The organism is Yersinia aleksiciae (assembly GCF_001047675.1).
GTDB classification, from domain to species: Bacteria; Pseudomonadota; Gammaproteobacteria; order Enterobacterales; family Enterobacteriaceae; genus Yersinia; species Yersinia aleksiciae.
The window spans coordinates 2,014,539-2,129,881 of the sequence record NZ_CP011975.1 but is presented as its reverse complement, the minus strand read 5'-3'; the positions used below and the strand labels follow the sequence as shown (position 1 = coordinate 2,129,881).

Here is a 115,343-nt window from a genome sequence, read left to right as displayed (position 1 = left end):
TAACTTTATCGGCCAGTCAGATAACTCAGATCAACCGAAAAAGAAAAAATATGGCCGTGTCGAGATGGTCGGCCCCTTCTCTATCCGTGATGGGGAAGATAATTATCAGCTCTACCTGCTGCGTCCAGCCAGCAGCCCACAATCTGATTTTATCAATTTGATGTTTGACCGCCCGCTGCTGCTCTTGATTGCTACCATGCTGATCAGTTCGCCATTGCTATTGTGGCTGGCGTGGAGTCTGGCAAAACCAGCGCGTAAGCTGAAAAATGCCGCCGATGATGTCGCGCGGGGCAACCTGAAACAGCACCCTGAATTGGAATCTGGGCCGCAAGAATTTTTGGCAACCGGTGCCAGTTTCAATCAGATGATCAGTGCGCTCGATCGGATGGTGGTGGCCCAACAACGGCTGATTTCTGATATCTCCCATGAGCTACGCACCCCGCTAACCCGCTTGCAACTAGCTACTGCGCTGATGCGCCGCCGCCATGGTGAAGGGAAAGAACTGGAGCGCATCGAAATGGAAGCCCAGCGGTTAGATAGCATGATCAATGATTTGCTGGTGTTATCTCGCAGTCAGCACAAAAACGAGTTGCATCGCGAGCCGATTAAAGCAAATGATTTGTGGTCTGACGTACTGGAAGACGCCCAGTTTGAAGCTGACCAAATGGGTAAAACACTGGAGGTGACATCACCACCGGGGCCATGGACCTTATTTGGCAACCCTGCGGCCCTTGACAGTGCGCTGGAGAATATCGTGCGTAACGCGCTGCGTTATTCCCATCACCACATTGCGGTGGCATTCAGCTCGGATAATCATGGTGTCACTATCATTGTTGATGATGATGGGCCAGGGGTGAGCCCAGATGACCGTGAGCAGATATTCAGGCCGTTCTATCGCACGGATGAAGCCCGAGATCGTGAATCAGGCGGGACAGGTTTGGGACTGGCGATTGTTGAAACTGCCGTCAATCAGCATCGCGGTTGGGTGCGGGCGGAGGACAGTCCATTAGGTGGCCTGCGGCTGGTACTTTGGTTGCCACTGCATCCCCTTAAAGCTTAGTTTTTGAAGTGGCAAGGTGTTAACTGCCACAGCAATGACTTAAGAGTATAGCTTGCTGCCCGATCATTTTGGATCGGGCAGATCATGGGCTATCACCACTGCACCCTCTTTTTCCAGTAACTGCTTCTTGCGTTCAATGCCCCAACGATAACCTGATAATGCACCATCTTGGCGAATGACTCGATGGCAGGGAATGGCGACGGCCAGCATATTGGCCGCGCAAGCGCCAGCCACGGCACGCACGGCTTTCGGTGAGCCAATCTTAGCGGCAATATCGGCATAACTGGCGGTTTCACCGACCGGAATCTGCCGCAGCGCCTGCCATACCCGCTGCTGAAAAGCAGTACCTTGAATATCCAGCGGCAAATCAAGGCCGAACTTGGGTGCCTCAACCAATCCCACCACCTGCGCGAACCATTGCTCAAACTCGGCATCACCACCGATTAACTCCGCCTGCGGAAATTTATCCTGCAACTGCTGCACCAGTGGCGCGGGTGAGTCACCCAACAAAATAGCGCAGATGCCCAGCTCACTTTTCGCCATCAAAATCGCGCCAAGGGCACTTTCACCGACGGCAAAGCGCAGCGTCACATCGCGCCCACCGTTGCGATAACGGGTCGGCGTCATCCCCAAGAGCTGATTTGATTGCGCATAAAATCGGCCATTGGCGTTATAGCCGGCATCAAAAATAGCGTCAGTGACCGAGCCTTCCCCAGCCAATTGATCACGAACACGGGCGCTTCGCGTCGCATTGGCATAGGCCTTAGGGGTCAGTCCGGTCATGGTCTTAAACAGCCGATGAAAATGAAAAGCGCTGAGATTCAGTTCAGCGGCCAGTTCATCAAGCTTCAGCGGCGTTTCCGCCTGCTCAATTAAGCGGCATGCCTGACTGATTTTTTCTGCGTGCTGCAACGCCAGTGGCAACTGTGTCGGCTGACAACGTTTGCAAGGCCGATAGCCCGCTTGCTCTGCGGCGTGATTATCGGCAAAGAATTCAATGTGTTCGGCTTTGGCCCGGCGGGATGGGCAAGAGGGTCGGCAATAGATACCAGTGGTTTTCACCGCATAAACAAACTGACCATCGGCGGCTTTATCCCGCGTCATCACAGCGACCCAGCGTGGGTCCTGCGTGTTGTCGATCGATCCTTTGGCTGATGACATGATGAATCCCCTATTCATACTGACTGTGGCGGCCAGCATATAAAATAACCACGACTCGCACTCTCCGCTCCTTGCTTTTAAATTTTGTTTTACGCCACCCGCATCGGCAACCACTGCACTGAGAGGGGGATTCTGATATCCTGCGCCCCTCATTATTGGGGGACATATGCTTAATATCGTTTTATTTGAACCCGAAATCCCGCCCAATACCGGTAATATCATCCGGTTATGTGCGAATACCGGTTGCCAACTCCATCTGATTAAGCCTTTGGGTTTCACCTGGGATGACAAACGCTTACGCCGCGCGGGTCTTGATTATCATGAGTTTGCCAGCATCAAGCATCACCATGATTACCAAGCCTTTTTGGACAGTGAAAACCTCGATGGCGCGCAATCTGCCGGGGCAACACCTGCTCGTTTATTTGCGTTGACCACCAAGGGGACACCCGCCCACAGCGCCGTCAGCTATCAGGCGAATGATTACCTGCTGTTTGGCCCTGAAACCCGAGGTTTACCGCCTAGGGTGCTGGATGCATTACCCGCTCAACAGAAAATTAGAATTCCGATGCAGGCCGATAGCCGCAGCATGAATCTGTCCAATGCCGTGTCGGTGGTGGTGTATGAAGCCTGGCGGCAGTTGGGTTATCCGGGTGCGTTACTGAAAGAGTAGTTGAGGTTATTGACCCAGTGCCAGCAGCGGAGAGAACAGACGGATCGTAAAGATGCCGTAAAATCACCCCTGATGGCGCGGACGCTTTACTCTTCAGTCAGTCCTCACCATTCCAGATCGAGTCATTAGGGTTTGTCATCAGCTTGAATAGTTGCTTTATGGCGATAAAAGAAACTACATCAAAACTGCATACCTAAAGGCATTGGCGTCTCAGCAAGACAACTAGCACAGCGACAGTTTCAAGGACGAAGGGGGTCAGATGCCGTCGCCGTACTCAAAACCGTGTCCGACCCCATTGAAGTGCTGATCCATATCCAGCGAGGGTTTATCGCTTTCTGGTTTACCTACAATGCGAGCGGGTACGCCAGCGGCGGTGGTATGGGCGGGGACGGATTGTAACACCACTGACCCCGCGCCAATTTTGGCACCACGCCCGACTTCAATATTCCCCAGAATTTTCGCACCAGCACCAATCATCACACCTTCGCGGATCTTCGGATGGCGGTCGCCGCTGGTTTTACCGGTACCGCCAAGGGTGACGGATTGCAGGATAGAGACATCATTCTCAACGACGGCAGTTTCACCAATAACAATACCGGTGGCGTGGTCAAGCATGATGCCACAACCAATGGTCGCCGCAGGGTGGATATCGACACCAAAAGCGACAGACACTTGATTTTGCAGGTAAATAGCCAGCGCTTTACGATCCTTCGCCCACAACCAATGCCCGATACGGTATGCCTGTAACGCGTGGAAACCTTTGAGGTACAGCAGCGGCGTGGAGTATTTATCAACAGCGGGGTCGCGCAGGCGTACAGCCAAAATATCGCGAGCAGCAGAGACAATCATCTGTTCATCCGCGCGATAGGCATCTTCTACCACCTCACGAATGGCAATCGCCGGCATGATTGGATTAGCCAGTTTATTCGCCAGAATATAGCTCAGCGCACTACCCAAATTTTCATGCTTCAATAATGTCGCGTGAAAAAAACTTGCCAGCATCGGTTCACACTCAGCCAGTGCTCTGGCTTCTGATTTAATGCTACTCCAGACCAGCTCTAACTCTTCTGACGACATTGCATACTCCTGCCCATAAACAGGTCACTTCGGGGAACGGCCGAAGCAACTGATATCCTGACTCACTAAGGCCACAGCCTCAGTGACGTTGGATATATCGTTATTATTTTATTTCAGCCCCGATCTTATTGCAGGCACATAGCCTCATTGGCTAGATGCCGCTTTTTTCATCTTTTTTGGTCCGACCCAACAGAGTCAATGCCGCTTCGCGGGCATTTTTTTGGCAATACAACACCTGATAAATCTGCTCGGTTATTGGCATCTCGACACCATGACGCTGCGCCAATGCCAGAACTTCCTTGGTGTTGCGATAACCTTCAACCACTTGACCAATTTTGTCCTGCGCTTCTTGTACACCTAAGCCCTGACCCAGCATGATACCAAATCGGCGGTTACGGGATTGGTTATCGGTGCAGGTTAGCACCAAATCCCCTAATCCTGCCATGCCCATAAAGGTGGAGGGATCCGCGCCCAATGCAGAACCCAAGCGTGTCATTTCAGCCAAGCCACGGGTGATCAGCGCAGTACGGGCATTAGCACCAAAGCCAATACCATCAGACATCCCCGCACCAATCGCAATCACGTTTTTAACCGCTCCGCCCAACTGCACCCCGATAAAATCAGGATTGCTGTAGACCCGGAAACTTTTGCCACAGTGCAACAGCTGTTGCAGGTCTTCGCTGAACTTCGCATCAGTTGAGGCCAGGGCGATCGCGGTCGGTAAACCAGCGGCCAGCTCTTTGGCAAAAGTGGGGCCTGAAACAACAGCCAGTGGGATACTCTCACCCAACACTTCCCGCGCGACATCTTGTAGCAAGCGCCCTGTTTCCGCTTCAAGCCCTTTAGTTGCCCAGACGATACGCGCATCTTTGCGTAAATACGGTTTCAACTGATGTAAGACTGCGCCGAAGACATGGCTTGGTACGACGACCAAGACATCACGGCTGGCTGCCAGCGCACGTGCCAGATCCGTTTCCAATAGCAAAGTATCAGGGAAAGGCACATCGGGCAGGAAAGCTTGGTTACAACGATCTTGTTGCAGAACCTGAATGTGTTTAGGGTCATGACCCCATAACACAACTTGATGGCCATTACGCGCTAGCGTAATGGCTAATGCGGTGCCGTAAGATCCGGCACCGATGACAGTCATTGAAGCATTGATGGTGTTCATCAGGCATCCTGACGTTGTTCAGCACCTTCGCCTTCAGCCTGCTGTTGCAGATAGTTCATGAACAGGGCATCAAAGTTAACCGGTGCCAGATTCAGCTGTGGGAAAGTACCACGAGATACCAAGCTGGTGATGCATTCACGAGCATACGGGAACAGAATGTTCGGGCAGTATGCGCCTAAGCAATGAGCCAGTTGGGTACCGTCGATACCTGCGATGGAGAAGATACCGCCTTGCTGAACTTCGCACAGGAATGCAGTTTCTTCGCCTAAAGAGGCAGTGACCGTTACACGCAGTACCACTTCATACACATCTTCAGCCAGCTGACTGGAAGCAGTATCAAGATCAAGTTTAACTTCTGGCTGCCAATCCTGCTGGAAAACCTGCGGAGCATTAGGTGCTTCGAAGGAGATATCCTTGGTGTAGATACGCTGGATCTGGAAAGCCATCTCGGTGTTGTTTTGTTCTGACATGTGTATAGATACCCTAAAGTTAGACGTCCTTATTAAACTGCACTGCCGCCGTGGGCTCTTTCCATTAATGACTTTGGCCCACTGACGAGTTAAAGCAGCGGGTCTAGCCCACCGCGCGCATCCAGGGCGTGTAAATCATCACAGCCGCCGATATGCTGCCCATCAATAAATATCTGAGGCACCGTCGTCCGTCCGCTACGAGCAATCATCCCTTCACGTTTGGCCGGGTCATTATCAATTGCGATTTCATGGAAAGCGGCACCTTTGCTGTTCAGCAGTGCCTTGGCACGGTGGCAGAACGGGCAGGTTGCTTTGGTATAAATCTCAATCTTCGCCATGGATACACCTCAGTTAACTTCATAATTTATTGATATAGCGAAATTTGTATCGTAATTACTTGCCGCGTGCCAGTGGCAGATTCTCACCACTCCAGCCGGAGATACCCTCTTTCAAGGTAAACACCCGCTCAAAACCGGCTTTATTCAGCAGGTCAGCAGAAGCACGGGAGGTGGTTCCTGTGGCACAAACTACAATAATAGGCTGTGCTTTGTGCTTTTCCAAATCAGCCAGGTTACCGTTTTTAATGTCGCTCGGAAGCAAATTAAGGGAACTGGCAATGTGACCTTTGCGATAATCATCACGTGTGCGGATATCAACCACAACCGCATCTTCTTTGTTAATCAGACGCGTCGCTTCACCACGAGTGATCTCTTTCACTTTGGAGAGAGAACTTTTGAAGGTGGTGAAAATCACGGCGACGAGTAACGCCACCCAGGCCAGACTCAAAACTGGATGCTGGCTAATGAATTGCATAATCTCTTGCAACATGGGGGTAAAAACTCCCGTTAGTTAGGGGATAATATTCAAGGCCACAGAGTATACCTGCGCGATGCGGCAAATACAGCCAATATGCAAGCGCTATTGCAGAAACTGCGAGCAGTCTCGGGAAGTTTTGTCGCCTAAATAATGATTTTTACGCAAAACCCCGCACCAATGTTGATCTCTTTGGGCTATTTTTAACCGGTTTTATAGTAAATTACCGCCTTTCTACATATATACCCAATAGAACAAGAAAGAGGTTATGCAATGTCGAGCACTAAAAAACCACTGGTTCTGACTATTCTGGATGGCTACGGTCACCGCGAAGAACAGCAGGATAATGCCATTCTGAACGCCAAAACGCCGGTTATGGACCGTTTATGGCAGCAACAACCTCACACATTGATTGCTGCTTCTGGTCTGGATGTCGGTCTGCCCGATGGTCAGATGGGTAACTCTGAAGTCGGTCACGTCAATCTGGGTGCTGGCCGTATTGTCTATCAGGACTTGACCCGCCTCGACAAAGAGATCAAAGACGGTGACTTTTTCACCAACCTGACCCTGACCGCCGCCATTGATAAAGCGGTTAAAGCAGGCAAAGCGGTTCATATCATGGGCCTGCTCTCTGCTGGTGGTGTTCATAGCCACGAAGACCATATTCTTGCCATGGTTGAGTTAGCCGCTAAGCGCGGGGCGACCGCCATTTACCTGCATGCATTCCTTGATGGCCGTGACACCCCGCCACGCAGTGCTGAGTCTTCGCTGAAACGATTCACTGAGAAGTTTGCCGAGCTGGGCAAAGGCCGCATCGCGTCGATTATTGGCCGTTACTACGCCATGGACCGTGATAACCGCTGGGATCGTGTGCAACTGGCCTACGATTTGATGACGCAAGCAAAAGGCGAGTTCACCGCAGATAATGCCGTCGCTGGCCTGCAAGCTGCATACGCCCGCAATGAAAATGATGAATTCGTTAAGCCGACTGTGATTCAAGCAGCAGGTGAAGCTGATGCCGCCATGAACGATGGCGATGCATTAATCTTTATGAACTTCCGTGCTGACCGCGCCCGTCAAATTACCCGCGCCTTTGTTAACGCCGATTTCGACGGTTTCAAACGCGATAAAGTGATTAACTTCGGCGATTTCATCATGCTGACGGAATACGCTGCGGACATCAAAGTCGCCTGTGCTTATCCACCGGCATCACTGGAGAACACCTTCGGTGAGTGGCTGATGAAGCATGACAAAACTCAGTTGCGCATTTCAGAAACTGAAAAATATGCTCACGTGACTTTCTTCTATAACGGCGGCGTTGAAGAGCCATTTAAAGGTGAAGACCGCATTTTGATTAATTCGCCGAAAGTGGCGACGTATGACCTGCAACCTGAAATGAGCTCAGCAGAACTGACGGAAAAGCTGGTCGCGGCTATTGGCAGCGGCAAATATGATGTGATCATTTGTAACTATCCAAATGGCGATATGGTCGGCCATACCGGTGATTATGATGCCGCAGTGAAAGCAGTAGAAACACTGGATAATTGCATTGAGCAAGTGGTTGCGGCAGTAAAGGCTGCTGACGGTCAATTGCTGATCACCGCTGACCATGGCAACGCTGAACAGATGCGCGACCCAGCAACCGGTCAGGCGCACACTGCCCATACCAGCCTGCCTGTGCCACTGATTTACGTTGGCAATAAAGGGGTGAAAGCGGTTGAAGGTGGCAAACTTTCTGATATCGCACCAACCATGCTGTCACTGATGGAAATGGAAATCCCGCAAGAGATGACTGGTAAGCCGCTGTTCATCGTGGAATAATCCTTCGTTATGAAGGAAAAAGCGACATTCACGATATCAATGGCTTCGGCCGACGTCATTACTGGCAGCAAAGAGTTAATCTCTCTGTTGCCAAATAAGTTTGTACGTCGTCCATGGTCAGCACTGTACGCCAGCGTTTTTTGCGCTGGCGTATTGCTATTGCCATTATCCGTCAGTGCCGCCGATGCTCCTGCGACCGCGAAAACAGCAGAGAACAAGAACCAGCTAAAAACACTTCAGCAGGATATCGCTGAGAAAGAAAAAAGTGTTCAGCAACAAAAACAGCAACGCAGTTCATTGTTGGATCAGTTGAAACAGCAGGAGAATACCATTGCTCAGGCCAGTCGTAGCCTGCGTGACACCCAAGGTACCCTGACCACGTTAGACAAAGAAATTTCTCATCTCACCGCCTCAATTGCTAAACTGCAAAGCCAGCAATCCCAACAACAAAATATACTGTCAAAACAACTTGATGCCGCCTTTAAGCAAGGCCAGCACAGTGGTTTACAGCTTATTTTAAGTGGTGAAGAGAGTCAGCGCAGTGAGCGTATTTTGGCCTATTTCAGTTATCTCAATGAAGCCCGCCAAAAATCCATTGAGGAGCTGAAACAGACTCGCACGGATCTCTCCGCTGAGAAAAAGACGCTAGAACAGAAGCAAAATCAGCAAAAATCGCTGTTAGATGAGCAAAAAAACCAGCAACAGCAGCTGGAGCAGGCGCGGACTGCGCGCAAGAAGACCCTAACCTCGCTGGAAGCCTCGCTGGAAAAAGATCAGCAAGGTCTGGCGGAGTTAAAACTGAACGAATCACGTTTGCGCGATCAGATCGCCAAAGCAGAACGGGAAGCCAAAGCCCGTGCAGAGCGGGAAGCGAAAGAGGCCGCCCGCGTGCGTGAACAGGTGAAAGCCAAAGAGCAGCAAGCCAAGAAAACCGGCTCGAGCTATAAGCCAAGTGAAAGTGAGCGCTCATTAATGGCGCGAACCGGTGGCCTCGGTCGCCCTGGTGGCCAAGCGGTTTGGCCAGTGCGAGGTAATGTGACCCATCGCTTCGGTGAATCCTTGCAAGGGGAACTTCGCTGGAAAGGTATGGTTATCTCTGCACCAGAAGGCAGTGAAGTCAAAGCGATAGCAGATGGACGAGTGCTGCTGGCAGACTGGCTGCAAGGCTATGGGCTGGTCGTGGTGATCGAGCACGGCAAAGGGGATATGAGTCTGTATGGCTACAACCAGAGTGCGCTGGTCAATGTCGGTGCTCAAGTGAAAGCCGGTCAGCCGATCGCGCTTGTTGGCACCAGCGGCGGTCAAGGTGAGCCATCACTCTATTTCGAAATCCGCCGTCAGGGGCAAGCTGTAAACCCACAGCCTTGGTTAGGAAGATAGAGAACAACGTTAGGGAGCACCACCTATTGCGCTATTTCAACGCACACCTATTTATCATCGTAAGCACCCTAGTGATCGCCAACGCCGCACAGGCGGGCAAACTTTCAATCGTGATTGATGACTTTGGTTATCGCCCCCAGAATGAAAACAAGGTGTTGCAGATGCCGCTGCCGATTTCAGTCGCCATCTTGCCTAATGCCCCCTACGCCCGAGAGATGGCGGTCAAAGCCCATAATCAAGGGCGTGAAATCCTGATTCACCTGCCAATGGCCCCCCTGAGCAAGCAGCCATTGGAGCGCGATACATTGCAGCCATCAATGAGTAGCGAAGAGATTCAGCGCATCATTCGCCAAGCCGTGAATAACGTTCCTTATGCGAAAGGGATGAATAACCATATGGGCAGCGCGATGACCTCCAGTTTGCCGGGTATGCAGAAAGTGATGCAGGCGCTGGAACACTATCAGCTCTATTTCCTCGACAGCGTGACTATTGGCAATAGTCAAGCCAGCAAAGCCGCCGAAGGCACTGGCGTCAAAGTGATTAAGCGCAAAGTCTTTTTGGATGACTCACAAAATGAAGCCGCGATCCGCCAGCAGTTTAACCGCGCAGTAGAACTGGCGCGCCGAAATGGCTCAGCCATTGCTATCGGGCACCCGCATCCTGCGACCATTAAAGTGCTGCAACAGATGTTACCTCAGTTGCCGTCTGACATCGTCTTGGTCAGGCCCAGCGCACTGCTCAATGAACCAGTACACAATAATAGTGGCAGTGGCGCTGTCTCACCGGGCAAGTCAAAACCGCGTGATCCGGCGAAAAACGATCGCCTGAAAACCATCAAGCAATGCAACGCGAAAGCCCGCTACGTACCAGAAAAAATCTACGCAGACAGGATGTTTAGCGTCATTGGCGAGAGCCTGATGCAAAGCCCGGCGGTAAGCTTTATTCAGCGCTATTTTACGCGGTCAACCCCCGCAGTGCCGGTTGATGAACCGAAAGCAGATGCACCGAAAATCGATATTCCAAAAGTGGAGAAGCCCAAAACGGATAACCCGTAATTGGCTAATAACAAACGGGGCAACCATCAACTGGTTGCCCCGCTTTTGATTCTATAACGTCAAATGATTTGTAACGTCAAAGACGCAGGAAATATTAATCCCAGCTCAAGATTACCTTGCCTGATTTCCCTGAACGCATGGCATCAAAGCCTTCTTGGAACTCATCAATAGAGAAACGGTGAGTGATGATCGGGGTTAAATCTAAGCCGGATTGAATCAGTGCTGCCATTTTGTACCAGGTTTCGAACATCTCGCGGCCATAAATTCCTTTGATAAACAGCCCCTTGAAAATCACCTGATTCCAGTCGATGGACATATCAGAAGGAGGTATTCCCAGCATCGCAATACGCCCGCCATGATTCATTGAGTTAAGCAATGAACGGAACGCAGGTGGTGCACCTGACATCTCTAAGCCCACATCAAAACCTTCCGTCATGCCCAGCTCAGCCATCACGTCATTCAGGTTCTCTTTACTGACGTTAACCGCCCGCGTGACACCCATCTTGCGCGCCAAATCCAAGCGGTACTCATTCACGTCAGTGATGACAACATGACGAGCGCCCACATGCTTACAGACAGCGGCAGCCATGATACCAATCGGACCAGCGCCGGAAACCAATACATCCTCTCCCACTAAATCAAAGGATAAGGCGGTATGCACGGCATTGCCGAAGGGGTCAAAAATGGCGGCTAACTCGTCAGAGATATTGTCTGGGATCTTGAACGCATTAAAGGCCGGAATGACCAAAAACTCAGCAAAAGAGCCGGGGCGATTCACGCCGACACCCACAGTATTACGGCAAAGGTGGGTTCGCCCCCCACGACAATTACGGCAATGCCCACAGGTGATATGGCCTTCGCCAGACACCCGGTCACCAATATTAAAGCCTTTCACTTCCTGACCAATGGCGACCACTTCACCCACATACTCATGGCCGACCACCATAGGGACGGGGATCGTCTTTTGCGACCACTCATCCCAGTTATAGATATGCACATCAGTACCACAGATAGCGGTTTTGCGAATTTTGATCATGATGTCGTTGTGGCCCAGCTCTGGCTGTGGCACATCGGTCATCCAAATACCTTCTTCTGCTTTCAGTTTGGACAGAGCTTTCATGACATTCCTTACGCAATAACGTTAAGTTGCTTACCAATACGCACAAAGGCTTCGATAGCCCGCTCGACCTGCTCTGTCGTGTGGTCTGCCGACATCTGGGTACGGATACGAGCCTGACCTTTTGGCACCACCGGATAGAAGAAACCGGTGACGTAAATCCCCTCTTTCAGCAAGGCATTGGCAAATTCTTGCGCCAATGTCGCGTCACCCAGCATCACAGGAATGATGGCATGGTCGGCACCGGCCAAGGTGAAACCGGCTGCACTCATTTTCTCACGGAATAAGCGGGCATTCGCCCATAGACGATCACGCAGTTCAGCACCGTCTTCCAATAGTGATAACACTTCAATTGAAGCCGCAACAATTGCTGGCGCTAATGAGTTTGAGAACAGATAGGGCCGCGAACGCTGGCGCAACCACTCAACCACCTCTTTACGGCCAGCGGTGTAACCCCCTGATGCCCCGCCCAGCGCTTTACCTAAGGTGCCGGTGATAATATCAACGCGATCCATCACTTCGCAGTATTCATGCGTACCACGGCCATTAGCACCGACAAAGCCCACCGCATGGGAGTCATCGACCATCACCAGTGCCTGATATTCATCGGCTAAATCACAGACGCCTTTCAGATTGGCGATCACCCCGTCCATGGAGAACACGCCATCAGTGGCGATCATAATATGGCGCGCGCCCTCTGCTTTGGCTTGTTTTAGCTGTGCTTCCAGCCCGCTCATGTCGTTGTTGGCATAGCGGTAGCGCTTGGCTTTACATAACCGCACGCCATCAATGATGGAGGCATGATTCAGCGCATCAGAGATAATGGCATCTTCTGGCCCGAGCAAAGTTTCGAACAAGCCGCCGTTGGCATCAAAACAAGAGGAGTAGAGAATGGCATCTTCCATACCGAGGAAACTGGCGAGCTTCTGTTCAAGCTCTTTGTGTGTGTCTTGAGTACCGCAGATAAAACGCACTGAGGCCATGCCAAAGCCATGAGTATCCATGCCTTTTTTGGCCGCCGCAATCAGTCGCGGGTGGTTTGCCAAGCCCAAATAATTATTGGCGCAAAAATTAATTACGCGATTCCCATCAGCGACAGAAATATCGGCTTGCTGGGCAGAAGTGATGATCCGTTCGTTTTTATACAACCCTTCAGCACGGGTAGTTTTGAGTTGTTGTTCTAGTTGCTGATAAAACGGGTTTCTCTCAGAAGGCAGGGACATTCAGTTATCTCCAGAATTGGCAGTTTCGCCTAACATTTTACTGCCTGCTGAGTGAACTGACGAGCAACCTTGTCTTATATTGCAAAAAATGCAGCACATATCACGGTGAACAATCCTAAAGCAGCATAGAAAACGAGAGATTAACCCCCTTCCGGCTGTGCGCTATCCGATGAAATGTTATGATAACGCCAACTAGCGTGTCGGGTATTGTGCCCGACCAAGCAAATTAACAAGGGTGAACCTGATGATTATCGTCACTGGCGGCGCCGGCTTTATTGGCAGCAACATTGTTAAGGCACTGAATAATATCGGTTATAAAGATATCTTGGTCGTGGATAACCTGAAAGACGGTACTAAATTCGTCAATCTGGTTGATCTGGATATCGCGGATTACATGGATAAAGAAGATTTTGTTGCCAGCATTGTTGCCGGTGATGATATGGGTGATATTGACGCGATCTTCCACGAAGGTGCCTGCTCCTCCACCACCGAGTGGGATGGCAAGTACATGATGGATAACAACTATCAGTATTCCAAAGATATCCTGCACTTCTGCTTGGATCGCGGCATTCCTTTCTTGTACGCCTCTTCTGCGGCCACTTACGGCGGGCGTACTGATAACTTCATCGAAGATCGCCAGTACGAACAACCCCTTAACGTTTATGGTTATTCCAAATTCTTATTCGATCAGTATGTGCGTGAGATCCTACCGCAAGCTGATTCACAGATTTGTGGATTCCGTTACTTCAACGTTTATGGTCCACGCGAAGGCCACAAAGGCAGCATGGCAAGTGTCGCTTTCCACCTGAATAACCAGATCAATGCAGGGGAAAATCCTAAGTTATTCTCCGGCAGTGAAAACTTCAAACGTGATTTCATCTATGTGGGTGATGTGGCGGACGTTAATCTGTGGTTCTGGCAAAACGGCGTCTCCGGCATTTTCAACTGCGGTACCGGTCGCGCGGAATCCTTCCAGGCGGTCGCCGATGCCGTGGTGGATTTCCATCACAGCGGGCCGGTGGAATACATTGAATTCCCAGAAAAACTGAAAGGCCGCTATCAGGCATACACGCAAGCTGACCTCACTAATTTGCGTGCCGCCGGTTATGACAAGCCGTTCAAAACTGTCGCTGAAGGCGTCAAAGAATATCTGGCGTGGCTCAATCGCCCGATCTAAATCACTTGCTGCAAGGAATTGATAAACGGTATGAAAATACTGGTCATCGGCCCTTCTTGGGTTGGCGATATGATGATGTCGCAAAGTCTTTACCGCACCCTGAAGGCCGAATATCCGGCAGCAGATATTGATGTGATGGCACCCGCGTGGTGCCGTCCGCTTTTGGCCAGAATGCCGGAAGTGCGCCACGCAATCCCAATGCCATTAGGGCATGGGGCTTTTGCTTTTGACGAGCGACGCCGCTTGGGTCTGGCCTTGCGTGAAACTGGTTATGATCGTGCCTATGTTCTGCCAAATTCGTTTAAATCTGCCCTGATCCCTTATTTTTCAGGCATTAAGCAACGTATTGGCTGGCGTGGCGAGATGCGCTACTTCTTGCTCAATGATATGCGCATTCTCGATAAAGAAGCCTTCCCTATGATGGTCCAGCGCTATGTTGCTCTGGCCTATGATAAAGAACGTATTCAGTCGGCCGCTGATTTGCCGCAGCCTTTGCTCTGGCCGCAATTGCAGGTTCGCGACGAAGAGATCGCCGAAATCACCGCATCATTCAATCTGACGGATAACCGACCTATTATTGGATTCTGCCCCGGAGCCGAGTTTGGCCCAGCGAAACGCTGGCCACACTATCACTACGCCGCACTGGCGCAGAAACTGATTGATACGGGCTATCAAGTCCTCTTATTGGGTTCGGCGAAAGACAATGAAGCTGGCGAGGAGATTCGTCAGGCGCTGGGCGAAGATGCGCGCGAATATTGCCTCAATCTGGCGGGTCAAACATCGCTGGAACAAGCCGTGGTGCTGATTGCCGCCTGTAGCGCGGTGGTCAGTAATGACTCCGGTTTAATGCATGTAGCCGCCGCATTAAATAAGCCATTGGTCGCCCTGTACGGCCCAAGCAGCCCAGATTTCACCCCGCCCCTGTCTGACAAAGCCACTGTTATTCGCCTGATTACCGGTTATCAAAAAGTGCGCAAAGGCGATAGCGCGCAGGGCTATCATCAGAGCTTGATTGATATCCAGCCAGAGCTGGTGATGGATGCACTTGAGAAGCAGCTTGCCGCGCAAAAATGCTCAGCCAAAGAGGAGGATTAATGCACGTATTGATCGTTAAAACCTCTTCCATGGGTGACGTTTTACATGCGTTGCCCGCGCTAACAGACGCCATGCATGCCATTCCGGGCATTCGCTTTGACTGGGTGGTCGAAGAGGGCTTCAGCCAGATCCCTACTTGGCATCCGGCGGTGGACAAAGTGATTCCAGTGGCTATCCGCCGTTGGCGCAAAAACTGGTTTGGCACTGACACCCGGCAGGAACGCTGTGATTTTAAACGTGTGGTGCAGCAGCGCAGTTATGATCTGGTGATCGATGCGCAGGGGCTGATTAAAAGTGCTGCGCTCATTACCCGTATCGCCAAGGGCATCAAACATGGTGCGGATTGCAAAAGCGCGCGCGAGCCGTTTGCCAGTTGGTTCTACAACTGCCGTCATGAGATTGATCCCAAACAACATGCGGTCGAGCGTACACGCCAGTTGTTTGCCAAAAGTCTGGGCTATGCCAAGCCAGAAAGTTATGGCGATTACGCCATCGCACCACGCTTTTTAAGCCAATTACCCGCCGATGCAGGTCAGTATCTGGTTTTCCTGCATGCGACAACTCGCGACAGCAAACACTGGTCTGAAAGTCACTGGCTGCAACTGATTGAACTGGTGGCCCCAACAGGGTTAAAAATCAAACTACCTTGGGGCGCAGATCATGAGTATCAACGCGCTTTGCGGTTAGCGGAACATGCACCTCATGTTGAGGTATTGCCTAAACTCAGCCTCCAGCAGGTGGCCGAAGTTTTGGCGGGCGCAAAAGCGGTGGTGTCCGTTGACACTGGCCTCAGTCATCTCACCGCAGCACTGAGTCGTCCCAACATTACGCTGTACGGCCCCACCGATCCTGGCTTGATTGGCGGTTACGGTGAAAATCAAATCGCCGTTATTTCTGAACAAAAAAGCATGGATACCATTACCGCTGAAACCATTATGGCGCGATTGGAAACATTGCTTTGATAAGCGATAACTCCTTATTTTCCGTGATGTACTTGCGCTTAAATTTTCGCCAATCAGTATTTATCCTGTAATAACAAACGGCTCTGGTAAATATCAGGGTCGGTTGTTGTCGGCTTTGTGATTGTTAAATATTACTAATAAATTATTTAAGTAATTGAGAAAATCAAATCACTCACATATTGCGAATAATTCCGCATAAATTTCTCTGCCTACGTGGTTAATAACGAAATACATTACCGATAAAACGTAACGCTAATTACCCACCGATAACCCACTGGGTTAATACCTAATATCAGGCAGAAACACCTCCAGTGCATGAGCGGACAGCATCTACCGCCACATCGTTAATTGCCCACAGACACTAATGAAACCCATTCTCATTATTGAGTCTATTAAATCAAGTTTACGGCCTTCATTTACTGAAATTGTTAAAAAATTATATTCTTTTTTATGAATAGCCTGGCTCTATTCTGGCTATCCGCGTGGCCCAGTCGAAAAGAGCCTTTCTTACACAAATATGGTATTATTCTTAGCAATCCATATAAATGAAATTGATAGAATGTTGCTGCGTTTATATCAGGTACTACTCTACCTTATTCAACCTCTGATTTGGTTACGATTGCTGTTACGTAGCCGTAAAGCCCCCGCTTATCGCAAGCGCTGGGGAGAACGTTATGGTTTTTGTGCCGGTAAAGTTGTTGCTGGCGGCATCATGCTGCATTCAGTTTCAGTCGGTGAGACACTGGCTGCGATCCCGTTAGTGAGGGCATTACGTCACCGCTACCCGTCATTGCCCATCACTGTGACTACCATGACACCCACGGGCTCCGAGCGTGTCCAGTCCGCTTTTGGCAAAGACGTTCACCACGTTTATCTGCCCTATGATCTCCCCGGCTCTGTGAATCGCTTCTTGGATCAGGTCAATCCAAAGCTGGTCATTATCATGGAAACAGAACTGTGGCCAAACCTGATAAATGCACTGCATCGCCGCAAAATACCACTGGTGATTGCCAATGCGCGCCTATCTGCCCGCTCTGCCGCTGGCTACAAAAAGATCGGCAGTTTTATCCGTAATATGCTGCAACGTATCACGCTGATCGCCGCACAAAATCAAGAAGATGGCGATCGTTTCATTGAGTTAGGCCTTAGACGTTCACAACTGACGGTAACGGGTAGCCTAAAATTTGATATTTCTGTCACCCCTGAATTAGCCGCCAGAGCGGTAACATTACGCCGCCAATGGGCAGCACATCGTCCGGTGTGGATAGCGACGAGCACCCATGATGGCGAAGAAGCCATTTTGCTGGACGCCCATAGCCAATTACTGCAACACTTCCCAACATTACTGCTGATTCTGGTACCACGTCACCCTGAGCGTTTCCCGAAAGCGGTCGAACTGACACAAAAAGCGGGGTTGAGTTACACCTTACGCAGCAAAGGCGAAATCCCTTCCGCCAGTACACAAGTCGTGATTGGCGATACCATGGGCGAGTTGATGCTGCTGTACGGCATTGCCGATCTGGCCTTTGTAGGCGGCAGTCTGGTTGAACGTGGTGGTCATAATCCGCTGGAAGCAGCGGCCCATGCGATACCCGTGCTGATGGGGCCACATACGTTTAACTTTAAAGACATCTGTGCCAAGCTGGAACAGGCCGAGGGGCTGATTACCGTCACCGACACCTTGTCGCTGGTGAAAGAGATCACGATGTTGCTGACTGATGAAGATTGTCGCCTCTATTATGGCCGCCACGCAGTTGATGTATTGCATGAAAATCAGGGCGCGCTACAACGGCTATTACACTTGCTGGAGCCTTACCTGCCGCAACGGAGCCACTAATGAGTACCAAGAAACGTCTGTCAGTTGTGATGATCACCAAGAATGAAGCCTCACTGCTGGCAGATTGTCTGGCATCCGTTAGCTGGGCTGATGAAATAGTCATATTAGATTCAGGCAGTGAAGACGAAACCGTTGCTCTGGCCCAACAATATGGCGCGAAAGTGCATAGCAACACGGAATGGCCCGGTTATGGCAAACAGCGGCAATTAGCCCAGCAATATGCCAGTGGTGACTACATTCTAATGCTGGATGCTGATGAACGTGTGACTCCTGAGCTAAAAGCGGCAATCGAAGCGGTGCTATTGGCCCCAGCAGAGGGTGCCGTTTATAGTTGTGCTCGACGGAATCTGTTTTTAGGCCGCTTTATGCGCCATAGCGGCTGGTATCCCGATAGAGTCACCCGGTTATATCCGCATCACCAATTCCGTTACAACGACGATTTAGTTCATGAATCACTCGCCAGTGGCTCTGCCAAAGTTATCCCCTTGGCGGGTGATTTGCTGCATCTGACTTGCCGTGATTTCTTTGCATTCCAACGTAAACAGCTCAATTACGCTGAAGCATGGGCGACCCAACGCCATCAACAAGGCAAAAGTTGCAGCTATTTTTCAATTCTTAGCCATACTCTCGGGGCATTCTGTAAGACATGGTTGTTCCGTGCCGGTTTCCTCGATGGTAAACAAGGGTTCTTGTTGGCGGTGGTTAACGCGCAATATACCTTTAATAAATATGCGGCTCTGTGGGCATTGAGCCATCAACATCAGAAAGGCGAGAACTCATGACCACCAAAGCCATCTATCCTGGGACGTTTGACCCAATGACTAATGGGCATTTGGACCTAGTGACACGGGCCTCAGCGATGTTCAGTCATGTGATTCTGGCTATCGCCGACAGTTCCAGCAAAAAACCGATGTTTACCCTCGACGAACGGGTAGCCTTGGCCAAGCAGGTGACTGCGTCACTCAAGAATGTTGAAGTGTTGGGGTTCAGTGAACTGATGGCGGAGTTCGCCAAAAAGAATAATGCGAATATTTTAGTACGGGGTTTACGTTCAGTTTCGGATTTCGAGTATGAATGGCAACTGGCAAACATGAACCGCCACTTGATGCCAAAACTGGAAAGTGTGTTTCTGATGCCATCAGAGAAATGGTCGTTTATCTCTTCTTCACTGGTGAAGGAAGTGGCACGCCACGGCGGCGATATCACCCCTTTCCTTCCCGCACCCGTGACTAAGGCGCTATTGGCTAAGCTGGCTTAACCTGCGGCTCATTCAAATTAATGTTGGCAGTGGCGGCAAAAAAACGTGCTGCGCTGCCCATGCTTCGCGATTTCAATCAGTTGCCCGCAGCGGCGACAAGGTTCACCCGCCCGTCCATACACCTGCAATTCTTGCGCAAAGTAACCCGGTTTACCGTCCGACTGTAAAAAGTCGCGTAGTGTGGTACCACCCTGCTCGATAGAGTGCAGTAACACCGCTTTTATCGTGGCGACCAGCAGTGCGATTTCAGCTTGGGTCAATGAACCGGCGGCGCGATCAGGCAAAATACCGGCAGCAAACAAAGATTCGCTGGCGTAGATATTGCCAACCCCAACCACGACTTTGTTATCCATCAACCACGGCTTAATCAATGTGCGTTTGTTCCGTGATTTATCAAACAAGTATTGCGGGGTAAATTCGTCACTCAGCGGCTCTGGGCCTAGATGTGCCAACACGCTACTGGTCTCAAGGTCCTTCGCCCATAACCAGGCACCAAAGCGGCGTGGGTCGGTATAACGTAATATTTTGCCGTTACTGATCACCAGATCGACATGATCATGTTTTTCCGCTGCAGTCTCTTCAGACAGAACGCGCAAACTGCCCGACATCCCCAAATGCACGATGATCCAGCCCGTGGGTAGCTCTAGCAGTAAATACTTTGCCCGACGCTGAACACTCAGTACCGGCTGGTCACTGAGCGCCAAAATTTCATCGGACACCGGCCAGCGCAAGCGGGCATTTCTGACTACCGCATACAAAATCGTCTGGCCGACAAGATAGGGTTCGATCCCGCGTCGGCTGGTTTCAACTTCTGGTAATTCAGGCATCTCCCCTCCCTTCAAGGTATCTCACTGTACTTTATATAATAAAAAACCCGGCCGGAGCCGGGTTTTTCTTAATCCACTAAAATTACTTAATTTTAGCTTCTTTGTAGATCACGTGTTGACGGACAACTGGATCGAATTTCTTCAGTTCCAATTTTTCCGGCTTCGTACGCTTGTTCTTCGTAGTGGTATAGAAGTGACCAGTACCAGCAGAAGAAACCAGCTTGATCTTCTCGCGAACACCTTTAGCCATGATTCAGTTCCTTAATACTTCTCACCGCGGGTACGAAGTTCGGCCAAGACCGTTTCAATACCCTTCTTATCAATAACACGCATACCTTTAGCAGATACACGCAGAGTTACAAAGCGCTTCTCGCCCTCAACCCAAAAACGGTGAGAGTGAAGGTTCGGCAGAAAACGGCGTTTGGTCGCGTTCATTGCGTGGGAACGGTTGTTACCGCTCACCGGGCGCTTGCCAGTAACTTGGCAGACTCGGGACATGTCTATTCTCCAAAAATCAAATCAGCTCGAGCTTCGTATAGGATTTGGCCGCCTCGTCAGGCTTTAGAGCCCATCTCAGCAAATTCACTGAGAAGACTCACTGTCATCAGGTCAGAAACCCCTGTCACCAGGTTATAAACCTGCTGAGATAGGCTCTTCACGCCAAACCCAAGATTCTCAAAGGTGGCGTAGTATACGCTCTGAAGCGTAAGTGCTCAAGTCCCGAACAGCTAAAGATCCTAAAAGGATCAATTATTATTTCACTAAAGCCATCCGCGTTCGGCAAATGAGACACATTCACCCCGACCGACTACCAAATGATCGAGCACCCGAATATCTAATAATGAACAGGCTTTTATCACCTGTGTTGTCATCAAACGGTCGGCTTGGCTCGGTTCAGCCTTACCCGAAGGGTGATTATGCGCCAGAATCAGCGCGGCGGCATTCGCCTTCAGCGCTTCACGCACAATTTCTCTCGGATGAACCTCAACGCTGTTGATGGTACCAGTAAACATCTCCTCATGGCGAATAACACGATGCTGATTATCCAAAAACATGACTAAAAATATCTCACGCTCACGGTGAGAAAGAATATTTTGCAGAAATTGTTGGGTAACCACGGGATTGAGCAAGACACTTTCTTGCATCAGATGGGATGAAAAGCAGCGACTGGCCAGTTCTGCAATCGCCTGAATCTGGCTGTATTTCGAGACACCAATCCCCTTTTGGGCGCATAACGTCTGATAATTCGCCGACATCAGCCCGTGCAGCGAGCCGAAGGTCTCAATCAAACATTCCGCCATCTTCATGACGTGCATCCCCGGAATGCCAGTACGCAGAAAAAGTGCGAGCAATTCGGCATCTGACAGCACAGCGGCACCGTATTTTAGTAATTTTTCTCTTGGGGCGCTCTGCCCGTACCACTCATCCATTCCTTGGCTCCTGTAATCCCTGAACAGCGCGGACAGCATGACAGAAGGTTTTATGCCCCGCGACCTGATGATTCACAGCATGCGTAACGTCTCGCAAATTTGATTATTGATGGCATCAGGAGATGCCCTGATAGCTAATCTGCTCAGCTGTTATGCTAAAATATCGTCTCTTACAGCTTTCATTCGGACAATCATGATGACGGGACTTTCCGGCAAACATATTGTGCTCGGGATTAGTGGGGGTATCGCCGCCTATAAATCACCTGAGCTGGTACGTCGCTTGCGTGATAGAGGCGCGGAGGTTCGTGTGGTCATGACCACCGCCGCCAAAGCGTTTATTACGCCACTCACATTGCAGGCAGTCTCGGGTTATCCCGTCTCTGATGATTTGCTCGATCCTACGGCAGAAGCCGCTATGGGCCATATTGAGCTGGGTAAATGGGCTGATTTAGTGATTATGGCTCCCGCCACCGCCGATCTGCTGGCCAGAGTCGCGGTAGGCATGGCTAATGACCTGCTGACCACTCTTTGCCTGGCAACAGCGGCACCTGTCGCAGCTGTTCCAGCGATGAATCAACAGATGTATCGTGCCGCCGCGACCCAAGCGAACTTACAAACGCTCGCACACCGCGGCGTGCTGTTATGGGGGCCAGACAGCGGCAGCCAGGCTTGCGGTGATGTCGGGCCAGGCAGAATGTTGGACCCGCTAGAAATCGTCGCACTGGCCCATGATCATTTTTCTGCAAAACAAGACCTGCAACATTTGAGTGTCATGATTACCGCCGGGCCAACACGTGAAGCACTTGATCCTGTGCGCTTTATCAGTAACCAAAGTTCGGGCAAAATGGGGTTCGCCATTGCTCAGGCAGCCGCCGCAAGAGGGGCAAAGGTCACGTTAGTCGCCGGGCCAGTGAATCTCCCTACGCCCGCAGGTGTTGATCGTATTGATGTTGTCAGTGCGCTTGAGATGCAGCAAGCCGTTCAGAATTTAGCCGCCCAGCAGAATATTTTTATTTCTTGTGCTGCGGTAGCGGATTACCGCGCCGAGCAAGTTTCTGACGAGAAAATAAAAAAACAGGGCGATGAAATTACCCTTAAGTTAGTGAAAAACCCAGATATTGTGGCTGGAGTGGCTTCGATGGCTAAAAATCGACCATTTGTTGTTGGATTTGCTGCCGAAACCCAGAATGTGGAAGAATACGCGCGACAAAAACTGGCGCGAAAGAATCTGGATCTTATTTGCGCTAATGATGTATCGCTCGCAGAGCATGGTTTTAACAGTGATACCAATGCCCTGCACCTTTTTTGGCTAGCTGGAGAGAAACGTTTACCGCTCAGCGATAAGCACCTCCTCAGTCAGCGTTTAATAGACGAGATTGTCAGCCGTTATGATGAAAAAAATCGACATTAAAATTCTGGACCCACGTGTTGGCAATGAATTTCCGCTGCCAACTTATGCGACAGAAGGTTCTGCTGGGCTAGATTTACGCGCCTGTCTGGACGAGGCAGTTGATTTACTGCCGGGTCAAACCACCTTGTTACCGACCGGTTTAGCCATACACATTGGCGATAACGCACTGGCAGCGGTAATTTTGCCTCGCTCAGGGTTAGGGCATAAACACGGCGTAGTATTAGGCAATCTGGTTGGGCTGATTGACTCTGACTATCAAGGGCAGTTGATGGTGTCAGTCTGGAACCGTGGTCAGCAGCCTTTCACTATCGAACCCGGTGAGCGCATCGCACAGATGGTGTTTGTTCCTGTTGTACAAGCAGAATTCAATCTGGTTGAAGATTTTGACCTGAGTGAACGTGGTACCGGTGGTTTTGGTCATTCTGGGCGCCAATAACCTACCCTAGACCTCGATACCGTAAAAAAGCTATCACATAAGCCGCCGGGGCTTGGTCCCCAGTGCGGCCGGTATTTGGGTTTTTGTTATTAAGTCATTTTTAGCAAGGGTCTACTCGGACATGGCAGAAAAAGAGAGTACGAAAAGGAACAGGCGCGAGGAAATTTTGCAGGCTTTGGCGCAAATGCTGGAATCCAGCGATGGCAGCCAACGCATCACTACTGCAAAACTCGCCGCCAATGTGGGAGTGTCTGAAGCTGCGCTTTATCGGCACTTCCCCAGCAAAACGAGGATGTTTGATAGCCTGATCGAGTTTATTGAAGATAGTTTGATGTCCCGCATAAATTTGATTCTGCAAGATGAGAAAGAGACGTTCAATCGCCTCCGTTTGATCCTGCTGCTGGTATTAGGGTTTGCGGAGCGTAATCCAGGGCTAACCCGGATTATGACTGGGCATGCGCTGATGTTTGAACAAGATCGCTTGCAAGGCCGCATTAACCAGCTGTTTGAGCGCATTGAAGTCCAGTTGCGTCAAGTGCTGCGCGAGAAGAAACTGCGCGATGGGCAAGGCTTTATCCATGATGAGGCTCTGTTGGCAACGCAGCTGCTGGCATTTTGTGAAGGGATGTTGTCGCGCTTTGTTCGTTCTGAATTCCGCTATCGGCCAACACAAGAGTTTGATGCCCGCTGGCCGCTGATTGTGGCTCAGTTGCAGTAGATTAGGGCGATAACGCCGTTGCAGTCGCTTGGTTGCAGCAGAGGTCGTTCAAGATGGGGGCCAAGACTCGCCCCCGAGGGGAAAAGCGCCGAGCAGATAGACCCTGGGAAGCCATTGCTCGGCACTTTTTCCAACAGCAACCCCAGCACGGGCCGCCGTTGGAACTATTTACGACCGTTCGGTTGCAGCTTCTCACCAACATTGAGCAAGAACAGCTCATTATCGCGGGTTGAAATCCGCGCTGAACCATCGTCCATTCGGTAAGCTCCCTCGGTAAAGCCAGCGCCATTCAGGAAAGGTGCAACGGCTTGTGGCTTATTGCGCAGTGAAGCTTCCAGCGCCAGTAACGCGTAAGGCTCGATAGCATCGATATCGGCATATTGGCGGTCCGGTGAGGCCATAAAGAAGCCGTCGATATAGCGGGTTTTGATGATATTATCACCGATTTTCTCTGCCAATAGCCGATACTCAGCAACCTGACTGGCGTTGTAGAGGTCCAGCAACGCGAACAGAGCATAGGGATCACTGTTGGTGGTATCCAGTTTGACCCTCATCGCTTTACCCGGTGCGGTGCCGATATCACCCAACCCCTGATCGTTGGCGATGCCGCGTGCCACTTTCCACAGCAGCGGATCATTATCAATGGCGTAGGCGCGGGCATAAGAGATCAGGAATTCGTTGCCTGCTTTGTACGGCTTAATCACCGTGCCTTTTTTACCGTAATAGCCATCACGTGGCAGCGTGTAATTTGATAAATCCTGTCCATTGGCAATCATCGGACGGAAAGTATTGTCCTGATCGTTATAGGCGTATTTGGCGAACGCTTTCAGGCCATCCACAGTCCATTTCTGCAAATCCTGCCCTTGCGCCCCCAAATCCTTACCCAGTTGCAACTGCATCAGCGCATTTTCAGAGTAAAGCGTACTGGTGCGCCCTTTGAGCATCATATTGCCCTCCAGCGCGGTTGGGCCAAACTCAGGACCAAACTGGCGTTGTGCGCGATCGCCAAACTTGGAGTGCGTATCGGCATCATCCGTTGGCTCTTCGCGTTTCAGCGCCTGGGTAAACTGATAGACGCCCAAACCGGTTTTAGCATCACGCGGCAGCACATATTGATCTGCCAGACGCTTAGCCCACACCAATGCGCCTTGATCCTGCTGATGTTTGTAGAGCAGCGAAGCCGAATAGATCAGGTCATTACCCGCATTGAGGAAACTCAGCCCTTTGGTGGCAAAGAAAGGCGGCTGTTGCTCAAATTTGCTCTCCCACAACTCTCCCATCTTCTTGCCATATTCACCGTGGCGGCTGGTTTCAAGGATGCGCCAGTCATAGACATGAGCGTTCCAGAAGCCGCGAATAAAGCGGGTGGTGGCATCGCTATCGACACTAAACATCAGGTCATAGTAGGGATAGGCATTTTTCAGCTCATGCACCATCTCTTTTTCGCTTGGCCCTTCGGGTTGCAGTGTTTTCAGATCAACAAAACGGTGACCGCCCCAGTAGAGTAAGCCGCTTGGGTCCTGATAATTCTGGAAATGGTAGCGGACAATATCTTCAGCTCGCTTTTGATAGCGATTATCCCCACTGAGCTGGCTCAGACCACTCATGACTCGCATCAGATTTTGTTGTGCAGAGAAGTTTGATAATACGGCCCGACGGCCATCGGGGAATATCCACTCCAGTTGCTGCCCAGTACGGGGGTCAACACCATCAGCCAGCAGCGGGCTAGGCTTATCACCATGATAAGTGTCCGATGCTTTGCTCAACACATTGTCGACATACTGCTTTACCACTGTCAGGCGATCGGTATCCGCTGCTTGTCCGGTGGGTATATACAGCGTTGCCAGCGCCGCCATGCTCAAAAATAACGCGCTTTTTTTCATGACTTTTACCTGTCAAAAATCGTTATGGTGAGGTGTGACCCCAGAGATCAGAATCTGATGATTTCAGTGATAAATCAGAAGCTGTATTTTATCCCTACACGATAACGAGTTTGGCGCTCGCTGGTTTCTTTACTGCCAGCGACATTACCGACCGCCATATAAGGAGACCAGCTCTTATCCCACTTGTAAGTCAATTTTAAATCGTGAGTCCAGTCATAGCTCTCTTTATTCGCTAATATGACTCCCGCTTTATTGGCCTTTTTGTAGTCTATTTCATAATCTAATTGGTAATCTTTGGCGAGTTTATAGCTAATAACACTCGTCAAATTATAACCATTTTCAGATGTGTCTTTTGGTGTATTAATATTGGCGCTGGTGCGTTTGTAATAAGGACGATAACGTAATGAAACAGAGAGATCGTCAATGATATTTGCCTTGCCGCGCAGGTAAGGACGATAGCTGTTAGCAGTAGAACTTGAATCTAATGAGAAGCCGGGTTCAATAGAGAATGTTTTATCAATTTTATAGACATAACTGGCAACCACTTCAGTTCCATTACTGACTGTTTCGTTAAATGCTTTATCTTTATCTTGAGCGCCTTTCCACTTGCCTTCTAGCGATAATCCAAAGCCATTAGCGAAGCGGTGAGACATTAATAAGCGGTCTTTATGGGTGTTGCCACTTTGGTCTTGCATTTCATGACGATAGTCAATAGTTACGGCCATTGCGCTGGTGCTGAGAAGTGATGCTACTGCCAGAGATAATAATTTAATATTCATTTCAATTACCCTATTTTAATAAAAATACACTTACCCCAAAAAATACCAAAAACAGTTATGGAACAGCATTCTATTTATTTTGATATAAAGTTCCGAGATCCATGGCTAATAGTTTGAAATTAATTAATCCAATATCTGTTTATGTGACTAGCTTCAAAGTAAATAGTTTTAACTAATGTCTTGTTACTGTGGTTTTTTCGTTATATCGCAGGTGTGGCAAGGGATTGACGCTATTTTTGATGGGATTATTTTAGAGGAAAATATCCTTGACGTGGCAGGTAACAATATTGTAGACCCACTTGAAATAGGGAAAATAGATTTCAGTCCAATATTTTCTTATCGGTATTATTATCAGTTTTAAGTACTTTTATATAATTGCTATTATTTTTCTTTTTTCTGTAGGAAATGGCCTGGTCGATATATATGCCAGCCCAGGGAATAACAGGTATCTTTGCTTAAATATAAGTATTATTTAATATAAGTAAGGACAATATTTTGATATTTACCCATCAGAATTAAAGGCTGATAATTTAATTTATTGCAGTGATTTATCCAAAGATATATCAAAAACGAAGAGTAACACCCAAAGGCATTGGCGTGACAGCTAGGCAGCAAATGAACGAATCCCGATGAGCTGACATCAGTCAGTGATTCGGGTGAGCGAGTGTAGCTAACAACGCTGTAGCGTCAAGGACGCAGGATAAAGGGTGATACCCAAAGGCATTGGCGTGACAGCTAGGCAGCAAATGAACGAATCCCGATGAGCTGACATCAGTCAGTGATTCGGGTGAGCGAGTGCAGCTAACAACGCTGTAGCGTCAAGGACGCAGGGTATAGCGTGCCTCAAACACCTCACGCGGTAACGGCTCCGCAAACAAAAAACCTTGCCCACACTGAATACCGTGCTTCAACAACCACTGGCGCTGCTCATCGGTCTCGACCCCTTCTGCCATCACTCGTAGCTTCAGCACCTCGGAGATGGTGCCAACAATACACGCCATAGCATCATCTTCTGGCAAGTGCTTCACAAAGCTCTTATCCAGCTTAATCATGTCGATTGGCAGGCTCTTCAGATGGTTGAGATATTGTAGGCTTGAATACCCCATACCAAAGTCATCCAAGGCGATAGATAAGCCAAGCCCCTGCAATTCACGCAGTAATCTCAATGCTTCATCAAGATCTTGAATACGGGCGGTCTCAGTGATTTCCAGTAACAGCTGGCGCGGATCTATCTGATACTGACTGATTAGGTTTTGCAGATGCGGCAGAAATTGGTCACTTTGTACCTGCAAGCCGGAAATATTCACCGCCAGTGACAAAGTGATCCCTTGGGCCTTCCAGTCTGCCAGAATGCGGCACGACTCCTCCAGCACCCAGTTCCCCAGCGGCATCATCATGCCACCCTCTTCTACCCCTGGGACAAATTCGGAAGGCGAGCGATAGCTGCCGTCCGGTTGACGCCAACGCAGCAGTGCTTCTGCGCCGATGACCTGCTGCTCTTGCATGTTCCATTGTGGCTGTAAGAAGAGCGTGAAATCGCGGTTTTCAATCGCCTGTAGAATGTCGTTTTCGTGTGTCAGCCGCTTTTGTGTTTTCTCAATCAAATGCGGTTCAAACACAAAAATCTGGTTTCGCCCTTGATGGTGGGCGGCCATCATCGCCGTACTGGCATTGCGCATCAAGGATTCGGCAGTTTCACCTTGGGATTGGTAATCGGCAATCCCAATACTGGCACTGGGGCGCAGTTGGATATTGCCGAAGAGCAATGGCTGGGTAATTTTCAGCATTATTTGCCGCGCCAGTTGCATGGCTGGGAAGGGGCGGCTGATGCCTCTGGCCAGTACCGCAAATTCGGTTTTACTCAGTTGCGCCAATAAGCTGTTTTCATCAATGCACTGCTCGAGGTTTTGCGCCATTGTTAGTAATAGCTGGCGGTGTTGCTCTTCGCTCATCACGCCGGAAACCTCTTGCAAGGTTTCGATGCCAATCACCAGCAGATGGAATTTTTCACTCCGTATACCACCGTTAATTTCCTGCTCAAGCAGCTGCTTAAACAGCACGCGGTTAGGCAGTTCAGTGACCGGGAATCGGGTACTGATCCGGCTCATATCCGAATAGGCTTCGGCCAATAACTGTTGGTTACGGTTGTAATTGTGCACCAAGACCCCCAGCTCATCATCTTGATGGTGGGCGGGTAAGGTGAGTTGGTGATGCAGTACGCCTTGCTGACCAATTTTTTCCAGCTCTTTAGCCATCGCCCGTAGCGGGTGAATAATCAGCCGATTGATACACCAGGCGATAGAGACCGAAAGCACCAATGCCAGTAACAAATAGGTCGAGAGCATGGCTGACAGTGCACTGAGAATAAACTGGTACATCCGATAGGAGTCAGCCCGCAACACTAAATGCGCCAGTGGTTGCGGATTGGCGGAGACTCTCTCCAGCGCATACAGCGGCACCGTGATCTCGACGGGCAGGGAAAAAATGCGCTTAGCCCAGCGGGGAACAGGCCGTTCCGTAGGGAAGTTGGCGTGTAATACCTGAATTTGGTTCGGCAAAATGACTTCAGCACGGCTGAGAATGCCAATCGGTAGCAGACTATTGAGGATCTTTTTGGCTTGCGGGACATCAACACTTAATATGGCTTCGGACAAGGGTTGGCGAACTGAATAAGCGATGCTCTCCAACTGCTTGGCGTAGTCATCCTTGCGCTGTTGCACAAAGTGGAATAACTGAAGGACGATAAAAATGCAGATGGTCACCAGTGCAACAACTGCAACTGCCGCCATTTGTTTAATCGTTAATGAACGCCTTACCCGCAAACTCGCTCTCCGCCAATGCCGACTGAATAAAAAAAGTGGTTGCCGCATCATGGGGCTACCCGTCGATTCTGTCTGAGTATACTCGATCGCTTTCAGATTTTATCTGGTGATACCAAACCGGAGGGGAAGGATACCGTGGGTTTCGGTGTTTTCCTATCAGGATCGCAGCATCAGAGTGCTATTTCTCACTCTGATGCTGTTTTTTCATGCAAATCAATATGGCACATTACTTAAAATCGGCGTAAGGCACTAGGGGTTGCGGCGGCATATCCAAATCGCCCTGCCATCCTCCCATCGAGTAACGCAGATAGAGCAGCGCATGACTTGGGGTGTAGTCCTTCGCTTGCTGAATATCCACTCCAGCACCCAATGTCCAGTGTGAGCTTAGGCGGCGCTCAATCAATGCGCGCAAGGTATAACCGACGCCATTGCTGCTGTCGCCACTCTCAGGCGCATCCCTGTCGCTGATATCTCGAATAGAGTTTGTCAGTAAGCTTTTGAGTGGGTAACGCTGCCCATCACTGATCGCCGAATGTGACAGCGACACCGAGCCGCCCAACTCCCATGACCAGTTATCTGTCCGCTGCCGGTAGTTGACCGGAATGGCGAGCGACAGGTATTTTTGCGGGCTGTAGTAGCCCCCCTGACCCAGGGTGTAGCCGCTGAGGTCTTTTTGATAGTGCCACCACATGCCATTTAGCCCGACGGTAAAGCGGCGGTTATTTTCATTGATCAACTTGTAATAGTAGCCGGTCATCAAGCGCACCCGCTGGTTATCCGCGACATTTTTCCCGGTCAGATAGTGGTAGCTTAAATCACTCCAGACCCCATGGGCCTCGCCACGGTCATAGCTGTTACCCAGACTTACGCCACTGGCGCGCACGCCCCCCCAGGTAATATTGGTATTGGGATCGCGGGTGCCAGCGAAAGCCAGCAACGAGCTGGATATGGGCCGCCGTGATGCGGTCGCTGTCCAGCCAACATGGTTCCAGCTGTTGCTATACGCCAGTCCGCCAACCACATCAGCGACATCAAACCCCATGGGGGTGGTGCCGATATCCGTGGCCCAGTGGTCGTTTTCCCACCCCATGGCAAAACTGGTGCCGCTGGCACGCTGGCGAATATCGCCTTCACAACCCGCCTTAAAGCAGGTGCCAAACTTTTCGTTATAGACGCCTTTGGTATTGGCAAAGGTGCTGGCATCCATCTCAATGATGTCACTGCGGAAAAAGGCGCGGCCATCGGCCAGTGGCATATCGGCCTGAATCATGGTGTTAAAGGCGCTGAGATCAGACATCCCGCCAGTGCCGCTGGAGCCCCAATAATCTTGATCGATGGTGATGCGGGTGTCCTGTTGGCGATAAAGATCGGCGGCATCTGAGCGAATGCCCCGTTTGAGCCAATCATCCGTCGCCTGATTACGTGTCAGCAAGGTATAGCTGTCGTTATCGCCGGGTAGAGTGGCCGTGATACCGCTGGCGACCATAGCCTGTTTGAAATCATCTTGTGCGACTGCTGGCTGCCCCTGCCATTGCGCTAATCGGGCCGAGTCACGGAAGATCAGTGCGTTATCCTGTGATGGCACACCTTGGGCGGCGGCAGCTTTCAAACGCTGGAAGATATCCGCCGCTTTTTGGGGTTCGCCGACCTCACGCCAGGCATTGGCGACTCGCCGCTGGCTGTTTAAGGTGGCCCCTTCGCCGGTTAGCGGTTCGGTTTGCAGATGCTGGCGAGCCTCACTGAGGCGGCCCTCAGCTATATAAGCTTCAATCTCGCCTAAACGGGCATCGGGGTTTTGCGGTTCCCGCGCGCGGATGCGCTGATAACCCGCCAGTGCTTCGCGGTAATCGCCACGTTCCAATGCCCAATCGGCCAACGTCAGCTCAATTTGCGTGTTGGCGGGTTGCTGGCGTAATGCGGTAATGGCGCTGACTTCATCGCCACTGGCCCGTAACTGGCGGGCCAACGTCAACACCTCATCCAATTTCAGGCGCTGGTCCAACTCACGGATATTATCATTCCACTGCGCGGTGGGCAGTGTTGCCAAATGCGCCACGGCCTGACTGTCGCGGCCAGTGCCGGAGAGATAAAGCGCATAGGCGTAGACCTGTTCGGAGTCCGCAGGTTTACGGTTTGCCAGTTGGTTAAACTGCGCATCTGCCTGCGCCACTTGGCCCTGTTGCGCCAATGCTTGTGCCAGTCGGTAGGTTATCCAGACATCATCTGGCGCCATTTTTTGCGCCTGCCGATACTTCTCAGCCGCCTGATGCCACTGCTGTTTTGTCGCCAAGGCTTCGGCCTGCTGCTTCAGATTATCCAATTGCAGGCTATCTAATGTGTCGCGCATTTTTGCCTGTTGGCTACGGGGCAGGCTGTTGAGGTAATTCAGGGCTTTTTCCGGGGATTCACGCTGATAAATATTCGCCAGTCCGCGCACTGCGCTGCTGTTGGCGGGATCGACGCGCAGCGCCTGCTGGTAGTGCTGCTCGGCGCTTCTGTCATCATGGCGCGCCACTGCCACGTCACCCAAGCCAATCAGTGCATAGCTGTCGCTGCCGTCAATTTGCCGCGCTTGCTGATATTTCTGCTGCGCCAGTGCGGTATTGCCCGCTTTCAGCGCTTTATCGCCTTCATCATTCAGTAGCCAGTAGCGGTTGGTTTTTATCAGGCTGCGCCATTTATCACTTTTCAGGCCATCAGTATCTGATGCCTGCGCCTGCTCAAACAACCGCAATGCCTGCGCCCGATTGCCACTGCGGGCATAGGCCAGACCCAGCGCCCCCAGCAACTCCGGATCATTGGGTGAAGCAGCCAAGGCTTTTTTTAGGGTCGGAATGGCCGCCGTGCCGCCGCCACTGTCCACTTTTGCCAGCCCAGTTAACCGCGCCTGATAAGCAGGATCAGCGAGCATCGCCTGCTGATTAGCCAAGGTTTTACGGGCGATATCTGCCTGTGGAGTGGCCGAGAAGAGCGCAAGGAACTGAGTCAGTGCCGCCACACTTTGTGGGCTCACCGTCATCCCCTTGATGGTATCCAGCCACAAATCAGCCGCCTCCGATACCCCTGCGGGGTCCGAAGCCACTTTCTCCAACATGGCGTAACCTTGCGCAGGTTTTTGCTGGCTGAAATAGAGTCGCGCTAGTGCCATGCGCAGTGGGACATTGCCGGGATATTGTTGATCGAGGGAGGCGAGTTGTTGGGTGGCGCTCGCCTCTTGCCCCGGTAGCCGCGCCACCAGCCGCCAATACTCAACGGCGAGATCCAGTGTCGGCGGTTTGCCTTGTAGCAGTTGGTCATATTGCGCTTTTGCTTCAGTGACCCGCCCCGCCGTTGCCAGTAGACGCGCTTGCTGTAACTGCTGGCGCACTTCCGGTTGGGTCAGCGCCAGCATCACTTTAGAGCGCTGATAAGCCTCTGAGTCAGGGGCCAATTGTTGCAGCTTATCCAGCTGTTTTTGGGCTTCCGCCAAGTTACCCTGCCGCAGTGCCTGACGCATTCCCGCCGCCACCACCTCCGGATTATTGGGGTCCATCGTGTTCAGCCGATAGAGTGACTGTTTAATCAAATCGTCGCGATTGGTTGCCTCCCCCAGCCGCACTTGTTCCAGCAAGAACTGGGTCGGCGAGACGGATTCAGCCGCCAGTGCCTGCAAGGAGAAAGTGGGGGGAAGCAGCGCCAGAGTTAACAGCCAGCTTATTTTGATGTTACGCATTGGCTGCCCCACGCAGGTTGAAGCTCACCCAGACGATTGAAGCGATAACGCTGCTGCGTCCAGCCCTGACCAAACAGGGTCAGTACCGCGCTGAAATAGGCCTCTTTGTCTGGCGGCGCATCTTGCACCCGTTGTTGTTGCTGATTAAACGTCTGTCGATTGAACGGCGCAGGGCTGCTGGTGAGCAATGGCAGTAACGCCGCGGAGAATCCTACTGGCCCCTCACCTTGGGTTTTACCGGTAAGTGCATTCGTGGTCTCGGGTGGCAGGCCCTGCTGCTGAGTGGCGGCGGCCATCGGCTGGAAGCGCTGGATCAGTGCCGCCTTTTGCGGGCTGTTATTCGACAGCATGCCGGCCCACAAATAGGTGCGAATAGCGTCGTAGCTGCCAATGTTCGGCTTGGTCTCATCCGGCTGCCAACCTTTGCCGGTTTGCCAAACCACCCAATCGGGTGAGAAACCATGAGGCGCGGTTTCCAGCCACATCCGCTGATTGACATCTACCATCGCTTTCCACGGCCCCGCCATTGAGGAGAAGCGTGCCAGCAATTGTGGTGGTAAGTAGCTGGGGTTGAGTCGCCAGCGGTCCTCATCGTGAAAACCAATTTTGCCCGGCAATAGCATCTCGCCAAGGCCCGGAATATTCACTACCTCCTCCTTGGCGATGCGTTGCAGCAGCAAGGTGCCCATGGTCTGGTAGCGGCGGCTATGCCATAACCGTCCTGCCTCTAGTAGATCGTAGGCAATCCACAAATCAGAGTCGGAGGCGGAATTGGGGTCGAGAATATCCCAGTTATTTTGCCTGTGCTGCCCCCATAGCCATGCGGGTAGGTGGGCGGTTAAATCCCCTGCGGCCAGATTGTTCTCCGTCCAGGTGAGTAGCCGATCAAAGGTTTCGCGATCATTGGCCACCAAGGCAAAAAACAGCCCGTAGCTCTGCCCTTCGGAAGTGGTGATCTTTTGCGGGCTGCTAGGGTCAATCACCCGCCCAGCGTCGCTGATATAGTCTTGTTTGAACTGCTGCCATGCGGGCCAATCGCAGGCCGCCGTGGCCTCAAAACTGATCAGCAGTAGTAGGGGGCATATCCATTGCTTAAGCATTGCGACCATCAGCGTTAATCCCTCTCATCAGGTGATAAGCGGCGGCGACTGATCACCCGTAACAAGCGCCAAGCCATCATGGCGGCGATAACCACCACCAGCACCGCCATCCCCGCCAGTACCACCGGATGGGTGGATAGGGTGTGCCAGATACGTTCCCACCAAGGTAAGTGGCCGACATCATAGGTGTCGCCGACCCGCAGGCTATTCACGCCCGACTCACGGATAACCGCCACTGAGCCAAATATCGCCGCGCGTTTACCGGTATCTAGCAGGGCATTATTTAGCAAATCATAGCCGCGGGGGCTGTCGGCCAAGAGCGCCACAATACTGCGCTGCGAGAAGTTTGGTGATTGTACGCCAATAATCGCCGACATCGCCCCTTCCGAGTTGACTGTCGCTTTGCTGTCTGCGACCCAATCTGATGCGGGTGTCATCATGCTCGGCAAGCCGGTTTGACGATTGGGCATTTTCACCCAGCTTTGGGTTTGATCCACCAGCAAGTTAATCTGCTGGTCACCCCGCAGTTCTGGCGGGATGGTGCCGATAATCAGCAGGTCGGCATCTTGGTTTTTCGCTTGTGACCAGTCATCGGTGATGCGGATGCCCACGGCCGGATAACCTAGCTGCGCCCCAATATTCCCTAGGGTGTTGAGTAGCGTGGTTATCTGTGACGGCGCAGGTTTTGGCGGCATCAACACCAGCGTTTCAGAGAGATCCGCCATGCGGCTGAATGGGAAGCCTGCATTGGCAAACGCCCGCAGATTTGGCATCTCCATAAAGTGGCGATAGCCGGAGAAATCGATGGTGGAGCTGCCATCAATCACCGCGTGATTCGGCGCGGTGGAGTAGGTTTCGCATCGCCCCGCGGCACCGCTCGCCAGCAAGGTGCTGTAGTCAAAATCAAAGCGCAGTTGGTTGGTTTCACCCAATTTCAGTGCAGGAATAGTCAGCCTTTTTGCCGCGTCCTGTAAGCCCTGTAGCAGTGACAGGCGCAGGATCTGGCTATCTTCTGGTTGATTCGGTGATAGCGGGTAGTCCTGCACAAATTGATTGTTCAGGCTGATACTTAGGCGGGAACCATCCATCAAGCGCGTTGAGGTGTAGCGGTATTTCAAGCGCATATCAATACCGGCACTGCGGATCAGGAATAAGTCCGGTGGTAGGTTCATCGACAGTGAGATAGGCGGTGGCAGTAATCCGGTGGTTTGCAGTTGATCGGGATATTGCTGCAATTCAGCAAAGGTCATCGGCCGGTCAGTGCGTACCCAGTTTGGCGCATCATAAGGCAGGCGCGGGGCCAGTTGCTCGACCTTATCCACTGTCACATTCTGACCACGGAACAGAATATTACCCTGCGCGATACCCTGTGCGGCGGTAATCAGGTCATTGTCATCGCGACCCAAGATCAGCAGCAGCTTCACATAGGGGTTATCCGGATGATTGATGATTTCGACTGTAGGCGCAGTGGCTGGCGGGTAATCTTTCAGGAAATCAGGGCGCTGCGCATTGGTAGCAAACACCACCCCATGCTGGCTCGGCAACTGGTTAAAGAGCACGGGGAAGTTCTGCCTCCGCCACTGTGCCTTATCCCCCAACCACGACGCCAGAATAGAGGCGGCTCGCTGCTGCGCCACATCAGGCGAGCCGGCAAAGACTATCGGCAGGGTCAGTGGGCGGTTATCCCTGGCATCAAAGAAGGGCTCGGGGAAGTGGGAGAGATCATTTTTCACTGGCAGCGATTGGTAGCGCAGATCCAGTGAGCTGGATTGACTGACATCCAACCACAGCGTGTTACTGGCGGGGTTTTCGCAGATATTCTGATAGTGACCGATAAACACCAGCCGTAAGCGGTTGAAATCGCTAATGTAGCGCGGGTCAATGGGTAACCGAATGTGGGTGGGTTTACCCAACTGCTCTTTGGTGATCGCGATAACGCCCATCAGTTCGTCATTCAGGAAGATTTTCATCTGCGACTCCACCGGAATCAGCGACGGCGACGGCGTAAACTCAAGATTCAGCACCGCATTAGTGACCACTTCGTCACTACGCACGCCAAACTCAATCACCCCTTCTGGATTGGTGCCACGCAGTGAGAAAGTTCCCGGCGGTGGGGCAATCTTGGCAAAGGTGTATTGCACATCCCGCACCGGGACATCGAGTGGTGCAACAGCAGGGGCCAGATCCGCCGTCGGCGCAGCGGCAATAGCCGATTGAGGTGACGGCGTGGCGGAGGTTTCGGCATGGGTGAATGGCGTCAATCCCAAAGCCAGTGCGGTAAACCAGGTTATTTTTCTCATCATCATTTCATCATCAATGTTGGGCCACTGTCTGGCTTTGGCGACTCGGAGCCTGATTTTTGTCTACGCCATGAGGAACAAATGACGCAATCCAAGCAATTAGTGAGGTCAATCCAATCAAGAAATTTCGAATGATCGGCGGCGCGTAGCTGGCCATACGGACATAGCCCCTAAAGCCCAGCGCCAGTACATCACGCAAGCTCTCAATGGGTTTGTCTTCTGGGAAGCCATCCTGCCACAGCGCCCAGGTATCGGCGCGAGCAAAGGTACACTGTATAAAATCAATATGTTGCGCCAAGGTCAGCTGATGCATGCGCATCCCGACTTTGGTGCCAAAAGCGCGCGTCACTTCACAGGGGAAGGTGTACTCCTGCGCGCCCCGTTTCAGCAGTAAATGCACCGCTTCACCCTCTTTCAGCAATCCGGCTTCGCGCATCTCAATCCCAACGCCACCGTCGGAATAGTCGCGCAGAGTGCAGGAGAAGAGATGTCCATCCGTGCGAGCCACGGCAGCGGGCATGGCAATTTCAACGCGGTGTGACTGGCGTACTTGCTTGGCTTCCACCGCCACCGCCACTGCGCCACCTAAAATCGTCATGTTATAAATGACCCATACCAGACTGATTACCACGGTCATGATTTCAGTGGTGGGGCCGTAACCCAAGCGCCACAAGCCGGCAATCAACCCCGCCAGATTCAGCAGCACGAGCACCATGTAAGGGCGGGTGATCACCCAATCCACATGTTGCTTCGCCACCAGCCCCCCTTTCGCTGTCACGTTAAAGGTGCCTTTGTGCGGGTTGAGCAGCGCCACGGTGGTCGGGCGGGCGATATACCAGGCCAGTACCGTTTCGTAGATTTCACTCCAGAATGAATGGCGGTATTTGCCCTGTAGGCGGGAGTTGGTCAGGCTGGCGTGGATCATGTGTGGCAGCACATAGAGCGCAATTGCCAAGGCGGGCGCAAAGATGATGTAGGCATGGAGCAGCAGAAAGGCCAGCGGGGCGGTGAGGAAGATCAGCCGTGGAATTCCGGCCAAAAAGTGCAACATGGCGTTGGCGTAGCATAAGCGCTGGACGAATTTTAGCCCTTTGCCAAACAGCGGGTTATCCAGCCGGAAGATCTGCACCATGCCACGCGCCCAGCGGATGCGCTGCCCGATATGGGCCGATAAGCTCTCCGTCGCCAGTCCCGCGGCCTGCGGAATGCGAATATAGGCCGAAGTGTAGCCCTGACGGTGCAGGCGCAATGAGGTGTGGGCATCTTCGGTGACCGTTTCCACCGCAATACCACCGATGACATCCAGTGCGCTGCGGCGTAGCACGGCACAAGAACCGCAGAAGAAGGTGGCATCCCACATGTCGTTACCGTCTTGCACCAAGCCGTAGAACAGCGTGCCTTCGTTTGGCGTCTGACGGAAACGCCCTAAATTGCGCTCAAAAGGGTCCGGGGAGAAGAAGTGATGCGGCGTCTGAATCATGCCCAGCTTTTTGTCTTTGAAGAACCAGCCCATGGTCAATTGCAGGAAAGAGCGGGTTGGCACGTGGTCGCAGTCAAAAATAGCGACAAATTCGCCGGTGGCCTGCTTCAGCGCATTGTTGATGTTACCGGCTTTCGCGTGCTCGTGGGTAGGCCGTGCAATATAGCGAACCCCCACTTCCGCCGCGAAGGCTTTAAACGCGGGCCGATTACCATCATCCAGAATGTAGATATTGATTTTATCTTTCGGCCAATCAATACCCAACGCGGCATACACCGTCGGTTTTACCACGCCGAGATCTTCGTTGTAGGTCGGAATCATCAAATCAATAGTGGGCCAGCGCGTGATATCTTCCGGCATCGGCACTGGCTGGCGGTTTAACGGCCAAATCGTCTGGAAATAGCCCAACACTAGCACTATCCAAGCATAGGTTTCAGCTAACAGCAGCAGTAATCCGCACACCAGACTGACCGGATCATCCCAGTTAAGGGTTTCGGTGTAGCGCCACCACAAGTAGCGGCAGGACACCGTCAGCGACAGCACGATCAGCATCAGCGTGGGTAAGCGGCCCGGCAAGCGCCGCACCACCATGGCAATGGCCCACAGCAGCAGCACAAAGACAAATTGCGCCATCATGCCAAACGGCTGCGAGATGCACAGCAGCGCCAGAATACCCGTAAAAATACCCAAGATAATAAACAGGATACGGCGAGTACGGCGGGAGAGCCGACTTAATCGCGTCATCGCTGATTGCTCGATCCGCTGGAGTTGGAAGCGCTCCGGGGCACTGCCTAGCCAGCTAATGTAACCTCGCCTACGATTTTTTACCCAGCCCTTACCTGCCGCCGCCTGACGCGGTTTCTCGCGATTCGATTGTGGGCGGACTAATAGCAACCAGAGCCCTTGCAGCAGATAACGTAAACCATCCCCCAACCGTGGGCGATGGGGGGAAATTTGTGGGAACCAGTAGGTGCGGTGTTGTATCACCTGCTGCCAACAGGGGGACTCCAGGCGCAGGAAGATCCAGCACAGCGGCAGTGCCAGCGTGGTGAGGAGTGCGGTGAGCACAGTGCAGCCTTGCTGCATGTAGTGATGGTAGCGGCGGCGCATCCCCTGATAAATTGGGGTGATAAATAGCATCCGCATCAGGCGATTCATAGGCCGCGATCCGCAACGTTAATCAAGCACCAATTCGCCAGTGTCACCATCTCTTCCGACGCCAAACTTTGTGCGCTGTACTCCCCCAATGGTTGCTTGGCGGCCAAGGCTTCCGCCATCGCTTCATCGCGATGAATAAATATCGGTAATAAAGTATCCAGACTTTGTAGCCAAAGCTGATGTAAATCCTGCTGCAAGCGGCTGCTGGCAGTGAACTGATTCAGCAAGAAGTGGCATCCAACTGGTAGATTTTGCTGATGTAGGCGAGTATGGCAGTTGGCATCGGCATGGAGCAGGACGAAGACTTGATCCGCTAACGCCAGTGCCTGATGGGTTAATAGGCTGTCGCCCGCCGGAATATCCAACAAAATCCAGCGATAGGCCCCACGGGTGCGCAGCGCAGAAAGATTTTGCTGCCATTGGCTGGGCTGTTGCTGCAAGGAAGCATTCAGCTGTTCGGTTTCCGCCTGAGTTAATTCACCAAATGGCAAAAAATCCAGTCCCTCGAGATAGCGCATCGCCCCCTGTTGCCAGCCCTCACCGTCGATTTCAGCTCTAGCCCAACCACGGGATTGCGCAAAAGGCATGTTGAAATGCAATCGCAGTAAGTTATCCGCTGAAAAATCAATCACCAACACCGACTCATCCAATTGATGTAGCGCCCAGGCCAGTGCAGCGGCGACGGATGTGGTGCCAATGCCCCCTCTTACACCTTGTAATGCCAATACCGGCATAACTTATTCACTCCCTGAGGATTGCGCTAGCTCAGCGAGCAATGGCCAGCGGGCCATCATTTGGGCTAATCGTTCCTGACGAACAATGTCGATATAACTTAACTTAGGTAACGAAAAAGCCTGAATTAAGGCAAAGAGATCATCCTGAGCTTCAAGTGACGTTTTTTCATGAAATCGATTTATTATAGTTTTCATTTTTCCGCCATCAGAAAATAGGCAATATTAATTAAGTCTATTAGTATAGAGAGTATACTTTCTCCCGTAGGATGAGTCTTAGATTAATATCAAGGTAAGGTCGTTGGTTAATACTAGCTGTAATGTTACGATTGTTCTTTGAATTTATCCAGTGATTGGCCTGATAGCACTTTTACGAAAGAAGATAAAGAATCTATGTCGCAATCTTTCTCATTAGGTGTTCGAAAAATTTGGGATGAATTAGCCGTAATACAGGCGCCTGGGTTCTATTGGGTCAATATTGAACGTCAAATTGATGCCCACTTATTTTGTCAGCAAATAATTCGTCATCAACCTGAAAATACTCGGGCAGCATTGATTTGCTCAGGCGTAAAACCTGAGCAAATACTGAACAATATTATGGATTATGGCCCCGCTAAATTACCGCTATTTACGTTACCTGCTCAAAGAAACGCCTTGCGGCATTTAACCGGTGATTTAATGCGTTCGCTACGACCACAACAGCGCCTGTTTATACTGTTAGCCCCTGCCACTCTCTGGCAAACCCACACCAGTGAAGAGATGCAGCAGTGGCTACAGCAGATTCAGCAATGGCTGGATGCACAGCAGTGCGCATTGATCGTGCTTTGCCACGGCACCGGCGTAAATAAAATTAAAAATCAATTAGTTAGTCAGCATCGTTACCTGCAAGGACTCGCCAGTCTGCAATGGCAGCAAGATAATGCGCAGTATGTGGTCTCTTGGTGGAGCACCGCCAAAGGGGTGACCGCCAATCAGCTCGTGCTGCTGGATGCGGATGAGCAAGGCTGGAGTATGGCGGATGAAGTCCAGCAAGTGCTGCCACAGTCACGTAATGATGAGCATCTCTATCTGGCCGAAACCCACATTCTGGAAGGCGCGCCACCACTTTCCACACATTGGCAACTGCTGGAGAGCAATGCAGCACTGGCCCAGCGGGCAATGAACGCCCATGCCGCTACTTTGATTTTTGCCCTCAATCAGAGTGAGCAAATTGATGAAATGGCGCATCAGATCCACAACATACGCCGTCAACGTGGCGATGCCATAAAAATTGTGGTGCGCGAAATGCACGCCAGCCTACGGTATAGCGATGAGCGCCTGCTGTTGGCCTGTGGGGCCAATCTGATTGTGCCTCACGTTGCGCCCTTGTCCCGCTTTCTGACCATGCTTGAGGGCATTCAGGGGCAGCGTTTCTCGCGTCATGTCCCCCAAGATATCAATACCTTACTGGACGCATTGCGCCCTCTTCAGCTCAAAGGGTATCTGCCCCCCGCCGAGTTCTGCCAGTCCGTATTGCAACTGATGAACAACACCCTGCTGCCCGAAAATGGCAAAGGCGTCTTGGTGGCGCTGCGGGCAGTGCCGGGGCTACAGGCGCGGCAAGCGCTGACATTGTGTCATCTGCGCCGCTATGGTGATGTGGTGACCGTGGCGAACAATCGCTTGCTACTGTTTCTTTCTACTTGCCGGGTCAATGACTTAGATACCGCACTGAACCATATCTTCCGGTTGCCAGTGGCTGAAGTCTTCAGTAATCAGCTGGTGTGGTATCAGGATCAGGACATTATCTATGAGATTAACCGGATGAATACCCCCGATGCAGGGCAAACGGCCGGAGCGAGAAAAGCCTATACGCAAGACGCTGGCGCAGTTGAGCAGCCGGAAGCCGCTCGGCGTGTTCCCGTCCCTGTGACACTCAAGATCAGCCATAACAAGGAGGTAGCCCCATGAATCTCAACGATATCTGGCAAATCCTGCTGCTCGGTGCGGTGATTTTCTTCCCGCTGGGTTATGTGGCCCACCGCTGGTTTCCCCAGTGGTGGGAGAGAAAGCAGCATCTGTTCTTATCCGCGCGCGACTTAAAATCAGCAGGGGTCTGGTCGCGCGATGGCTCCATCTCACAGACTAAGAAATAACCATGAATGCAAAAAATAAGCAGCAAGAATCGCAGAGTCCATGGGGCTATTGGCGCGGCCTTGGCCTATGGAACTACTATTTTCTGCTGAAGTTTGCCCTGCTGTGGTTCGGTTATCTGAACTTCCATCCGCTGGCCAATCTGGTGTTTCTGGCGTTCCTGCTGTTTCCGATCCCCGCCTATCGCGTCCATCGCTGGCGTCACTGGATAGCCATCCCGATAGGGATTGGCTTGCTGTATCACGACACTTGGCTGCCAGGTGTCAGCAGCATCATGAGCCAAGGCTCACAGTTAACCGGCTTTAGCTTCAGCTATCTAACTGAATTATTTGGCCGTTTTATTAACTGGGCCATGATCGGGGCGGCCTTCGTGATTCTGGTGGGTTACCTGTTTATTTCGCAGTGGATCCGAGTGACTGTTTTTATCGTCGCCGCCATGGTTTGGCTGAATATTGCGAGTTTGGCGGGGCCTGCATTTTCACTGGCGCCTGCCGCTGAAACGGCGGCAACAACAGTGCCAGCCGTCGCCAATACTGGGCTGCCAGCATCAGTCAGTAGTCCAGTCGTCACCAGCGTACCCCCGACAGATGCCAACCTGACGGCTTATCTGAATGCGTTTTATGATCAAGAGAAAACACGCCACACCACCTTCCCCGCTTCACTGCCGGGAGACGCACAGCCCTTTGATTTACTAGTGATTAATATCTGTTCGTTGTCATGGTCAGATATTGAAGCCATCCAGTTGGACCAACACCCACTGTGGAAGAAGTTCGATATTCTGTTCAAGAATTTCAACTCCGCCACGGCTTACAGTGGCCCAGCCTCTATCCGCCTGTTACGCGCCAGTTGCGGCCAGTCATCACACAAAGAGCTGTATCAGCCGCAAGATCAACAATGCTATCTGTTTGATAATCTGGCAAAACTTGGCTTCACTTCTCAGTTGATGATGGATCACTCTGGGGTGTTTGGTCATTATCTGCAAAACATTCAGGAAGACGGCAATATGCGCGCGCCGCTGATGTCACAAAAAGGCATCAGTAATCAGTTAGCCTCTTTCGATGGCGAGCCCATTTATAACGATCTGGAGCTGCTGAACCGTTGGCTGGAGCAGCAGAAGAAAGGGGGCGACGCACGCAGTGCAACCTTCATGAATATCATCCCGTTACATGATGGTAACCGCTTTGTTGGCACCAATAAGACCGCAGATTACCGCGCCCGTGCCAAAACCCTGTTTGATCAACTGGACACCTTTCTGGATGAGTTGGAGAAATCAGGCCGCAAGGTCATGGTGGTGGTAGTGCCAGAGCACGGGGCGGCCTTGGTGGGCGATAAAATGCAGATGTCCGGCCTGCGGGATATCCCCAGCCCGAGCATCACCCATATTCCGGTGGGGGTGAAGCTGATGGGTATCAAAGCACCGCAACCCGCCAGCCCCGTGGTGATCAGCACGCCAAGCAGCTATCTGGCGATCTCAGAGTTAGTGTCACGTATGGTCGATGGCAAAGTCTTTACTGCCCCCAATATCGACTGGCAAACCCTGACGCAAGCCTTACCGGAAACCGCCGTGGTATCAGAAAATGATAATGCGGTGGTGATGCAATATCAGGGTAAACCTTATATTCGGTTGAATGGGGGTGACTGGGTGCCTTATCCACAATAAATAGCTGTATATAAGTGTTGGATTATTGGATGAAGGGCGCATTGATTGCGCCCTTTTTATTCATTTTGCATACGCCATATTATGTCGATTCACGCCTGGTACAGGCTAAAAAAATTAAGCGCAATAATTAGCCGGAATTTTATTTACACTCATTTTAGGCTGATTCTTACAGCGTAAATTAATAATAAAGTCTATGGCATTATTTTATTGATCCATAATGATCATTATTAACTGTTTATTTACAGAGCAAGCATTCTATTTACAGGCTAACTATTAGAGTCACAGCGGCGGTTATTAGGTTATAACGAAAATGCTAATGGCTTTACTCAGTTATAAAAAAACGCCGGATATCCAGCGTTTTGAGTTTTGATATTATCTTGCGATGTTGCAGGATTAGCTGGTTTTCTCCGCTTCATCCTGATCAACCGCAAAACAGGCCACCATTTGGTCACCGTACTGTTTCAGCTGCGGTTGCAACTGGCTACAAGTGCCAAAAGCTCGACGGCAGCGCGCATTGAACGCACAACCCGGCGGCGGGCTCATCGGGCTAGGTAATTCGCCTGTCAGTTTAATACGCTCGCGACGCATATCAGGATTCAGGCGCGGTGTTGCCGAGAGCAATGCCTGCGTATAGGGGTGGCGTGGATTGTTAAAAATGGCCTCTTTGCTGCCTTTCTCAACACAACGGCCCAGATACATCACCATCACTTCATCGGCGATATGCTCAACCACAGACAGGTCATGGGAGATAAAGACGTAAGACAGCCCCAGTTCCTGCTGTAAATCCATCATCAGGTTTAATACCTGCGCCCGCACGGAAACATCCAGCGCTGAGACAGGTTCATCAGCAATCACCACATCCGGATTCAGCATCAAGCCGCGCGCAATTGCGATACGCTGGCGCTGACCACCGGAGAACATGTGAGGATAGCGGTCATAGTGCTCGGTTTTCAGGCCGACCTTCGCCATCATCGCCAATGTTTTCTCGCGGCGCTCTTTGCTGTTGAGCTTGGTATTGATTTGCAGCGGCTCTTCCAGTATCTGCCCCACTTTCTTCCGTGGATTCAGTGAGCCATAGGGGTTCTGGAACACAATCTGGATCTTCTGGCGACGCAGTTTTTCCGCACTTTCATCCGGCTTGAGCAAGTCCTGCCCTTGGTAGTAAAGCTCGCCGCCGGTTGGGATCTCAATCATGGTCAGTAAGCGGCCCAGGGTGGATTTACCACAACCAGACTCCCCAACTACCGCCAAGGTTTTGCCGCGCTCCAGGGTGAACGACACCCCATCCAGTGCCTTAACCAAGCGCTCTGGAGCAAAGAAACCTTTTTTGACCGGATAGTATTTCTTCAGATCAATGGCCTGTAATAGCGGCTTGCCGGTTTGGGATTCTGGCTTCATTTCAGTGTTATTCTGGCTCATAGGGTCGGCCTCCCCGCATCATCGAGCGGTGTATGGCATTTAACCTGACGCCCTGCTGGTCCCAGCAGTTCAGGCTCTTCACGGCGGCAACGATCAGTGGCATACGGGCAGCGTGGATTGAGCAGGCAGCCTTCCGGGCGGTCATATTTACCCGGCACCACCCCCGGTAGTGAAGCTAAGCGCGCTTTATCCTGAGCAAACTCCGGTAAGGCTCGCAGCAACGCCTGCGTATACGGATGACGCGGAGCGCGGAAGATTTCCGATGACTTACCGGTCTCCACCACTTGGCCGGCATACATCACAATAATGTGATGAGCGGCCTCGGCCACCAGTGCCAGATCATGGGTAATCAGCAACAGCGCCATATTTTCGCGCTGCTGTAACTCCAGCAGCAGCTCAATAATTTGCGCCTGAATGGTGACGTCCAGCGCGGTTGTCGGCTCATCGGCAATCAGCAGCTTGGGTCGACAGGCAATCGCCATGGCAATCATTACACGCTGGCTCATCCCACCGGAAAGTTGGTGCGGATAGACATCCAATCGCGACGCCGGATCAGGGATGCCCACTAACGTGAGCAGGTCCACCGCCCGCTGAAAACGGGTTTTACGGTTGCCGCCCTGATGCACCTTCAGCGCTTCCATAATCTGGAAACCGACGGTGTAGCATGGGTTGAGGCTGGTCATTGGGTCTTGGAAGATCATCGCCACTTCCGACCCAACCAACTGACGCCGCTCTTTTTCAGAGATTTTGGTCAGGTCGCGGCCATTAAATTCCAGTTTATCGGCCATCACTTTGCCGGGGTAATCAATCAGCCCCATGATAGCCAGTGAGCTGACTGATTTACCGGAGCCGGATTCACCGACAATCCCAACCACCTGCCCTTGATCAATGCTGTAACTGATACGGTCTACGGCCTTGAACGGCGCACCTTCGTCGCCGAAGTGCACCGACAATTTATCTACATTTAAAAGTGCCATCTCTCTCTACCTCTGTTACTGCTTGAGTTTGGGGTCGAGAGCATCACGCAGGCCGTCCCCCATCAGGTTAAACGCTAGAACCGTTAGCAGGATCGCCACACCTGGGAAGGTCACGACCCACCAGGCGCTTTGGGCGAACTGCAACACGTCAGAGAGCATGGTGCCCCATTCCGGTGTTGGCGGTTGCGCACCCATGCCGAGGAAGCCGAGAGCCGCCATATCCAGAATGGCGTTAGAGAAGCCGAGAGATGCCTGCACGATTAATGGCGCAAGGCAGTTTGGCAATATATTGATAAACATTTGGCGCATCGCACCCGCACCGGCCACTCTTGAGGCCGTCACGTAGTCGCGGTTAACCTCAACCAGCACCGCTGCGCGGGTTAAACGCACATAATGCGGCAGGGCGACAAAGGTGAGCGCTAACGAAGCATTGACAATCGAGGGCCCGAATACCGCCACCAAGACCAGCGCCAGTAACAAGCTTGGCAGTGCCAGCATGATATCGACAACACGCATGATGATGGCATCGACGATGCCGCCAAAGTAGCCGGCCAGTAAGCCGAAAACGACCCCCATCACCAGAGACAGCACCACCACCAGACAGCCGACTAACAGCGAGAGTCGTGCGCCATACATCAGGCGGGATAAGACATCGCGGCCCACATCATCGGTACCCAGAATAAACTTCCAACTGCCGCCCGCCTCCCAAACCGGAGGTTTCAAGAGTGCGTCGCGAAATTGCTCTGCTGGCCCGTGCGGGGCTAACCAAGTGGCTCCAGCAGCGATGACTAACATAATAATGATGTAAAACAGGCCAATCACGGCCCCTTTGTTGCGCTTGAAATAGTGCCAAAACTCCTGCAAAGGAGTCATCGGCTTCGGCGCACTTTTTACTGTCGACTCAGTAAGTTGAGACATTCTGCGCCCCTTATTTCTTGTGACGAATACGCGGGTTAACTACGCCATAGAGCACATCTACCAGCAAGTTAACTAAAATAATCATGATCGCGACCAACAACACACCGCCCTGTACCACGGGGTAGTCACGGCGTTGCAGTGCATCCATCAACCAGCGGCCCAAACCTGGCCAGGAGAAGATGGTTTCCGTCAGAATCGCCCCAGCCAGCATGGTGCCGACCTGCAAGCCGATCACAGTGACGACGGGCAGCAAGGCATTGCGCAGTGCATGAACCACAATCACGCGCATCCGGCTCAGCCCCTTGGCTCGCGCAGTGCGGATATAATCCTCACCCAACACTTCCAGCATGGAGGAGCGGGTCATGCGCACGATAACCGCCAGCGGAATGGTGCCCAGAACGATGGCCGGTAAAACCATATGCATTACCGCATCTTTAAAATCACCCGGTTCGCCCCAGATAAGGGTGTCAATCAGCATAAAACCGGTGAGGGGCAAACTGTCATCCAAGAATACCGTATCACTGACACGTCCGGAAACTGGGGTGAGGTTCCATTGCACCGACACCAACATGATCAGCATGATGCCCCACCAGAAGATCGGCATCGAGTAGCCAGTAAGGGAGATCCCAACTGCGGTATGATCGAATATTGAACCGCGTTTGACTGCCGCCAGCACCCCGACCGGTATCCCCACGGCGATAGCAAACAGCATCGCGCAGATCCCAAGTTCTAGCGTGGCTTTAAAGCGTGGGACAAACTCTTCCCAGACGGCAATACGGCTTTTCAGCGAGATGCCAAGGTCGCCATGTAATACGCCATTCACATAATGGAAGTATTGTTGATAGAGAGGCTTGTCCAGCCCCATTTCTGCCATGATTTGCGCATGACGCTCGGTGGAGATACCGCGTTCCCCGGCCATGATGGTCACCGGGTCGCCCGGGATCATATGAACAAAAGCAAAGGTCAGCAAAGTAATGCCGATAAACGTTGGGATAACTAACCCCAAACGTCGGAGTATGAACTGCAACATATCCCGAACTCTCTGTGTAGAATGCCGAGCTGCTCGTGGGCAACCCCGCTTATATGGCTCACATCTGTATCTGTCTTAACCTAAACAAAGAAACCGATGAACATGCTGTTTGCACATTCATCGGCTGTCTAACGGGTTAAAATTAATCCAGGGACACGTTCTCGAAATGGTGTTTACCCAACGGATCGACAACATAACCTTTCACTTCTTTACGCACTGGCTCGTACACGGTTGAGTGAGCAACAATCAGCGCTGGCGCTTGATCATGCATCACAACCTGAGCTTGTTTGTAAAGTGCGACACGTTTGTCATGGTCAGACTCAGCACGGGCTGGCTGGATCACGTCTTCAAACGGCTTATAGCACCACTTGGAGTAGTTGGAGCCTTGTTTGGCTGCATCACAGCTGAACAGGGTGGCGAAGAAGTTGTCTGGGTCCCCATTGTCCCCGGTCCAACCCATCATCACAGTTTCATGCTCGCCGTCTTTAGCACGCTTGAGGTATTCGCCCCACTCGTAGGTCACAATCTTGGCTTTCACGCCCACTTTCGCCCAGTCGGACTGGATCATTTCAGCCATACGACGGGCATTCGGGTTGTACGGACGTTGAACTGGCATTGCCCACAGGTCGATGGCGAAACCATCTGGCAGACCCGCTTCTTTCAACAGCTCTTTCGCTTTAGCAGGATCGTAAGCGTAATCTTTCACATCATCGTTGTAGCCCCACATAGTCGGTGGGATCAGGTTCTTAGCCGCTTGGCCTGCGCCTTGATAAACCGCATCGATAATCGCTTGCTTGTTAACCGCCATGGTCAACGCCTGGCGAACCTTAACGTTATCCAGTGGTTTCTTCTCAACGTTGAAGGAGAGGTAACCGACGTTCAGGCCCGGTTGCTCCATCAGATTGATGGTTTTGTCTTCTTTCATGCGAGCAATGTCAGCCGGGTTAGGGTACGGCATAACCTGACACTCATTTTTCTGCAATTTGGCGTAGCGCACTGACGCATCTGGGGTAATAGAGAAGACCAGACGATCAATTTTTGGCTTAGTGCCCCAGTAGCCATCAAAAGCTTTGTACAGGATACGGGAGTCTTTTTGGTACTGCTGTAACTGGAACGGGCCGGTGCCGATTGGATTCAAATCGACTTTTTCCGGTGTGCCAGCTTTCAGCATATTGTTCGCATATTCGGCAGACAGAATTGACGCGAAGTCCATCGCCAAGTCAGCCAGGAATGGTGATTCTGGACGGGCCAGTTCGAAACGAACGGTGTTGTCGTCAACTTTAACGATATTGGTGATCAAATCACCCATACCCATACCCTGGAAGTACTCATAGCTGCCGCCAGAAACTTTATGGTACGGATGTTTATCATCTTTCTGACGCATGAAGGAGTAGATCACATCATCAGCGTTGAAATCGCGAGTCGGCTTAAAGTCTTTGTTATCTTGCCACTTCACGCCTTTACGCAGATGGAAGGTGTAGCTCTTACCATCTTCACTGACTTCCCACTTCTCAGCCAGACCCGGTTCAATTTCGGTTGTGCCGAGTTTGAATTCAACCAGACGGTTGTAGATTGGGACGGAGCTTGCGTCATACGTCGTGCCCGAAGTAAATAGCTGCGGGTTGAAACCTTCCGGAGAACCCTCAGAACAATATACTAATGTTTTCGCTTGTACACTGGCCGCCACGGTCAGTGCAATCAGCCCAATACCGAATTTCAGTATCCCTGTTTTTCCCAAGGAAATCGTCATCGCTTGTGCTCCATTATGGTGATGTGTGTTGTGTGTACGGCCAGACCCTATAATTTTTTCGCCCGTGGTCAGTACCGTTTTGGCTCATTAGCCGCAGGGATGCGGGATTGAGATGTCGGATAAATATCATCGCAACAGCAATTTTGGACGTGTGGAATCACCCAAACTGCACTCGATTACTCCCCCTGAGGGTACCAATTTGGCAACAGTTGGTGGCAACGTCAATACGGTCTGAAAGGTTTTATCAAGACAATGAGAAACAGCATGCAAACATAAAAAAAACTTCTCGTTAACATTATTAGCATTAAAATTTATGCTAGCGGCAATATGCCAGCGCGATTAACTGGGTAATGAAAATAAAGCAGTGGTAACACCCAATGACAAACCAAAAAACTTTGTTGCTAAATGATGCATATCCGTTCAGATTTTTTTGCAATCTCGACAGAAAACAGGAGGAAATGCTGCTATGACAGCCGATAAGTGACGTAAGGCTTGTCACATCCAGCCATAATCGGACACATCTTGCGTGCCGTTAAAAAAGCAAAATAAGGTTGCTCCCCACTCGTCATCCAAGTGATAGCAAGGCTTGCTGAGGGAGAGCACGATAATGACGCACCAAAATAGGGCAGACTATTGACGCAGCGATAATGGGAGATAATCTCGCCCCGAATGATGGCCAGAAGATCATCACATTGGGCGAGGATTTTAAGGGTTAAAACGGCTCATGATAAAAGCGCTGTGCATCGACGAAGCTAGGGTTTAACCGTTCTATGCACATCAATGCCACCATGAATTTCCCCCAGATTTTCAGTGATTTTCCAATAAGACAAATCGACTTTCCCCATGAAACTGACAATCTTGCCTCGGTAATTCTTTAAGTGGCCGGTATCAATGTCGATATCGCTAGAAGTAATGATCCCCCCCATTGAGTTATTCATTCCCTTTGATTTTATCTTTATATTCGCAGCTCCAGATGTCATATTTGACTTAATCGTCCCATGTACATTCTCAACGAGTTCGCTGGCCTGTATTAAGATATGACCACTATTAGCGTAAATACTGCCATTCCTATTGAGAATATCGCCCCCAGACATTCTGATAGAGAATCGGTTATTAGCATCATAAGGCAAAGCCTGTCGCTCAGCCTTTATACGCCCCCCCATATTATCAATAGAAGCCAATCCTCTTAATATCACTTTTTGAGATGTTATTTTTCCGCCATTATTTTTGACCGATGCACTAGACGAGATATTGACAACGGCTTCTGCATCGATAATACCTTTGTTCGATACACTCCCCCCTCTTGTCGTGATAAATATTCTATCCGCATACATCCCCCCTAATTTACTCACATCAACATTCACTTTCTTTTTATAATCACTCGTAAATCCCCCCATGGTTCTAATATTGATCTTTTCACCCACTGGGGCAAAACTGACTGCATGCTGACCAATAATAGATACGATATCGTCACTTATTACCTCCCCATCAATTTTTAATGAGTTAGCAAAGAAATCCAGGAAGGTATAAAAATGCTCATGATGATCCAGCCCACCTTTTTTAATGTGGATAGTCCCACGATTCACATCGTAGCCAATTAGCGTGCCTGCGTGAACCACAGGTATGCCGGTGGTTAACGTTACATGCTCTGTATTGCTGAAACTACAGCCATCACAACTGATCCCTGATGGATTGGCAATAATGACGTGAGCTTTATCTCCCGCAACGACAAGAGAACCATGTAACTGGCTAGGTTCCTTCGATGTGACCTCATTTAAAATGACTTTTGCCGTTTTATCGATTAAGAAAGGGTTACCGGTTAATTCTTTACTATCCGCGAGAACATTATTAAATGTAATTTTGTTGTATCCTTGACCTCTTTCATTATTAAACTTTTTATATTTATTATGTGACAACCCATTTTTATCCGGACTAATAATATCGATATTCGTAAAGGTCGCCCCCTGACAGCGCGCATTTTGTTCCTTACACATTTTTTTAGCTTCAATATATTTGGATACTTTGACCTGTTTCCCCAGGAGCACAGTGGTATCAGCAATAACATCAGCATATAGATAGGGTATACTCGCTAAATAAGCACAACCAATAAACCCAAAGCATATATATTTACTCTTACACCTCACATCTAAGTGTAAATTAATCATTCGCACCCCCTTTTATAATAGAGTAGACGTTGAAATGTTTATACTCTCAAGCAGTCAATGCGATCGTGCAATATTAAAAAAAGAGATCCGATATTCTATTTTTAATACAAAAATAAAACCTGAATTAATATTGCCAGGAAACGGTAAACCCAAAGACCAATGGATCGGCATGTGATTTAGCAGGTTTGAGTATCGGAGTACTAATATTAAAATCATAACTGAACGGGTTATAATTCCCACGTATCCCCACAACGGCCCCCATCAAACGTTCGCCTAAAAGCAACTGATGGCCTTTCTCATTCATCTCACCATAATCCATACCAACATACATTTGTATGCCACTTATCGGGGGACTCCAGGCAACATCATTTTTAAAATACCATCCTCGCGGCCCCACTACAGCACTGCGCTGATTAAAACCACGAACTGAATCGCGGCCACCAATGGAAAATCTATCCTGCACACTAATATCCGAATAGGTATGTTGATGACTGAAGACAGGCCGATAATTGAAGTTCTGCGCCCCCAGCGTGAAAGGAATATCCAGTGAGCCAGTGATAACCACCAGCCTTGCCGGTGCCATATCCGTTTTACCGGGAATAGGCTGAGCGCCAAACCAGGACGCCCCTTGTTGATAGCGAATCCCCCCCTTGAAAGTTGCCCACGGCATATAGTGCAAATGCTCAAATCCCAATTGCCAATCTGTGGTCTTGAGTCGTTGGACCCCAAGCTCATTATCGGCAAAATAACTGGCAGATTTCCGCATCAAGACCCCAACATAACCCGTTGTTTTATAATTAACCCCCCGTGAGAGTAAGCGCTGAATCTGAGCGTCCAACATCTTCCAGCGAGTGCGATAGTGAAATGAACTCTCTGCAAGTAATAGTGATTGGTAACGGTGACCTCGGCTTCCTGTCATATTCAATAGCCAATTGCCATAGGGGACCGAGTAATGAAGCGCATAATTGCCATAGCCTCTGTCAAATTGACGATCAATATCACGATTACCGGAGAAGTAGAGTAAGTCGCTAAGGGATAGCGGATTATCAAGGGAGAGTATTGCACCTGTACGATAGCGGCCAACGGCGTATGGCCCTGCATCATCAACGTAAGCATTCACACGCCAAAAACGTGATTGTTGGCGGTTAACCTTAATCTGGCTAGTTAAATCCTCCTTGTTAAGCTCAATATCCATGGAGGCGCTCACCGAAGGCAAGCGTTGCAGATTTTCTAGTCCTTGCTCAATATCACGCAAATTAACCAACTCGCCGGGCTGACTCGGGAACTGCGCATTGAGATAAACATGACCGACACTCTGTTTATCGAGTCTGATATCTTCAATGCGGCCAGGTACGAGCTTCAGATATAGCGTGCCGTCGGTATAATGTTCATCGGCAAAAATGACCCGTGATGTAATGTAACCGTCAGACACTAACTGCGACTGCAATTTAGCCACCAGCGATAACAGCCCTTGATCCCCCAGACAGAGCCCGTACACACTCGACGCCTGATCTTTTAAATTAGCTGCATTGGGGAAAGTAGACAGATGGCTTAACTCAATATGATTAATTGTCACGCAAGCAGGTTTATCATCATAAGATCTGTTGTCTGGCGGTGCTGACTCAGCAAAAACCTTAAATGGGAATATCCCAATAGTCATCAGAAAAAAGATATAATACGGCAGATTAAAATGGTGATTTTCAATTTGTTTCACTTTTTTTGTTCTTTTTATAATTTTAAATGTCACGGTAGTTAGCCCCATTTAAATTAAAATAAGTGAGCAATGACTGACCACAACAAAGTGGCAAATCATTAAGATATAATTAGGTATTTAATTGAAAACAATAACTTTAATGATAATTGCCCGTCAGAGTTATTTATGACGTCATTGACGTTGACGTTCATTTTATTTAATTCCTCAAATGAGAGGGTAAGTTTCGCTTAGTGTTGTGAATACGACGCAAACAACAGATATCAATTAACGGTTCTTCGCCATTGAAAGTCAATAAAACAAGTGAGTTATAAAATATTAAAAGAATACTAAATATCTATGAACAGTCGCCAATAGTATTAATGAGATAAAATGAGAACCCTCATAAAATAAAGATATTATTTATTAAGTATAAGAGCGCTAAAAATAGAAACTTATTCCTTAACTCGTGATGGCATAAAATGCTAATCGGCTCAGTGGAGAAAAAACACAAAAAAAAACCCTGACATTTCTGTCAGGGTTCTTAAATTTGGTCGGCGAGAGAGGATTCGAACCTCCGACCCACTGGTCCCAAACCAGTTGCGCTACCAAGCTGCGCTACTCGCCGAATTGGGGCGCATCTTACTGCTACGATCCTAGAGCGTCAATCACTTTTTAACAACCCGCTGGCGACTGTTGCTTATATCATCACCAGCGGTCAAAACGGCATCACTTTAAGCTTAAATCAAGCTTCCACTGGCTTCAGCTGTGGCGACTGTGCCCGCAAGAATGGCAGCAAGAAGAAAGCAGATAAGCAGGCAGCAACGGAAATCACCACAAAGAAACCATTCCAGTGCCAAATCTCCATCACGCGAGCAATAGGGTAGCCAGATAAAGCCGCACCTAAGTATGCAAACAACCCAACAAAACCGGTGGCAGCACCTGCGGCGTCTTTATGTGAGCATTCAGCAGCAGCCATGCCAATCAGCATCTGCGGGCCAAAGATAAAGAAGCCAATGGCAAAGAAGCAGCCCGCCTGTAAGACATAACTGATCCCCGGCATAATCCACAACGACGCCACCGAGAGGAAAATACCAATGGCGAAAATCAGGTTCATCGGTCCACGATTACCGCGGAACCACTTATCAGAACCCCATCCCGCCACCAGCGAACCAATAAACCCACCCACTTCAAATAATGAAATGGCCGAGTTGGCGGTCATCAATGAGTAGCCTTTCTCTTGCGTTAAATAGAGATTGCCCCAGTCATTGATTGCCGTACGAACGATATAAACCAGCACATAGGAAACCGCCAGCAACCAGATATATTTATTGGTTAACACATAGCGTTTCACTATCTCTTTATTCGATAGCCCTTGGCCTTCTGATTCTTGCACCAGCTCCATGGCATCATTGCGCCACTGACCCACACTCGGCAGCCCCATGGTGCTTGGCTTATCGCGCAAGCGCCAACACATCAGTAAACCAATCACCACACCGATAATACCGGGGATAATCATGCCGTAGCGCCAGCTAAAGTGCAGGGAGATAAAGCCGACTAACAGTGGGATTAATGCGCCACCAAAGTTATGGGAGGTATTCCAAACGGCCCACCACCCCCCGCGCTCTGAACGTGAGTACCAGCTGGTAAGAATTTTGGAGCATGGCGGCCAGCCCCAGCCCTGGAAGAACGCATTAAGAATCCACAGCGTACCAAACACCAAGAGTGATGAACTCATGCCAAACAAGATATTGATAATCCCAGTCATGACCAGCCCTATCCCCATAAAGTAGCGCGGGTTTGAGCGGTCGCTGATCATCCCAGAGATAAATTTTGAACAGCCGTAGGTGATATAAAACAGTGTGCCTAAGATCCCAACATCCGACATCGTAAGACCCAGATCGCTGAGCATGGCGGGCATGATGAAGGTGAAGCTTTTGCGAGTAAAATAGAATGCCGCGTAGCCGATATACATCGTCCACATTAATTGAATGCGCCAATATTTATAAGAGGAATCAATCTGCGCTTGATTCGTTACTGGCGGTACGTTATCGCGGCTTTTGAGGAAAGACCACATGTTGAACCTCAGGAAATTGTGACAAGTACCATCATCATGATGCGCGCGCGCGCGAAACCCATTAGCGAAATTCCCGCCGTATCCGAGAATATTTCTTAGTTTTCATTAGCTGTCGAAGAAACTGTGGGAAGGATCACATTTAAGCAGGTTCCCTGATTGACACTTAGACTAAAGCTGCCCCCCAGCGCGCTGACTCGAGATTGCATACCCCGTAGCCCATAACCGGGTGTTAATGTGGCCAAATCGATACCTTTTCCGTTATCACGAATCGTCAGATATATGTTCTGGTCATCTTGCTGCGCATTAATCTCAATCCGGCTAGCAGCACCATGCCGATAGGCATTAGTCACGCCCTCTTGGCAGATGCGGTATAGCGTGATTTTCAGCGTTTCGTCTATCGGGTGATCATCCAGTTGCCAATTCAATATGCCCACTACAGATTGGTCTTGCGGGATCAGCTCGCGCATCAATGCCGCAACCGCCGCCGATAACGGCAAGTTATTTAATGCCGCAGGCCATAATTTGGCTAACACATCGTGGACGCCATCATAAACCCGTAATGCCAGCGTCTCTATCATCTCGGCACTGGTTAGCACGGGCGGTTCTGCCGTCAACCGCTTGATAATACTGGCTTGAGTACGGATCACGGTTACTGTCTGCCCCACTTCATCATGCAGCTCTCGCGCCACATCTCGGCGGGCGTGTTCTTCAGCCACCACTAATGCTTTAGCCAACTCACGATTTTCATTCAAGCGTATTTGCAGTTGTTGATTCAGTTCCCGCTGACGCTGAATGCCCGCCCCCAAGAGTAAACCGGTCAAACTCTGCGCAAGCAGTGACAGCAGCAGGTCTCGATGGGAGTCCAATAGCGCTGGCGTATTAATCAATAACACCACGCCATTCAGCAGCGTCGCCACCGCGCCCCCTTGCCAGCCATAGCGGTAAGACATAAAAACAATCGGGATCGCCAAACAGAATGGCGCAAAAAGATGTAAGTCCGTTTCGGTGACTTCATACTGCAACCAGATACTCAGCGCGAATAGCAGTAGATACCACATGATATGCTGCAAACGCAGATTAATCGGTTTATGAATCAACCCCGGCTCTAAGGGTAACCAAATCTGACGTGTAAAATAGTGCCATAACAACAAGCAGGTAGGTGCAATGGTAAACCCCCCTACCAGCCCAAGCAATAACGCCATCGCCCCCTGGTTGCTGGCAATTTGCCATCCCAATGCCTGTATCAAGGCGGCAGCAAGAATCACCGCACCTTGCATCAAAGGCCACTGCCATTCACTGGTACTCTTCTGATGGCGCAATAACCAAGGGGAAGCAAAAACAGCCAATAAGGTGGTCGTCAGCAGAAGGGGGATCGCGTACCACAACAGATCGACGTAGCCAAATTGATCCGTTAACAGCCACCACAATAGTGCGTCCCCCAGCAGGATGCCCGGCCAGTACTGACGGGGGCTTTGCAATAAAATGCCCATCCGCAGGCCAAAGGGGAATAGCAGCAATGCTTGTAATGGCCGATCAACCAGTTGTGTGCCGATTGACCATAAGCAGAAAGCCGCAGTGGTGTAGATAAAGAGCAGCGCGACTGACATGATCACGCGCTGCATCATAGGTTCAGAACCTGTTTCGCCAGCTCCACATTATTGCTGACACCCAACTTGGAGAATAGATTGGCGCGATGAACATGGACGGTTTTAGGTGACAGGCCGAGCGACTCGGCAATCTCGCGGACTTCCATCCCCTGGGCCAGTAACACGGCAACTTCACGCTCACGGCGGGTCAAAGGATCGACGGCAATACGGGCCAATTGTTGGGCAATTTCAGGCATCAAATAGACGCCACCACTTCCAACGGTACGGACGGCTGAAACCAGATCTTCCGGTTTACAGCGTTTGGAGAGAAATCCGAGCGCCCCGCGCTCTAAAGCCATCTCGACCAGCGCAGGACTGTCATGCATCGACAGCATAATGACGGCAAGCCCTGACGGCAGATCTTGCAATAAATCTAAACCACTCTCATCGGGCATGGAGATATCACAAATACAGATATTGGCCTGTAAACTCGGCAGTCCAGCGCGAGCCTGTTTTGCCGAGTTGAACTCCCCCACCACCTGAATATCCTCTTCCAGCGAGAGTAGCTGGGCAAATCCTGAGCGCACAATGTCATGATCATCAATAAAGACAACACGGTAAGTCATGGAAGACTCCAGCCAATGAGGGATCGAGGCTGGAGTATACCGCAAGCTGATTATCTCAATGGAGATTGGTATCAAAAATCAGGCCAGAACGGATTATTCTGAATACTAATCGGTCATATTACTGGCTGAGCGTGCTTAGCGGGTGCCTGACACCAGTTATTTTGTTCATTAATTCCACCATCCGGTGAGGTATAGCCTAAACAGCCCAAAATGGAGTCAAACAGTTCGACATGGCGGTGAGTTTTACCCACGCGCTGCTCTGCTTGCAGTTGCTCAAATGCAGCGAGGTGCTCAGGTTGGGCCAAAAACTTGTCTGAAGCCCAAACCATCAATGGCACGCGGAATTGCTCCGGCGGTGCCATTTCGCGCGGGGTACCATGGAAATGAGAGTTATCGTCAATGGATTCACCGTGATCAGCGGCATAGAACACCAAGGCTTTCTTATCGCGCATTTGGTCAATCACATTGGCGATAAACGAATCGGTATACAACACACTGTTATCAAAAGCATTCACTAGCTGTTGCTTGCTGCAAAAATCATCCACACCCATACATTCTGGCTGGTAGCGAGCATAGCTGCGGGGGTAGCGTTGGGAGTAAAGATAGTGTGAGCCTTTGGTATGCAGAATGACTAAATGTTTACCTTCCGGATAACGTCCAAGTGACTCTTTCAATTCATCGACCAATAGCATGTCATCTACCGGCTTATCATCATTACGTTTCTCCGAGGCAATCAATTCGCGGAACGAATAGTTATCGGTGTTCGCATTATTGTAGAACCACATCTCGCTCTGCATGGCGAACAGTTCAGAGGTGAAACCCAATGATTTCATCACGGCGAACACATTTTGCTCTTTCAGTGTGCGTTGCGGGTTATCTTCCGCGCCACCTTCGCGCACAAACATACAGCGCAACGAGAGTTTGGTAGAGGTATCGCAGGATGTACCACGGAAAGCGACCAGATTCTTCTCTTTACTTAAACGAGGGGTGGTATCACGTGAATACCCCAGTAGCCCCATATGATCCCAACGGGTCGTTTCACCAATGATAAACACGACATAGGTCTCATCAATACCTGCGGGGGCGACATAAGTATGGTGCTCAGTCGGGTTATACAGTGTAGCCGCATCATACTTTTCGTTGTATTGCGTATAAGCGTATAAACCCAATGCAGCCAGCCAGTTAGAGGGTAAATAGGAGTGAGCAACCACCCCGCCATAGCTCGGTAAATCCACAGTTCTCAGTTGCTCATTGGCGGTCTGCACATTATCCAGATAACGAAGAGGCAGCCAAACCAATCCCACCGCAGCCATCATCAATAAAATAGGTTTAATCCGCTGACCGGGGGTTTTAAATTGCTCTAGCAGGGTGAGTCGTAGGGTGTTTTTCCAGATAAGTAGCAGTGGCAATGCACTGACCAGTACCATCCAGATCACAAAATGCAGCCCGATAACCTCTTTCGAGAGATCGGTATCCGTGGTTAATACGGAGATCACGATGCCATAACCAATCACGACATTGAAAAAAGTCATGTAATAGCTGGCGGCGACAGAGATTAGCACCAATAAGCTCGCGACCACACGATAAAACCATCGGCCACCGAGTGAAATCACCCGCATCACAAAAAAAGTGAAGAGGATAATGACCATCACTTCGATGATAGCGGTCAATACTTTTATGCCTTGGATACCTTGGCTGAAGGAGTCAAAACGACGATAAAAGACAGAAATATTCAGGAAAATTCCAATATAAACAGCCAACAACAAAGAAATACTTTGCTGTGATAAAGATTTCACTCTGTCCATAAAACGCCAGGTCTCCAAAGACACTATTTGCGGCTTGAATCAATCAGACAGTGAACCCCCTTTCAGGTTCAGTGTTATATCAATAAGCAAGCTATTGATTTTTGATCTGAGAATTATCTTAGCGGCTATTAGTGGACCAGTCCGCGAGCTAACGCAAACTCTATGCAGCCCATAGTGGCATAACTGTTCAAAAACAGCACAAAAGAGAGAAAGGAAGGGGATAAAATGGGCACAGCCCATAAGAGAATTCCTATGGGCTTCTGTGAAGGGTCTTGGCTTATTTAATATTTAACGTGACATCAATATTGCCACGAGTTGCATTGGAGTATGGGCAGACAACATGCGCTTTTTTCACTAAATCTTCGGCAACACTGTGCTCAATACCCGGCAAACTGATATCCAGTTGAACTTCAATGCCGAAGCCGGTCGGAATGGCACCAATGCCGACAGTGCCTTCAATGCTGGCATCATCAGGGATTTTCACCTTCTCTTTTGATGCAACGAATTTCAGTGCGCCGAGGAAGCAGGCAGAGTAACCCGCAGCAAACAGTTGCTCAGGGTTAGTCACCGCACCACCCGCACCACCCATCTCTTTAGGCACACCTAATTTCACATCCAATACGCCATCAGAGGATGTTGCCCGTCCGTCACGACCACCGGTGGCTTTTGCTTTGGCGCGGTATACAACTTTTTCGATAGACATAGTGCTTTCCTTTCAGGGTCAATAAATATGAAGACTAAGTACAACTTGAAAGTATGGCACTCATTATGAAAAAGCCCCCAACTTTGGGGGCTTCAAAAGCAATCTTACTGAGCGGGAGTATCTATCTTGTCATCTATCCGCTGCAACATATACGGGTAGAACGGGTTGGATGAAATACGCATCAATGAATCCAAGCCGACCACCAGCACAGCACGTTCACCACGCGCGGCAAAGGTCCCCAAACTGATACCGTATTGGTCACGGGGATCGGGGTAGCGACCATACAGCGAATCACTCATCGGGAATGGCAATGCGACGTGAGACAACGAGAAGATATCCGGTGGATAGATCAAGCCCGTTGGCACTGAAGTCTCGTTGGTTTGTCCTGCCAGTGTGGTTATCGCCACTGTTTCATTACTCTGCGGTGAAACATTGGTAATCACCGTGGTATTGTAATTACGCGGTGGCGGCGGCAACAAACGAGCCAGTGCGGTATAAGAAGATGTTCTCAGTAATGGACCGAAGCTGGCTGCGCGGTTCAAATCAAACAGCACCACTTCACTGCCATTTTTCGGCAAGTGATTGTAGAGCGCGGTAACAACCGCACGAGTGCTGACCGTTGAGTCCATTAATGACTGGAAAGTCAGAATTGGCGGCAGCTCATCCATTTTATTGTTTCTGGCATCACGTGCAATTTGCTGCTGTAACACAGAAGTGAGCAAATAGGACTGACGCGCAGCATTGACCGGGAACGAGTTATATTTGAAAGGATTAAACTCAGGCACGATCCCCAACCAGGCTGCTTTGGCAAAGGCGGGGAAGATAGCAGGCCAACCAGCAACACCGGCAAAACGCGCAAAGCTCGTCACGCCAATCATCGGAGAGATCAATATCACCCGCGCAGGTTTCGCCAGTGTCGGGTCATCCATCGAGTCCAGCGTGTATTTCATTGCCAGCGCACCGCCATTGGAGAAACCAACGACATGCAAGGGTAAATCGGGGCCGCTAAGCGTTTTGGCCTCACGTACTGCCAGACGCGTTGCTGCTAACCAATCCTGCCATTCAACATCTGTCAGCGCTGCGGGGACAGATCCATGGGCTGGCAAGCGAACACCAATGGCAACATAACCACGCTGACGATAATTTTCAGCGATATGGCGCAAACTATAAGGGGTATCGGTCAAACCATGCAGTAATACGACAGCACCTTTAGGCTTCCCATCAGGTTGCAGAATATAAGAACGATTCCAGTCATTTTTAAAATGCGGTGGATAGATCGAACTACCCGAATAATAACGGTTTAGTGGAACCTGAGTTCTTGGTTCCAATTTTTCAGTAACATTTATCCGAACTTCATCGAAAATGTTATTTTCAGCTTTGATGTAATCCGCCCAACTGGCTTTATCAATCTCAGCCGCGCGCATTTCATGGGGAACGAAAGTGTGCCAAAGCTCAAGCTTCGGACCACGTTGTGTGTCGTAAATACGTATTGCCAGTATGGTAACGGACATTACCACCAAGACCAGTATAATCCGTTTAATCCACCGCTTAATGGCTATGCCAAGCATGGGCCGTTACTCCGTAGGTCTATAATTTTTCACAATTGAGGTCAGTTTATCACCATCTGGCCACGCCGCTACGTTAAACGCAAAATATTCTCTTGGTGTAGCGTGCGATATAAATAAATCAGCATCCAGTTATTGCTGTCAAATGAATCTCAGCAAACAGCTTAATTATCCGATATCTCTTGAATGTCATAGTGGCATTAAATATGCCCGTGGAATTAAAAATATCTGATTTAATCTTGTGTCGATGCAATATCGAGATAATCATGCTGAACTATCAATTAATGACCAAGGTTGCCATTAGTTTTTTGATATTAGGCCTAACGTGGGAGTTAATTTGTGCAAGGCTAGCGGCTCATTCGTAACAACATAAATTTAGCCGCTGAATTCTCTACCAGCGGCCAATCATTATCCTAATCCCATTATGCTTCAGGGCTTTCTACCTGTGTATGAAGGGGTCGCACGGGTGACTTACGTAACCAAATCCACCAAGCAAGAGTCATTAAGGCAACCCACGCCAAGCCAACATACAGGGCAATGCGGGTGTCAGGGAAATATCCCAGAATCGCTATGATGAATGCCATAAAGATAATGGTCAGAATCGGTGCCAATGGCCAAAACGGCACAGGGAAGGCCAGCTTGGCGACATTTTCTTTGCTCATTGAACGGCGCATCGCCACTTGCGATATCAGAATCATCAACCACACCCAAACCGTGGCGAAGGTCGCAATCGAGGCGATAATCAGGAACACATTTTTCGGGATCAGATAGTTCAGGACCACGCCACATAACAGCGCAATTGCCATCACCAAAATCGTCATCCAAGGCACGCCATTTCGTGTCAGGCGGCTAAAGCATTTAGGTGCCAGCCCTTCCTGCGCCATACCATACATCATGCGGCCAGCGCCGTAGATATCACTGTTAATCGCCGAAATAGCGGCAGTGATCACCACCAGATTGAGAATATTAGCGGCAGAGCTGATACCTAAGCTGCTGAAAATCTCGACAAATGGGCTGCCATTTTGCCCAATGCTATTCCACGGATAGATCGCCATCAGAACAAATAGTGTCAAAACATAGAACAGCAGAATACGCACTGGCACGGTATTAATGGCACGGGGTAATACTTTTTCCGGATTTTTCGCCTCACTGGCCGTCACCCCAATAATTTCGATGCCACCAAATGCAAACATCACTACCGCAAATGAGGCAATCACCCCCGTGATACCATTTGGCATAAACCCTTGGTGGGACCATAAGTTACTGACGCCAGTGCTCTCATGACCTGCACCAAAACCAAACATCATAATGCCCAAACCAGCGGCAATCATGGCAATAATCGCCGTTACTTTTAGCAAGGATAACCAGAACTCCATCTCGCCAAAAACTTTGACTGAGCAGAGATTTAGCGCACCAATAAAGAAAATAATACTCAGCACCCAAACCCACTGCGGAGCATCTGGGAACCACAGCCCCATATAGATGCCGAATGCAGTGACATCAGCCAGCGCCACGATAATCATCTCAAAGGTATAGGTCCAGCCGGTCAGAAAGCCCGCCAGTGGCCCAAGATAGCGGCTGGCATAGTGCCCAAACGAACCGGCAACCGGATCATGCACCGCCATCTCACCCAGTGCGCGCATCACCATAAACACAGCCGCACCACCAATCAGGTAAGCGAGTAAAACTGCTGGCCCCGCCAGGCGAATTGCCTCGGCAGAACCATAAAATAAGCCAGTACCTATGGCGGAACCTAACGCCATAAACCGGATATGTCGCGCACTGAGGCCGCGTTTCAGCGTGGATGAATCATTCTTCATGGTACATTCTCGCAAGATTTGTGCCCTTTCAGGCAGGGGTTCAGAGAGGGTGATCCCGTTAATCAGGATCACCTATAGGCAAAAATAATGACTGCTTTTTATTTATTAGAGGCTGGGTAGAAGATGCGGTGGCATCAACTCATTCATATGTCGCTGTGCAATGAGCTGGCTTGCAGCTTCAATATCGGGGGCAAAGAAACGGTCTTTTTCGTAGTAGGCCACATGCTGGCGCAATAGCTGGCGGGCTGGCTCCAATGCATCTGACGTTTTCAAGCCTTTACGCAAATCAAGTCCCTGACACGAGGCCAGCCACTCCACGGCCAAAATACCGCGTACGTTTTCAGCCATTTCCCACAAGCGTTTACCTGCGCGGGGAGCCATAGAGACATGATCCTCCTGATTCGCCGAGGTGGGAATACTGTCGACGCTGGAAGGGAATGCCAGCCCTTTATTCTCACTGGTTAGAGCCGCAGCAGTCACCTGCGCAATCATAAAGCCAGAGTTTACGCCGCCGTTCTCCACCAAGAATGGCGGCAACTGCGACATATGTTTATCCATGAGTAGCGAAATACGGCGCTCTGATAATGAACCGATTTCTGCCAGTGCCAACGCCAGATTATCTGCCGCCATCGCCACCGGTTCAGCATGGAAGTTACCACCAGATAACACATCGCCTTGCTCAGCAAAGACCAGTGGGTTATCTGATACCGCATTAGATTCGATAGCTAACACTTCAGCGGCCTGACGCATTTGAGTGAGACAAGCCCCCATCACCTGCGGCTGACAACGTAGAGAGTACGGATCTTGTACTTTATCGCAATTACGATGAGACTCGGACACTTCGCTACGGTCACCTAACAGATGACGGTAAGTACTGGCAGCATCAATCTGCCCGCGTTGGCCTCGTGCCGCATGGATACGGGCATCAAATGGGTTGCGAGAGCCTAATGCCGCTTCAACCGTCAAGCTGCCAAAGACAGAAGCCGCAGCATAAAGGTCTTCCGCCTCAAATAGGCCGCGCAGTGCATAAGCGGTAGAGACCTGAGTACCATTAAGGAGCGCCAGCCCCTCTTTTGCTGCCAGCGTGAGTGGCTGCAAACCGGCTTTGGTCAGCGCAGTGCGTGCATCCAGCCACTCCCCTTGATAACGGGCCTTGCCTTCACCGAGCAACAGCAAGCTCATATGGGCCAAGGGCGCCAGATCGCCAGAAGCACCTACAGAGCCTTTTAGCGGAATATGAGGGTAAACTTCGGCATTCACCAAGGCTATCAGTGCCTGAATAACCTCCAGTCGAATGCCCGAGAAGCCACGAGCCAGGCTGTTGATTTTCAACACCATAATCAGACGCACAATTGCATCGTCATTGGGTTCGCCAACACCCGCAGCGTGGGAAAGAACAATCGAGCGCTGTAGATTTTCTAAATCCTCCGTGGCAATACGGGTGGATGCCAATAGGCCGAACCCGGTATTGATGCCGTAAGCGGTGCGTTTCTCTGCCAATATGGCTTGCACACAATCCACACTTTGTTGAATGGGGGTGTAAGCACTATCATCCAGCATGATATGTACCGGATGCTGGTAAATATGCCGCAAATCAGCCAATGTCATCTGGCCTGGGTGCAGTGTCAATGTTTCCATGCTTGTTTTACTGTTTGTTTTCATGAAGGTTTCCTCTGGGTTGCGGCAACCATTGGCAGATTCAACCCCTGCTCTTGTGCACATTGAATGGCGATGTCATAACCCGCATCGGCATGACGCATCACACCAGTCGCGGGATCATTATGTAATACCCGGGCGATACGTTCGGCAGCTTCATCGCTGCCATCACACACCACCACCATGCCAGAATGCTGAGAGAAGCCCATCCCAACACCGCCCCCATGATGCAGCGAGACCCAAGTCGCGCCGCTGGCGGTATTCAGCAATGCATTGAGTAGCGGCCAGTCAGAGACGGCATCAGAACCGTCTTGCATGGCTTCAGTTTCACGATTGGGGCTGGAGACCGATCCGGAATCAAGATGGTCGCGACCGATCACAATCGGGGCCGACAGTTCGCCGCTGCGTACCATTTCGTTAAAGGCTAAGCCTAATTTAGCGCGCTGACCTAGACCGACCCAGCAAATACGCGCCGGTAGCCCTTGGAAGCTGATACGCTCACGAGCCATATCCAACCAATGATGCAAATGTTCATCATCAGGGATGAGTTCTTTGACCTTAGCATCTGTTTTATAAATATCGTCGGCGTTACCCGAGAGCGCGACCCAGCGGAATGGGCCAATACCACGGCAGAATAACGGCCGAATATAGGCGGGGACAAAGCCAGGAAAATCAAAGGCGTGAGTCACTCCCATGTCTTGCGCCATCTGACGAATATTATTACCGTAATCAAACGTTGGGATGCCCATATTGTGGAAGGCCAGCATCGCTTCAACATGTTCGGCCATCGAAGCCTTAGCGGCATTCACCACCAGCACTGGCTCACTTTGAGCGCGTTGGCGATACTCTTCCCAGCTCCAGCCTCTCGGCAGATAACCATTCAACGGATCATGCGCACTGGTTTGATCGGTCACCATATCCGGGCGAACACCACGGCGCACCAATTCAGGTAAAATCTCAGCCGCATTACCGCACAAGGCAATAGAAACTGCCTCACCCGCAGCGGTGTATTTCTTGATTCGCGCTAACGCATCATCCAAATCTGTAGCTTGTTCATCTACATAACGGGTTTTCAGACGAAAATCGATGCGGCTCTGCTGACACTCAATATTCAGGGAACAAGCACCGGCTAAAGTTGCCGCCAGCGGTTGTGCGCCGCCCATGCCACCTAGCCCTGCGGTTAATACCCAGCGCCCTTTCAGGCTACCGCCAAAATGCTGTCGTCCCGCCTCAACGAAGGTTTCATAGGTGCCCTGCACAATGCCTTGGCTACCGATATAGATCCAACTGCCCGCCGTCATTTGGCCGTACATGGCCAACCCTTTGGCGTCCAGTTCATTAAAATGCTCCCAATTAGCCCAATGAGGAACCAGATTTGAGTTGGCAATCAATACCCTAGGTGCATTACTGTGGGTTTTGAAGACACCGACGGGCTTACCAGACTGAATAAGTAAAGTCTCATCATCATTTAGCTGCGTCAGGCTTTCTACAATTTGGTCATAGCATTCCCAATTACGAGCTGCGCGGCCAATACCGCCGTAAACCACTAATTCTTTTGGATTCTCAGCCACTTCAGGATCAAGGTTGTTCATTAACATGCGCAGCGGGGCTTCGGTCAGCCAACTTTTGGCAGTAAGTTTTGTACCACGTGCGGCTCGAATCTCATTATCACGGAATCTGTTTTGGGCAGTCACGGCAATTTCCTTCAACCAGTTTTTCAGGTATCGACGACATTACTTCTGTTAAGCATTTATTAACATATACTCGTATAGACAAGTACAATCAAGTTCAGGAGAAACTGCAATACGCCATCAAACCCATAAAAAATAATTACGTTAATAACCTTAAAAATTAATCTGTTAGCTTTAATTCCATTTTTGACTAAGGTAGAAGAAAAGGATTTTTGACGTGTTTTTCTCTATAAAATCAGCATAAAATTGGTGTGTTTTTGCGCACGAAGTCACATATGGTTCACACATATTTTACATTACGACATCCTAAATGCGCGATACCTCGCAGCTGATTTGAGTGCTCGCCATTACCCGATTCATTATCTCTCCCCTCAGTTGGAATCAAAAAACAGACCTATTTCGCGCAAAATAAGTCAGAGATAAAAATCCGATCAGCGATACACACGAAAAATCATGCCGAAATAATAAATGGCGGGGGCTGCATACAGGGACAGGGATGATTTATAGATCTATAGATGACAGATGTATTCATACATCTAAAGCGGGTCGTTGGATGTGGTAATAGGTAAAGGTTTTCTCTAATAGCCGTTACCAGAATGATAAAAGCCCCAACTGCGTTAGTCAGGGCTTTTAAGGTACTACAAATTTAAAATTAAACATTAATCAACTTAATAACGTGATACTTATCTTCGTACTGTTTATAACGATGTACATGTTTCTACAGGAATATTTTCGCTTATTACTCACTTCCCTCCAATATATTAACTGAATGGTAACAATTCCCGTTTAGTTCATTTTAGCTATGTTCATGATAAGACAAGCTAAATTAGTACATCCCCTCGCGATATATACTCTTTGTTACGTGGCTTTACTTTCGTCGCGATATCCTCGATCTCATACCTATGTACACAAATCGCGAACATTACTATTAACAACAAAGCCTTAACTCATCGCGTTATCGTCCACAAAATGCGATTGTACAAATTTACTGCGTGGCCTTAAAACATCATCACAAGAGTTAATTATAAAAAAACCGTTGTGAATCTCACATAAAAAAATATTTCGTGACCTTTATCGCATTATTTAAATCTTGCTACATGGACACCGGCTAAATAAAATGTTTGCTACTAATTGCACCGGTGTTGAATTCCAATCTACTTGTTCTATATGAGATGTCAATACTGTTTTTAAGAACATGGTTTTATTATCAGTACTACTCTAAAATCACCATTTTTTATTAGCTCGAATTGTGCGCTAACTCATTATCTTAGCATGATAATTTTCAATACCCCTGCGTCACATCCATGTTGAGCTTTTTATGCTGACGCGGGGGTCTAATAAGCAGCAGAGTCATACGATGGTCTTTTCGTCTTAGTCAATTTTGAATAAATAGAACCCGTCGTAATATTTTTCAGTAATTTATACTTCAGCAAAAAATGTCCTGTATATAGTCGAGAATGATACCACGTAAAGAAAATGTGATTGACCCTGAGCAGCTTCACTTCTTTTAAAATGAAATACGCTGATTACATACCACTTCATGCTTTGGTGGTACTAACCCGCTAAAATCTTACTTCTCTCTACCGGTTCACTTAAGCACACGGCTACCTTCTATATTTCATCAATTTTAGGAATTTACTTAAATGAGCATAACAATATAAAAAATATCGTGTTTTATTATTTTTTTCATGCTTAACTTTCGTCTTGTGTCAAAATCTGAGAGTAGAAAGAACATTTAATATGATTATCGCTACTATCTAATCTCAGCTATGAAGAAATTACACATATACTTTATCAGTTGGATGGTCACGAGAGCGTCATGCTATAGAGGCCAAGATAACCATAATGATAGAGCAAGCCAGGGAAAGGACTGTTTTAACTACTGGCGAAGGTAACTAAAAGACACATAGATACTTTTTGGGGGATCGCGCATGTTCGAAGACCAAGACACATCGATCCTCAATACCTATTTTGGTACCCATAGTCCTTTTTGGCGACTCGCTTTTGACAGCCAAGCATTAGAGTTGTCTGCGATTAAAGGGACAACCAATATTGCGATTCCCCTTAATTCAGTTCAAACAATGAAAATCCGGGGCTTAACCGGTATTACTGCCAGTTTAGATGTAGAAATTGAAATTTATGGTCATCCACTCCATTTACACCTTGTCGGTCGCAAAATTAATGACAAAGAGTGGGGAGGAACAGCCTCCGCCTATGCTGATACCGAATCTGTCGCTCGCGATTTAGTGATGGGACTTTCTTTTGCAGAACAAGTCGTTTCCGAAGCGAATTCAGTTATCGTTATTCTCGATAAAGATGGCTACGTCCAACGCTTTAATCACCTCAGCGAAGAATATACCGGCAAAAAAGAACAAGATGTCATTGGCAAAAATGTCTATGACTTATTTATGACTGCCAAAGAGGGTGCATCCTCACGTAAGAATATTGAAGGCTTCTTCCAACGCGGCGCATCTTATGAAGTTGAACGTTGGATTAATACGGTAAAAGGGAAACGCCTCTTCTTATTCCGCAATAAGTTTGTTCACAGTGGCAGTGGCAAAAATGAACGTTATCTCATCTGTTCTGGAACTGATATTACCAAAGAGCGACGAGCTCAAGAGCGCCTCAGGATTTTAGCTAATACCGACATGATTACTGGTCTGCCTAATCGCCACGCGATTCATGAACGGATTAATAGCGCGATCCAAACTCGTGGTGACACCTCGGTGGGTATTATTTACCTCGATCTTGATAACTTTAAAAAAGTGAACGACCATTACGGTCATATGTTTGGCGACCGATTACTCAAAGATGTCTCGCTGGCTATTTTAAGTTGTTTAGAGGATAACGAAATGCTTGCCCGATTGGGCGGCGATGAGTTTATTGTGCTGGTCGAAAATGCCACCATGCAGGAACTAGAGGCAACCACACAGCGCATTCTCAACCGTATGAAGTCGCCTTTTAGAGTGGGATTGATCGAGGTATATACCGGCTGCTCTATTGGCATTGCATTATGCCCTGAGCACGGCGAAACACTGGAAAATATTATCCGCAGTGCGGACACGGCCATGTACACCGCGAAAGAACATGGCAAACGGACCTACTCAATCTTTTCACAAGAGATGAATAAAAAAGTATCTGAGTATGTATGGCTAGATACTAATCTGCGTAAAGGCTTAGAGCAGCATCAGTTACAAGTCTTTTATCAACCAAAAATATCCACACAAACCGGTAAAGTACATAGTGTCGAAGCATTAGTCCGATGGCTATCCCCTGAGCGCGGCTTAATCGCGCCTTTAGAGTTTATCTCATATGCAGAAGAGTCTGGGCTGATTGGGCCGCTAGGTAAATGGGTCCTGCAAACATCAATGCAGCAGGCAGTCGATTGGAAGAATCGAGGAATTAATCTGCGGGTAGCGGTAAATGTCTCTGCTCGGCAATTAATTGACGAGGCGATCGTCACCAGTTTTATTGAGTCTCTTGAAGCCAGCGAACTGGAATCTAGCTTAGTTGATGTGGAACTCACCGAAAGTTGCTTAATAGATGACGAAGATGCCGCTATCAACATTATGAAGCAGTTGCGCCACTTAGGGGCTCAAGTTCATTTGGATGATTTTGGTACAGGTTATTCTTCACTTTCCCAATTGGCGCGTATCCCTATTGATGCCATTAAGCTGGACCAAAGCTTTGTGCGCGGCATTGATAATAATCCTATCTCACAATCTCTGGTTCGAGCCATTATTGTTGTCGCCGAAGCCCTTAAAATGCGGGTCATTGCCGAAGGGGTGGAAACGACAGGGGAAGAGGAGTTCCTGGACTCTATTGGTATTAATGAAAAGCAGGGATTCCTTTACGCTAAACCAATGCCCGCAGATGAACTGGAGCATTGGTTGGTAACACAACACCCTCACCTTTTACTGGATTAGGTGCCAAAAACTATATTGCCTTTGGCATTGTCGAGGTATGGCGATCTTGTAACATCACCAAACGTTCAATATAGGCGATATCTTTTGGCTCAATAGAGAATGCAGAATCAACCCAATCCTCAGTAATATCCATTAATTCAGAACGTGTTAATTGCAAAACACGCTGCCGGACCCTAATCATGGCTCTCATACCATTTAGCTTAGGTCTTATCGTGTCTATAAAGGTGCGAGTTGCGAGGTATGCATCGCCCGGTTGAAATAATTTATCCACTAACCCACGGCTCTCATACCATTCAGCAGCATGGGGTTCACCGGTCCAAATCAGCTCTTCAGCCACTCGCATTCCGGCTTTTCTCGCAACAAGTGAATACCCCCCCATGCCAGGAAATAGATTAAAGGCAATCTCCGGAAAGCCCATTCTGGCAGTTGTTTGTGCCAGCACGAAATGATGGGCGAGTGCGGCTTCAAATCCTCCACCTAACGCACTGCCTTCAATCATCGCAATAGATATTGCACCAGTATCAAACCCGCGAGATGCCGCATGAACACAATCGACACAAGCGCGTGCATAGGCCATTAGCGCTTCACGCTTACGGCTGCGAATCATTTGTGCAAAAAAGCTTAAATCACCTCCCACATTAAACATATTGGGTACTACTGAGCCGGTTACCCAAAAATCAAAAGGTAATTTTGACTCTTTAGCGGCCTGAACTAACGTCATAATATTTTCAATTAATTCCAGGTTAAAACAAGGGCGCGGATGAGCACGCAGTAACATCCACATGATATTGCGCTCCTCTTCATAATAAGCCGATATTTGAGATAAATGACCGGCTTCAGTAAAAGGGCGGCAGCTAGGCAGATTAATCATATTCATATTCCATCCAATGAGTTAGTTGAACACAGAGAGTACTTTTTTAGCCTGAGCCTCCTTGAGGAAGCGCTAAACATGCCGCAATCGCAGCAATTTAAGCTGGCAGATAAATAGTGAGTCACTCAATGGATAAATGATGAAAAAGCAATAAAAATTTAAGTAACCGGAATTTTTTGGATACCGCTATACGATGCGTAGAATATATATTTTTAAGAGAGTTGAATTTCAGATGAAAAAAATCTGTTATTGCAGATAAAATGCTGACTGAATTTTATCCCTAACGGATTTCTTATGTTGCAAATTCTGCACTTTCTTCTGGCGTTGATTACGATTGCAATACTGGCATTACTGGCTAGCCGTGACCGTAAAAGCATCAGGCTACGCTATATTTTTCAATTGCTGATTATAGAAATTGCACTCGCGTATTTCTTTTTACACTCAGAAAGTGGCTTGGCCGCGATCACCTATTTTGCTGGATTATTCGAAGTATTGATGAAATTTGCCGCAGTAGGCACCAGTTTTGTTTTTGGTAACATGAATGAACAAGGATTAGCTTTTATATTCTTGAATGTTCTTTGCCCAATCATTTTCGTTTCCGCGCTAATTGGTATTTTGCAGCATTTTCGCATATTACCACTCATCATCCGGGTAGTCGGTACCTTACTGTCCAAAGTTAATGGGATGGGTAAACTAGAATCTTTTAATGCCGTAAGCACATTGATTCTAGGGCAATCAGAGAATTTTATTGCCTACAAAGGCATTATTGCTGATATATCGCCGCGTAGAATGTACACCATGGCGGCGACAGCGATGTCGACAGTATCCATGTCAATTGTAAGTGCTTATATGACCATGCTTGAACCAAAATTTGTGGTAACGGCGCTAATATTGAATATGTTTAGTACTTTTATTGTTCTTTCTATTATTAACCCCTATCCAGCTACTGATGAACCCGAATTAAAGCTCAATAAGCTTCATGAAGACCAAAGCTTTTTTGAAATGTTGGGGGAGTATATTCTGGCTGGATTTAAAATTGCGATGATTATAGCCGCAATGTTAATCGGGTTTATTGCTATCATTTCTGCTATTAATGCTTTATTTAGCAGCTTATTCCATATTAGCTTCCAAGGTGTACTGGGATATCTATTTTATCCACTGGCGTTCCTGATTGGCATCCCTGCGCAAGATGCCTTGCAGGCTGGGAGTATTATGGCAACCAAACTGGTCGCTAATGAATTTGTTGCCATGATTGAGCTGAAAAAGGTTGCGGCTGAAATGTCTCCGCGCGGTTTAGGCATTCTTTCTGTGTTTTTAGTCTCTTTTGCTAACTTTGCCTCTATTGGGATAGTGGCAGGTGCTATTAAGGGGCTAAACGAAAAACAGGGGAATGTGGTCTCGCGCTTTGGGTTAAAACTGGTATATGGTTCAACATTAGTCAGCTTACTTTCCGCTGCCGTTGCTGGACTTATTCTGTAGCCGGACATAATAGATGATGCTCTCGGCCTTTTACCTCTCGTCAATTAGAGATAAAAGGCCGAATATTCGCACGAGAACATCACTGCCGGAGCTACACTGCTAGAAATTCACTGCTAAAAATCGACGCACACGCGAGTATCAACCCGCATTACCGACTCTTGCGCAAACTGCTGTTTATAGCGGGAGCGCAGAGCTTCAATATCAGCGTCTTTATCATTTTTATGGATAAGCACCAACGCCTTGCTACTCTCTTTGGCGACACGACCATCATTTCCTAACCATTGCCCTTTAGCATCAATGACGGTCAGCCCCTCTTTAAAGCGACTGGTCACATCATTATCCACAAAAGACTGCCATTCCGTCGTAGTAATAGCGGGGCCATGAGGGCGATTCAAGCCGAAATAGAGTGTCGTTTGTGCCATCGGCTCACCTTTAATACAGACCGGAGGTGAGACTTTCTCTGTTGCTATGTCAGCATGGACAGGGCGATCAATACAACCACTCAGTAATACGCCAGCAGCAATCATGCCGGTAAACAATACAGCCCGATAGTGGAACCGATTAACCCGCTTATCCATGAACAAATCTCACTGAAATAAAAGATAAAAACTACCATCGGATAAGGAGCTCTGCAATCAGACTGAGCGATCATGAAATAGGCTCGCCAGCTCCCGCGCCGAATCCAAACCGCTACATTTACCCTAGAAATATTAATGATAAATGATTATATACATGATTTTTTATCTATATGTATTAGATAGATAGTTAAAAAAAAGATTAGATTAAATAATCATAAAATCATGACTTAGAAAATCTCAGTCGCGACAACCAACCTGAGTGATTACTCTGCGACCTTTGCAGCCCTTAAGAAATTTGACTCATTATGCTACTTAGCGTGCTTTATATTATTGGTATTACAGCCGAAGCCATGACAGGGGCGTTGGCTGCTGGCCGTCGCCAAATGGATATGTTTGGCGTCATTATCATTGCGTCTGCCACGGCAATCGGCGGTGGTTCGGTTAGAGATATGCTGCTGGGTCATTATCCACTTGGTTGGGTTAAGCACCCTGAATACATTGTGATTGTCGCCGTTGCTGCGATTGTGACAACCTGGATGGCGCCTTTAATGAAACACTTGCGTCACTTATTTCTTGTGCTTGATGCTATTGGGCTGATTGTTTTTTCCATTATTGGCGCACAAATTGCCCTCGACATGGGCCATAGTACGATTATTGCTGCCATTGCCGCAGTGATTACCGGCGTCTTTGGCGGTGTCTTACGCGACATGTTTTGTAACTGCATCCCATTGGTGTTTCAGAAAGAGATCTATGCCGGTATCTCATTTGCTGCCGCTTGGATCTACATTGCTCTGCAATACACACCGCTCTCCCATAACTGGGTGATCATCATTACCCTTATCACTGGACTAAGCGCTCGATTGTTGGCATTAAGATTCCGCCTTGGTCTGCCCGTTTTCAAATATGATCACTCAGAACACTGAGCCAGACTCGCAGAAGTTTTACTCTTCGGGCCGGAACCCCGCAATATGTTGTTTCGATAAGAAATCCGCCATCGCTTGCACCTCTGGGTGATGTAAGAAATGATTAATCTGTTTCGCCCGCATCGGCCCGATACCCGACCTTAAGCGCCACTCGTCGATGCTTTTTCGCTGCAAAGAGTCCCAATGGGCATCACTGGATGCCAACTGGGGGAATCCCAATGCCTGTAGCCACTGAGAAAATGGCTTCTGCGTTGTGCGTTGAAACTGTTGATAAATATTCTCTGCTCGCTCACGACTTACCCCAGGAATATCCGCTAGTTGGTCTGTTGTCAGTGATAACCACCCGACCAAATCTTTGACCAGCCCATGGTGGATAAGCTCTCGCCAAAGCCCACCGCTAATGTTATGCATATCCAGCCCTTTTGGGCCACTGAGCCATATCAAGCGAGATAAAAATTGTGGCTCGCACTCGCGTGGCAAGTGACGAAAGCAACTCAATTGATGAAACTTATCTCCATTTGGCGGGGTGAACTCATGGCGCTGGCTGACTCGCCAAACGACATTATCTAGCCTTGGAATACCCTGCCCAGCCAGAGTAATGGTGACTTGATCTCCGGTGGTGATATCCCATTGTCGCCAACGCGCAATAGAACCAATATTCACTCGCCGAATCCATTTATCATCAATTTTTACCGGTGAAACCTGCAAAACCACGGTGATTTTACCGGTGCGGCCAATCGTAAAATGGATATCTTTTATTTCCGTCATTTGCTGCTGTGGCGGGTATTTCCACGCCACCGACCATGGCCCTGGAACAGCCTGCCAATAGCGTCCGGCCGGCTCTTCCTCTTGTCGGATAACAATACCATCAGTCACAAAAGGCAGAGGGGTTTGATGCCAGTGCTCCCGCCACTGAGCAACATCCATGACTGAAGTGACGGATTTGCTGTATTCCGCGGTCAAAGGGAAGCCCATTTCCTGCAATTGCGTGTTTTTTTCCATTATGCTGTTCGGCCCGTCGGGCCACGCCCAAATAAAAATGCCAAGTTGAGCCAGTAAAGGGGACGACGATTTGCGCATCAGCGCACCCGCGACTGAAGAACGAGCATTGACACCGCCAAACTGGGCTTGGTTATGCCCTTCCATCTGTAGAAACAACTCCCCTTGCAGTGTTAGTAAAGGGGGAGCTGCTGCAATCGAGTGAGGAATGGCAGCAATAAAGGGAGCTTTGTCGCTCCAGTTCTGGCCCTTCAATCCATCTCCCCGGCTGAGAAGTTGCGTCAGCTTTCCGTTCTGGTAAACCAGTGTCACTGCAACGCCATCGACTTTGGGTTGCACCCAGAGTTTTTCCCGCCGCTGCATCCAATTAGTCAGCTCAGCTTCATCTTTCAGTTTTTTTAATCCGGTATGGGCAACAGGATGAGAAAACTTCCCGTGACCCGGTACTCTTTTGCTTTCCGTATCGTCGGGCTGACCACGGCAAGCCTGCCATCCCTGTAATTTAGCCTGTAATTGATCGTAGATATCATCCGCAAGTAGGCTAACCCCCTGTTGATGGTATGCCGCATCCCATTTATCCAACTGCTTTTGGAGAGAATTGGCCTCAAGCGACACTCTTTCTGCTGACCACTCTGAGCAGCCAGATACCGCACTGGCCCCCCAACTTATAAATCCAATCATCAGCAAGCTTAGTATTTGTATATTCGACATATTCATAGGCACCTTTCCTTGGAGGAAGGCAGTAAACCCTGAAATGTCTTATCCGTCGAAGGCCAAAAACGTTAAATGCGCAGGCTACCGAACAATACTTTTCTATTTGCTGCAACAAGTCGAAATTACGCAATCTTCCCCGCAAAATCAGAAATCCGGGCTGTTTATAGACAAAACATTCAGGTGAAATGTGTTGTAACGCTGCATGACGCGTAACAGCCGTGTATACTGTGCGGAGATTCACACTTCTGCTTTCTATATACACCCAAAGTAATTGGAGTTACGGGTAGGCAGCGAGAGCCGCTAACACCGTTGCAACTTCGAGTAAGAAGGGTATATCAACCTAATCAACTGAAACGTCATCATGGTCCAAGGCACGCTATACATTGTTTCCGCACCCAGTGGGGCAGGGAAATCAAGCCTGATTCAGGCTTTGTTAAAAACACAACCGTTGTACGACACGCAGGTTTCTATTTCTCATACCACGCGTGCTAAACGTCCGGGTGAGAATCACGGTGAGCATTACTTCTTTGTTTCTGAAGAAGAGTTTTGCCAGATGATTGATGACGACGCTTTTCTTGAACATGCCAAGGTTTTTGAAAACTACTACGGCACTTCACGTTTGGCGATTGAGCAGGTTCTCGCAACCGGGGTTGATGTATTTTTAGATATCGACTGGCAAGGCGCGCAGCAAATTCGCGCAAAAATGCCAACCGCGCGCAGTATTTTTATTTTGCCCCCCTCCAAAGAAGAGTTGGATCGCCGCTTACGTGGCCGTGGGCAAGATAGCGAAGAGGTTATCGCAAAGCGTATGGCGCAAGCTGTCGCCGAGATGGCTCATTATGCAGAGTATGATTATTTAATCGTAAATGATGATTTCAATCTGGCATTATCGGATCTGAAAACCATTATTCGCGCAGAACGACTGCGTTTAGGCCGCCAGAAACAGCGGCATGACGCTTTAATCAGCAAATTATTGGCAGACTGAACAGAGTTTCAGTATCATGCCCAGTCATTTCGTCACCTGTGGAGTAGCAGAATTATGGCACGCGTAACTGTTCAAGACGCTGTAGAGAAAATTGGTAACCGTTTTGACCTGGTGTTGGTCGCTGCTCGTCGGGCACGTCAAATCCAGTCCGGCGGCAAAGACGCACTGGTTCCAGAAGAGAACGATAAAGTTACTGTGATTGCGCTGCGCGAAATCGAAGAAGGTCTGATTACTAATCAGATTCTCGATGTTCGTGAACGCCAAGAGCAGCAAGAGCAGGAAGCCGCAGAGATCCAAGCGGTTACCGCGATTGCTGAAGGTCGTCGTTAATTAGACTGCGAGTCTGCCTTGTACCTGTTTGAAAGCCTGAATCTGCTGATTCAACGTTACCTGCCAGAGGAGCAGATTAAGCGCCTCAAACAGGCATATCTTGTTGCACGTGATGCTCACGAGGGGCAGACACGCTCCAGCGGTGAGCCTTATATCACTCACCCAGTTGCTGTGGCCTGTATTCTCGCGGAGATGCGGCTCGATTACGAAACCTTAATGGCGGCGTTACTACATGACGTCATTGAAGACACCCCTGCCACATATCAAGATATGGAGCAGTTGTTTGGGAAGAGCGTAGCCGAACTGGTCGAGGGTGTATCTAAACTCGATAAACTGAACTTCCGTGATAAGAAAGAGGCTCAGGCGGAAAACTTCCGCAAAATGATCATGGCAATGGTGCAGGATATCCGCGTCATTTTGATCAAACTAGCTGACCGCACACATAATATGCGAACGCTGGGTTCATTACGCCCAGATAAACGTCGCCGCATTGCCCGCGAAACCCTTGAAATATACAGCCCACTTGCTCATCGGCTGGGTATTCACCATTTAAAAACCGAGCTGGAAGAGCTGGGTTTTGAAGCGCTCTACCCCAATCGCTACCGCGTCATCAAAGAAGTGGTGAAAGCCGCGCGCGGTAACCGCAAAGAGATGATTCAGAAAATCTTGGCGGAGATTGAAGGGCGTCTGACTGAGGCGGGGATCCCTTGTCGGGTCAGTGGTCGTGAAAAGCACCTCTATTCCATCTATTGCAAGATGAACCTGAAAGAGCAGCGCTTTCACTCCATCATGGACATCTATGCGTTCCGGGTTATCGTCAAAGAAGTTGATACTTGTTACCGCGTGCTGGGTCAGGCTCACAGTCTGTATAAACCTCGCCCTGGTCGAGTAAAAGACTATATCGCCATCCCTAAAGCTAACGGCTATCAATCGCTACATACCTCATTAATCGGTCCTCATGGGGTGCCGGTCGAGGTGCAAATCCGTACTGAAGATATGGATCAGATGGCCGAAATGGGGGTTGCTGCACACTGGGCTTATAAAGAGCAGGGTGAATCCGGCACCACCGCACAAATCCGCGCTCAGCGCTGGATGCAGAGCTTGCTGGAGTTACAGCAAAGTGCGGGCAGCTCATTTGAATTTATTGAAAGCGTGAAGTCCGATCTCTTCCCTGATGAGATTTATGTTTTCACTCCGGAAGGTCGCATTGTTGAGCTACCTGCCGGTGCGACACCTGTCGACTTTGCCTATGCCGTGCATACCGATATCGGTCACGCCTGCGTCGGTGCCCGTGTTGACCGCCAACCCTACCCACTTTCTCAGCCCCTTAGCAGTGGTCAAACCGTTGAGATCATTACCGCACCGGGCGCACGGCCAAATGCCGCTTGGCTGAATTTTGTTGTCAGTTCAAAAGCGCGCGCCAAAATTCGTCAGTTACTGAAAAACCTGAAGCGTGATGAATCGGTGAGCCTTGGCCGTCGGTTACTGAATCATGCATTGGGCAATGGTCGTAAGCTGGCTGATATTCCTGAAGAGAATATCAAGCATGAGCTGGAGCGCATGAAGCTGGCGACGCTGGATGATTTGCTGGCAGAGATTGGTCTTGGCAATGCGATGAGTGTGGTGGTGGCTAAAAACCTGTTGGGTGACCCATCTACACTGGCAACTTCCGGAACACGCAATCTGGCCATCAAAGGTGCTGATGGTGTATTGATCACCTTTGCCAAATGCTGCCGTCCGATTCCAGGCGACCCGATTATTGCCCATATCAGCCCGGGTAAAGGTTTGGTCATCCATCACGAATCTTGTCGTAACATCCGTGGCTACCAAAAAGAGCCTGAGAAGTTTATGGCGGTTGAGTGGGATCAGGAGACTGAACAAGAGTTTATCGCTGAAATTAAAGTCGATATGTTCAACCAACAAGGTGCGCTGGCAAATCTCACGGCGGCAATTAATGCAGCCGAATCTAATATTCAGAGCCTGAATACCGAAGAGAAAGATGGTCGGGTATACAGCGCCTTTATTCGCCTGACTACCCGTGACCGGGTCCATCTGGCTAACATTATGCGTAAAATTCGTATCATGCCGGATGTGGTTAAAGTCAGCCGAAACCGTAATTAACGCCTATGAATCCTCAACGCTATGCGCGGATTTGTGAAATGCTTGCGACCAGACAGCCGGATCTGACGGTCTGTCTGGAGCAAGTACATAAACCCCATAATGTATCCGCTATCATTCGCACCGCCGATGCCGTCGGTATCCATCAAGTCCATGCCATTTGGCCCACCACCGAAATGTATACGCGGCTCTCTTCTGCTGCCGGTAGCAATAGCTGGGTACAGGTCAAAACACACCCCCATATCACCGATGCCATTGCCCATCTGAAATCGCAGGGTATGCAAATACTGGCGACGCACCTATCTGATAAAGCAGTGGATTTTCGCGAAATCGATTATACCCGTCCCACCTGTATCTTGATGGGGCAGGAGAAAACCGGTATCTCTGAAGAGGCATTGGCGCTGGCGGATCAAGACATCATTATTCCGATGATCGGCATGGTGCAATCCCTCAATGTTTCCGTCGCTTCCGCACTCATTTTATATGAAGCCCAACGGCAGCGGCAAAATGCGGGCATGTATCAGCGGTCGCAGAGTGTTCTGCCACCGGCTGAGCAACAGCGGCTGTTGTTTGAGGGCGGTTACCCCGTATTGGCGCAAGTTGCCAAGCGAAAAGGGCTACCTCAACCCCATATCGATGAGCAGGGCCAGATTATTGCCGATCCGCAATGGTGGTCTGCCATGCAATCCACGGAGTCTTAGATGAAAGGCCGCCTACTGGATGCCGTACCCCTCAGTACTCTTTCCGGTGTTGGCGCAAGTCAGGCTGGGAAACTGGCTAAAATGGGTCTGGAAACCATTCAAGACCTGCTGCTTCACCTCCCGCTGCGTTATGAAGATCGCACTCAGCTGTACCGCATTGGCGATCTACTGCCGGGTCTTTCGGTGACCGTTGAAGGTGAAGTTCTGCGTTCTGACATCACTTTTGGCCGCCGCCGCATGATGACCTGCCAAATCAGTGACGGCAGCGGCGTTCTTACTCTGCGCTTTTTTAACTTCAATGCCGCGATGAAAAACAGTCTGTCACCGGGCAAACATGTCATTGCCTATGGCGAAGCTAAGCGGGGAAATACTGGCCCGGAGATCATTCACCCTGAATATCGGGTGCATGGCGAAAATATTGGCGTTGAATTGCAGGAGTCGCTAACCCCCGTTTATCCCACCACGGAAGGCATTCGTCAGGCCACGCTACGCAAGCTTATCGATCAAGCGCTGGCGATGCTGGATACCTGTGTTATTGCTGAATTATTACCGATTGAACTGAGCCGCTCGCTCATTAGCTTGCCGGAAGCCATTCATACTCTGCATCGCCCACCAGCGGATATTCAGCTAGCCGATTTAGAGAAGGGCAAACACCCCGCGCAGCGGCGGCTGATTATGGAAGAGCTACTGGCCCATAATCTCAGCATGTTGGCTGTCAGGGCTGGGGCGCAAAGTTATCGAGCACTTCCTTTATTGGCGGAAGAGCAACTTAAGCAACGTTTTCTGGCCGCGCTGCCGTTCACGCCAACCCGCGCACAACAGCGGGTGGTAGCAGAAATTGAGCAAGATATGACGCACAACTACCCGATGATGCGACTGATTCAAGGGGATGTTGGCTCGGGCAAAACACTGGTTGCTGCGCTGGCAGCACTGCGTGCCATTGCTCACGGTAAACAGGTTGCGTTAATGGCCCCCACAGAATTACTGGCAGAGCAGCATGCAAATACCTTCCGCCAATGGCTGGAGCCGTTGGGCCTGGAAGTGGGCTGGCTGGCTGGGAAGCAAAAAGGCAAAGCGCGATTGGCACAGCAGGAAGCTGTCGCCAGTGGTCAGGTTTCAATGGTTGTCGGCACTCACGCGATGTTTCAGGAGCAGGTGAAATTTTCTGGATTAGCGCTGGTTATTATTGATGAACAGCATCGTTTCGGCGTTCATCAGCGCCTCGCACTATGGGAAAAGGGCGAGGAGCAAGGCTTCCACCCACACCAGCTCATTATGACGGCGACCCCCATTCCGCGCACCTTGGCGATGACCGCTTATGCGGATCTCGACACCTCGGTGATTGATGAGTTGCCTCCCGGTAGGACACCGGTCACCACGGTCGCCATCCCAGATACCCGCCGCAGTGATGTTATTCAGCGGGTTAAAAATGCCTGTCTGGAAGAGGGCCGCCAGGCTTACTGGGTCTGTACCCTGATTGAGGAGTCTGAGCTGCTGGAAGCGCAAGCCGCTGAGGTGACCTGCGAAGAGTTGAAAATTGCCTTGCCAGAGATAAAAGTTGGCTTAGTGCATGGGCGCATGAAAGGCCCAGAAAAACAGGCTGTTATGCTGGCATTTAAGCAGGGTGAATTGCAGCTATTGGTTGCGACCACGGTTATTGAGGTGGGGGTAGATGTTCCTAACGCCAGCCTGATGATCATCGACAACCCAGAGCGTTTGGGGTTAGCGCAATTACACCAGTTACGTGGCCGCGTGGGCCGTGGCGCTGTTGCGTCCCACTGCGTGTTGCTCTACAAAACGCCGCTCAGCAAAACCGCCCAGATGCGTTTGCAAGTGCTGCGTGACAGTAATGATGGCTTTGTTATTGCTCAGCGAGACTTAGAAATCCGTGGCCCCGGCGAGTTATTGGGTACTAAGCAGACGGGGAGTGCTGAGTTTAAAGTGGCTGATTTGCTGCGCGATCAAGCAATGATTCCGGAAGTGCAGCGAGTCGCTCGCCATCTGCATCAGCAGTATCCCGAACATGCGCAGGCATTGATTGAGCGGTGGTTGCCAGAGCGGACGCGCTATACCAACGCATAATCCACATCATCGTTCAAGTCGCAGGTGTGTTGGCTGCTCTCACGCGCCCGAATCACTTACTTATGTAAGCTCATCGGGACTTTCTCGATTGCCGCCTTCCTGCATCTTGAAACCTATTGGGCATTGAATAAGTTAGGGCGAGTCTATAATTAAACTATAGGCAGCCCCAAGCACCATTACCCGATTGCCGTAGGGAAGATCGGCAGTAACAGATAAAGCTTAATCACAATCACATTAACAATATCAATAAAGAACGCGCCAACCATCGGCACTACCAAGAAGGCTAGATGAGATGGGCCAAAGCGGTCAGTAATGGCCTGCATATTGGCAATCGCGGTCGGTGTCGCGCCTAAACCAAAACCACAATGCCCTGCCGCCAATACTGCCGCATCATAGTTTTTCCCCATCACCCGATATGTGACAAAGATAGCGTACAGCGCCATCGCCAATGCCTGCGCCGACAAAATCACCAGCATCGGTAGAGCTAATGAGGCCAGTTCCCAGAGTTTTAGGCTCATCAACGCCATGGCCAAAAACAGTGACAAACTGACGTTGCCCAGCACCGATACCGCGCGATCAAAGACTTTATAGAAACCTATCGTCGACAGGGTGTTACTGAGAATCACCCCGACAAATAACACACAGACGAAAGTGGGCAGCTCAAACATCGAGCCCTCTAGCCAGCCAGAGATCAGGCGACCCGCCATCAGACAAATGGCAATCATGGCGATAGTTTCGACCAATACCAGCGAGGTAATCATGCGACCAGCTGAAGGTTTTTCGAAGGCGGAAGGCACCTCGCTATCCTCTGGCGTGCCATCTGGTGTAGAAGAGTGCTTGACCAGATAACGGGCAACCGGCCCCCCAATCAGCCCACCGAGCACTAAGCCGAAGGTCGCACAAGCCATGGCAACTTCAGTCGCATTTTCAAAACCATAGCGCTCAACGAACACTTTACTCCATGCCGCACCGGTACCATGGCCGCCCGATAGGGTAATGGAACCAGCCAATAACCCCATCAATGGGTCTAACCCCATCAATTTCGCGAGGGCGACACCGATGGCGTTCTGCACCAACAGCAAACCAACAACCACAAAGACAAATATACTCAGGGCCTTGCCGCCAGCACGTAGGCTCGCCAAATTGGCGTTCAAGCCGATAGTGGCGAAAAATGCCAGCATCAGGGGATCTTTCAGCGACATATCAAAACTGATTTCCCAGCCAAGGGTCTTTTGCATCAGCAGCATCATAAAAGCCACGAGCAAACCACCGGCGACCGGTTCAGGAATTGTGTATTTCTTCAGGAAAGGGACAGTTTGTACGAGTTTACGGCCTAACAATAAAACCAAACAGGCCGCGACTAGCGTGCCATAGGTATCGAGATGAAACATCTTGGTACTCCATGCGATTAAAATATCGAATAAAAATATGACGTTAGACAGTTCCTTAATAAACGCCAAAGCCGTTAAGGGGGGATTAGAAAAAAAAACGCCACTAATTACAAGTTTAGTCGTTAAAAATGCAGGTTTACGCCAAATAGAAATATTTAAAAAAATGCAGCGCAACCGATTGCTTTTGTGAGGCGGATCATTAAAATGCCCTCTTTGCCGATCAGGGTATCCCACTCCATGTCTACGCAATCCGCCGAACTTGATACGCCACAACCCGTCACCACTCGCCCTAGCGAATTGATTTATCGTTTAGAAGACCGCCCACCACTCGCCCAAACACTGTTTGCTGCCTGCCAGCATTTATTGGCGATGTTTGTCGCGGTGATTACCCCCGGCCTGCTGATTTGTCAGGCGCTCGGATTACCGGCGGAAGATACCCAACGCATTATCAGCATGTCCCTGTTCGCATCAGGACTGGCATCGCTGCTGCAAATTAAAACCTGGGGGCCGGTGGGCTCTGGCCTGTTATCGATTCAAGGCACCAGTTTTAACTTTGTTTCTCCACTGATCATGGGGGGCTTGGCGTTGAGAAATGGGGGCGCAGATATCCCAACCATGATGGCGGCACTGTTCGGCACTCTGATGGTGGCCTCCTGCACCGAAATTATTCTCTCCCGCTTCCTGCATCTGGCGCGTCGCATTATCACTCCGCTGGTCTCCGGTATTGTGGTGATGATTATCGGCCTGTCATTAATTCAAGTTGGGCTGACATCTATTGGTGGCGGTTATGGCGCGATGAGCGACCATACATTCGGCGCACCGAAAAATCTGTTATTGGCGGGAGCTGTGTTGGTGGTGATTATTCTGCTGAATCGCCAGCGCAACCCCTATCTGCGAGTCGCCTCATTAGTGATCGCGATGGCCGTGGGTTACCTGCTGGCTTGGTCGCTGGGTATGCTACCTGAAAGCCGCCCAGTGGTAGACACCGCGCTGATTACCATTCCTACGCCGCTCTATTATGGCTTGTCTTTTGACTGGAATCTGCTGGTGCCGCTGATGCTGATCTTTATGGTGACCTCACTGGAAACCATTGGCGATATCACGGCCACCTCAGATGTGTCCGAGCAACCGGTTCATGGCCCGCTCTATATGAAGCGCCTGAAGGGGGGTGTACTGGCGAATGGCTTGAACTCCATGCTGTCAGCCGTGTTCAACACCTTCCCTAACTCCTGCTTCGGCCAGAATAATGGGGTGATTCAGTTGACCGGCGTTGCCAGCCGCTATGTCGGTTTTGTGGTGGCGCTGATGCTGATTGTGCTGGGCCTGTTCCCTGCCGTTGCTGGGTTTGTGCAGCATATCCCTGAACCCGTGTTAGGTGGTGCGACCCTCGTGATGTTCGGCACCATTGCCGCCTCTGGCGTGCGTATCGTGTCGCGCGAAACCCTTAACCGCCGCGCCATTATGATTATGGCCCTGTCATTGGCAGTTGGTATGGGTGTGGCACAGCAGCCATTGATTTTGCAATTTGCTCCTGACTGGATCAAAACCCTGCTCTCTTCTGGGATTGCTGCCGGTGGTATTACGGCCATCGTCCTTAACCTGCTCTTCCCACAAGAAAAATAATCTTTGCACTAGCACGTCACTGAAATGGCCGATCGTAAAGGATATCGGCCATTTTTTTATGCATGGATAATGGATTGTCTATTGAGCTAATGGACGATTTGCGGCATAAACAGGGTTCCGTATACCGACAGGCGTGAATTTACCAGATGAAATTTCTCGGGAAAGTGCTGCTAACGTTATTACTGCTCTTGGTGCTATCCGTAGTGCTCTGCTACGTCTTGATCCAAACCAGTTGGGCCGCTGGATGGCTAAGCCGTTGGGTCAGTGATAACAGCGAATATCGCCTCTCCCTGGGGAAAATAGATCACTCATGGTCCACACCTGGGCAAGTCAGTATTAAAGATGTCACGTTAGGGCGCGATAATCAGCCGCCCTTCCTTATCACCCAGCAGGCGATCATTGGCCTCAGCTGGCGGCAACTGACCGAGCCTCGCCATCTTCTCAGCCTGAATTTGCAAAATGGCAGTTTGACCCTCAACAACAACACATCGCCATTACCTTTGCAGGCAGATACCTTGCAATTGACCAATATGGCGCTGAATACCACTATTGAGCCCAAAAACTCAGCGGGCCAATGGAAAGTGACTGGCGAGCAAGTCACCGGTGGGTTAGTACCGTGGCAGCCTTTGGCGGGGAATAGTTTGGGTGAGAATGCCCAATTTCAGTTCAGTGCCGGTTCTTTAGCGATCAATGGCATCACGGCACAGAAACTTTATGTGCAGGGTTCGATACAAAAAAATGCGCTGACACTGACCACCTTCGGTGCCGATATTGCACAAGGGGAGTTGACGGGCAATGCCAGCCAATCCACTGATGGCAGTTGGATGGTTGATCGCCTGCGCCTGAGTAATATTCGTCTGCAAACTCCCGCAACCGTCGATGATGTTTGGAATACTTTCTTAAAACTGCCGCCGATAACACTCAAACGCTTTGATTTAATTGATGCGCGGGTCGAAGGGAGTAATTGGGCATTTAATGATTTAGATCTGACGCTAAAAAATATCACCTTTAAGCAGGGCGATTGGCAAAGTGATGAGGGTGAACTCTCCTTCAATGCGGGGGATATTATTAAAGGTAATATTCATCTGATTGACCCGATCGCCACATTGGCTTTATCACCTGCTGGCGTGGCAATTAATCAGTTCTCCACCCGCTGGCAGGATGGGCTGTTAAGAACACAGGGGCAGTGGGTGCGTGATACCCGTCGCTTGCAGCTAGATGAGCTGACACTGGTGGCGCTAGTCTATACCCTCCCTGCTGATTGGAAGCAGCAATGGCAACAAACACTGCCAAACTGGTTGTCAGAGGTCTACGTCGGCAAGCTAAGCGGGAGCCGTAACTTGTTGATTGATATCAGCCCTGACTTCCCATTCCAGATTACCTCGTTGGATGCCGCAGGTACTGAGTTACTGCTGGCTAAAAACCATCAATGGGGCGTGTGGTCGGGGTCACTGATGTTGAATGCTGGTAACGCGACCTTCAATAAAAATGATGTTCGCCGCCCATCACTGGCGCTCAGCGCCAATGAACAACAGATCACCGTTAGTGATTTAAGCGCCTTTACCAAAGAGGGTTTGCTGGAAGCCACCGCCAGCATTGACCAAACCCCTGTCAGAGCTTTCTCTTTGGGGCTAACTGGCCGTTCTGCTGAGCTGGATATTTTGCAAAACTGGGGCTGGCCAGCATTGCCACTGCAGGGGTTGGGTAATGTGAAGTTGCAGATAAAAGGCAGTCTGGCGGCTGATACCACGCTAAAACCAACCGTTAACGGCTCCCTACAGGCAACTGATAGCCACGGACAGCAAGTTAATCAAATCATGCAGCATGGTGAGGTGCATAGCGCAGCGGCTCAATAAGAGGGCTAACGGAGCGGCAACAGAATACCGACTCAGTAAGCTGAAACTCTCCGGTTACGTCAATGGAAAAGATCCAGACTGCTCGAAGAAGCTCTGTGGAACGTAATTATTGATTTTGTTTTCATAGCAATACTCAATGATCTGCCGTTTACTGGTGACACCCGCTTTGCGATAAATGCTTTGAGTGATATTGCAGATTGTCCGTGTGGATAAGAACAGCTGTTTAGCGATCTCTGGGCTTGAGAAGGCATGCAAAAGATAAAACAGCACCTCCCACTCTCTTTTGGTGAAGAAATCTGATGGTGGAGTGAATGTCAGTGAGGTGGGGATTTTTATTTTTGTTAAGCGGGTTAACATGGTGTCAGTTACCGGTTTCCCATGAAAAATAACACCCTGAGATACGCCATTCGCATCAATTAACGGGTATTTATCGCAGAAATAAGGTTGGAAATAGGAGCGTCCATCGAATAAGTGTATTTCAACTGTTGTAATGCGATCTTGTAATAATTCTACCTGCCGATCATGTGCCTGCCACTCATCTTGAAACTCTGAAACAGGTGAAGGAAGCTCACCATCTAATCGTCCTTCCATAGTAAAATTAGCAGGCAAGTCATATAATCGGTGTAATCTAGGGTTTGTATAAATGAATCTTGATTGATTATCTTTTACCCCCCAAGGCTCAGAACTGTGTTCCCAAAATCGGATTAACATCTCTAGTGAATCAGTTAGCGACTTATCCATTATTTTCCCCTTCTAACTTTCAATTTCCCTTACATTAATGGGAAAGAACCTGAGTATTCGAAGAAGCTTTGCGGAACATAATTATTGATTTTGTTTTCATAACAATACTCAATGATCTGCCGCTTACTGGTGACACCCGCTTTCTTATAGATACTTTGGGTGATATTGCAGATTGTCCTTGTGGATAAAAACAGCTTTTTAGCAATCTCTGGGCTTGAGAAGGCATGCAAAAGATAAAATAGCACCTCCCACTCTCTTTTGGTGAAGAAATCTGATGGTGGAGTGAATATAAGTGTTGTGGGGATTTTTATTTTACTTAAGCGAGTTAACATTAAATCCGTCACAGGTCGATCATGAAAAATAATACCTTGAGACACCCCATGCTCATCTATTAGTGGGTATTTATCGCAGAAATAGGGCGTGAAATAGGAATTGCCATCATATAGTTGTATGTCTACTGATGTAACTCGCTCTTGTAATAATTCAACCCGACGATCATGCCGCTGAAATTCAGCCTGAAACTCTGCTGCTGGTGTAGGTATTTCACCATCTAACAACCCTTCTATACTATAATTATCGGACAAGTTAAGTAATTTATTAACTCGACGATTTGCATAAACAAATATTGATTGGTTATCCTTTATCCCCCATGGCTCAGAACTGTGTTCCCAAAATCGGATTAACATCTCAAGTGAATCTGTTAGTGATTTCTCCATTACGCCCCCATTTATATATCAACTTTCTTTCACTAATGGAAATGGCCCTGAGTACTCGAAGAAGCTTTTCGGTACAAAATTATTTATTTTGTTCTCATAGCAATAATCAATAACCTGACGCGTACTAGAGAAACCTAGTTTTTTATAAATACTTTGAATAACATTGCAAACGGTTTGTGATGACAGACAGAGTTTTTTAGCAGTATCAGCATTTGAGAAGGCATGTAAAAGATAAAATAGCACTTCCCATTCTCTTTTAGAGAAAATCTCTAATGGAGGCATTAATACTAATGATGTGGGCATTTTTATTTTATTTAAGCACGTTAATATCACATTGGTAACAGGTCTGGCATGGCAAACAACGCCTTGGGATATACCTTCTTCGTCGATTACCGGATATTTATCGCAGAAATAAGCCGTGAAATAAGAAAGTCCATCAAATAAATGTATTTCAATAGAGGTGATACGATCTTGCATTAACTCAACCTGTCGATCTTGTTGCTGAAATTCAGTCGCAAACTCTGCTATGGGTGTCGGAAGTTCACTATCGAATCGCCCTGCCAGGCAAAACTCATCAGATAAACCGAGCATCTTATTAACGCTACGATTTGCATAAACATATCTTGAGCGATTGTTTTTTACATACCATGGCTCTGAACTCTGCTCCCAAAAACGCTTAAAAAACTCAAGTGATTTGAATAATTCTTTTTCCATTGTATTTCTCCTATTATGCTTAATTTCCCTTACATTAATGGAAAGGATCCTGAATATTCAAAAAAACTTTGTGGGACATAGTTATTAATTTTCTTCGCATAACAATATTCAATGATCTGCCGCTTACTGCTAACATCTGCTTTCTTATAGATGCTTTGGGTAATATTGCAGACAGTCCGTGATGACAGATGAAGTTTTTTAGCAATCTCTTTGCTTGAAAACGAATGTAAAATATAGAACAACACTTCCCACTCTCTTTTTGAGAACAACTCTGTTGGTGGCGTAAATATAAGTGATGTTGGGACTTTTATCTTATTTAAGCTTGTTAATATTATGTCTTGTACCGCTCTTGCATGAAAAACAAGTCCCTGGGCAACCCCCTGTTCATCGATTAAAGGATATTTATCGCAAAAATAAGGCTGAAAATATGAGCGCCGTTCAAAGGCATGTATTTCGATTGTTGTTGCGCGCTCTTGCGATAATATTGCCTGCCTATCATGCTCTTGAAACTCGGTCTGAAACTCTGCTGTAGGTGCAGGAAGTTCACCATCTAATCGACCTTCGACATTAAATCCATTCGGTAAACCTAATAGCTCACTAAATCTATCATTCGCATAGATAAATACTGATTTGTTATCCTTTACTCCCCAAGCTTCTGAACTGTTATTCCAAAATGGAATTAACATTTTAAGCGAGGTCAACAATGTTTTCTCCATGATTTCACCCTCTTAATCTTGGTTTTTTCTGACTCTTCTAATAATTTCATGACCTCTATAATCGATGAATCTGCTGGGCCATATCTCTTGAGGTGAAATACCAATGGCGTTTGCGATAATCATTTCACCTTTTGGCCATGGGCGAGTGAGTGCGTTAGATAATGTGCATGGGGATAATCCATTTTCTCTTGATAATTCGGCAAGAGAACCTTTTTCCTTTCGTATCGCAGCTAAAATATCTTGTTTATGCCAGTCTTTGTTCATTTTAATTCACTCCAAATAATGCTAATGGAATATAGTTTGTTATATTTATTTAACATGCCGTTAAATTATCTTATGACAATATTAAATTGACTTAGCCTATAGAATACCAAGCAAGTAAATAATAATTAGTCAGCCGATATAAGGCAGCCGATATAAATTAATCATCAGCAACGGTTTAAAACTTATTAAATATCTATTTCCAGTAAACGTCCAGTGCACTTAATACTCGAATTACAATAAACATTACTACGGCGGAATATCACAGAATAACCCCACCAGCTTTTAACTAATATATATATATTCTATAGTAGCCCCATAGTTGATATATTAATCATGGGAGTTTTTAAGAAAGACGAATTGATTTTTATGGCGAAATAGTGGGATAGAGGAATACGTAGGCGGCGGGTGAACCGATAAACAACCATAGGGGAGCTGTTTACCGGTTCACTATTTTACAATGCTTGTTCACTAACTGATGGTTAACCATAAGCCGACAAATTCATAGCCACTGTGCTGCTCAAATGTCGGCAGTGTTGGATTACCCCAATCGTTATTACGAATACCCGTGCCGGGATCGTAATAAAGCCCGTCGGAGCCACGGGCAAGCATATGAAGCGCTTGCGGGCCAGAGGCCACACAAATCAATTGAACTTGCCCACCGTTGGGGTCGGCATAAGCGGCAGCTGTATGCACATTTTGCTGACCGACCACGACCTCACAGGCGACCTGTTCATGCGGGTACAACATACCTAAGGCAAATAAGCCCGCAGTGGTGATACTCACCGATACCGTGCGAGTGAAGTCCATTGCCACGGCGGCCATAGCGGCCGGAGAGTTATATCCCCCCGCCGCCACATTGGCCCCACCATCGGGGTTGAGTATGCCCGTCAGACCATAGATTTTATTCTTAGCCGTCACAAAATCATCAAGTTGGTAAATCACATTGGTGTTTTCCAAATAGGTGATAATGGTACTTTCCGGCCAGTCCGCAAAGGCAGCCAGTGTGGCCGTTAGCGCGTAGGCACCACACTCATTACTGAGTGGTGGCTGAGTCAATTGACCCACAGGGTCATCGAATTGGCCTAACAAGAGATTGAGTGGAATGCTGGTTGTTAGATTAGGCATAGAGCCTCCTCATAGAAAATTTAGGATTAACAATGTGTTGTCGCAAAAAATACGGCGCAGTTGATCAGGCTGCCCGTATACAGGTTGCTGCTATCAAGCCGACGTTACCGTCCAAGTGCCTTGCGGGTTGTAAGTCACGTTAAATGCGGTCACCCCTTGAGTGGTATCGCATATTGCAGAACCGACCGACGAGGTGGAGAAATTGATCACCGTCCCCGGCTGGTAAGTCCCGGTTTGGACATAGAAGCTCAGCACCGGCTGACAATCGATATTTTTACTCGGTTCCGCATTGATAAAGCTCGATAAGACTGTGCCGCCGCTGGCGCTTTGTACCGCTAACCCCGCATTCAATACTTCCGTAATCGGATTGAAGGCTGGGGTGATAATGCGATAAGCGCCGGGCTGGACGCCCTCGGTATAACTGGCAGGTGACAGACCTAGCGAAGGGTCAACGGAAAGTAGCGTGGTGTTGGCCGTTTGTACTCCTGCCGTCGCAGAGGTTAAATCGACCGCCTGGCTGGAGGTGATGTATCCCGAGTCTTGCCCGACGCTCAAATTAGGTAGCTGAGTTTGGGCGCCAGCATAGAACTGCATTAAGCATTCAAAGGTCAGCACAGAACCTGAGTTCGCATAAGGCTGCAACACTTCTTGGTAGATACTGTTGGAGTAGACTTTAGCGCCGCCGGTATAAATCGCCGGTTTTTGGAAGAAGAAGAAATCCTGCGCTGTTGGGCTGTTATTGATTACGTTAATTGTATAGAGAGTACTCATATTGTGTTCCTTAATAGATAAGAGAGAAACATCATTAGGTAGTACATCTGATACTCTACCCACAGTAGAAATTGCAACCTGCGTGCCAACCAACTAATTGATTGAATTATCACTATTAATTTAATTTTCGCGTGCTAAAAACTGGCGAATATGGACGATTCCGTCCAGAGAAAAAAGAGCATTGGCCGAAAACGACCATGGGCGCGGATGTCGACTCATTCCGGCTGAAGCCACTCAGATAGCCGCTGAGTCGCTCGGCTAACAAAAGGGGGGGCTCCATGGAGATCGATGCTTTTCAGCATGCTGGATAGCAGGGTAATAGCTTCCGGTTTTCGCCGCGTTTGGGCTAACAAGTTGGCCAGTTCGTGGGTCGCAACCAGTTGGGCAGGCACGACCCCCAATGTTTGGGCGGTCGCAATGGCGCACCGAAAACCTTGTTCTGCGCCAATAAGGTCATTCAGTGCTTCTCTGGCGCGGGCTTTAACGACCATCAATTCGCTGAGATAGGCGCGCTCTTGGTGCTTGAAGGCGAGTTCCAGCGCCGATGAAATCAGGGTGTCGCACTGTTGTGGCTGCCCAGACAGCAGTAATAACTCACCACGTTTCCATGCTTGAAAGGAGTGAAATAGCTTACCGCCCTGGCAAAATAGATAGGTTTCATCGCCATCCAGCATATGCAGTTCTGCTTGAGCATAATCATGCTGCATCAGTAGATGGCACCCTTTCAACAGCTTCCCCAGCCCCTGATAAAACGCAAAACCATATTGCTGCGTCACTGTTTCTAACCCATGGGTCAATCGGCCCAAACTGTCACTGTCTTCGAATAGACAGGCCAGCCATGCCGCCCCACGTAGTGAGATAACGCGATGAAAAGTAATAATATTTTCATCAGCGGCGCGTAACTCCAATTTTTTAGCGATCTCTCTGGCCCGCTTAAAGTTGCCCAGTTGCAAGAGTGCCAGCCCTTCCAGCGTCAGCGCCATGCCGACCAAATCCAAACCCTGTTGATCGGTATATTCGCCAGGCGTACTCAGCAATTTGCTGCGCAATAGGCAGGTCAAAACTTCCTGATTATCCCCAAGCCAAAACAGGGTACTAGCCAGTGCAATGTGTGCTTCACGCCATATCTGCGCTGTTTTTTCTGTCTGACCACGTTGCAGTAATTCCTGAGCCAGTGTGCGGACCAGAGGCAAATCAAGGGCCATGAGCTGCGCTGACCAGCGCCAGAAAGATAGCTCGGCCAACTCGGACTCATCGCCAGTCTTTTTACCCAATGTGATCGCATCATTATGATATTTCAGAGCATCATGACTTAACCAGCCATGCAGCATTTGATAGCTGAGGCTGAGTTGACGATAGAGGTTGTAATGGAGCTGCCGCACCTCCTCATCTAACGTAATCCCCACCAGCAGTTGTAATCCTTTTTGCAAATCGGCAATGGCTTCATGGTAGGCAGCACACTGCATCAACCGCATTCCTTCCTGCAAATGCTGTAGGGCGATGGGCCGTTTATCCATCCGACCTTGAATGCGCCGCTCAACCGATTTACGGCTGATACCCAATAATTGGGCTGCGGCGGTTTTATTGCCAGTGGTGCGCTGTAGTGCGCGCTCGATCAACAGCTGTTCCACTACCACCAACTTATCGCTCCCCGGCAGGGCCAGCATGGCGTCAGCCAGTAGATCTGACGACACTTTCACCTCCAACTGCGCAGTTGGCATAAAAGTGTCCAGCACTTCGCGAGTGATTAAGTGGGTATCCGATAATGCCGCTAATCTGTCGACTAAATTGCGCAATTCCCGCACATTGCCCGGCCACGGATACTGTTGTAAGTGGGACATCGCATGGGCGTTGAAAACGAGTCGGTGAGTTTGCAGTGAGGCGAAATATTCAATTAGGGCGGGGATATCTTCTCTGCGCTGGTTGAGTGCGGGAATATCCAGCGTGATGACCCCTAAGCGGTAGTAGAGATCCTCCCTGAAAACACCACTTTTGACTTGGGTCAGCAGATTCCGGTGAGTCGCCGCGACCACTCGCCCTTTAAAATGACGCACATCACTGCTGCCAATCGGGCGAAATGTGCGCGTTTCCAATGCGCGTAGCAACTTGGGCTGCACCGATAAGGGCATTTCACCGATTTCATCTAAAAACAGAGTGCCACTGCCGACCATTTCCAAATGGCCACGCCGGTCACCTGATGCCCCGGTAAAGGCGCCTTTAACATGACCAAATAGCTCCGCTTCCACCAAATGCTCTGGGATCGCGCCACAGTTAAGATCAATAAAGGGGGCCGAGGGATTTTTACTGTGTTGATGGACCAACTGAGCAATCACCTCTTTGCCGCACCCCGTGGGGCCACAAATCAGTAAGCTTTGCTGTGATGGCGCGACCCGCTCAACTAAGCGTAAAAGCTGACTAAATGCCGGGGACGAACCTATAACATTAATTGATGAATTAACCTCAGATGCTGGCATGACTCCCTCCTTGACACCAAGGATGGAGAGAGAGAATCGAACCATCTGGAGGTGATTGCTGTGATTACACTATGGGGAAAAATGAATGTCTCAGTGGTTTTTATCTAATAATATCAATAATATTTAATGCACTAGCGCGTAATCTGCACATCAGGTAGGCGGTGTTCACCCTGCCTTTTATGGCGAAAAATCAGGGCCATGAATATATAACTGTAAGTTATCTATTAGATATTGCACATTTCTCGGCAAACAATTCGGTGAAATAGTGCGAGCGGTCACAGGAAAGCAGCACAATGACAGGGGGAAGGAGTACAGTAACCTTATTTAGACAGTTCAAGCTCCTCCTCCGTGATTTCAGCAAAGCGTATAAAGGCGTTCTTACCGGTGCGTCCGTTGCAGCATATTCTGGATCACAAGGAACTCGCAGTTGCGCTGAACCTCGTTAAGAGTGAATTTAAACCCTATTGGTGTTCGAGGTATGGGTTTCTTCACCAACGAAATTTCATGCAAAAAAAGGACTTCCAGAGGATCCTTTCATGATCGTTTTCTTTACTTCAAAGATAGTAGTCTTTGATAATCAGGTTTTACCTTACGAACATGCTCGATACTCCCATCCGGATAAGTTATCACCATCCCGACTCCACGTTCCTCATCCCCCTCAAGCAACACTCCTTTTTCAGCATGAAATATCGGTTCTACAACTATCTTTTGAGTATTTTGAAGCCTGTAACGTCTGCTCCATTCTTCATAATCCGTATCGCCACCAAACAGCTCAATAGAGGTTTCATTAAACATTTTATTGATGATCGTTGTAGGGAAAAAATTGGTTTTTAAGTCGAGATTGCCTGTGGCCTCTTTCGCCCTTCCGGTACCGTAGCCGTCACTGAGTCCGTAATCATCAAAATCAAAGATATAACTGGATGCAATTACCTTTTTACCCTTCACCAGAGGATTGTCATCAGACAGCTTAAAGCTGACACGGAGGGAGTTAAGCTGCCACTGGCACGGACCACCGCCATCTATGGCGATACCGGTCTGCCAGATATCACTGTATCCCTGCCGAACAAAGGGCTGTGTAAAGCCATTGTATCCCCGTACCGGATAAGACTCATAATTTGAGTTGTAGCTTTTGTCCATACACTTGTCAGAACGGTACAGCACCTGCATCGGCATCAGTGTGGTGCCATCCGGCACTCTAAATAACACCGTTATATGGCGGGCATTTTCAGGCGGAGAAAGCGTCTGGTCTGTCTTGTCGCCACATCCATAAAGCAGTGCACTAAAGAGCACAAGCACTGACATTTTAGTTAGAAAGTTCAACTTCTTCCTCCGTTACCGCCGCAAAGCGGAGCAGGGCATTCTTCCCGGTCTCTTCTGCCTGCGTTCGTTGCAGTGCCACCGACAGCATGTGCTGCAGCGCCAGAAACTCTCGGTTGCGTTGAACCTCATCAGGATTACCCTGCCCGGCCGCACCGTTCTCAATCTCCCGACTGAACCGCTCCCGCATCGTTTTTCTGTTCATCGGAAGATCCGGGTCGGCCAGCTCCAGTACCTGATTATGGATATAGGGCAGGTAGCGGCTCGCCATCAAATGGTTAAGAGGTTTGCTGGCAAAACCGCCAGAGTTGGGGTTGGTATTCTTCGGGAAGCTTTTTTCCAGGCTGGTCGTATCCAGACACTGAATAAACTTAGCCTGGTGCTCACCTATCGCTTTCAGGCACTCATCATTCAGGGATGGCACCAGGAAGAGCTTCACCGCCAGATGATTGACATACGAAATTGTCACCGGAAAAGGGTCACTAGGATTGTATGTCGACCTCTTGCTTATCACGCACTGCTGCGCCTTGAAAAAGACCACTGTATTACCGTGATGCCAGTATGGGTCCCTTTTCAGCTTAATTCCCAGCTCCATTTCCATATTTCTCTGCCAGAGCAGCGGATAAATACCGGCTACGGACATCGCCAGCCAGTTAAATCCCAGCTTGTCGCCCAGCGGCCCCAACTTCTGATAGAACAGGCTGTCCATATCGGCTTCCAACGGCACCTGCGGTATGGTGTCGTTATCATTGACGTGACGGTAGTGGGTAATGTTGTTCAGACACTGAACGGCTGCACGGGTGAAGGTGCGCGGCATGCCGTAGGTATACAGCACCGGATGACTCTCTTTCATTTCGGCGGCATAGATCAGCGCCAAAGAGCCTCCTAGACTGTGGCCACAGACAAACAGTTTTTTCGTTCCTTGGGCTTCATAAATAGACGTCTTTACTTGCTGAAATACAGTCTCAAATCTCTGCTTCGCTAGTTCATAGGCTTCCAGAAAACCGCCGTGAATATTGCCCGCACCGGCAAGCTCCGGCAGACACTTTTTAGGCGCAAAAGAAGCATCCGTCAGCGCATTTAACAGGCTGTCCGTACCGCACCAGGCAACCAGCACGTGCGCACTGCACTCCACTGTAAACAGTCTGGTATCACCTTCCGATTGATCGCTATCTTTCGTGTTCAGGTACACCGGCGCAAGATAGCGATCGCGGAACGGCACATCCACTGCCAGCGTGTGGAAGTAATTAGGATATTCAGCAAACTGCGGGATAGCGGACAGATCCTGACATTTCTGCCGGAAAAAATAAGTGACGGTTTCGTTCTCTTTTTCGGCGGCATAGGCCAGATCCGCCATAATGCCGAGGTTAAGCCCGTTGGCAAGGTCGTATTCTTTGGTGTCATGCAGTGCCAGCACCCACGCCCGGAAGGGGCAGATCTCAATAATGTGCCGCTGGTCTAGCGCTTCCCGTACAACCTTAGTTCCTTTCAGCGAACGACCAGAAGGAAAGTGAAACTCTGGGGGTTCCGGCTCATCCCAGCCCGACATATCCGGCAGCCGGTCGCAGAGTTCGCCGATGGTCACATAGTGATGGGTGTGGCCGGCGGCCTCGGTTTTTTCCTGCACCTCAGAACGCCAGCTTTTGTCGCGCGTTTCCCGCCGGAAGGCGTTTTGACTTACCGGCTGGCTGTTCGGATTGCGTTTGATACCCAGCGGACGGGTTTCCATCTCGTCGGCCAGTTGCTGGGCGTCAGTTTTCACGCTGACCGTCACCCAGTACAGATCGTCGAACCGAACCAATCCCTGACTGTCGGTGACACCCGCGGGCGGATTCGGCGGCGGTGTGGGGTCGTACTGGTAGGAGCGCCTGTCCCACTGAGCAATCTCCTCCGCTGAAGCCAGCGGACGATACTCCAGCCTCACATTCAGCCCAGTTACGGGTGTGTTGTTCTCATCAACAAACTGCAATTCCAACCAGTATTTATGTTGATCTCCACGACAGTAAACGACTTTACCTTTGGGGTTTATGCTGGTTATGCAGGTGTTGTCACCTAAGGTTTCCATGCTAATTCCTTGCACTTGATGAGATTGTCCTTGGCAAAACACTCGATAAAACCGCCTCTGAGGCCCTCACTGCGATTTTCAGCCCTCGGGAATAAGATAGGTTGGAGTCACACAATGCAATGATTGGGTTCGCAGGGGCTGTTCACCTTAATGATACCGCTCTGTTTCCTCACGCATCATACATGAAGGATGACTTAACCCAAATTTCTCTAGTTTCAGGATGCTCATGGCGGTACAGCACCGGAACGCCCCACACTCATCTGCCCGTCATTCGCGAAGGATTGTGTCTCAAATACGGTGTCTGGCGATCGGTTTATTTCAATAAGAAAATCGTTGAACGGGCGGCTTAAGAATGATGCTTAGCGTACCGCGTCATCCCCGGCGGCAACAGGGAGCACCATGTAAGTGCCTGAAAAAACAGAACCCACATCTTCATCGCCAAATAATTTGACATCTAACTGCACTCTGGCACGGCGGCCACGGGCCAGTCGGTCCAGATCGCCACTCAGGGAACTCAACTCAGCAACGGCTCTGGGTCTGCCAGTCACTGGTGCACTGTAACGAATGTGGGCATCGACAAGAATAATGGTGCCACCTAAATGGCGCTCGCGCAGTAATAGCCAAATTAACCCCCAGCCAGTCAGTGTCGCCAGCGAGAACAGACTGCCAGCGAATAAGGTATGGTGCGGGTTTTGATTGCCCGCCTCCGGCATGGTGGTGACAAAACGCTGGCCGGTATATTGGCTGATGCGGACGCCCATTTTTTCACTGAGCGGAATATGGTCGTACCAAGCTTGCTGCAACTGACCACACCAGTCGGGCCGATGCAAAATGTCATCCATGGTCGCGACGGGTTTGATCATCAAGAAGTGGCGCACCGGTGTGGTTTGCGGAGCGGTTATCTCCCCTTGGCTGACAAAACCCAGTTTGGCAAAGAAATCGACCGCATCCTCACGGGCGCTACAGACCACCCGCTTCACCCCTTCCTGACGCGCCACCGACTCTAAGGTCATCGCCACCAGCGTTCCTAGCCCTTTATCACGGACTGAGGGATCAACAGCCAGAAAGCGAATAGCGGCCTCATTATCAGCATTAATATACAGCCGACCAATGGCGACGGGTTTCCCCTGTTCATCCACCACCATTTGGTGATGGGCCATTGCGTCGTAGGCGTCTTTTTCTGAACCCACCGGTTGGTGCAATGGCTTGCGTAACATCTCCCAACGGAATTGATAATAATCTTTGAGTTCTTGTTCTGTTATGGGCACACGCAAGTGGTACATAGGCACATTCTCTCTTTATAATTATCAATAAAATCTATGACATAACCCTCAATCCCTGTCGTCAGCCTTGGCAATATCCTGCCCCTAGACTTGTAACCAGAAAGTCACTGGACCCTCGTTTACCAGACTGACTTTCATGTCTGCTGCAAATAATCCCGTTTCAGTTTTTACACCACGCTCACGGCACTGAGCAACAAAATACTGATATAAGCGGTCAGCTTCTGCAGGTACTGCACCGCGGGAAAAGCTCGGTCTCATGCCCTTTTGGGTGTCGGCAACCAGTGTAAATTGCGAGACCACCAGCACGCTGCCGCCCGCTTGCTGGACATTGAGGTTCATTTTGTCGTTCTCATCGCCAAAAATCCGATACCCCAAAACCCGATCACATAAACGCTGCGCTTTTTGCTCGCTGTCCTCTTGTTCGACACCAAGTAAGATCAGCAGTCCGGGGCCAATCTCCCCGACAATCTTGCCGTCTACCACGACATTGGCGCTCAGCGCCCGTTGAATCAACGCAATCATAATGCCTTACATCTCCTGACTCTGGCTCTCTTCCCCCTTCGGTTTCTGGCGTAGCGCTCGATACTCGCCCAAGGTGACGGTAATTTCCGCCCCCAATAACACGATGCACCAGCTCCAGTAAACCCAGAGGAATAGGATTGGGATGACGGCCAGCACCCCGTAAATCAACTGATAAGAGGGGAACAGCGTGATATACATCGTGAACCCTTTCTTACCTAACTCGAACAGCAGTGCCGCGACCAATGCGCCGATCAGTGCGTCTCGGGCCGGCACCCGCACGGTGGGTACCACACTGTACAATAACCAAAAAGAGACCCAGGAGATCAATAGCGGAAACACCCGCAATATCTCATCGATCATGCTGTCGACCTGCGCATTTGCCAGCCATTGCAGTGACAGCAAATAGGAGCTGATCACCATACTGGCCCCCACCAGAATCGGCCCCAGTGTCAGCACCATCCAGTAGACCGCGAATGAAAACACCAGTGAACGCGGAGTTTTGCTGCGCCAGATCTGGTTAAGTACGCTGTCCACGGAGTAAATCAGCAGCAGCGCGGTGACAATCAAACCGCAAGTGCCGACGACTGTCATCCGATTGGAGTTCGCGACAAACTGCTCAAGATAGTTTTGGATGATGTCGCCAGTAGCAGGCATAAAATTGGAAAATATGAAGGCTTTCAATTTTATGCTGATATCGGCAAACATTGGGAAAGCAGCGAACAGAGCAAAAACCACGGTGATAAGTGGCACCAGCGAAAGCAATGATACATAGGCCAAATGCCCAGATAGCATCGTTAACCCGTCTTTATCAATTCGGGTGTAGAGCATTCGCCCAAAGGTGATACAGGGTTTTAGGGAGGCAGCTAAGCGAAAACGCAGAAATTTTGCCATGTTCGTCTCTCGGTCAACACGATCTGGCCCAGTTTTGGGCCAGCGTGACCACTAAGGCTAACCCATTAATGATTGGAGTAAGAACTTATCAGGAAAAATAAGTGGGAATGACATTTCGGTCAGTGACATGAATGGCGGTAATCCCTTCGATTCTGGCCGCGATGATATTCGCCTCGACATCATCGAAGAACACAGCCTGTTCCGCCGGAATATTTTCCGCATTCAGGACATGTTGATAGATTCTGGCTTCCGGCTTACGCATCCCCAAATCTTGGGACAGATACATGTGGTCAGCGGCAGCGGCAACTTCAGGGTAGTGTTGTGGCCAGTGATTACAGTGCAGGCGGTTCGTATTGGATAGCACCACCACCCGATGGCCGTCCTCGCGCAATTTATGCATAATCGCGATCACTTCTGGCCGTAACGCGACAAATACCGCCTGCCATCCTTCGGCAAACTGTTCAAAGCTGAGGGAGACGCCCATTTCATCACTGAGCTGACGAGCGAAGTCTTCATCACTGACTTCCCCACGCTCATGCTGCTGGAATACTTCGCCCATCGTAAAGCGCTCACTCAGTGTCGCCAGCGGGACACCGCTTAATTTGCTCCAGACACCCAACACGCGTTTAAAGTCGATATCAACAATCACATTCCCTAGATCAAAGATATACAGCATAGCGCTCTCCCAATTAGATGGTGAGTTTCACTGTAACGGGAAAAGGTAAAACTGAACAGAGAGAGGAAGAAAAAGGCAGGGCTCAGTCAGGAAAAATAATATTTTTACAGAAAAAATAGACCCAATAGATTTCGAGACGCAGCAAGGCGGTGAGTGAATGAATCCCGATGAGCTTACACACGTAAGTGATTCGGGTGAGTGAACGAAGCTAACGCAGCAGCAGCTTCAAGGACGAAGGGGGTTTTTGTCAGCCGTGGGAAGTATCCCCAAAGACATTGGAGTTGCGGCAAGGCAGCAAGTGAATGAATCCCGATGAGCTTACACACGTAAGTGATTCGGGTGAGTGAACGAAGCTAACGCAGCAGCAGCTTCAAGGACGAAGGGGTTTTTGTCAGCCGTGGGAAGTATCCCCAAAGACATTGGAGTTGCGGCAAGGCAGCAAGTGAATGAATCCCGATGAGCTTACACACGTAAGTGATTCGGGTGAGTGAACGAAGCTAACACAGCAGCAGCTTCAAGGACGAAGGGGATAAAGAACTCAGGGCGCCGTGAGCGCCCTAAGTATCAGCAGAACAAAGAAGAATTAACCTTCTTTAGGACCGCGACCTGCACGCTTACGATCGTTTTCCGTCAGGTGACGCTTACGGATACGGATTGATTGCGGGGTCACTTCAACCAATTCATCGTCATCGATGAATTCCAGAGCCTGTTCCAGTGTTTTCTTCAGGAAAGGAACCAGAGTGGTTGCTTCGTCAGTACCGGATGCACGCATGTTGGTCAATTGCTTACCGGTCAGGCAGTTTACAGTCAGGTCGTTAGAACGTGAGTGAATACCGATGATCTGGCCTTCATACACTTCTGTACCGTGACCGATGAACAGCTTGCCACGGTCTTGCAGTTTGTACAGTGCGAACGCAACTGCTTTACCCTGACCGTTAGAAACCAGTACGCCGTTTTGACGTTGGCCGATTTCGCCCGGACGCACATCATCATAGTGACTGAATGTGGAGTACAGCAGGCCAGTACCAGAAGTCATGGTCATGAATTCTGTACGGAAGCCAATCAGGCCACGGCTTGGGATCATGTAATCCAGACGAATACGACCTTTGCCGTCTGGGATCATGTCCTTAACGTCGCCTTTACGCTCACCCATGGCTTGCATCACTGCGCCCTGGTGCTGCTCTTCGATATCCAAAGTTACGCTTTCAAATGGTTCTTGATGGCGACCGTCGATAATACGGTTAATAACTTTAGGACGAGATACAGCCAGCTCGAAACCTTCGCGGCGCATGTTTTCGATCAGAACCGACAGGTGAAGTTCACCACGGCCTGATACGCGGAATGCGTCAGCATCTTCAGTTTCTTCAACACGCAGTGCTACGTTATGGATCAACTCTTTGTTCAGGCGGTCAAGGATTTGACGTGAAGTCACATACTTGCCTTCTTTACCACAGAACGGAGAGGTGTTAACGCAGAAATACATGGTTACGGTTGGTTCATCAACAGACAGCGGCGGCAATGCTTCAACCGCATTCACGTCACAGATAGTGTCAGAGATGTTCAACTCGCCCAGACCGGTGATAGCAACGATGTCGCCCGCTTCAGCCAGTGTGGTTTCGATACGTTCCAGACCCATATGGCCCAGCACTTTACCGACTTTACCGTTGCGAGTTTTGCCTTCGCTATCGATAACAGTCACTTGCTGGTTAGGCTTAACAACACCACGTTTGATACGACCGATGCCGATAACACCAACGTAGTTGTTGTAGTCCAACTGGGAGATTTGCATCTGCAATGGACCGGTGCTGTCTACGTCTGGCGCAGGCACATGGTCAACAATTGCTTGATACAGCGGGGTCATGTCCGGCGCCATATCATTGTGGTCTTCACCCGCAATACCCATCAATGCAGATGCATAGATGATAGGGAAGTCCAGTTGTTCGTCGGTTGCATCCAGGTTAACGAACAGGTCAAATACCTGATCCACAACCCAGTCAGGACGCGCGCCAGGACGGTCAACTTTGTTGATTACCACGATAGGTTTCAGACCATGAGCAAAGGCTTTTTTGGTCACGAAACGGGTCTGCGGCATCGGGCCATCCATTGCGTCGACGACCAGCAGCACAGAGTCAACCATAGACATTACACGCTCAACCTCACCACCGAAATCGGCGTGTCCTGGGGTATCCACGATGTTGATGCGGTAGTCTTTCCAGTTAATGGCGGTATTTTTCGCGAGGATGGTTATCCCACGCTCTTTCTCCAAATCGTTGGAGTCCATTACACGTTCAGTTGCTTCAGTACGTTCACCGAAAGTACCAGATTGTTGTAGCAACTTATCGACCAGGGTAGTTTTCCCATGGTCAACGTGCGCAATAATGGCGATGTTACGCAGATTCTCGATCACAGCTTTTTTGCCTCAGGCATTTAGAAATAGCGCGCTATTGTACACGTAATAAGCGAGGGACTAAACAAGATCACAAACTTCTCTTATAAACAACCTGACGGCGGTTAGTTTGTGATCCCTTTCACGGTGCAAAAATAGCCTCTCGGCCCACTTTTGCACCAACATAGTGCTCAACGGCGCAAATGAAGCACCAGAATAGTGCAATATAGCTATCCTGGTGCATACTGAATATCAGCAGACCCCTATGATATGGCATAAACGGGGGGTTTGGAAAGTTGGCATAGATTTCGCAATGTATTTTAGCATGAATGACTGAACATCATATACCCAAAGAAATTGGTGTTGCAGGTAGGCGGCAAGTGAATGAATCCCGATGAGCTTACTCTGGTAAGTGATTCGGGTGAGTGAGTGCAGCCAACACCCCTGCAACTTCAAGTTCGAAGGGGATAACACGGTAATCGTTCCACGACGACGACTATGACAAATCCAGGAGATATAAGTATGTCCGCTGAACATGTTTTGACGATGCTGAATGAGCACGAAGTGAAATTTGTTGATTTGCGTTTCACCGATACCAAAGGTAAAGAACAGCACATCACTATTCCAGCTCATCAAGTCAACGCTGACTTTTTCGAAGAAGGCAAAATGTTTGATGGCTCCTCGATTGGTGGCTGGAAAGGCATTAACGAATCCGACATGGTACTGATGCCAGACGCCAGCACCGCTGTTATGGACCCGTTCTTCGAAGACTCCACACTGATTATCCGTTGTGACATCCTTGAGCCAGGCACTCTGCAAGGCTATGACCGCGACCCGCGTTCTATCTCCAAGCGTGCAGAAGAGTTCCTGAAATCATCTGGTATCGCCGATACCGTGCTGTTCGGGCCTGAGCCAGAATTCTTCCTGTTCGACGACGTTCGTTTTGGTAGCAGCATCCGTGGTTCCCACGTCGCTATCGATGACATCGAAGGCGCATGGAACTCCAGCACTAAATACGAAGGCGGCAACAAAGGCCACCGTCCAGCAGTGAAAGGCGGTTACTTCCCAGTGCCTCCGGTCGACTCTTCACAGGACCTGCGTTCTACCATGTGTTTGACCATGGAAGAGATGGGTCTGGTGGTTGAAGCGCATCACCACGAAGTGGCAACAGCAGGTCAGAACGAAGTGGCTACTCGCTTCAATACCATGACCAAGAAAGCTGACGAAATTCAAATCTACAAATACGTGGTGCACAATGTGGCACACGCATTTGGTAAAACCGCGACCTTTATGCCAAAACCTATGTTTGGCGATAACGGCTCAGGTATGCATTGCCATATGTCTTTGTCCAAGAACGGGACTAACCTGTTCGCGGGTGACAAATACGCGGGCCTGTCTGAAATGGCGCTGTTCTACATCGGCGGCATCATCAAACATGCTAAAGCTATCAACGCTTTGGCTAACCCGACGACTAACTCCTACAAGCGCTTGGTCCCAGGCTACGAAGCACCTGTTATGTTGGCATACTCTGCCCGTAACCGTTCAGCTTCTATCCGTATCCCAGTGGTTGCTAGCCCGAAAGCGCGTCGTATTGAAGCTCGCTTCCCTGACCCAGCGGCTAACCCGTACCTGTGCTTCGCAGCACTGCTGATGGCTGGCCTTGATGGCATCATCAACAAAATTCACCCAGGTGATGCGATGGACAAAAACTTGTATGACTTGCCGCCAGAAGAAGAAGCAGAGATTCCAAAAGTGGCTGGTTCACTGGACGAAGCCATGGTTGCACTGAACGAAGACCGCGAGTTCTTGACCCGTGGCGGCGTGTTCACTGACGACGCTATCGATGCTTATATCGAGCTGCGTAAAGAAGAGATGGACCGCGTTCGTATGACTCCGCACCCAGTTGAGTTCGAACTGTATTACAGCGTTTAGTTTTTTTACCCAATAGATTTCAAGGTGTAGGAAGGCGGCTAGCGAGAGCAGCCAACACACCGACAACTTGAAAGATGACGGGTTGTTGCCGTGGAAACTTTTGGCCCATCTCAGGATGGGCTTTTTTCTCCACCATTCAAATAGCTAATAAATTATACCCAAAGTCATTGAGTCCGCAGATAGGCCGCGAATCTCAATAAAAAAGGTATTGATGCACCCAAAGTGTGCAGGAGTCTGCGTAATGGCAACAGGCACGCTGCCCGATGCTGGGCAGATCCTCAATTCCCTCATTAATAGTATTCTGCTATTAGATGACACTCTGGCAATTCATTATGCCAATCCCGCTGCACAACAACTGCTGGCGCAAAGCTCCCGTAAACTTTTTGGTACACCACTACCCGAATTATTAGGCTATTTTTCCCTGAATATCACCTTGATGCGGGAAAGTCTGGAGGCCGGGCAGGGTTTTACCGATAACGAAGTGACGTTAGTGGTTGATGGTCGCGCGCATATTTTGTCACTGACGGCACAAGCACTGCCGGAAGGTTTTATACTGCTGGAAATGGCTCCGATGGATAATCAGCGTCGGTTAAGCCAAGAGCAATTGCAGCATGCTCAACAAGTTGCCGCCCGTGATTTAGTGCGAGGGCTGGCCCACGAGATTAAGAACCCGTTGGGCGGCTTACGGGGTGCGGCGCAATTATTGTCAAAAGCACTGCCTGATCCGGCCTTGCTGGAATACACCAAAGTGATCATTGAGCAGGCTGACCGCTTGCGTAATTTGGTTGACCGTTTATTAGGCCCACAGCGGCCTGGCCAACATGTGACGCAAAGCATCCATCAGGTTGCTGAACGAGTCTGTCAGTTAGTCTCGCTGGAAAAGCCCGATAACGTGACGTTAATTCGCGACTATGATCCGAGTTTGCCTGAGCTGGCCCATGATCCAGACCAAATTGAACAAGTGCTGCTAAATATCACCCGCAATGCATTGCAAGCACTGGGTGAGGCCGGTGGCACCATTACGCTACGCACCCGAACCGCATTTCAGGTCACTCTCCATGGTATGCGCTACCGTTTGGCGGCGCGGATTGATATTGAAGATGATGGCCCCGGTATCCCCACGCAATTACAGGATACGGTGTTCTATCCGATGGTCAGTGGCCGCGAAGGGGGGACTGGCCTTGGCTTATCCATTGCCCGTAATCTTATCGATCAGCATTCGGGTAAAATTGAATTTAACAGTTGGCCGGGACACACCGAATTCTCGGTTTACCTGCCTATTCGCCAGTGAGGTTTCTATGCAACGAGGGATAGTCTGGATCGTCGATGACGATAGCTCCATCCGCTGGGTGCTCGAACGCGCACTGACTGGAGCAGGTCTAAGCTGCGCAACATTCGATAGCGGTAATCAGGTGTTGGATGCATTGGCGACGCAAACCCCAGATGTGTTGTTATCTGATATCCGGATGCCCGGCATGGATGGGTTAGCACTGCTTAAACAGATTAAGCAGCGTCATCCGATGCTTCCGGTCATCATAATGACGGCACATTCTGATTTAGATGCGGCGGTCAGCGCTTATCAGCAAGGGGCGTTTGATTATCTGCCCAAGCCCTTTGATATCGATGAAGCGGTCGCGCTAGTTGAGCGCGCGATCAGCCATTATCAGGAGCAGCAACAGCCACCACGTAGTCAGCCGGCCAGCGGCCCAACCGCCGATATCATCGGTGAAGCCCCAGCGATGCAGGACGTTTTCCGCATTATTGGCCGCTTGTCCCGCTCCTCGATCAGTGTGCTGATCAATGGTGAGTCGGGCACCGGTAAAGAGTTGGTGGCCCATGCTTTGCATCGCCATAGCCCGCGCGCTAAAGCGCCTTTTATCGCGCTGAATATGGCGGCAATTCCGAAGGATTTGATTGAGTCTGAGCTGTTCGGCCACGAGAAAGGCGCGTTTACCGGTGCCAATCAGGTGCGTCAGGGCCGCTTTGAGCAAGCCGATGGCGGCACACTGTTTTTAGATGAAATCGGTGATATGCCGTTGGATGTGCAAACTCGCCTACTACGTGTGCTGGCTGATGGTCAGTTCTATCGAGTCGGGGGCTATGCACCGGTCAAAGTGGATGTGCGCATTATCGCCGCGACCCACCAAAATCTGGAGCTGCGTGTTCAGGAGGGGAAATTCCGCGAGGACTTATTCCATCGCCTGAACGTAATTCGGGTGCATTTACCGCCGCTGCGTGAACGTCGTGAAGATATTCCGCGTTTGGCTCGCTACTTCTTGCAAGTGGCCGCCAAAGAGTTGGGGGTTGAAGCCAAGAATCTGCATCCAGAAACCGAAGTGGCGCTGACTCGCCTGCCTTGGCAGGGTAATGTGCGCCAACTGGAGAATACCTGTCGCTGGCTCACCGTGATGGCCGCGGGGCAGGAAGTGCTGGTGCAGGATCTCCCGTCTGAGCTGTTTGAAACCAGCACGCCGGATGCGACGGGTCAGCGAACGCCGGATAACTGGTCAACACTGCTGGCACAGTGGGCTGATCGCGCACTGCGTTCCGGTCATCAGGATCTGTTGTCTGAAGCACAGCCAGAGATGGAGCGGACGCTGTTAACCACCGCCTTGCGCCATACGCAAGGCCATAAACAGGAAGCCGCGCGCTTGCTGGGCTGGGGTCGCAATACCTTAACGCGGAAGCTGAAAGAGTTGGGAATGGAGTAGTTGGACTCATCATTCTGACGTGAAAGTCACCCTCAGCGATGAGGGTGACATCATCAGATCACGCGGGAGAACTGCTGCCTGCGCGCCTGTTTACGTAAATAGATATCGAAGCACATACAGATATTACGAATGAGTAAGCGCCCACGCGGCGTGACACGAAGGCCCTTTTCATCCCGCTCCACCAGCCCATCTTGTTCGAAGGGGGCCAGCAGCTCGAAATCTTCAGCAAAATAATCCGCGAAATGAATCCCATAATGCTGCTCAATCGGCTGATAACTGATTTGGAAATTACAAATCAGCGTTTTAATCACATCACGACGCAAGCAATCATCGTCGGTCATCGTCAAACCGCGCCACAGCGCATTGCCCCGTTGTTCCACGCAGGTGTAGTAGGTTTTCAGATCTTTTTCGTTCTGCGCGTAGCTGTCACCCAACATGCTGATCGCCGAAACCCCTAGCCCGAGTAAATCACTCTCACCTTGGGTGGTATAGCCTTGGAAATTACGGTGTAGTTTCCCTTCCCGCTGCGCCAACGCTAACTCATCATCTGGGCGAGCGAAGTGATCCATCCCAATAAACTGGTAACCGGATTCGGTGAGGAAGCTGATGGTGTGCTGCAAAATATCCAGCCGTTGCTCGGCGCTGGGTAGATCCGCATCTTTGATTTTGCGCTGCGCGGCAAACAGGCTAGGCAGGTGGGCGTAATTAAACACGCTCAGGCGATCAGGATTTAGCTCAGCGACTCGTTTGAGGGTAAAAGCAAAGCTTTCCGGTGTTTGCTTGGGCAAACCATATATCAAGTCAATATTGGTGGAGTTAAAACCGAGGGCTTTCGCGCGCGCAATCAGGGCGAAGATAAAATCTTCATCTTGCTCACGGTTAACCAGCCGTTGAACCTCTTTATTGAAATCCTGCACCCCCATGCTCAGGCGGTTAAAGCCCTCAGCACGCAGATGATCGAGCACATCCAGTTCAATTTCCCGTGGGTCCACTTCAATTGACTGCTCTGCACCGGGCAGAAAATCAAAGTTTTCACGCAGCAAATTCATCAGGTGGGTAATTTGCGTTTTATTCAGGTAGGTGGGCGTACCGCCACCCCAGTGCATCTGGCTGACCTGACGCCCCGCGAACAACACCGCACGCTGGCGGATCTCTTTTTCCAAGACCGTCAGATATTCATCAGCCTTATGTTGCTGACGCGTCACCAGCTTATTGCAGCCGCAGAAGTAGCACAGCTTATGGCAAAACGGAATGTGCACATACAGCGATAAAGGCCGCTGCGGGTAGCGCTTCACCGCCTGCTGAAAAGCCGCTTCGTTATAATCTTCACTGAACTCAAGGGCGGTGGGGTACGAGGTGTAGCGCGGCCCTGAATAATTATATTTTTGAATCAGGGACAGATCCCAAACTATAGCGTGCTCAGACATGTTCATTCCTTCCGATATTTGCGCCTACCGGGCCGGTTAGAGGGCAGATGTTTTCGTTGTCTGGCCGCAGTAGCGCTGCGCAACCGTGATCGTCGTTGCGACAGCCGCCATAGTTTACCCAATAACCACAATAGATAACATGTCAATAGTAGGGCTATTGTTGGGATAACCCACTGCATCACTTAAAATGCGTCTTTTGGATTACCGCCCTTCAGTAATTTCAAAATGTCTTCCGGCTTCTCTTCTTTCTCTTCGTCATCTTCATCGTCGCCCAATTCAATACCCAACTGCTCCATCAGGGCATCAATGCGGTCCAATGTCAGATCAACGTAAGCCTGATCTTCTTTGCTTAATACTTCGTCGTTATCCAGGCGATCCAGCAATGCATCCAGACGCTCATCGTTTTCCAACTTGGAAAGCTCTTCTTCCGGCGTCAGACGTGGCTTGGCTTCGACTTTGACCACCGGTTTAGTGGTTGGCTTGGCCTTAACGTTGCTCTCCACCACCAGCGGTACAGGCACCTTACTGCCGAAGCGCGGATCTTTCTCTTGCGCTGGGGTCTGGCCCTTCTTATTGGTGCCTTCAACGTTGCTTCTCGCACCGGAGCGATTGCCGCTGTGTTTTTTCTGGCGTTTACGTTCGCGAGCTTCAATATCCAGCTCTACACGGGTCTTTTTAATGCGCTTTGGCGTTGCAGTGCCTTTTGGGGCTGCGCGTGGTGCTTTAGTTGGCTGCTTCATAACCTGTGCTCTTAAATGAGTATGGGATTGGATTGAGTATATACCCGTCATCTTAAAATTTATTGGGTATAGGTTTGGGCCGGAATCTAGCAGAAAGCAGAGAAAGAAAAAAGGCGGCAGATTAACCTGTCGCCTTTTTTCGCACCTTCTGCCGAAGGATATCCTTACAGCGCACTCCCTGCACTTACATAACGTCCCAGTTTCTCCCTCCTGCAATACGCCATCCTTACTGTCCCTTCAGCCCTGAAAGCGACTCACCCAGCGCTCCGGCCTGTGTCCCTGAACATCCTTTTACATTAGCTCCGTTTATCGTCCCTGGCTCACCGCATATCCATTACGTTCCTTAAGCATAGGTCACTCATCCTAAGTGATTTTGCTCCCTGCTAGCACATCCAGCACTATTGGTAATACAAACAGTCATTTGTTTTTATTCAAAAAAATAAATATAAAAACATATTATCTGTTAATCATATTAGCTGACTTTAATGAAGTTTTTCTTAACAATCGCTCAATGATAGGCTTTTAATTTTCTCGACAATGACCGCCAACTCACAAAAATGGCAATTTTTTGGGAAAGCACAGAATAGAGCAGTCAAAGATAAACCCCCTTTTTTCGTCCTGATGCAGTTATAATCGCCCGATGTAAGCTATCTCTCACGGAGACGACAAATTTTGACTATCAGAAACTATAACTACCACATGACTCATTTCGTCATCAGTGCTCCGGATATCCGCCATCTGCCACGCGATGAAGGTATTGAGGTGGCATTTGCTGGCCGCTCTAATGCCGGTAAATCTAGCGCACTCAATACGTTAACTAATCAGAAAAGTCTGGCCAGAACCAGTAAAACCCCAGGCCGTACCCAGCTGATTAACTTGTTTGAAGTGGTCGATGGCGTACGCTTGGTTGACTTACCGGGCTATGGTTATGCCGAAGTCCCAGAAGAGATGAAACTCAAGTGGCAACGTGCGTTGGGTGAGTATTTGCAGAAGCGTAACTGTCTGAAAGGATTGGTTGTGTTGATGGATATTCGTCATCCACTGAAAGATTTAGATCAGCAGATGATTACTTGGGCTGTGGCTGTCGGCACGCCAGTGATGTTGTTACTGACCAAAGCCGATAAGTTGGCATCAGGCGCTCGCAAGGCCCAATTGAATATGGTGCGGGAAGCGATTATTCCCTTTATGGGCGATATTCAGGTTGAAGCTTTCTCATCATTGAAAAAGATTGGTGTCGATAAATTGCGGGAAAAATTGGATACCTGGTTCAGTGAGATCCCACCAGAAGTGATGATTGATGATTATGACGAGCATGATGATCAAGGTGAGTAATTAATCCCACCCAAAACGTTGAGCGGCGGGGAGAATAGGCAAACCGTTAAGACGCCACCTGTTTATTTATAAAACTCGCCATCTCTATCGGCTAGAGCCGCGCCAGCCCGGCGCGGACGCTTTACTCTTTCGCCTATCCCACAGCCCGTAATCACATCCCTTTTCAGCAAAAGCCCAATAAAAAACGCCCCAGTCAACAAGTGACTGGGGCGGCTAATATATAGCCAAATCCGATTACGTGAAGTAAAAGGTCTGAAAGATAGAACATCTTACCTCTGTACCCTACGTCTGTAACTCTACATCATTTTTTCACAGGGCAAAAGAATTTTTTGTTGTATAGTTACACAAATTGGCACGATTCAGCGCACTTCTTCACAGCATAATCGGCAATAAATGTAGCTTAATTACATAAAGTGCTTTATTTATCGTCACTTACCCTTACAACTAATGAGCCTGATCCCAGTTGTCGCCAACGCCTACGTCGACCTTCAGTGGCACCGCCAGTTGCATACTCTGTTCCATCAGCTCACGAATTTTCTGTTCAGCGCTTTCCAATACACTTTCGTGCACTTCAAACACCAATTCATCGTGTACCTGCATGATGACCCGCACCAAAGGTTCAGGCTCTTGCTGTAACCAGGCATCGACGGCAATCATCGCACGTTTGATAATATCTGCGGCCGTGCCTTGCATTGGGGCATTGATTGCTTCACGTTCAGCGGCCTTACGGCGGTTGGCATTACGCGAGTGAATATCTGGCAGATAGAGGCGGCGGCCATCCAGTGTAGTGACGTAGCCTTGGTCAGCGGCTTGCTTACGTGTGCGCTCCATATATTCCAGCACACCCGGATAGCGCTCAAAGTAGAGATCCATGTAGCGTTGTGCTTCACCGCGAGGAATATTCAGCTGCCGCGCCAGACCAAAAGCACTCATACCATAAATCAGACCGAAGTTAATCGCTTTGGCACTACGGCGCTGTTCGGTGGTGACTTTTTCCAATGGCAAGCCAAAGACTTCTGCCGCTGTTGCGCGGTGAATATCTTTACCCGCAGCAAACGCCGCCAGCAACCCTTCATCCTGCGACAGATGCGCCATGATACGTAACTCAATTTGTGAGTAGTCGGCCGCCATGATGCGATAACCTTTCGGCGCAATAAAAGCCTGACGTATACGACGCCCTTCTTCATTTCTCACCGGTATGTTTTGCAGGTTAGGATCACGGGAGGAGAGACGCCCAGTGGCCGTCACGGCCTGATGATAAGAGGTATGGACTCGGCCCGAAACCGGATTAATCATCAGCGGTAGCTTGTCGGTATAGGTGCTTTTCAGCTTCGCCAAGCCGCGATATTCTAGGATCACTTTCGGCAGAGGATAATCCAGCGCTAACTCCGCCAGCACTTCCTCGTTAGTGGACGCCGCGCCGCCTGGCGTTTTTTTCAAGATAGGCAGTTGCTGCTTTTCATACAAAATCACCTGTAGCTGCTTAGGTGATGCCAGATTGAATGGCTCTTCCGCCAGCTCATGGGCCTGCTTCTCCAGCTCATCGAGGCGAATGGTCAGCTCTTTTGAGTGTGCAGCTAATATATTTTGGTCAATCAATACGCCGGTGCGCTCAATGCGGGACAAGATCGGCAGCAGTGGCATCTCAATCTCTTGGAATACCCGCTTCAGACCCTCACTCTCCTGCAACTGAGGCCACAGCACCAAATGCAGCTGTAGGGTAACGTCGGCATCTTCTGAGGCGTAAGGCCCCGCTTCCTCCAGCGCAATCTGGTTGAAGGTCAGCTGATTTTTGCCTTTACCGGCAATCTCTTCAAAGGTGATGGTTTTATGGTTGAGGTAACGCTCCGCCAAGCTATCCATATCATGACGGCCAGCAACGCTGTTTAAAACATAAGATTCCAACATGGTATCGAATGCAATTCCGCGCAGCTCAATGCCATAACGCGCCAGCATACTTTGATCAAATTTGAGGTTTTGCCCAACTTTAAGGGCCTTGTCATCTTCCAGCAGCGGTTTTAGGGTCGCGAGTACCCAGTCACGATCAAGCTGTGCAGGAGCATCCAGATAATCATGCGCTAATGGCAGATAAGCCGCTTCACCCGGTGCGACCGCGAAAGAGAGGCCAATCAAGTTGCTGCTGAGGGTATCAAGGCCGTCGGTTTCAGTATCAAACGCGAACACGTCCGCCTTTTTAAGGCGTTCGATCCAGTCAGCTAAGGATTTTTCATCCAAAATAGTTTGGTAGTTTTCTTGCGACAGCACGGCGGTAACTTCAGCCGCAGGGGCGGGTTCTGCGGCGACAAAGGCTTTATTACTGGTCTGCCCCGTTGGCCGCTCTTTTTTGCCGTCTAGCCATTTGCCCGCTTCGACATCGGCCAGCCAGCGCTTGAATTCATAACGGCTGAATAATTGATGCAGTTGCTCATCATCCGGCGGTGAAACAGTTAGCTCATCGCAAGTCACATCCAGTTCGACATCCGTTTTGATGGTGGCGAGTTTATAGGAGAGATAGGCGACATCTTTATTCTGCTCTAATTTGGCAGACATGGTTTTAGC

90 protein-coding genes and 1 tRNA gene (2 of these 91 cut by a window edge) are annotated in these 115,343 nt (G+C 49.5%); 31 read left to right on the top strand and 60 right to left on the bottom strand.

What is annotated here, in order from left to right; genetic code table 11:
- A protein-coding gene (gene cpxA, locus ACZ76_RS09615) for an envelope stress sensor histidine kinase CpxA (RefSeq protein WP_048618754.1) crosses the window boundary here: on the top strand, positions 1 to 1,060 show its 3' portion. The gene continues 317 nt to the left of window position 1, outside the view; 1,060 of the gene's 1,377 nt are visible here — the last part of the coding sequence; the start codon falls outside the window, past its left edge; its stop codon occupies positions 1,058 to 1,060.
- Between the two features lie 63 nt (positions 1,061 to 1,123).
- Here the strand turns inward: cpxA and ada are convergent, their stop codons facing one another.
- Positions 1,124 to 2,200: a bifunctional DNA-binding transcriptional regulator/O6-methylguanine-DNA methyltransferase Ada gene (ada, locus tag ACZ76_RS09610; RefSeq protein WP_144413943.1), complete on the bottom strand. Its 1,077-nt coding sequence runs from the start codon at positions 2,198 to 2,200 to the stop codon at positions 1,124 to 1,126.
- Positions 2,201 to 2,387: 187 nt separating this feature from the next.
- Here ada and trmL point away from each other — a divergent pair, with 187 nt between their 5' ends.
- The gene (gene trmL, locus ACZ76_RS09605) at positions 2,388 to 2,891 is read left to right on the top strand and encodes a tRNA (uridine(34)/cytosine(34)/5-carboxymethylaminomethyluridine(34)-2'-O)-methyltransferase TrmL (protein ID WP_048618752.1); all 504 of its coding nucleotides are present in this window, start codon (positions 2,388 to 2,390) and stop codon (positions 2,889 to 2,891) included.
- 255 nt (positions 2,892 to 3,146) lie between these two features.
- On the opposite strand, the gene cysE is transcribed toward trmL, so the two are convergent.
- From cysE to ACZ76_RS09580, 5 genes are all read right to left on the bottom strand, one after another.
- Entirely contained in the window at positions 3,147 to 3,968 is an 822-nt protein-coding gene (gene cysE / locus ACZ76_RS09600) for a serine O-acetyltransferase (protein ID WP_048618751.1), read from the bottom strand.
- Positions 3,969 to 4,119: 151 nt separating this feature from the next.
- On the bottom strand, positions 4,120 to 5,139 hold the full coding sequence (gene gpsA, locus ACZ76_RS09595; RefSeq protein WP_048618750.1) for an NAD(P)H-dependent glycerol-3-phosphate dehydrogenase: 1,020 nt from the start codon (positions 5,137 to 5,139) through the stop codon (positions 4,120 to 4,122).
- Positions 5,139 to 5,609, bottom strand: coding sequence for a protein-export chaperone SecB (secB, locus tag ACZ76_RS09590; RefSeq protein WP_005164715.1), 471 nt, complete (start codon positions 5,607 to 5,609; stop codon positions 5,139 to 5,141). The genes gpsA and secB overlap by 1 nt, the downstream gene beginning before the upstream one ends.
- Before the next feature lie 89 nt (positions 5,610 to 5,698).
- On the bottom strand, positions 5,699 to 5,947 hold the full coding sequence (grxC, locus tag ACZ76_RS09585; protein ID WP_048618749.1) for a glutaredoxin 3: 249 nt from the start codon (positions 5,945 to 5,947) through the stop codon (positions 5,699 to 5,701).
- A 55-nt stretch (positions 5,948 to 6,002) separates the two neighbouring features.
- Entirely contained in the window at positions 6,003 to 6,437 is a 435-nt protein-coding gene (locus ACZ76_RS09580) for a rhodanese-like domain-containing protein (RefSeq protein ID WP_048618748.1), read from the bottom strand.
- Positions 6,438 to 6,695: 258 nt separating this feature from the next.
- On the opposite strand from ACZ76_RS09580, the gene gpmM reads away from it, so the two are divergent.
- From gpmM to ACZ76_RS09565, 3 genes are read left to right on the top strand one after another with little or no spacing between them, the layout of a single operon-like run.
- Positions 6,696 to 8,243, top strand: coding sequence for a 2,3-bisphosphoglycerate-independent phosphoglycerate mutase (gene gpmM / locus ACZ76_RS09575; protein WP_048618747.1), 1,548 nt, complete (start codon positions 6,696 to 6,698; stop codon positions 8,241 to 8,243).
- Positions 8,244 to 8,252: 9 nt separating this feature from the next.
- Positions 8,253 to 9,623 carry a murein hydrolase activator EnvC gene (envC, locus tag ACZ76_RS09570; RefSeq protein ID WP_048618746.1) on the top strand — a complete coding sequence of 457 codons (1,371 nt, stop codon included), beginning with the start codon at positions 8,253 to 8,255 and terminating at the stop codon, positions 9,621 to 9,623.
- A 26-nt stretch (positions 9,624 to 9,649) separates the two neighbouring features.
- Positions 9,650 to 10,678 carry a divergent polysaccharide deacetylase family protein gene (locus tag ACZ76_RS09565; RefSeq protein WP_048618745.1) on the top strand — a complete coding sequence of 343 codons (1,029 nt, stop codon included), beginning with the start codon at positions 9,650 to 9,652 and terminating at the stop codon, positions 10,676 to 10,678.
- 94 nt (positions 10,679 to 10,772) lie between these two features.
- Here the strand turns inward: ACZ76_RS09565 and tdh are convergent, their stop codons facing one another.
- Both tdh and kbl read right to left on the bottom strand, forming a co-directional pair.
- A complete protein-coding gene (tdh, locus tag ACZ76_RS09560) occupies positions 10,773 to 11,798 on the bottom strand; it encodes an L-threonine 3-dehydrogenase (RefSeq protein WP_004876921.1) in 1,026 nt (341 codons plus the stop codon).
- Between the two features lie 8 nt (positions 11,799 to 11,806).
- Positions 11,807 to 13,018: a glycine C-acetyltransferase gene (gene kbl, locus ACZ76_RS09555; protein ID WP_048618744.1), complete on the bottom strand. Its 1,212-nt coding sequence runs from the start codon at positions 13,016 to 13,018 to the stop codon at positions 11,807 to 11,809.
- 244 nt (positions 13,019 to 13,262) lie between these two features.
- On the opposite strand from kbl, the gene rfaD reads away from it, so the two are divergent.
- The 6 genes from rfaD (at position 13,263) to coaD (ending at position 19,347) form a co-directional block, all read left to right on the top strand.
- Positions 13,263 to 14,195 (top strand): ADP-glyceromanno-heptose 6-epimerase, encoded by a 933-nt coding sequence (gene rfaD, locus ACZ76_RS09550; RefSeq protein WP_048618743.1) that lies wholly within the window; start codon positions 13,263 to 13,265, stop codon positions 14,193 to 14,195.
- Between the two features lie 30 nt (positions 14,196 to 14,225).
- Complete coding sequence (gene rfaF, locus ACZ76_RS09545) at positions 14,226 to 15,290, top strand: ADP-heptose--LPS heptosyltransferase RfaF (RefSeq protein WP_048618742.1); 1,065 nt, start codon at positions 14,226 to 14,228, stop codon at positions 15,288 to 15,290.
- Positions 15,290 to 16,252, top strand: a complete 963-nt coding sequence (rfaC, locus tag ACZ76_RS09540; protein WP_048618741.1) for a lipopolysaccharide heptosyltransferase RfaC — start codon at positions 15,290 to 15,292, stop codon at positions 16,250 to 16,252. The genes rfaF and rfaC overlap by 1 nt, the downstream gene beginning before the upstream one ends.
- A 559-nt stretch (positions 16,253 to 16,811) precedes the next feature.
- Positions 16,812 to 18,089 (top strand): lipid IV(A) 3-deoxy-D-manno-octulosonic acid transferase, encoded by a 1,278-nt coding sequence (waaA, locus tag ACZ76_RS09535; RefSeq protein WP_048618740.1) that lies wholly within the window; start codon positions 16,812 to 16,814, stop codon positions 18,087 to 18,089.
- Positions 18,089 to 18,871, top strand: coding sequence for a glycosyltransferase family 2 protein (locus ACZ76_RS09530; RefSeq protein WP_048618739.1), 783 nt, complete (start codon positions 18,089 to 18,091; stop codon positions 18,869 to 18,871). The genes waaA and ACZ76_RS09530 overlap by 1 nt, the downstream gene beginning before the upstream one ends.
- The gene (coaD, locus tag ACZ76_RS09525; RefSeq protein WP_048618738.1) at positions 18,868 to 19,347 is read left to right on the top strand and encodes a pantetheine-phosphate adenylyltransferase; all 480 of its coding nucleotides are present in this window, start codon (positions 18,868 to 18,870) and stop codon (positions 19,345 to 19,347) included. Before ACZ76_RS09530 ends, coaD begins: the two co-directional genes overlap by 4 nt.
- Before the next feature lie 17 nt (positions 19,348 to 19,364).
- Here coaD and mutM read toward each other — a convergent pair whose 3' ends face one another.
- The 4 genes from mutM to radC form a co-directional block, all read right to left on the bottom strand.
- Positions 19,365 to 20,174: a bifunctional DNA-formamidopyrimidine glycosylase/DNA-(apurinic or apyrimidinic site) lyase gene (gene mutM / locus ACZ76_RS09520; protein ID WP_048618737.1), complete on the bottom strand. Its 810-nt coding sequence runs from the start codon at positions 20,172 to 20,174 to the stop codon at positions 19,365 to 19,367.
- Positions 20,175 to 20,256: 82 nt separating this feature from the next.
- Positions 20,257 to 20,424: a 50S ribosomal protein L33 gene (rpmG, locus tag ACZ76_RS09515; RefSeq protein WP_004392084.1), complete on the bottom strand. Its 168-nt coding sequence runs from the start codon at positions 20,422 to 20,424 to the stop codon at positions 20,257 to 20,259.
- An 11-nt stretch (positions 20,425 to 20,435) separates the two neighbouring features.
- On the bottom strand, positions 20,436 to 20,672 hold the full coding sequence (gene rpmB, locus ACZ76_RS09510) for a 50S ribosomal protein L28 (protein WP_019213058.1): 237 nt from the start codon (positions 20,670 to 20,672) through the stop codon (positions 20,436 to 20,438).
- A 263-nt stretch (positions 20,673 to 20,935) separates the two neighbouring features.
- The gene (gene radC / locus ACZ76_RS09505) at positions 20,936 to 21,604 is read right to left on the bottom strand and encodes a RadC family protein (protein ID WP_048618736.1); all 669 of its coding nucleotides are present in this window, start codon (positions 21,602 to 21,604) and stop codon (positions 20,936 to 20,938) included.
- A 193-nt stretch (positions 21,605 to 21,797) separates the two neighbouring features.
- Between radC and coaBC the strand changes: the two genes are divergently transcribed.
- The 3 genes from coaBC (at position 21,798) to slmA (ending at position 24,169) form a co-directional block, all read left to right on the top strand.
- On the top strand, positions 21,798 to 23,015 hold the full coding sequence (gene coaBC, locus ACZ76_RS09500; RefSeq protein WP_048618735.1) for a bifunctional phosphopantothenoylcysteine decarboxylase/phosphopantothenate--cysteine ligase CoaBC: 1,218 nt from the start codon (positions 21,798 to 21,800) through the stop codon (positions 23,013 to 23,015).
- Positions 22,993 to 23,451, top strand: a complete 459-nt coding sequence (gene dut, locus ACZ76_RS09495; protein WP_042807039.1) for a dUTP diphosphatase — start codon at positions 22,993 to 22,995, stop codon at positions 23,449 to 23,451. Before coaBC ends, dut begins: the two co-directional genes overlap by 23 nt.
- A 121-nt stretch (positions 23,452 to 23,572) precedes the next feature.
- Positions 23,573 to 24,169: a nucleoid occlusion factor SlmA gene (slmA, locus tag ACZ76_RS09490; protein WP_048618734.1), complete on the top strand. Its 597-nt coding sequence runs from the start codon at positions 23,573 to 23,575 to the stop codon at positions 24,167 to 24,169.
- Between the two features lie 164 nt (positions 24,170 to 24,333).
- On the opposite strand, the gene ACZ76_RS09485 is transcribed toward slmA, so the two are convergent.
- From ACZ76_RS09485 to bcsR, 9 genes are all read right to left on the bottom strand, one after another.
- Positions 24,334 to 26,052, bottom strand: coding sequence for a pectate lyase (locus ACZ76_RS09485; RefSeq protein WP_048618733.1), 1,719 nt, complete (start codon positions 26,050 to 26,052; stop codon positions 24,334 to 24,336).
- 74 nt (positions 26,053 to 26,126) lie between these two features.
- On the bottom strand, positions 26,127 to 26,831 hold the full coding sequence (locus ACZ76_RS09480; protein WP_048618732.1) for an oligogalacturonate-specific porin KdgM family protein: 705 nt from the start codon (positions 26,829 to 26,831) through the stop codon (positions 26,127 to 26,129).
- Positions 26,832 to 27,649: 818 nt separating this feature from the next.
- Positions 27,650 to 29,653, bottom strand: coding sequence for a biofilm formation regulator HmsP (hmsP, locus tag ACZ76_RS09475; protein ID WP_216597210.1), 2,004 nt, complete (start codon positions 29,651 to 29,653; stop codon positions 27,650 to 27,652).
- Positions 29,654 to 29,879: 226 nt separating this feature from the next.
- Complete coding sequence (gene bcsC, locus ACZ76_RS09470) at positions 29,880 to 33,365, bottom strand: cellulose synthase complex outer membrane protein BcsC (RefSeq protein WP_048618730.1); 3,486 nt, start codon at positions 33,363 to 33,365, stop codon at positions 29,880 to 29,882.
- A complete protein-coding gene (gene bcsZ, locus ACZ76_RS09465) occupies positions 33,347 to 34,474 on the bottom strand; it encodes a cellulose synthase complex periplasmic endoglucanase BcsZ (protein ID WP_048620252.1) in 1,128 nt (375 codons plus the stop codon). Before bcsZ ends, bcsC begins: the two co-directional genes overlap by 19 nt.
- Positions 34,475 to 34,479: 5 nt before the next feature.
- Entirely contained in the window at positions 34,480 to 36,768 is a 2,289-nt protein-coding gene (gene bcsB, locus ACZ76_RS09460) for a cellulose biosynthesis cyclic di-GMP-binding regulatory protein BcsB (protein WP_048620251.1), read from the bottom strand.
- A 10-nt stretch (positions 36,769 to 36,778) separates the two neighbouring features.
- Positions 36,779 to 39,403 (bottom strand): UDP-forming cellulose synthase catalytic subunit, encoded by a 2,625-nt coding sequence (bcsA, locus tag ACZ76_RS09455; protein ID WP_048618729.1) that lies wholly within the window; start codon positions 39,401 to 39,403, stop codon positions 36,779 to 36,781.
- Positions 39,400 to 40,137, bottom strand: a complete 738-nt coding sequence (gene bcsQ / locus ACZ76_RS09450; protein WP_048618728.1) for a cellulose biosynthesis protein BcsQ — start codon at positions 40,135 to 40,137, stop codon at positions 39,400 to 39,402. The genes bcsA and bcsQ overlap by 4 nt, the downstream gene beginning before the upstream one ends.
- Before the next feature lie 3 nt (positions 40,138 to 40,140).
- A complete protein-coding gene (gene bcsR / locus ACZ76_RS09445; protein ID WP_048618727.1) occupies positions 40,141 to 40,332 on the bottom strand; it encodes a cellulose biosynthesis protein BcsR in 192 nt (63 codons plus the stop codon).
- A gap of 195 nt (positions 40,333 to 40,527) precedes the next feature.
- Between bcsR and bcsE the strand changes: the two genes are divergently transcribed.
- The 3 genes from bcsE to bcsG are packed head-to-tail and all read left to right on the top strand — an operon-like array spanning position 40,528 to position 43,927.
- Entirely contained in the window at positions 40,528 to 42,084 is a 1,557-nt protein-coding gene (gene bcsE, locus ACZ76_RS09440; RefSeq protein WP_048618726.1) for a cellulose biosynthesis protein BcsE, read from the top strand.
- A complete protein-coding gene (gene bcsF / locus ACZ76_RS09435; RefSeq protein ID WP_048618725.1) occupies positions 42,081 to 42,269 on the top strand; it encodes a cellulose biosynthesis protein BcsF in 189 nt (62 codons plus the stop codon). The genes bcsE and bcsF overlap by 4 nt, the downstream gene beginning before the upstream one ends.
- Positions 42,270 to 42,271: 2 nt before the next feature.
- Entirely contained in the window at positions 42,272 to 43,927 is a 1,656-nt protein-coding gene (gene bcsG, locus ACZ76_RS09430) for a cellulose biosynthesis protein BcsG (protein ID WP_048618724.1), read from the top strand.
- A gap of 393 nt (positions 43,928 to 44,320) precedes the next feature.
- Here bcsG and dppF read toward each other — a convergent pair whose 3' ends face one another.
- The 17 genes from dppF to hutU all read right to left on the bottom strand — a co-directional run bounded on the left by dppF (position 44,321) and on the right by hutU (position 67,408).
- Positions 44,321 to 45,325, bottom strand: a complete 1,005-nt coding sequence (dppF, locus tag ACZ76_RS09425) for a dipeptide ABC transporter ATP-binding subunit DppF (RefSeq protein ID WP_048620250.1) — start codon at positions 45,323 to 45,325, stop codon at positions 44,321 to 44,323.
- 17 nt (positions 45,326 to 45,342) lie between these two features.
- Positions 45,343 to 46,323, bottom strand: coding sequence for a dipeptide ABC transporter ATP-binding protein (gene dppD / locus ACZ76_RS09420; protein ID WP_048618723.1), 981 nt, complete (start codon positions 46,321 to 46,323; stop codon positions 45,343 to 45,345).
- A gap of 15 nt (positions 46,324 to 46,338) precedes the next feature.
- Positions 46,339 to 47,241, bottom strand: coding sequence for a dipeptide ABC transporter permease DppC (gene dppC / locus ACZ76_RS09415; protein ID WP_048618722.1), 903 nt, complete (start codon positions 47,239 to 47,241; stop codon positions 46,339 to 46,341).
- A gap of 10 nt (positions 47,242 to 47,251) precedes the next feature.
- Positions 47,252 to 48,271, bottom strand: a complete 1,020-nt coding sequence (gene dppB, locus ACZ76_RS09410) for a dipeptide ABC transporter permease DppB (protein ID WP_048618721.1) — start codon at positions 48,269 to 48,271, stop codon at positions 47,252 to 47,254.
- A gap of 142 nt (positions 48,272 to 48,413) precedes the next feature.
- Positions 48,414 to 50,021 carry a dipeptide ABC transporter periplasmic-binding protein DppA gene (gene dppA / locus ACZ76_RS09405; RefSeq protein ID WP_048618720.1) on the bottom strand — a complete coding sequence of 536 codons (1,608 nt, stop codon included), beginning with the start codon at positions 50,019 to 50,021 and terminating at the stop codon, positions 48,414 to 48,416.
- 752 nt (positions 50,022 to 50,773) lie between these two features.
- On the bottom strand, positions 50,774 to 52,186 hold the full coding sequence (locus ACZ76_RS09400; protein ID WP_071840491.1) for a two-partner secretion domain-containing protein: 1,413 nt from the start codon (positions 52,184 to 52,186) through the stop codon (positions 50,774 to 50,776).
- 124 nt (positions 52,187 to 52,310) lie between these two features.
- A complete protein-coding gene (locus ACZ76_RS09395; RefSeq protein ID WP_048618719.1) occupies positions 52,311 to 53,933 on the bottom strand; it encodes a ShlB/FhaC/HecB family hemolysin secretion/activation protein in 1,623 nt (540 codons plus the stop codon).
- A gap of 494 nt (positions 53,934 to 54,427) precedes the next feature.
- Positions 54,428 to 54,504: transfer RNA gene (locus tag ACZ76_RS09390), tRNA-Pro, on the bottom strand.
- Between the two features lie 117 nt (positions 54,505 to 54,621).
- A complete protein-coding gene (gene uhpC, locus ACZ76_RS09385; protein WP_048618718.1) occupies positions 54,622 to 55,953 on the bottom strand; it encodes an MFS transporter in 1,332 nt (443 codons plus the stop codon).
- Between the two features lie 95 nt (positions 55,954 to 56,048).
- Positions 56,049 to 57,578, bottom strand: a complete 1,530-nt coding sequence (uhpB, locus tag ACZ76_RS09380) for a signal transduction histidine-protein kinase/phosphatase UhpB (protein ID WP_048618717.1) — start codon at positions 57,576 to 57,578, stop codon at positions 56,049 to 56,051.
- Entirely contained in the window at positions 57,575 to 58,165 is a 591-nt protein-coding gene (uhpA, locus tag ACZ76_RS09375) for a transcriptional regulator UhpA (protein WP_048618716.1), read from the bottom strand. Before uhpA ends, uhpB begins: the two co-directional genes overlap by 4 nt.
- Positions 58,166 to 58,278: 113 nt before the next feature.
- On the bottom strand, positions 58,279 to 59,970 hold the full coding sequence (eptB, locus tag ACZ76_RS09370; protein WP_048618715.1) for a kdo(2)-lipid A phosphoethanolamine 7''-transferase: 1,692 nt from the start codon (positions 59,968 to 59,970) through the stop codon (positions 58,279 to 58,281).
- Positions 59,971 to 60,247: 277 nt separating this feature from the next.
- Positions 60,248 to 60,673, bottom strand: coding sequence for an organic hydroperoxide resistance protein (locus tag ACZ76_RS09365; protein ID WP_048618714.1), 426 nt, complete (start codon positions 60,671 to 60,673; stop codon positions 60,248 to 60,250).
- Positions 60,674 to 60,777: 104 nt separating this feature from the next.
- Positions 60,778 to 62,241 (bottom strand): alpha/beta hydrolase, encoded by a 1,464-nt coding sequence (locus tag ACZ76_RS09360; protein WP_048618713.1) that lies wholly within the window; start codon positions 62,239 to 62,241, stop codon positions 60,778 to 60,780.
- A gap of 419 nt (positions 62,242 to 62,660) precedes the next feature.
- Entirely contained in the window at positions 62,661 to 64,058 is a 1,398-nt protein-coding gene (locus ACZ76_RS09355; RefSeq protein WP_048618712.1) for an amino acid permease, read from the bottom strand.
- Positions 64,059 to 64,163: 105 nt separating this feature from the next.
- Positions 64,164 to 65,696, bottom strand: a complete 1,533-nt coding sequence (hutH, locus tag ACZ76_RS09350; RefSeq protein WP_048620248.1) for a histidine ammonia-lyase — start codon at positions 65,694 to 65,696, stop codon at positions 64,164 to 64,166.
- Positions 65,697 to 65,716: 20 nt separating this feature from the next.
- Positions 65,717 to 67,408 (bottom strand): urocanate hydratase, encoded by a 1,692-nt coding sequence (gene hutU, locus ACZ76_RS09345; RefSeq protein WP_048618711.1) that lies wholly within the window; start codon positions 67,406 to 67,408, stop codon positions 65,717 to 65,719.
- Between the two features lie 1,928 nt (positions 67,409 to 69,336).
- Between hutU and pdeR the strand changes: the two genes are divergently transcribed.
- Positions 69,337 to 71,331, top strand: coding sequence for a cyclic di-GMP phosphodiesterase (gene pdeR, locus ACZ76_RS09340; protein ID WP_048618710.1), 1,995 nt, complete (start codon positions 69,337 to 69,339; stop codon positions 71,329 to 71,331).
- Between the two features lie 10 nt (positions 71,332 to 71,341).
- On the opposite strand, the gene ACZ76_RS09335 is transcribed toward pdeR, so the two are convergent.
- Positions 71,342 to 72,208, bottom strand: a complete 867-nt coding sequence (locus ACZ76_RS09335) for a crotonase/enoyl-CoA hydratase family protein (RefSeq protein WP_048618709.1) — start codon at positions 72,206 to 72,208, stop codon at positions 71,342 to 71,344.
- A gap of 288 nt (positions 72,209 to 72,496) precedes the next feature.
- Between ACZ76_RS09335 and ACZ76_RS09330 the strand changes: the two genes are divergently transcribed.
- Positions 72,497 to 73,681, top strand: coding sequence for a NupC/NupG family nucleoside CNT transporter (locus tag ACZ76_RS09330; protein ID WP_048618708.1), 1,185 nt, complete (start codon positions 72,497 to 72,499; stop codon positions 73,679 to 73,681).
- A gap of 113 nt (positions 73,682 to 73,794) precedes the next feature.
- Here ACZ76_RS09330 and ACZ76_RS09325 read toward each other — a convergent pair whose 3' ends face one another.
- Positions 73,795 to 74,259, bottom strand: coding sequence for a DUF3574 domain-containing protein (locus ACZ76_RS09325; RefSeq protein ID WP_048618707.1), 465 nt, complete (start codon positions 74,257 to 74,259; stop codon positions 73,795 to 73,797).
- A 305-nt stretch (positions 74,260 to 74,564) separates the two neighbouring features.
- Between ACZ76_RS09325 and ACZ76_RS09320 the strand changes: the two genes are divergently transcribed.
- Complete coding sequence (locus tag ACZ76_RS09320) at positions 74,565 to 75,182, top strand: trimeric intracellular cation channel family protein (RefSeq protein ID WP_048618706.1); 618 nt, start codon at positions 74,565 to 74,567, stop codon at positions 75,180 to 75,182.
- Positions 75,183 to 75,200: 18 nt separating this feature from the next.
- Here the strand turns inward: ACZ76_RS09320 and ligB are convergent, their stop codons facing one another.
- Positions 75,201 to 76,898, bottom strand: coding sequence for an NAD-dependent DNA ligase LigB (ligB, locus tag ACZ76_RS09315; protein ID WP_048618705.1), 1,698 nt, complete (start codon positions 76,896 to 76,898; stop codon positions 75,201 to 75,203).
- 358 nt (positions 76,899 to 77,256) lie between these two features.
- On the opposite strand from ligB, the gene gmk reads away from it, so the two are divergent.
- From gmk to recG, 5 genes are read left to right on the top strand one after another with little or no spacing between them, the layout of a single operon-like run.
- Positions 77,257 to 77,880, top strand: coding sequence for a guanylate kinase (gene gmk / locus ACZ76_RS09310; RefSeq protein ID WP_048618704.1), 624 nt, complete (start codon positions 77,257 to 77,259; stop codon positions 77,878 to 77,880).
- 54 nt (positions 77,881 to 77,934) lie between these two features.
- Complete coding sequence (rpoZ, locus tag ACZ76_RS09305) at positions 77,935 to 78,210, top strand: DNA-directed RNA polymerase subunit omega (RefSeq protein WP_004392061.1); 276 nt, start codon at positions 77,935 to 77,937, stop codon at positions 78,208 to 78,210.
- Positions 78,211 to 78,228: 18 nt separating this feature from the next.
- The gene (gene spoT / locus ACZ76_RS09300; RefSeq protein ID WP_048618703.1) at positions 78,229 to 80,331 is read left to right on the top strand and encodes a bifunctional GTP diphosphokinase/guanosine-3',5'-bis pyrophosphate 3'-pyrophosphohydrolase; all 2,103 of its coding nucleotides are present in this window, start codon (positions 78,229 to 78,231) and stop codon (positions 80,329 to 80,331) included.
- A gap of 5 nt (positions 80,332 to 80,336) precedes the next feature.
- Positions 80,337 to 81,029 (top strand): tRNA (guanosine(18)-2'-O)-methyltransferase TrmH, encoded by a 693-nt coding sequence (trmH, locus tag ACZ76_RS09295; protein WP_048618702.1) that lies wholly within the window; start codon positions 80,337 to 80,339, stop codon positions 81,027 to 81,029.
- Positions 81,030 to 83,111: an ATP-dependent DNA helicase RecG gene (gene recG, locus ACZ76_RS09290; protein WP_048618701.1), complete on the top strand. Its 2,082-nt coding sequence runs from the start codon at positions 81,030 to 81,032 to the stop codon at positions 83,109 to 83,111. It abuts the gene before it with no gap.
- Positions 83,112 to 83,287: 176 nt separating this feature from the next.
- Here recG and gltS read toward each other — a convergent pair whose 3' ends face one another.
- On the bottom strand, positions 83,288 to 84,502 hold the full coding sequence (gene gltS, locus ACZ76_RS09285) for a sodium/glutamate symporter (protein WP_048618700.1): 1,215 nt from the start codon (positions 84,500 to 84,502) through the stop codon (positions 83,288 to 83,290).
- A gap of 237 nt (positions 84,503 to 84,739) precedes the next feature.
- Here gltS and ACZ76_RS09280 point away from each other — a divergent pair, with 237 nt between their 5' ends.
- Together ACZ76_RS09280 and ACZ76_RS09275 are read left to right on the top strand one after the other, a co-directional pair.
- Positions 84,740 to 86,125, top strand: coding sequence for a uracil-xanthine permease family protein (locus tag ACZ76_RS09280; protein ID WP_048618699.1), 1,386 nt, complete (start codon positions 84,740 to 84,742; stop codon positions 86,123 to 86,125).
- Between the two features lie 146 nt (positions 86,126 to 86,271).
- On the top strand, positions 86,272 to 87,981 hold the full coding sequence (locus ACZ76_RS09275; protein WP_048618698.1) for an AsmA family protein: 1,710 nt from the start codon (positions 86,272 to 86,274) through the stop codon (positions 87,979 to 87,981).
- Between the two features lie 54 nt (positions 87,982 to 88,035).
- Here ACZ76_RS09275 and ACZ76_RS09270 read toward each other — a convergent pair whose 3' ends face one another.
- The 15 genes from ACZ76_RS09270 to typA all read right to left on the bottom strand — a co-directional run bounded on the left by ACZ76_RS09270 (position 88,036) and on the right by typA (position 104,663).
- Positions 88,036 to 88,722: a helix-turn-helix transcriptional regulator gene (locus tag ACZ76_RS09270; RefSeq protein ID WP_048618697.1), complete on the bottom strand. Its 687-nt coding sequence runs from the start codon at positions 88,720 to 88,722 to the stop codon at positions 88,036 to 88,038.
- A 29-nt stretch (positions 88,723 to 88,751) separates the two neighbouring features.
- Positions 88,752 to 89,438: a helix-turn-helix transcriptional regulator gene (locus ACZ76_RS09265; RefSeq protein WP_048618696.1), complete on the bottom strand. Its 687-nt coding sequence runs from the start codon at positions 89,436 to 89,438 to the stop codon at positions 88,752 to 88,754.
- Positions 89,439 to 89,456: 18 nt separating this feature from the next.
- The gene (locus ACZ76_RS09260; protein ID WP_048618695.1) at positions 89,457 to 90,152 is read right to left on the bottom strand and encodes a helix-turn-helix transcriptional regulator; all 696 of its coding nucleotides are present in this window, start codon (positions 90,150 to 90,152) and stop codon (positions 89,457 to 89,459) included.
- Positions 90,153 to 90,181: 29 nt separating this feature from the next.
- On the bottom strand, positions 90,182 to 90,868 hold the full coding sequence (locus ACZ76_RS09255) for a helix-turn-helix transcriptional regulator (RefSeq protein WP_048618694.1): 687 nt from the start codon (positions 90,866 to 90,868) through the stop codon (positions 90,182 to 90,184).
- Between the two features lie 12 nt (positions 90,869 to 90,880).
- Positions 90,881 to 91,132, bottom strand: coding sequence for a helix-turn-helix domain-containing protein (locus ACZ76_RS09250; RefSeq protein ID WP_048618693.1), 252 nt, complete (start codon positions 91,130 to 91,132; stop codon positions 90,881 to 90,883).
- Positions 91,133 to 91,600: 468 nt separating this feature from the next.
- Positions 91,601 to 92,257 (bottom strand): hypothetical protein, encoded by a 657-nt coding sequence (locus ACZ76_RS09245; protein WP_048618692.1) that lies wholly within the window; start codon positions 92,255 to 92,257, stop codon positions 91,601 to 91,603.
- A 93-nt stretch (positions 92,258 to 92,350) separates the two neighbouring features.
- Positions 92,351 to 93,028 carry a hypothetical protein gene (locus ACZ76_RS09240; protein WP_048618691.1) on the bottom strand — a complete coding sequence of 226 codons (678 nt, stop codon included), beginning with the start codon at positions 93,026 to 93,028 and terminating at the stop codon, positions 92,351 to 92,353.
- 215 nt (positions 93,029 to 93,243) lie between these two features.
- Entirely contained in the window at positions 93,244 to 95,502 is a 2,259-nt protein-coding gene (locus tag ACZ76_RS09235) for a sigma-54 interaction domain-containing protein (RefSeq protein WP_048618690.1), read from the bottom strand.
- A gap of 549 nt (positions 95,503 to 96,051) precedes the next feature.
- Complete coding sequence (locus ACZ76_RS19550; protein WP_235428190.1) at positions 96,052 to 96,822, bottom strand: hypothetical protein; 771 nt, start codon at positions 96,820 to 96,822, stop codon at positions 96,052 to 96,054.
- Positions 96,806 to 98,884 carry a lipase family protein gene (locus tag ACZ76_RS09225; protein ID WP_048618688.1) on the bottom strand — a complete coding sequence of 693 codons (2,079 nt, stop codon included), beginning with the start codon at positions 98,882 to 98,884 and terminating at the stop codon, positions 96,806 to 96,808. The genes ACZ76_RS19550 and ACZ76_RS09225 overlap by 17 nt, the downstream gene beginning before the upstream one ends.
- A gap of 359 nt (positions 98,885 to 99,243) precedes the next feature.
- Positions 99,244 to 100,167, bottom strand: coding sequence for a fatty acid biosynthesis protein FabY (gene fabY / locus ACZ76_RS09220; RefSeq protein ID WP_048618687.1), 924 nt, complete (start codon positions 100,165 to 100,167; stop codon positions 99,244 to 99,246).
- Between the two features lie 84 nt (positions 100,168 to 100,251).
- Positions 100,252 to 100,689 carry a D-aminoacyl-tRNA deacylase gene (gene dtd / locus ACZ76_RS09215; RefSeq protein ID WP_048618686.1) on the bottom strand — a complete coding sequence of 146 codons (438 nt, stop codon included), beginning with the start codon at positions 100,687 to 100,689 and terminating at the stop codon, positions 100,252 to 100,254.
- Between the two features lie 6 nt (positions 100,690 to 100,695).
- Positions 100,696 to 101,580: a virulence factor BrkB family protein gene (locus tag ACZ76_RS09210; protein ID WP_048618685.1), complete on the bottom strand. Its 885-nt coding sequence runs from the start codon at positions 101,578 to 101,580 to the stop codon at positions 100,696 to 100,698.
- A gap of 88 nt (positions 101,581 to 101,668) precedes the next feature.
- Positions 101,669 to 102,256 carry a glucose-1-phosphatase gene (gene yihX / locus ACZ76_RS09205; protein ID WP_048618684.1) on the bottom strand — a complete coding sequence of 196 codons (588 nt, stop codon included), beginning with the start codon at positions 102,254 to 102,256 and terminating at the stop codon, positions 101,669 to 101,671.
- Between the two features lie 583 nt (positions 102,257 to 102,839).
- On the bottom strand, positions 102,840 to 104,663 hold the full coding sequence (typA, locus tag ACZ76_RS09200; RefSeq protein WP_048618683.1) for a ribosome-dependent GTPase TypA: 1,824 nt from the start codon (positions 104,661 to 104,663) through the stop codon (positions 102,840 to 102,842).
- 501 nt (positions 104,664 to 105,164) lie between these two features.
- On the opposite strand from typA, the gene glnA reads away from it, so the two are divergent.
- The 3 genes from glnA to glnG all read left to right on the top strand — a co-directional run bounded on the left by glnA (position 105,165) and on the right by glnG (position 109,285).
- Positions 105,165 to 106,574 (top strand): glutamate--ammonia ligase, encoded by a 1,410-nt coding sequence (gene glnA / locus ACZ76_RS09195; RefSeq protein ID WP_048618682.1) that lies wholly within the window; start codon positions 105,165 to 105,167, stop codon positions 106,572 to 106,574.
- 241 nt (positions 106,575 to 106,815) lie between these two features.
- Positions 106,816 to 107,865 (top strand): nitrogen regulation protein NR(II), encoded by a 1,050-nt coding sequence (gene glnL / locus ACZ76_RS09190; protein WP_048618681.1) that lies wholly within the window; start codon positions 106,816 to 106,818, stop codon positions 107,863 to 107,865.
- A 7-nt stretch (positions 107,866 to 107,872) separates the two neighbouring features.
- Positions 107,873 to 109,285, top strand: coding sequence for a nitrogen regulation protein NR(I) (glnG, locus tag ACZ76_RS09185; protein WP_048618680.1), 1,413 nt, complete (start codon positions 107,873 to 107,875; stop codon positions 109,283 to 109,285).
- A gap of 53 nt (positions 109,286 to 109,338) precedes the next feature.
- Here glnG and hemN read toward each other — a convergent pair whose 3' ends face one another.
- Positions 109,339 to 110,712, bottom strand: coding sequence for an oxygen-independent coproporphyrinogen III oxidase (gene hemN / locus ACZ76_RS09180; protein WP_048618679.1), 1,374 nt, complete (start codon positions 110,710 to 110,712; stop codon positions 109,339 to 109,341).
- Positions 110,713 to 110,894: 182 nt separating this feature from the next.
- Positions 110,895 to 111,452, bottom strand: coding sequence for a Der GTPase-activating protein YihI (gene yihI / locus ACZ76_RS09175; RefSeq protein WP_048618678.1), 558 nt, complete (start codon positions 111,450 to 111,452; stop codon positions 110,895 to 110,897).
- Between the two features lie 672 nt (positions 111,453 to 112,124).
- Here yihI and yihA point away from each other — a divergent pair.
- On the top strand, positions 112,125 to 112,784 hold the full coding sequence (gene yihA, locus ACZ76_RS09170) for a ribosome biogenesis GTP-binding protein YihA/YsxC (protein ID WP_048618677.1): 660 nt from the start codon (positions 112,125 to 112,127) through the stop codon (positions 112,782 to 112,784).
- A 444-nt stretch (positions 112,785 to 113,228) separates the two neighbouring features.
- Here the strand turns inward: yihA and polA are convergent, their stop codons facing one another.
- Positions 113,229 to 115,343 carry the 3' portion of a DNA polymerase I gene (gene polA / locus ACZ76_RS09165; RefSeq protein ID WP_048618676.1) on the bottom strand. It continues 684 nt past the right edge of the window, so only the last 2,115 of its 2,799 coding nucleotides appear in the window; its start codon lies off the right edge, out of view; the stop codon is at positions 113,229 to 113,231.

Excerpts from the sequence above, each read along its gene's own strand:
- trmL (WP_048618752.1), top strand. The coding sequence starts at position 2,388 with ATGCTTAATATCGTTTTATTTGAACCCGAAATCCCGCCCAATACCGGT.
- cysE (WP_048618751.1), bottom strand. The coding sequence starts at position 3,968 with ATGTCGTCAGAAGAGTTAGAGCTGGTCTGGAGTAGCATTAAATCAGAA.
- gpsA (WP_048618750.1), bottom strand. The coding sequence starts at position 5,139 with ATGAACACCATCAATGCTTCAATGACTGTCATCGGTGCCGGATCTTAC.
- secB (WP_005164715.1), bottom strand. The coding sequence starts at position 5,609 with ATGTCAGAACAAAACAACACCGAGATGGCTTTCCAGATCCAGCGTATC.
- grxC (WP_048618749.1), bottom strand. The coding sequence starts at position 5,947 with ATGGCGAAGATTGAGATTTATACCAAAGCAACCTGCCCGTTCTGCCAC.
- ACZ76_RS09580 (WP_048618748.1), bottom strand. The coding sequence starts at position 6,437 with ATGTTGCAAGAGATTATGCAATTCATTAGCCAGCATCCAGTTTTGAGT.
- gpmM (WP_048618747.1), top strand. The coding sequence starts at position 6,696 with ATGTCGAGCACTAAAAAACCACTGGTTCTGACTATTCTGGATGGCTAC.
- envC (WP_048618746.1), top strand. The coding sequence starts at position 8,253 with ATGAAGGAAAAAGCGACATTCACGATATCAATGGCTTCGGCCGACGTC.
- tdh (WP_004876921.1), bottom strand. The coding sequence starts at position 11,798 with ATGAAAGCTCTGTCCAAACTGAAAGCAGAAGAAGGTATTTGGATGACC.
- kbl (WP_048618744.1), bottom strand. The coding sequence starts at position 13,018 with ATGTCCCTGCCTTCTGAGAGAAACCCGTTTTATCAGCAACTAGAACAA.
- rfaD (WP_048618743.1), top strand. The coding sequence starts at position 13,263 with ATGATTATCGTCACTGGCGGCGCCGGCTTTATTGGCAGCAACATTGTT.
- rfaF (WP_048618742.1), top strand. The coding sequence starts at position 14,226 with ATGAAAATACTGGTCATCGGCCCTTCTTGGGTTGGCGATATGATGATG.
- rfaC (WP_048618741.1), top strand. The coding sequence starts at position 15,290 with ATGCACGTATTGATCGTTAAAACCTCTTCCATGGGTGACGTTTTACAT.
- waaA (WP_048618740.1), top strand. The coding sequence starts at position 16,812 with ATGTTGCTGCGTTTATATCAGGTACTACTCTACCTTATTCAACCTCTG.
- ACZ76_RS09530 (WP_048618739.1), top strand. The coding sequence starts at position 18,089 with ATGAGTACCAAGAAACGTCTGTCAGTTGTGATGATCACCAAGAATGAA.
- coaD (WP_048618738.1), top strand. The coding sequence starts at position 18,868 with ATGACCACCAAAGCCATCTATCCTGGGACGTTTGACCCAATGACTAAT.
- mutM (WP_048618737.1), bottom strand. The coding sequence starts at position 20,174 with ATGCCTGAATTACCAGAAGTTGAAACCAGCCGACGCGGGATCGAACCC.
- rpmG (WP_004392084.1), bottom strand. The coding sequence starts at position 20,424 with ATGGCTAAAGGTGTTCGCGAGAAGATCAAGCTGGTTTCTTCTGCTGGT.
- rpmB (WP_019213058.1), bottom strand. The coding sequence starts at position 20,672 with ATGTCCCGAGTCTGCCAAGTTACTGGCAAGCGCCCGGTGAGCGGTAAC.
- radC (WP_048618736.1), bottom strand. The coding sequence starts at position 21,604 with ATGGATGAGTGGTACGGGCAGAGCGCCCCAAGAGAAAAATTACTAAAA.
- coaBC (WP_048618735.1), top strand. The coding sequence starts at position 21,798 with ATGATGACGGGACTTTCCGGCAAACATATTGTGCTCGGGATTAGTGGG.
- dut (WP_042807039.1), top strand. The coding sequence starts at position 22,993 with ATGATGAAAAAAATCGACATTAAAATTCTGGACCCACGTGTTGGCAAT.
- slmA (WP_048618734.1), top strand. The coding sequence starts at position 23,573 with ATGGCAGAAAAAGAGAGTACGAAAAGGAACAGGCGCGAGGAAATTTTG.
- ACZ76_RS09485 (WP_048618733.1), bottom strand. The coding sequence starts at position 26,052 with ATGAAAAAAAGCGCGTTATTTTTGAGCATGGCGGCGCTGGCAACGCTG.
- ACZ76_RS09480 (WP_048618732.1), bottom strand. The coding sequence starts at position 26,831 with ATGAATATTAAATTATTATCTCTGGCAGTAGCATCACTTCTCAGCACC.
- bcsC (WP_048618730.1), bottom strand. The coding sequence starts at position 33,365 with ATGCGTAACATCAAAATAAGCTGGCTGTTAACTCTGGCGCTGCTTCCC.
- bcsZ (WP_048620252.1), bottom strand. The coding sequence starts at position 34,474 with ATGGTCGCAATGCTTAAGCAATGGATATGCCCCCTACTACTGCTGATC.
- bcsB (WP_048620251.1), bottom strand. The coding sequence starts at position 36,768 with ATGATGAGAAAAATAACCTGGTTTACCGCACTGGCTTTGGGATTGACG.
- bcsA (WP_048618729.1), bottom strand. The coding sequence starts at position 39,403 with ATGAATCGCCTGATGCGGATGCTATTTATCACCCCAATTTATCAGGGG.
- bcsQ (WP_048618728.1), bottom strand. The coding sequence starts at position 40,137 with ATGCCGGTATTGGCATTACAAGGTGTAAGAGGGGGCATTGGCACCACA.
- bcsR (WP_048618727.1), bottom strand. The coding sequence starts at position 40,332 with ATGAAAACTATAATAAATCGATTTCATGAAAAAACGTCACTTGAAGCT.
- bcsE (WP_048618726.1), top strand. The coding sequence starts at position 40,528 with ATGTCGCAATCTTTCTCATTAGGTGTTCGAAAAATTTGGGATGAATTA.
- bcsF (WP_048618725.1), top strand. The coding sequence starts at position 42,081 with ATGAATCTCAACGATATCTGGCAAATCCTGCTGCTCGGTGCGGTGATT.
- bcsG (WP_048618724.1), top strand. The coding sequence starts at position 42,272 with ATGAATGCAAAAAATAAGCAGCAAGAATCGCAGAGTCCATGGGGCTAT.
- dppF (WP_048620250.1), bottom strand. The coding sequence starts at position 45,325 with ATGAAGCCAGAATCCCAAACCGGCAAGCCGCTATTACAGGCCATTGAT.
- dppD (WP_048618723.1), bottom strand. The coding sequence starts at position 46,323 with ATGGCACTTTTAAATGTAGATAAATTGTCGGTGCACTTCGGCGACGAA.
- dppC (WP_048618722.1), bottom strand. The coding sequence starts at position 47,241 with ATGTCTCAACTTACTGAGTCGACAGTAAAAAGTGCGCCGAAGCCGATG.
- dppB (WP_048618721.1), bottom strand. The coding sequence starts at position 48,271 with ATGTTGCAGTTCATACTCCGACGTTTGGGGTTAGTTATCCCAACGTTT.
- dppA (WP_048618720.1), bottom strand. The coding sequence starts at position 50,021 with ATGACGATTTCCTTGGGAAAAACAGGGATACTGAAATTCGGTATTGGG.
- ACZ76_RS09400 (WP_071840491.1), bottom strand. The coding sequence starts at position 52,186 with ATGATTAATTTACACTTAGATGTGAGGTGTAAGAGTAAATATATATGC.
- uhpC (WP_048618718.1), bottom strand. The coding sequence starts at position 55,953 with ATGTGGTCTTTCCTCAAAAGCCGCGATAACGTACCGCCAGTAACGAAT.
- uhpB (WP_048618717.1), bottom strand. The coding sequence starts at position 57,578 with ATGATGCAGCGCGTGATCATGTCAGTCGCGCTGCTCTTTATCTACACC.
- uhpA (WP_048618716.1), bottom strand. The coding sequence starts at position 58,165 with ATGACTTACCGTGTTGTCTTTATTGATGATCATGACATTGTGCGCTCA.
- eptB (WP_048618715.1), bottom strand. The coding sequence starts at position 59,970 with ATGGACAGAGTGAAATCTTTATCACAGCAAAGTATTTCTTTGTTGTTG.
- ACZ76_RS09365 (WP_048618714.1), bottom strand. The coding sequence starts at position 60,673 with ATGTCTATCGAAAAAGTTGTATACCGCGCCAAAGCAAAAGCCACCGGT.
- ACZ76_RS09360 (WP_048618713.1), bottom strand. The coding sequence starts at position 62,241 with ATGCTTGGCATAGCCATTAAGCGGTGGATTAAACGGATTATACTGGTC.
- ACZ76_RS09355 (WP_048618712.1), bottom strand. The coding sequence starts at position 64,058 with ATGAAGAATGATTCATCCACGCTGAAACGCGGCCTCAGTGCGCGACAT.
- hutH (WP_048620248.1), bottom strand. The coding sequence starts at position 65,696 with ATGGAAACATTGACACTGCACCCAGGCCAGATGACATTGGCTGATTTG.
- pdeR (WP_048618710.1), top strand. The coding sequence starts at position 69,337 with ATGTTCGAAGACCAAGACACATCGATCCTCAATACCTATTTTGGTACC.
- ACZ76_RS09335 (WP_048618709.1), bottom strand. The coding sequence starts at position 72,208 with ATGAATATGATTAATCTGCCTAGCTGCCGCCCTTTTACTGAAGCCGGT.
- ACZ76_RS09330 (WP_048618708.1), top strand. The coding sequence starts at position 72,497 with ATGTTGCAAATTCTGCACTTTCTTCTGGCGTTGATTACGATTGCAATA.
- ACZ76_RS09325 (WP_048618707.1), bottom strand. The coding sequence starts at position 74,259 with ATGGATAAGCGGGTTAATCGGTTCCACTATCGGGCTGTATTGTTTACC.
- ACZ76_RS09320 (WP_048618706.1), top strand. The coding sequence starts at position 74,565 with ATGCTACTTAGCGTGCTTTATATTATTGGTATTACAGCCGAAGCCATG.
- ligB (WP_048618705.1), bottom strand. The coding sequence starts at position 76,898 with ATGAATATGTCGAATATACAAATACTAAGCTTGCTGATGATTGGATTT.
- gmk (WP_048618704.1), top strand. The coding sequence starts at position 77,257 with ATGGTCCAAGGCACGCTATACATTGTTTCCGCACCCAGTGGGGCAGGG.
- rpoZ (WP_004392061.1), top strand. The coding sequence starts at position 77,935 with ATGGCACGCGTAACTGTTCAAGACGCTGTAGAGAAAATTGGTAACCGT.
- trmH (WP_048618702.1), top strand. The coding sequence starts at position 80,337 with ATGAATCCTCAACGCTATGCGCGGATTTGTGAAATGCTTGCGACCAGA.
- recG (WP_048618701.1), top strand. The coding sequence starts at position 81,030 with ATGAAAGGCCGCCTACTGGATGCCGTACCCCTCAGTACTCTTTCCGGT.
- gltS (WP_048618700.1), bottom strand. The coding sequence starts at position 84,502 with ATGTTTCATCTCGATACCTATGGCACGCTAGTCGCGGCCTGTTTGGTT.
- ACZ76_RS09280 (WP_048618699.1), top strand. The coding sequence starts at position 84,740 with ATGTCTACGCAATCCGCCGAACTTGATACGCCACAACCCGTCACCACT.
- ACZ76_RS09275 (WP_048618698.1), top strand. The coding sequence starts at position 86,272 with ATGAAATTTCTCGGGAAAGTGCTGCTAACGTTATTACTGCTCTTGGTG.
- ACZ76_RS09270 (WP_048618697.1), bottom strand. The coding sequence starts at position 88,722 with ATGGATAAGTCGCTAACTGATTCACTAGAGATGTTAATCCGATTTTGG.
- ACZ76_RS09265 (WP_048618696.1), bottom strand. The coding sequence starts at position 89,438 with ATGGAGAAATCACTAACAGATTCACTTGAGATGTTAATCCGATTTTGG.
- ACZ76_RS09260 (WP_048618695.1), bottom strand. The coding sequence starts at position 90,152 with ATGGAAAAAGAATTATTCAAATCACTTGAGTTTTTTAAGCGTTTTTGG.
- ACZ76_RS09255 (WP_048618694.1), bottom strand. The coding sequence starts at position 90,868 with ATGGAGAAAACATTGTTGACCTCGCTTAAAATGTTAATTCCATTTTGG.
- ACZ76_RS09250 (WP_048618693.1), bottom strand. The coding sequence starts at position 91,132 with ATGAACAAAGACTGGCATAAACAAGATATTTTAGCTGCGATACGAAAG.
- ACZ76_RS09245 (WP_048618692.1), bottom strand. The coding sequence starts at position 92,257 with ATGCCTAATCTAACAACCAGCATTCCACTCAATCTCTTGTTAGGCCAA.
- ACZ76_RS09240 (WP_048618691.1), bottom strand. The coding sequence starts at position 93,028 with ATGAGTACTCTCTATACAATTAACGTAATCAATAACAGCCCAACAGCG.
- ACZ76_RS09235 (WP_048618690.1), bottom strand. The coding sequence starts at position 95,502 with ATGCCAGCATCTGAGGTTAATTCATCAATTAATGTTATAGGTTCGTCC.
- ACZ76_RS09225 (WP_048618688.1), bottom strand. The coding sequence starts at position 98,884 with ATGGAAACCTTAGGTGACAACACCTGCATAACCAGCATAAACCCCAAA.
- fabY (WP_048618687.1), bottom strand. The coding sequence starts at position 100,167 with ATGTACCACTTGCGTGTGCCCATAACAGAACAAGAACTCAAAGATTAT.
- dtd (WP_048618686.1), bottom strand. The coding sequence starts at position 100,689 with ATGATTGCGTTGATTCAACGGGCGCTGAGCGCCAATGTCGTGGTAGAC.
- ACZ76_RS09210 (WP_048618685.1), bottom strand. The coding sequence starts at position 101,580 with ATGGCAAAATTTCTGCGTTTTCGCTTAGCTGCCTCCCTAAAACCCTGT.
- yihX (WP_048618684.1), bottom strand. The coding sequence starts at position 102,256 with ATGCTGTATATCTTTGATCTAGGGAATGTGATTGTTGATATCGACTTT.
- glnA (WP_048618682.1), top strand. The coding sequence starts at position 105,165 with ATGTCCGCTGAACATGTTTTGACGATGCTGAATGAGCACGAAGTGAAA.
- glnL (WP_048618681.1), top strand. The coding sequence starts at position 106,816 with ATGGCAACAGGCACGCTGCCCGATGCTGGGCAGATCCTCAATTCCCTC.
- glnG (WP_048618680.1), top strand. The coding sequence starts at position 107,873 with ATGCAACGAGGGATAGTCTGGATCGTCGATGACGATAGCTCCATCCGC.
- hemN (WP_048618679.1), bottom strand. The coding sequence starts at position 110,712 with ATGTCTGAGCACGCTATAGTTTGGGATCTGTCCCTGATTCAAAAATAT.
- yihI (WP_048618678.1), bottom strand. The coding sequence starts at position 111,452 with ATGAAGCAGCCAACTAAAGCACCACGCGCAGCCCCAAAAGGCACTGCA.